Raw genomic sequence first — 113306 nt, forward strand, 5'->3', positions numbered from 1 at the left:
CGACCGGCTGTTCAGTACCCTGGATGAACCACTCGCGGCGGGGCGGTTCGAGCGCCGGTTCGAAGCGGATGGTCAGCCCGACGACGCCGGCGGGGGCTGTCGGCGGCGGGGTATGCGCAGCGCGCTGCAGGCGGTCCATGACCTCGCGCCACACCGGGGCCGCGCCGGAAATACCGGAGACGTCGTGCATCGGGCTGCCAGAGGCGTTGCCGACCCAGACGCCGACGGTGTAACGGGGTGAGAAGCCGACACACCAGTTGTCGCGCATGTCCTTGCTGGTGCCGGTCTTGACCGCCGACCAGTAGGGCGTCGTCAGCCAGGATTCTAGGCCGAAGGTGCCGGCGCGGGCGGCGCGGTCGGCGAGGATGTCGGCAACGAGAAAGGCTGCGGCCGGGGTGTCGACGGTATGCGGCTTGCCGTCGAAAACGCCCTCGCAGCCGCCCTGGCGGCAGGGCGCCGGTGCCGGCTGGCGGGCCGGGACGGCACGCAGCGGCGTCCATTTGCCGGCGTTGGCCAGGGTCCGGTAGGCGTTGGCCAGCATCAGCAGCGAGATGTCGGCCGAGCCGAGGGCCAGGCTGTAGCCGTACCAGTCGCCGTCTTCCTTGAGGCTGGCGAAGCCGTGCGTCTTCAGGCGCTGGTGAAAGCTGTCGGCGCCGACGCGGACCAGCGTCTGCACCGCCGGGATGTTCAGCGAACCGGCCAGCGCCGGCCGGGCCGACACCCAGCCACGGTAGCCGGGATCGTAGTTCTGCGGTGTGTACAGGCCGTTGCCGGTGTCCAGGCTCAGCGGTGCATCGTCGATCAGCGAAGCCGGCGTCAGCAGGCGGCGTTCGAAAGCCTGGGCGTAGAGAAAGGGCTTCAGCGTCGATCCGGCCTGACGCAGCGCTGTCGCGCCATCGACTTCGGCGGCGCCGGACAGGTCGCCACTGGAGCCGACCCAGGCGAGGATCTCGCCGCTGGCGTTGTCGATGACGATGACCGCGCCGTCCTCGGCGTTCTGGCGGCTGAGCGCCGACAGGTGGCGGCGCAGGCTGTCGACGGCAAAGGCCTGCAAATCGGCGTCGAGGCTGCTGCGCCGGTCGCGGCCGGGTTCGGCGAGTAGTTTGCGGGCGAGGTGCGGCGCCAGTTGCGGCGCTTCCGGGCGTAAATCGCGCAGGTTGTGGTTGAGCGCCTGGAAGGTGAAGGCTTCCAGGCCACGGCATTCGTCGGCGCGCTGCAGTTCGGTGAGCAGCGCGCAGGCGCGCCGGGCGACGGTATCCGGCGTGGCGTTGGGTGCGCGCAGCAGGACGGCGGCAATGGCCGATTCGCGGTCGTCGAGGCCGTGCGGCCATTTGCCGAACAAGGCCCGGCTCATCGCCGCGACGCCCTGTAGTTCGCCGCGAAAACTGACCAGGTTGAGGTAAGCCTCGACGATGCGGCCCTTACTCCAGCTCCGCTCCAGACGCAGGGCGGCGGCTGACTGGCCGATCTTGGCGAGAAAGCTGCGCTGGCCGCGTCTTTGCCCGTCTTCTTCGATCAGCCCGGCCAGCTGCATGGTCAATGTGCTGGCGCCACGGGTGCGGCTGCCGCGCAGGTTGCTCCAGGCGGCGCTGCCGGCGGCCAGCCAGTCGACGCCGCCGTGTTCCATGAAGCGCTTGTCTTCGGCGGCGATCACCGCGCGCAGCAGGGCCGGCGAGATGTCGGCGAGCGGCGTCCACGCCAGTCGGCGCACCTGCATGTCGACGCGCAGGCTGTGCAGCGGTCGGCCGTCGCGCGCGAGCAGCGTCGCTTCCGAGGGTCGGTAGGCGGCACGGACTTCGTCGAACGACGGTAGCGCGACTGCCGGCAGCGGCGCCAGCAGCGTGCAGATCAGCAGGAGGGTGCGGCGGATCAGCGGGTCCAGAGTTTTTTCCAGCCGTCGTGGCCGAGGCGCTGCATGGTCTCGATGTTGCGCTCGTAGATCGATTCGGCGTCGGGGAAAGCCGCCACCGCGCGGTCGATGCTGCTTTCACGGAGCAGGTGCAGTGTCGGATAGGGCGAGCGGTTGGTGAAATTGGCGATGTCGTCGGGGTCGCTGCCGGCGAATTCGTATTGCGGGTGCAGGCTGGCGATCTGGAACACGCCTTCGTAGTCGAGATTGCGCAGCAGCGCGTCGGCTTCGGCGAGGAAGAAGTGGTAGTCGAGAAAATCGGTCATCGCCAGCGGGTGGATCAGCAGCGTGGTGTCGAGCTCGGCTGCCGGCGTCGTCGCGAGCAGGGCGAATTCGTGTTCCAGTTCGGCGAGCAATTCGTCGGCATTACTGGCTGCACTCAGCGCGTAGCGCACCTGTTTCTTGACGACCACGCTTTTGGCGAACGGACAGAGGTTGAGGCCGATGACGGCACGTTCGAGCCAGGTGCGGGTGGCGTCGATGATCGCTTCGCCATCGCTGGTGGTATAGGGGTGCAGCAGGTCAGACATGCGGATTGGTTTCGTGAGGGTGTCGGACATTCTAGCGCCGGGGGCCAACAATGTCGCACATCCGACAGGTGCCAAGCCGGCCAATGCCCGCCAGCCGGCGTTTGCCAGCGCTCCTGGTGCTGGCATCGCTTTTGCGTCATCTGCTCATCTTCTGCCAGGCCATCGACCATGAACGCTATTGACCGCATCCCCTACCAGTGCATCTCCGCCACACAGGCGGCCGAACTGCTCCGCCAGGAAGCCAGTCTGGCCGTGTTCGACGTGCGCGATCTGGTCAGTTACCGTCAGGGCCATATCGAGGGCGCTGCCCAGCTTTCGGAAGAACGTGTGCTGGCCTGGGTCAAGCGCTTGCCGAAAGAGCAGCCGGTGCTGATCTACTGCTATCACGGCAACGCCAGCCAGACTTATGCGCAGATGTTCAGCGACTTCCGTTTTCAGCGCGTCTTCAGCGTCGACGGCGGTTATGAGAAGCTGGTGGCGGCGCTGGCATGAGCAAGAAGTTCTACATGACGCCCGGTTCATGTTCGACCGGCATCCACATCCTGCTTGAAGAATGCGGCCTGGTGTTCGAGGCCTGGATCATCAATCTGCTGGCCGGCGACCAGTACAAGAAGGATTACCAGGCGATCAATCCCAAGGGCACGATTCCGGCGCTGGTGCTCGACGATGGCACGGCGCTGACCGAGTTTTCTGCAATTGCCTGGTGGCTGGCGCGCAGCTATCCGAAGCGCAAGCTGTTGCCGACCGACATTGCTGGTGAGGTGCGCGTGCTCGGCTGGCTCAACTACATCGTGCATACGCTGCACACCCAGGGTTTTGCCCGCATCTTCACCACCGAGCGCTTCGCGCCGAGTACGAGCGATCACGAATCGGTAAAGGCGCAGGGCCGGCAGATCATCGACCAGGGCTTCGCCCTGATCAACGGCGAACTCGCCGGTCGCGACTGGTTCGCCGACAATTTCGGCATCGCCGACGCAGCGCTGTTCTACGTCGAGTTCTGGGCGGTGCGCAGCGATATCCCCTTGCCCGAACATTGCGCTGCCCATTACCAGCGCATGCTGACGCGGCCAGCGGTACGCCAGGTGCTGGCCGAGGAGGGTTACGCTTCGGCGCTGCGTTGAGTGTCTGGCCTGGGCGCCCGGATTCCGCTACATTGCGCAGCGATCCATCGTTCAGGAAAAACCGTGTTTCATCTCGCCGAAAGCAGCAAGTCCTTCCAGGAAGTCGTTTTCGAACTCGAACCCGCGCTGCAGCGCCTGGGTTTGAGCGTGCTTGCCCGCCACGATCTCGGCGAAGCGCTGGCGCGCCGGGCGCGCGGCGAGGCGCGGAGCTTCGACGAGGATTACCTGCTGCTCGACATCGTCGGCTGGCGCGCGGTCGAGGAACTGCTGGCTGCCGACCTGCGTGCCGGGCTGGCCTTGCCCTGGCGCTTTGCCGTATATACCGAGGACGGGGCCACCCGCCTCGGCTTCCAGCCGCTGTCGCCGCCGGGCGGCGATGCCCGGCTGGCGCGCTGGGTGGCCGAGGTCGAGGACAAGCTGACGCAGCTCATCGACGAGTTGCGCTGATCACTCGCCGACCTGCAGGCGGGCGTTCGGCAGCTCGCCGAAGACGTCCGGCGCATACATCGCCTCGACCCGCGTTGGCGGCAGCGCGAAGTCGCCGGCATTGTTCAGGCGCACGGTGTAGGCGATCTGCGTGCGGCCGCGCGGCAGCATTTCGTAATAGGTGCGCCAGGCGCCGAAGCTGCGTTCGATGAAGCTCGGCCAGCGGCCTTCGCGGGCGTCGCTTTCGCCGCGCGTGGCGATGGCCGAGTCGCGCCCGTCGCCGTCGCCGAGGATGCGCGCGCCGGCCGGTACAGGGTCGCTGATCACCACCCAGCTCATGTCGTGGTCGGCGTCGATGCTCAGCGTCACCCGCCACAGGTCACCACGGCTGAACTTGCCCGGCGTCTTCTGCTGCAGCGGCGTCAGTTGCCGCTGGATGCGGTAGCCGGCGTAACGCGGCGAGCCGTCGGGGATCGCTGCCAGCACCTGGATGTTGGCCCAGGGCTTGCCGCTGCCGGCGTGGCTGAGCGCCAGCGCGTCGTCCTTGCCGGGTTTGGCCGGCCAGGGCAGGGTGAGCGGCTTGCTGTCGGCACTCTTCCAGTCGAATTCGGCGCTGGCCGGGGCCAGCGTCGCCTTGGTGACGCCGGTCACCGCCTCGCGCTCGAACTTCTGCGCGAAGCGGTCGAGCGTCACCCGCGCCCAGGCGTTTGCCGTGGTCGTCAGCCAGCGGCCGCGCTGCTGGCGTTCGAGCGCGCCCTGCAGCAGGCGCGGCAGGTCGGTCTGCCACTCGGCGTCGTCGAGCATCGCCTCGATCAGGCGGAAGGCGTTGGCGTCGGCGCTGGCCATCATCCACCAGCCGTAGTCGGCGCGCTCGTTGGCGAAGACCAGCCGGCTGCCGGCGTAGCCGAGGCGGTTGCGCAGTTCCTGGCGGGCGGCGGCGTACTTTGCTTCGCGCTGCGGCAGGTCGGGTAGCGCCTTGAGCACCAGCGTCCAGTCGATCAGCGCCGCGGTCGGCAGCAGCAGCGGGTCGATGTCGAGCGCCGCTGCCGCGCGCTGCGGCTTCTCGCCCTGGCGGACCAGTGCCTGTAAAGCGTTGAGGCGGCGGTGCAGGCGCACATCGCCGGCAAAGCCGGGCGCCCATTCGTCGCGCTTGATACGACCATCGACGAAGGCATTCAGCCCCTGCAGCATGCGCCGGCGGCTGTCTTCCGGCAGCGTGAAGCCGGCCAGCGTGACCACGTCGAGCAGGTAGGCGGTCAGCGTCGGGCTACCAGCCAGGCCGGGGAAGTAGGCGGCCAGGCCGTGGTCGTCGAGGTAGCCGGGCAGGGTGTCGGCGATCTGCTGCCAGCGTGCCGGATCGTGCAGGCCGACGGCGACCGAGGTCTTCTGTTCCAGGCAGGCGTAGGGGTAATCGGCGAAGAAGCGCAGCAGACCGGGCGGCGGCGTCGCCAGCTTGGGCGACAGCGCGACCTCGACGCCGCCCTTGCCGGGCAGGGCGCCGGTCGGCAGGGTCACCGCCAAGCGGGTGTCGCCGTCGACGCGCAGGAAGCTGGCGTGCTGGACGGTGACCGGCACCGCCGGCGCCACCTGTTGGGTGATGCGCAGCGTGTCGGCCGCCTTGCCGCCGTCTTCGCGCGCGGTGAATTCCCAGGTTTCCGCCGTAATGCCTTCGCCGGCCTGCATCGGCCAGCGCAGTTCGCCGGCGCTTTCCGGTGCCAGCGTCAGTTTCTGCGCCGCCAGCGTTTTTGCCCCGTTTTTGCCGTCGACCGTGAGATTCATCGTCCGGGCGGTGCCGTTGCGCAGCGTCAGCATTGCCGTGTAACGGTCACCTTCGCGGACCAGCGGCGGCAGGCCGGAGATGATCTGGAGGTCCTGCCTGCTGCGGATGCTGGTGCTGCCGGTACCGAACAGTGCACTGCCGGCGCTGGCGACAGCGACCAGCTTGAACTTGCTGAGTGCATCGTTGAGCGGCACGCGCAGCGTCGCCCGGCCGTTGGCGTCGAGCGCCACTTTCGGCTGCCACAGCAGCAGCGTGTCGAACAGCTCGCGGGCCGGCGCTTTGCCGCCACCGCCGCCGGGCGGCAGCGCCTTCTTGCCGAAGTGGCGCTTGCCGATGACCATGCCTTGCGCGGTTGCCGTTTCGACCGCGTAGCCGCGCGTCGGCAGCATCGCTTCGAGCAGCTGCCAGCTGTCGTTCGGGCGCAGTTCGAGCAGTGCCTGGTCGACGGCAGCGAAAGCGACCTCGCTGCCGGTCGGCAGCGGCTTGCCGTCGGGCGTGCTGACGCGAATGTTCACGGTCGCCTGCTGACGCGGCTGGTAGTCGGTCTGGTCGCTGCTGATCTCGACCTTGAGCTGGAAGGCTTCGGTACCGACGGCGATTTCGGCGAGGCCGATGCGGTACGAAGGTTTGGCCAGATCGACCATGGCTGTCGGCTGCTCCGGGTTCCACCAGGCGCGGAACCAGGCCAGCGGCTCGCGCCAGCCCCACTGGAACAGGCTATACCACTTCACCGGTTCGACCCGTCCGCGCACGACCAGCACCGAAACGAAAGCGTTCGGCCCCCATTCGCCGCGCACCGGCACTTCCACCGTCGGTTTGAAGCGCGACAGCGGCTGGACGAAAGTTTCGAGGATGCCGCCGGCTTCGACCGAGATCAGCGCGGTGGCTTCGCGGAACGGCGTGCGCACCTGGAAGCGGGCGGTTTCGCCAGCCGCCCAGGCCTTCTTCTCGGGAATCACGTCGATGCGGTCCTGGTTGCCGGCAGAAAACCACAGGTCGCCACCACCGGAAACCCAGTAGCTGGTGCCGGCGCGGGCAACGTTGTTCTTGACGTCGCGGGTCTCGGCGAGCAGGTAGATGGCGCCCGGATCGGCCGTCGACAGCTCGCACAGCAGCAGGCCGCGACTGTCGGTCTGGCCGGCGCAGACTTCGCCGAGGTCGCGGTATTCCTGGGTGTTTTCGTAGGCGTAGAAGCCGCCGACGATGCGTCGCCGGTGGCTGCTGTCGATGCGGCGTTTGGCGGTGACCTTGACCGTCTGGCCGGCGACCGGCTTGCCGGCGGTGTCGAGAACCACGGCCTGGAGCCGGTTGCTGCTGCCGCCGCTGGCCCAGTCGGCGATCTTGACGCCGATTTCCAGCGCCGACGGGCGCAGGTCCACGACGCCGCGGATGGTCTGGATTTCGCCGTTCGGGTCGGCGAAACTCATTTCGGCGTAGAGTTCGGCCGGGCCGCCGGGCTTGGCCGGCAAAGGCACTTCGAGACGGCCGGCGCCGGCGGCGTCGAGTTTGAGCTGCTGCTTGTCGAGGACCAGGCTTTCTTCGTTGACGCCGGCATCGATGGCAAATGCGGCCAGCGCCTCGTCGTCAAAACCGACGTTGAAGCGGTAGTCGCCGTAGCGCGCGTGGTGCACCCAGCGCGGGCGCAGCGTCGCCGAGACCTCGACCTCGGCGTGCTTGGCGGCGCCGCCGTTGAGGAAGGACAGGCCGAGCGCCAGCGGCACCTTGCTGACCGCGATCTGGCGCGCCGGCACGCCCTGGACGCTGCCGGTGAACACCGGCAGGCGGAAGTCGGCGACGCGGAACTCGCTGCTGTAGATCTCGCCGTCGGCACCGCCCTGGAGGACAATCTGCCAGGTGCCGAGCTTGGCCGATTCCGGGACTTTCCAGGCGTTGACCGCGCTCGCCTGGGCGTCCCAGCTGAGCGGCTGGGTGAATTCGGTGCCGCTCTCGCTATGGCGCAGGACCAGCTTGTTCGGCAACTTGTCCGCGGCCGGCAGCGAGAAACCCCGGCTGTCGCGGCTGCGCGCCAGGTGTTTGACCGATAGCGTCTGGCCGGGACGGAACAGGCTGCGGTCGAGGATACCGTGGATGCGCAGCGGGCTGTTGTCACCCCAGCTGTAGACGCCGAAACGCCACGGCTCGATGCCTTCGTTCCAGTCCGAACGGACGAAGCTGAAATCGCCGCCGCTGCGGGCGCTGGCGAACAGGAAGCGGTCGCCGTCGCAGTACGGATTGTCGAGCGCCTGGTCGATCCTGGCCCGGCCGAGCGCGTCGGTTTTGCCCTGCCACAGCTGCTTGCCGGCGCAGGTCGACACGCGGACCTCGGCGTCGGCCACCGGCTTGCCGGTGTCGAGCGTGGTGACCCAGACCAGCGCGTTGTCCTGGCCGACCTTGAGATGCACGGCGAGGTTGGTGACCAGCACCGCGCTGCGCACGTACATCGGCTTGGGCGTCGACAGCAGGGCGTTGCCGAGCAAGCGGCTCTCGATTTCGACGATGTGGTAGCCGGGTTTGCCGAGCGGAATGCCGATCACCTCGAACTCGGCGCTGCCGCCGGGTTTGGGTAGCTCCTGCCGGGTGACGCCGGGGCGCTGGGCGAGGAAAGAGAGTTCGCGGGCGTAGTAGGGGTCGTAGCGCTCTTCGGTCTTGCCGTCGACCACCACCTTGTATTTGTTGCTCTGTTGTTCGAACTTTGCCAGCGCGCGCATGGCGGCGATCACGTCGGCGTCCTCGGTCAGCCGCTGGTCGCTGAAACGGTGGCTACCGGGCAGCGCCAGGCCGGCGGTCTTGAGGCTGGCTTCGACGTTGCGCAGCGTCACCGGCAACAATCCGCCTTCCTTGAGTTCGACGATGCCGAAATCGCCGGGGAACTTGGCCAGCGGCGGCAGCGCGCCGGTGCGCACGGTCAGCGGGAAACGCTCGGCGTTACTCAAGGCGCGGCCGGCTTCGTCCTTCACTGCAGCCGGCAATTCGAGTTTGAATTCCGTGTTTTGCGGCAAGGGGCCGGGGAAAGCAATGCTGTCGAATACCGCTTGCGGATTCTCGCGGTCCAGCGGCTGCGGCCGGCGTGGCCCCTCGGCGGAGGTCAGGCGGATCTTGTCGAAATACTTCACGTCGACCGGTGCGCTGAAGTTGAGCCGGATCGCCGACAGCGGCGAGCAGGGTGCCCCGGCCTTTTCGCGTTCGCACGACAGGCTGGCGGTGAATGGTTCGCGCACTGAGTAGACGAAACTCTGTTCCTTGTCGGCCGGGGTGCCGTTGGCCGCCCTGATGCCTTTGCCCCAGACCAGTTTCATCTTGCGCCCGGCCGGCAGGGTTTCGCTGCAGGTGACGACGATGGCGTGGTCCGGCATGTTGGCTTGTCCCAGTACCGCCTGGCGGATGGCGGGGGGCAGCGGCCGGGCCGGGATGCGCTGGCCGACGCCGTCAGCTTCGCACCACAGTCGGTCGTTGAACGAAGCCGGGTCAAGCGGGCCGCCACCGTCGATGACGAAGGCCTGGTCTTCCTCGATCAGCGCGCCGGCACTCGGCCGGATGCGCCAGGGGCGGGGTGCGGCACCGGTGAATTCGAAGCGGCGCTTGCCGCTCAGGGTTTCGCCCTGCAGGGTGCTCAAGCCGTCGCGCAGCGTGAACACACAACGCTCGCCGGCTTGCAGCGGGCGTTGCGGGCGCCAGGTCCAGGTCCGTTCGCTGCTCCAGCGGCCATCGCCGGAAATTCCGGCGCAATCGATGGCGAACGGCGCGGTGGCGGTGTCGTCACCCAGTTTGACCATGGGCTGGCTGAATTGCGCCGAGACCTGAGCGACATGGCCGACCTGGCCCTGCGGCTGGAATTGGCGAACATCGGCAGCGTGGCTGGCTGATATGAACAGGAGCAGGGCGAGTAGCGAAAGTGGGTGGCGCATGTCAGGAGAAGTGTGCGGGAATGCTCAGGGTGAATCGACTGCCCTGGCCGGGGGTGCTATCGACGGTCAGGCTGCCGCCCATGGCCTCGGCCAGGCGGCGGCTGATGCTCAGGCCGAGGCCGGTGCCGCCGTATTCGCGGGTGTGCGAGCCATCGGCCTGGGTAAAGGCTTCGAAGATTTGTTGCTGTTTGTCGGCGGCAATGCCGATGCCGGTATCGCTGACCCGGACGCGCAACTGGCCGTCGCTGACTGCCGCATCGACGGTGATTTCGCCGGCACGGGTGAATTTGACGGCGTTGCTCAGCAGGTTGGTGAGGATCTGGCGCAGGCGCAGCGGGTCGCCAAACAAGCCTTCCGGTAGCGGAGCATGCGGCAATACGTGCAGGTGCACACCCTTGGCTTCGGCAGCGGGGGCGAATAGTGCGCTCAAGTCGCGGATCAGGTTGTTCAGGTCAAGCGGCAGGTGTTCGAGTTGCAGGTTGTGCGCTTCGATTTTCGAGTAGTCGAGAATCTGGTTGAGGATGTCCAGTAGCGAAACTGCCGAATCCCGCACGATGCCCAGTTGGCGGCGTTGTCGTTCATCGAGCGGGGAGCGCAGCAGCACTTCGGTCATGCCGAGTACGCCGTTCATCGGGGTGCGCAGTTCGTGGCTGATCGTCGCCAGGAAGGTGGTTTTCGCCAGCGAGGCGGCTTCCGCGCGTTCCTTGGCGAGCAGTAGCTGGCTTTCGTATTCCTTGCGCTCGGTGATGTCTACGGTGACGCCGACGTAGTGCTTGAGCTGGCCATGGTCATCAAGGACGGCGTTGATATTGACGATGCCGTGGAAGAGCGTGCCATCCTTGCGCTTGTTGATGATTTCGCCATCCCAGTGACCCACGGACTGAATGCTTTCCCACATGCGCCGGTAGAACGCCTTATCGTGGCGGCCGGAAGCGAGCAGGCGCGGGTTGCGGCCCAGCACCTCGCTGGCGCGGTAACCGGTGATGCGCTCGAAAGCCGGGTTGACGGCGATGATGTCGCCCTGCGGCGTGGTCAGGAAAACGCCGTTGTTGGTCGCGGCAAAAACGCTGGCGGCCAGCTTGCGTTGGCTGGACAGTTCGCGTTCACGTTCTTCCAGGCGGCGCTGGCGCAGCCAGACCAGGAAGGCCGCACCACTCAATGCGAACAGGATGGGCAGAACCACCAGCGAGATACGCCGGGCCTCGCTGCGCCAGCGTTCGAGGATGGTGTTCTGCGACAGATGCACGGCGACCAGCGTCGGGAAGCGGCTGGAGGCCCGGTAAGCACTGAGTACCGGATTGCCGTCGGGCAAGGTTTGCCGGAGCGAACCGCTTTCCTGGCGAGCCAGCCATTCCGTCACCTGGCCGGCAGCGCCGGCATGGCCGGGCAGATCCTGCGGGTTTGATGAAAGCAGCAGCAGGCCGTCGTGTCGCAGGATCTGGGCATGGCCTTCTTCGCTGGGCAGTAACTGGCTGAAATACAGGGTGAAATACTCAGGGTTCAGTGCGGCGACGATCCAGTGGCGGTGCTTGCCGTTGTCGATCCGGCGCAGGACCGGCACGAAAGCCGGGCCATTGTTGCGGAGCTTGTCGGCCAGCGGCGTTTCCGCGATGCCATCGGCAAGGTCGCGTCCCTGCCACAGGCTGCCGATATGCATGATCAGCGAGTCGTCGCTGATCATCGGAAAGAAGCCGCGCAGGGCCACCTTGCCGCCGACATTACCGGGGCTGGTACTGGCCAGTATCTGACCTTGCTCGTTGATCAGTGACAAGGAGCGCAGATGGGGCGTCTTGCGCAGCGCATCGTTCATCTGTTCGCTGAAGCGCGTGCTGACGCTGTCGGTACTCTGCCCGGGCGCCAGACCGACAGCGGCCAGTTCGATCATCTCGAAGGTCTGGGTGAGGTGTTTCTCGAAATTCCGGGCATGGGTGACGGCAGCCTCGATGCCGTTGTCGAGCGCAGCCGTGCGCAGTCGCCACAGTGTGAAGGCGTAGGCGCCCAGCCAGCCGGCGATGAGCAGGCTGAGAACGACAAACAGTGCGCTGCGGCGATGAATCGACATGCTTGCGCTCCGGCGGGTCAGCGAACGACGATGGGCTCCAGTCGGTGGCGGACGGCGTTGGTCATCAAGCGGCCGTCCATTTTCATGGCCTGCAGTTCGCGTTCGACATGGCTATGGAATGCATCGTCGCCGGGGGCCATGGCCCAGGCGTACGGGGTGGTGTGATATTTGCCCGGCGGGGTGACCAGTCTGGCCCAGTCGCTGTTGTCGAGCATCCGGCGGCTGTAGGGGAAGTCGGTCATGAAGACGTCGGCGCGGCCGCTCTGAACTTCGTATTCGCGGGCATGCGGGGTTTCGAGGATACGCAGTTCGGCATGCTGGAGTTTTTCCTTCATCACGCTTTCATGCAGGGTGCCCCGGGCGACGGCGACGACAATGCCGGGGCGGTCAATGTCTTCCCAGTCCTTGATACGCGGATTGGTCCGGGTGGTGATCGCGTAGATGTCGCTGAGCAGGTAGGGCTGGGTGAAGCGCAGGCGTTCCTGGCGGGCCGGTGTGATGCCGATGGCGAACATGGCAATGTCGCAGCGGTCGTTTTCGATATCGTCGATCAGCGTGGCAAAGGAGCTGTTGACGAACTGCGTGCGCACGCCGAGCCGGCGGGCCAGGTCGTTGGCATTGTCGATGTCGATGCCGCTTGGGCGACCAGTCTTGGGATTGCGGAAGGAAATGCCGTAATAATCCGGCCAGATGCAGACCCGCAGGGTGCCTTGCTCGACGATGCGTTCCAGCCGTCCCTGCGCCATGGCCTGGAGCGGCAGCAGCAGACTGATGAGCAACAGGGCGGAAAAACATCTTCTGCGGGGCATGTGGCGAATCCGGAAAATCATGCGGTTCAGTTTAACCGCATATCGTCCTGCCGTCATGCTCCTGGCAACAAGGCCTAGCCGGTTTCAGCCAGGCGGGCGGCCTGGATCATTTCGTCCGGTGCGCCGACCCGTTCGAGCAAGTGGCTGTGGCCGATATGCAGCAGTTCCTCGATGGCCCGGAAATCGTCGGGCAGGGCGGCGTCGTTCCAGCCATTGGCCGTATGGCGCGCCAGGTCGACGGCGAGGTTCACGTTGCGCACGTTGAGGGTTTCGGCATCGGCCGGATCGAGCAGGGAGAGCAGCAGTTCGGGCAGGCCCCAGAGTTCGACCAGTTCGCGCATGATGTCGGCCAGCGGTGCGCCGAAAACCTCTTCCTGGACGGCGCGGGTGCGCAGGCTGGGGTTGGCGGTGAGGCGTTCTCGGGTGCGGATGGCCAGTGCCGGGGCGAAGCAGTGCATCAGGATTTCGACAAAGTCGTGCAGCAGCGCGGCCAGGGCGATTTCCTCGAAGCGGGTGTTCTGGCGCAGCAGCGCCCAGTCACGGGCCCACAGCGAGGCCTGGCGCGAGCGGGCGATGACCTTGAGCAGGCCGAGCATGGCCTTGGGGTGACCCTTGAGCTGGTGCTCGATGATCGGCAGTTCCTGGCAGCTGTCGAAGAATTTCATCGTGCCGATCATCACCAGCGAGCGCTCGATGGTGGTGATTTCGGCGTTCTGGCTCTTCGGCCGATTTTCCTTCATGTAGCGGAACACGCGCAGCGTCATCAGCGGATCGTGCATGACGATGTTGGCCAGCGTGCGCGTGTTGATGGTTTCCGCTGCATCGCGCAGTTCCGCCAGGCGGTTGGCCGTCAGCCGCAGGATCGGTAATTCAACTTCCTTGAAGTGTTCGACCCAGGCATTGGTGCCGGGAAAGGGGAAGTCGATCATCAGGGTCATGCTGGCGCTCCTTGGCGGTCCGGATCAGCGGTTGAGCAGCTTTTTCAGGAAGGCCTCGACATAAGCCGGTCGTACCGGCTTGACGATATAGCCGCGGGCGCCGAGACCGGCTGCCTGCTGAACGAGTTCGCGCGAGGTGTCGCCGGTGACCATGACGACCGCCGTGTTCGGGCTGATTTCGCGGATTTTCGGCAGTGCGTCCAGCCCGGACATCAACGGCATGTTGACGTCGAGGAACAAGACCTGCGGCTGGTGTGTCTGGGCGGCACGGACGGCTTCCTCGCCGTTGCCGGCCTGGGCGACGATGTTCATGCCGAGTTCGGTGAGCACGCCCTTGAGCAGCAGGCGGATCGAACTGTTGTCATCGACGATGACCGCCGTCGGCCGGCCGCCCGCCCGGCGGACACCGGGCGTTGCCGGTGCGGCGTTCGCTGCCGGCGGCGTATCGGCCCGTTCGGCCTGCTGACGCACTTCATAAACCTGGCGCAGCTCGTCGAGAATCTGTTTCTGGCCGAAAGGCTTGCGCAGAAAACCGGACGCCCCGTTGTCCGCCGCCCGTTTGTCGATGTCGGCATCTTCCGACCCGGTCATGAAAACGACGTCGATCTCGGGAAAGTTGCTGTTCACATCCTTGAGCAATTCCAGCCCGTCGCGTCCCGGTAACTGGTAATCCAGGCAGACGATGGTCGGCTCCAGGCGGCGGATGTCGTCCAGCAGCGTGTTGCCGTTTTCCAGTTGTCCGACGATGGTGTAACCCTGGCTCCCAAGCAAGGTGACGAGCAGGGTACGCATCGAGGCATTGTCTTCGACGATCAGGACTCTCATTTTTTCCGGTGCTGTTCTCGGTTGTCACAATGTCGCGGAAACGCCGCGCCCGCCTATGTTAACCGCGAAATCGACGGAATGGGCGTGCAGAATGCACAATGCCCCGGGGACGGGGCATTGTGCATGGGGCGGGAGCGGATCGGTCAGAGGATCATGCCTGCGCCGACCGTGTTGTTGTTGCTCTCATCGATGACGATGAACGCCCCGGTGCCGCGATTTTCAGCGTACGGATCGACGAACAGCGGTTGCGCCAGCTTGAAGGTGACTTCGGCGATGTCGTTCATCGCCAGTTTGTCGGCGGCGACCTTGTCCAGCGTGTTGACGTCAAGGCGGTGGTCGATCGCGGTCAGCTTGGCCTTGGAATCGCGCGTCGTGTGGCGGATCAGGTAAGTGCGAGCGCGGTCGAGCGGGGCTTCGGCCAGCCAGCAGACGGTGGCGCGGATTTCCTTGACGGCGGCCGGGGCTTCGGCGGTTTTCACGATCATGTCGCCGCGCGAGCAGTCGATTTCGTCGGCGAGCAGGATGGTCACTGATTGCTCGGTGAAAGCTTCGCCGATGTCGACGCCGCCGATCTGCACGGCCTTGACCGTCGATTCGAGGCCGTTGGGCAGCACGGTGACCGGGTCGCCGACCTTGATGCTGCCGGATTCGACGCGGCCCATGAAGCCGCGGTAGTCGTGCAGTTCGGGGTTGGTGGAATCCTGCGGGCGGCAGACGTACTGGACCGGGAAGCGGAACGGTTCGTCGTGTTCGGTATGTGCGGCCGGCACGGCTTCGAGGATTTCCATCAGCGTCGGGCCGTCGTACCAGTCGAGGCGCTCGCCGCGCTCGACGATCATGTCGCCGTTGAGCGCCGACAGCGGGATGAAGCGGATGTCTTCGATGCCGACCTTGGCGGCGAATTCGAGGTAATCGGCCTTGATCTTCTCGTAGGTTTCCTGAGAGTAGTCGACCAGATCCATCTTGTTGATGGCGACGACCAGGTGCGGGATGCCGACCAGCGAGGCCAGCTTGGAGTGGCGGCGGGTCTGCGTCAGCACGCCCTTGCGCGCATCGATCAGGATGATGGCCAGGTTGGCGGTGGACGCAGCGGTGACCATGTTGCGGGTGTACTGCTCGTGGCCCGGCGCATCGGCGATGATGTATTTGCGCGTGCCGGTGGAGAAGTAGCGGTAGGCGACGTCGATGGTGATGCCTTGCTCGCGCTCGGCTTGCAGGCCGTCAGTCAGCAGCGACAGGTCGACTGCGCCGAGGCCGCGCTTCTGCGAGGTCTTCTCGATGGCGTTCAGCGTGTCGGCGAGGATGGTCTTGGTGTCGAACAAGAGGCGCCCGATCAGGGTGCTCTTGCCGTCGTCGACGCTGCCGCAGGTGAGGAAGCGGAGGAGGCCGTGGTCTTCGATTTGAGTAGTCATATTCGGTGATTCCTGGTTGGGTGCGCGTCAGCGGACGGGATATTCACTCTGCTGGCTGCGGAACTCGCTCCCGATGGTCGCTCAGACAGTCTTCGCCAGCGCCGCGAACATCCCGTCCGCTGCCGGTGACCGCCGAAGCGGCATCAGAAGTAGCCTTCCTTCTTGCGTTGTTCCATGGAGGCTTCGCTGGTCTGGTCGTCCAGACGCGTGGCGCCGCGCTCGGTGATGGTGGTGGTGGCGGTTTCGACGACGATCTTCTCGACCGTGTCGGCGTCCGACTCGACCGGTGCCGTGCACGAGATATCGCCGACGGTGCGGAAGCGCACCAGCTTCTCAATGATTTCCTCACCGGCCTTCGGCAGGTTGGTCAGTTCGCCGGACACCAGCGGTACATTGACCGGCACGATGGCGCCCTGACGCAGTACCACCGGGCGGGTGTGGGCGAAGTAGATCGACGGCAGTTCGAGCTTTTCGCGCTCGATGTATTGCCAGACGTCCATTTCCGTCCAGTTCGAGATCGGGAAGGCGCGGATGTTCTCGCCTTTATGGCTGCGGGCGTTGTACAGGCTCCACAGTTCCGGGCGCTGGTTCTTCGGGTCCCACTGGCCGAATTCGTCGCGGAAGGAAAAGATGCGTTCCTTGGCGCGGGCCTTTTCTTCATCGCGGCGGGCGCCGCCGATGCAAGCGTCGAAACCGAATTCCTCGATGGCTTCGAGCAGCGTCACCGACTGGTGCTTGTTGCGCGATTCGCCTTCGTGCTTGAGGACGACCGTGCCGCGCTTCATCGAGTCTTCAACCGAGCGGACAATCAGGCGCTCGCCCAGTTCGGCGGCGCGCTTGTCGCGGAAGGCAACGACTTCCTGATAGTTGTGGCCGGTGTCGATGTGCATCAGCGGGAAGGGGAACTTGCCGGGGCGGAAGGCCTTTTCGGCGATGCGCAGCATGCAGATCGAGTCCTTGCCGCCGGAGAACAGCAGCACCGGGTTGGCGCACTGGCCGGCCACTTCGCGCATGATGTGGATGGCTTCGGCTTCGAGCCAGTCGAGATGGGAGAGTGTGTTGCGTTGGGTCATTGCTGGGTAATCCGCAGGGATTGTTGAATGGAGCGGATTGTAGCAAGCGCTTAATATTCAATTAAGAACATGAGTGCATCTTGTTATGCGATTTTTGAATAAAACGTCAGTCAACAAATCGCGACGAAATCGGTCATTTCCTTGTGATAGATTCGGGCTATGACAACGATCAGTACCCTGTTCCTGCTGGCCGGCCTGTTGCTGTTCATCAGCGTGCTGGCCAGCACCATCTCCGCACGTCTCGGCCTGCCGTTGCTGCTGCTTTTTCTCGGTGTCGGCATGTTGGCCGGGGAGGATGGCATTGGTGGCATCGTCTTCGACGATTTCAAGACGGCCAACCTGATTGCCCAGTTGGCGCTGGCGGTGATCCTGCTCGATGGCGGCCTGCGTACCGATTCCGGCAGCTTCCGTGTGGCGCTGAAGCCGGCAGCGGTGCTGGCTACCTGGGGTGTGGTCGGGACCGTCGGGCTGCTCGGCCTTTTTGCCACCTGGCTGCTCGACGTCGATTGGCGGCTGGGGCTGCTGCTCGCGGCCATCGTCGGTTCGACCGATGCGGCGGCGGTGTTCGCGCTGTTGCGCAACAGCGGTGTGCGCCTCAACGAGCGGGTCAAGAGCACGCTGGAAATCGAATCGGGCTCGAACGACCCGATGGCCATCCTGCTGGTCGTGGTGATGATCGAGGTGCTGCTGCATCCGGAGCGTTCCGGGGTGTCCAGTTTTGCCTGGATGCTGCTCAAGCAGGCCGGGATCGGCCTGTTGTTCGGCATTGTCGGTGGCAAGGTGCTGGCCTGGTTGCTGCGCCGACTGAATCTGGCCGAGGGCTTGTACGCGTTGCTGATCCTGTCGGGTGGTCTGCTGATTGTCGGCGCCGCCAACCTGCTCGACGGCAGCGGCCTGCTGGCGGTGTATGTGGCCGGGGTTATCGTCGGCAACCGGAAAAGCCATGCCACCGAGCACGTACTGCGGGTCATGGACGGCTTGGCCTGGCTGGCCCAGGCCGGCATGTTCGTGGTTCTGGGGCTGCTGGTGACGCCAACTCACCTCACCGAGTACACTTGGCATGCGCTGTTGCTGGCGCTGTTCCTGATGTTCGTCGCCCGTCCGCTGGCGGTGGCCATCGGCCTCTATCCCTTCCGCTATACACGCAACGAAATTGCCTTTGTCAGCTGGGTCGGCCTGCGCGGCGCGGTGCCGGTCGTGCTGGCGATCATGCCGGTGGTGATGGGCGTGCCGGATTCGCAATTGCTGTTCGACGTGGCGTTCTCGGTTGTCCTGTTGTCCCTGCTGGTTCAGGGGGCAACCATTCCGGCGGCGGCGCGGCTGCTCAAGGTCGAACTGCCGCCGGCCGACGAACCGCGTGATCGGGTCGAGGTCTGGCTGGGCGAGGAAGCGGCCCTGCCGATGTTCGAATTCCGCGCCAGCATCGGCTCGGCGGCCGAGGGGCGGCACCCGGATGAGCTGGCGGCCGAATTCATTCACGATGAGGTTCGCTGCATCGCCGTGGTGCGCAAGGGGCGGCTGCTCGACATCAAGGGCGATTTCCGGTTGCGGCCGGGTGATTCCGCCTGGTTCATCGCGCCGGAAGCGCTGGCCGAGCGGCTGGCGCGCATCTTCGGCGTGGCGATGCAGGACATCGGGCGCAATACCCGTTACTTCGGCGAATTTGCCGTGGCGCCCGATTGCACGGCCGGCGACCTGGCGCTGGCCTACGGCTTCGCGTTCGAGGAGGCAGAGAACCCGCGCCGTCTCGACGAGGTGTTCATTGCCCGCCTGGGGCACCCGGCAGTCGTCGGTGACCGCGTCCAGGTCGGCAATTTCGTTCTCATCGTGCGCGAGATGGGGGCCGCCGGCAAGATCGCCAGCATCGGCCTGAAGTGCCCGCTGCTAACCGGTGATACCGCCTGAGTCAGGACTGAGGCGGTTCGTTCCTGGCCATCCAGGCGAACAGCGATGAACGCATCACTTCCTCGACGCTCATGTCGATGGGCGTGACCCAGGTACGTGGCACGAACACCGTATAGCCGCCGATCATGTAGCCCATCGGCAGATAGACGGCGACGCGATCGCCCGGCATGAATCCCTGAGGCAGGCTAGCCAGGTTCTGGCGCGTGATCAGGCCGACGATTTCCAACTCCTGTCCAGGCATGCGCAGGATGACGACCTGTTGCGCGACCTGGGTGCTGTTGGGGGTGAAGTAGTCGGCGAAATTTTTCAGCGACGAGTAGATGCTCTTGACCACCGGCAGGTTGGTGAACGGCAGTTCGATGAAGGACAGCAGGCGGCGCACGCGCGGTTGCGAAATCAGGAAGCCGAGCAGGACGATGATGCCGATGCCGATCGCCAGGCCCAGGCCGGGCAGGTAGAAATCGCCGAGCAGCGGGCGTAGCCACCACATGGCGAACTCCTCGGTGCCGGTCAGGAACAGGTAGAGCAGGTAGATGGTGACGCCCAGCGGCAGGGCTGCGAGCAGGCCGCGGATGAAATACTGGGAGAGTAGCTTCATTGTTGTGGTTTAGAGGCTGACCAGCACGTCGCGGTTCGACTCGCGCAGTACGTTGAGGGTGGTGCTGCCGAGCAGGAAGTCCTCGATCGGGCCGAGGCCGTGCTTGCCGACGACGATCAGGTCGCAGTCCTGGGCTTCGGCTTCATCGATGATCAGGCGGGCGATGTCGCCGTGCCGCGTGAGTTGCGCGGTGTCGGCGGGCAGGCTTTCACTGGCGACCAGTTCGCGTAGCTTGGTCAAGCCTTCGCGTTCGGCGTCCTGGCGGTAGCGGTCGATCAGTTCGCCGGCAATGCTGGCGTGCTGCATCTTGCCTTCAAAGGGCGTTTCAACAGCGTGCAGCAGCACGATTTCGGCATCGGGCAACAGCTCGCGGGTCAGGCGCAGCGCGGCCAGCGCGGGCGGGAAAAAGTCGGTGGCGACCAGGGCGCGGCGGTAATTGCCGGCGGCCGCCTGCTTGACCACCAGAACCGGGCAGGGGCTGCGGCGGATCAGGCGGGCGGCGGTGCTGCCCAGGCGCAGCGCATTGAAGAACCCCTGGCCATGGGCGCCGACCACCAGCAGTCTGGCTGCCAGTTCGCGTGCCTGGTGGGCCAGCATGTCGGCCGGCTTGCCGTGCAGGACGGCGCAGTGGCTGGCAGTATCGGCGTGCGGGCTGATGCTGGCCAGCAGTTCCGCCAACTGCTGACGTATGGTGGCTTCGTGTTGCTCGCCCAGTTCCTGCGGCGCCAGGCCGAGCAAGGCCTGCAGGCTTTCCAGCAGGCCGGGATGGATGACGTGGCTCAGGTGCAGCGGCCAGCCATGCGCGGCGGCCAGGGTGCCGGCGCGGGCGATGGCAGCGCCGGCGTGCTCGGAAAGGTCGGTGGCGGTAAGGATGCTCGGATTCATCAGCGATTTTCTCCTGGGCGGATCAGCGCGGCGAAGTGTTCGACGGTGTAATCGACCGCGTCGCGCATCGGGTAGAGCACGGTCGGCGCGCCGGCCTGCTTCATGCGCATGCCGTGTTCGTCGTCGCGGGCGACGAAGGCGACTTCGCCGCGGAAACGACGTTCCTTCAGTGCATTCAGGAAGGCGACGTTGGAATCGACATCAGGTAGCGTGCTGACGATCCACTTGGCGCTTTCCAGTGGCAATTCCTCAAGGAAACCCGATTCCTGGCCGTCGCCGTAATGCACCGGGATGCCGCTGGCCCGCATTTCGGCGACGCGTTCCGGGTCGAAGTCGATGCCCAGCACCCGGATTTCTTCCTCGTGCAGCAGGCGCGCCAGACGTCCGCCGTAGCGACCGAGGCCGAAAACGATGATCTCCGGCTTGTCATCAGTGTGGGCGTCGGTTTCCACTGCCTGCTCGCGGAAGGGGTTCCGGCGTTCGAACCAGCCTAGGAAGGGCGCCAGTTTCTGATAGAGCTGGTGCGAGTACAGGATCATGTAGGTGGACATGGCGATGGTCACCAGGCCGACCAGGGTGGTCAGGCCGAGCGCATCGACGCCGACGTGGCCGAGCGAGATGCCCATGGCGACGAAGACGATGGAGAATTCGCTGATCTGGGCGACGGTCAGGCCGGCGAGGAAGCCGGTGCGCTTGCGGTAGCCCATGAAGCCCATGATCGCCATGACGATCAGCGGGTTGCCGATGAGCACGAACAGCGAGAGCACGACCGCCGGCATCAGTTCGCCACCGAGCGTGGAAAAGTCGAGTTTCGAGCCGAGGTCGATGAAGAAGAACAGCAGCAGGAAATCGCGGATGCCCGACAGGCGGGCGTTGATGGCGTCGCGGTAGGCGGTCGAGGCAAGCGAGAAACCGGCCAGGAAGGCGCCGGCCTCCTTGGAAAAGCCGGCCCATTCGCCGAGCGCGGCCAGGCCGGTGCCCCAGGCGATGGCGAAGATCAGCAGCAGTTCCTGCGAATGCGCCATGGCCTTGACCACGCCGGGCAGGATCCAGCGCATCAGCACATACAGTGCAGCGCCGGCGAGCAGGATGCGCCAGGACAGCGAGACGATGACCTCGACCAGACCGGCTTCGTCGCTGCCGCGCAGGGCGCTCATCGCCATCATCGCCAGGACCACGGCCAGATCCTGGACGATCAGGAAACCGACGGCGATGCGGCCGTGCAGCGAATCGAGTTCGCGCTTGTCCGAGAGCAGCTTGACGATGATGATGGTGCTGGAAAAAGTCAGCGCGATGGCGACGTAGAGCGCCTCCATCGGGCTCTTGCCGAGCACCAGGATGAGCGCGAAACCGCCGACGATGGTAAACGCCAGCTGGCCGAGACCGGTGGCCAGCGCCACCGGGCCGATGTGGCGGACGTGGTGCAGGTCGAGCTTGAGACCGACCAGGAAAAGCAGCACGGTGATGCCGACGTGGGCGAGCAGGTCGATCTGCTCATGCGCGGCGACCAGGCCGAAGACCGCCGGGCTGGCGATGATGCCGACAACGATGTAGGCGATGATCACCGGCTGGCGCAGGCGCACCGAGATAGCCCCGGCAATCGCCGAGATGATCAGAAGCAGTGAAAATTCGCTGAAGGCACTCATGTCGTTTTCCTGGAAGGCGCCGGAACCAAGCTGGCACAAGGCAGAAGCGTGCAGGGCATGGGTGCGAGCTTACCAGAGAAAGCTTGCCGGCGATTTTTTACGACATTTTTACGCGCAACTTGCCAGAATGCGCGCACCGTCTTCCCCATGCTGCATGCCGAGGTATCCGGATGCCCCGTGTCAAATCGCCTGTCGAGCGCCTGTCCCCCGGCCAGAAAATGGTCCTGAGCGCGCTCGCCTGCGTGCTGGTGGCCATCGTCGCTGCGCCCCTGCGCGAGGTGCTCGACCTGGCCAACATGGTCATGCTGTTCCTGCTCACGGTGCTGGTCGTCGCCGTCAGCCTGGGCCGCAATCCGGCCATCCTGGCGTCGGTGCTCGGTGTGCTGCTGTTCGATGTCTTTTTCGTGCCGCCGCATTTCTCGCTGGCGGTCAGCAACCTGCAGTACCTGATCACCTTCGCCGTCATGCTGGCGACTGCGCTGATCACCGGGCACCTGACGGCCACGCTGAAGGAGCAGGCGGCGGAAGCCGAGCGGCGGGAGCGGCGGACGCATGCCCTGTACGAAATCGCCAGCAAGCTGGCCGGGGCGCTCAACGAAGCGCAGGTCAGGGAGATTGTCGCACCCTTCGTGACGGCTGAACTCTCGGGCCGGTGCGCCTTGTGGCTGGCCGAGCGCGATTTTTCCGGCGATGCTGCGGTCGAAGGGTTTTCGCCGGCCATTGCCGATCTGGTCATGGCCTCGGGCCTGCGCCGCGTTGACCACGATGCCGGGCATGCCCTCTATCTGCCGTTGAAGGCGCCGATGCGGGTGCGCGGGGTCTTGCTCGTGCAGACGCCCGACCGTCTGCCGGAAGCCGATCTGGCCTTTGTCGAAGCCCTGGCGTCGCTGGTGGCGATTGCCGTCGAACGCCTGCATTACGTCGAGGTGGCGCAGCGTAGCGAGGTCGATATGGCGACCGAACGTTTGCGTAGTTCCATCCTGTCGGCCCTGTCGCACGACCTGCGCACGCCACTGACGGTTCTGATCGGGCTGGCCGATTCGATTTCCCTGGCCGTCCCGGAACTCCCCAGTGTCGCCCAGGACAAGCTCGACGAGTTGCGCGAGCAGACCCGGCGGTTAGCCGGCCTGGTCGGCAACCTGCTGGAAATGGCCCGCCTGAATGCCGGTTCGGTGACCCTGCGCCAGGAGTGGCAGTCACTGGAAGAAGTCGTCGGCAGCAGTCTCAAGCTGGTCGGCGATGCCCTTGGGCGGCATCGCCTGCGCGTCGAACTGCCGCGCGATCTGCCCTTGCTGCGTTTCGACGCGGTGCTGATCGAGCGGGTGCTGTGCAATCTGCTGGAAAATGCCGCCAAATACTCGCCGGCCGACGGCGAAATCCGCGTTTCGGCGCAGGTCGCCGGCGATTTCGTCGAACTTACAGTCAGCGACCAGGGGCCAGGTTTTCCCGAACCCCTGAGTGGCGACCTGTTCGACATGTTCGTGCGCGGCAACGGTGAATCGACGACGCCGGGCGCCGGGCTGGGCCTGGCCATCTGCCGGGCGATTGTCGATGCCCACGGTGGTCGCCTGCGGGTCGCCAATCATCCTGACGGCGGCGCCCGCGTCCTTGTCAGCCTGCCGCGCGGCGAACCGCCGCTGATCGAGCCGGAGGTCGCATGAGCGACGAAAGACCGCAGGTCCTGGTGGTCGAGGACGAAGTGAATATCCGTCAGTTCGTGCGTCTGGCACTGGAAGCCGAGGGCTGTGCGGTGATCGAGGCAGGGCGCCTGGCCGATGGCCTGCGCCGCGCCGGCGAAGGCCATGTCGATCTGGTCGTGCTCGATCTGGGCTTGCCCGACGGCGACGGGATCGAGTTCATCCGCAGTTATCGCGGCTGGTCCGAGGGCGCTGTCCTGATCCTCTCGGCCCGCGTCGAGGAAAGGCAGAAGATCGACGCCCTCGATGCCGGCGCCGACGATTACCTGACCAAGCCCTTTGGCGTCGGTGAATTGCGCGCCCGGGTCCGGGCCCTGTTGCGCCGTCGTCAGCGCAACGCCGGCGAGGCTTCGCCGGTGTTCTGCTTTGGCGAGATCAGGGTCGATCTGGCCCGGCGCCTGGTGACTCGCGGGGGGGAGGAAGTTCATCTGACGCCGATCGAATTCCGCCTGCTGACGATGATGATCGCCCATCCCGGGCAGGTGCTGACGCAGCGCAAGCTGCTGGCCGAGATCTGGGGGCCGTCCTACGTCGAGAGCAGCCACTACCTGCGCGTCTATGTCGGTCATCTGCGCCAGAAGCTCGAGGACGACCCGGCGCAGCCGCGACATTTCCTGACCGAAACCGGCATCGGCTACCGTTTCCAGCCCGGGCCATGAACCGTTACGCTCCCGTTCTGCGGGCGCTGGGCATGATCATCATGCTCTTCGCGCTGACCCTGCTGGCGCCGCTGATCCTCTCGTATGTGGTTGATGACGGGGCGCAGGCGGTCTACGACGAAGTGTTCGCGCTGACGCTGCTGTGCGGCTGCTTCCTGTGGTATCGCTACCGCAACGTGCAGCGTGAGCTGAACGTGCGCGACGGCTTCCTGATGGTCGTCCTGGTGTGGACCGTGTTGCCGGCTTTCGCTGCCTTGCCGTTCATGCTGCAACTCGGGGTCAGCCATACCGATGCCTATTTCGAGGCCATGTCCGGCCTGACCACGACCGGGGCGACGGTGCTTGCCGGTCTCGACGACCTGCCGATGTCGATCAACCTGTGGCGTCACCTGCTGGTCTGGATCGGGGCCATGGGCCTGATCGTGCTGGCGATCGCCATCCTGCCGCTGCTCGGCATCGGCGGCCGGCAGATGTTCAAGGCCGAGACGCCGGGGCCGATGAAGGATGCCAAGCTGACGCCGCGCATCGCCAGTACGGCCAAGGGGCTGTGGATCGTCTATGTCGGCGTGACGCTGTTGTGCATCGCGGGCTACCGCTGGGCTGGCATGAGCTGGTTCGATGCGGTCTGCCATGCCTTCTCGACCATGGGGCTGGGCGGTTTCTCGACTCACGATGCCAGCTACGGCTATTTCGATTCGTCGGCTATCGAAGCAGTTGCCATCGTCTTCATGCTGATCGCCGGGATGAATTTCGGCACCCTGTTCCTGGCGGTCAGCCGGGGCTCGCTACGTCCTTACCTGCACGATCCGGAGGCGCGCTGGTTCCTCGTCGTCTGCGTCGTTTCAGTGATCGGCATCGCCGTCTTCCTGCGCGTCAACGACATCTACCCGGGGATGGGCGAGGCCTTGCGCCATGCGGCCTTCAACGTGGTTTCGATTGCCACCACCACCGGCTACGCCAGCGTCGATTATGCGCAATGGCCGTTGTTTGCCCCGCTGTGGATGTTGTTCCTGTGCAGTTTCGCCACCAGCGCCGGGTCGACCGGCGGCGGCATCAAGATGGCGCGGGCCCTGCTGCTCTACAAGCAGGTTTACCGGGAAATCCTGCGCGCCATGCACCCGCGGGCGATACACAGCGTACGTATCGGCGGGCAGGTGGCGCCGTCGGGCATCCTGTTCGCGGTCCTGGCCTTCGGCTTCATGTACATGGTCAGTCTGGTATCGCTGACCTTGTTGCTGCTGTTTACTGGACTGGACGTGATGACGGCGTTCACCGCCATCGTCGCCTCGGTCAACAACACCGGCCCGGGACTGGGCGAAGTTGGACCATCGACGACCTTTGCCGTGCTCAATGATTTCCAGACCTGGGTCTGCATTTTCGCGATGCTGCTCGGGCGGCTCGAAATATTTACGCTGCTGGTGGTGCTGACGCCGGCCTTCTGGCGGCGCTGACGGAGAATCAACGATGAACATCCTGATCCTGGGTGCCGGGCAGGTCGGCGCCAGTCTGGCCGAAGCCCTGGTTTCGGAAGCCAACGACATCACGCTGGTCGATCTCGACGCGGTTCCGCTGGCGCAACTGGCCGACCGTCTCGACGTACGTACGGTGACCGGCAATGCCGCCTTCCCCTCGGTATTGCGTGAAGCCGGCATCGAATCGGCCGATCTGCTGGTGGCGGTGACCCAGTCGGACCAGTCGAACCTGGTCGCCTGCAAGCTGGCGCATAGCCGTTTTGCCGTGCCGACGCGGATTGCCCGGCTGCGCTCGGCCGATTTTCTCGATCCGGCCCTGTTGTCGACAGAGAATTTCGCCGTCGATTTCGCGCTCTGTCCCGAGCAGGAAATCAGCGATTACATCGCCAAGCTGGTCGAGTATCCAGAAGCGCTGCAGGTGGTCGAGTTTGCCGAGGGGCGGGTGGTCATGGTCGGCGTGCGGGCTTACGAGGGCGGTCTGCTCGTCGGCAAACCGATCCGGGCCATGCGCGATCACCTGCCGGCCGGCGTCGATGCCCGTATTGCCGCCATCTTCCGCGATACCCGGGCCATCGATGCCAATGGCGATACGCTGGTCCAGGCCGGCGACGAGGTCTTCCTGCTCGCCGCCAGCGAGCACATCCGTACCGTCCTCAAGGAACTGCGCCGGATGCAGAAGCCGGCGCGCAAGCTGATGATTGCCGGTGCCGGCAATGTCGGCGCCCGCGTTGCCCGCCGCCTCGAGGGGCAGTGTGAGGTCACGGTGATCGAAAACCGGGCAGCGCGCGCCTCGCTGGTCGCCGGCTGGCTTGATCGCGCGCGGGTGATCACCGGCGAGGCGACCGACGAGAACTTGCTGATCGGCGAAGACATCGCCGAGACGGACATGTTCCTGGCGCTGACCAACGACGACGAGAACAACATCATGGCGGCCTCGCTGGCCAAGCGGCTGGGGTGTCGCCGGGTGCTCGCGCTGATCAACCGCGAGGCTTATGCCGACATGGTCCAGGGCGGGCCGATCGACATCGGCCTGTCACCGGCCCAGGTTTCGATCGGCAGCCTGCTGACGCATGTCCGCCAGGCCGACGTGGCGCGGGTGCACAGCTTGCGCCGGGGCGCGGCCGAGGCGCTGGAGCTGGTGGTCCGCGGCGACCGTCGCAGCTCACAGGTGGTCGGCCGGCGGATCGAGGAACTGCCGCCCCTGCGCGGTGCCAGCATTGCCGCCGTGGTGCGCTCGGGGCAGGTGATCATTCCGCATCACGACACGCTGATCGAATCGGGCGACCACGTCATCGTCTTCTGCACGCGCAAGCGGCACATCGCCGCCGTCGAGAAGCTGTTCCAGCCGGTGCGTTCGCTGTTCTCGCTGCGTTAGCGGCGCTGCAGCAGCACCCCGCACTCGAGGTGGTGGGTGTAGGGAAACTGGTCGAACACCGCCGATGCGGCGATGCGGTGGGTCGTCTGCAGCGCGGCGACGTTGTCGCGCAGCGTCTGCGGATTGCACGAGATGTAGAGGATGTTGGCGAAGCCGGCAGCAAGTTCCAGCGTTGCCGGATCGAGCCCGCTGCGCGGCGGGTCGAGGAAAATGGTCGAGAACTCGTAACTGGCGAGGTCGATGTCCTGCATGCGCTGGAAGGTTTCGCGCCCGCTCAGCGCGGCGCTGATTTCCTCGCTGGCCATGCGCACGATGGCGGTATTGCCGACGGCGTTGACCTCGAGGTTGTGCAGCGCGGCCTTGACCGAGGTCTTGCTGACCTCGGTGGCCAGCACCTTGCCGAACAGCGGGGCCAGCGCGATGGTGAAATTGCCGTTGCCGCAATAGAGTTCGAGCAGGTCGCCGCCTAGGGGCGCCGCCTGGCTGCGCGCCCAGCTCAGCATCTTCTGGTTGACGCTGCCGTTGGGCTGGCTGAAGCTGCCCTCGAATTGCCGCATGTGCAGTTGCCGGCCGTCGACGGTCAGGCATTCGTCGACCCAGTCGCGTTCCAGCACCAGCTTCTGCCCCTTGCTGCGACCGATGATGGCGATCTTCAGGGCGCCGGCCAGTTCCCGGGCGGCGCTTTCCCAGTCGGCGTCGAGCGGCCGGTGGTAAATCAGCGTGACCAGCATGTCGCCGCTCAGCGTGGCGAGAAATTCGATGCTGTACAACCGGCGACGCAGCGTTTCCTGTTCCAGGATCGCGCTGCGCAAGCGCGGCATGAGCGAGCAGATGGCGTTGTCGGTGGCCGGGAAATCCTGCATCAGCACCGGCTGGCGCGGGTTCTCCGGATCGAACATGGCGTAATCCCAGGCCTCGCCGTGTTGCCAGACGCGAAATTCGGCGCGCAGCCGGTAGTGCAGCGGCGCCGACTCGAACACCGCCGGCTCGGGCAGGTCGAAGGCGGCGAAATCGTCCTTGAAGCGGGCAGTCTTGGCCGCGAGCTGCGCGGCGTAAAGGGCGGGGTCGAGGACGGGCAGGGGCATGGTGCGGGCAGGGGTGCTGGCAGAATCGGGAAGGGGCGGACTATACCGCGTGCCGGCACAATGCAGAAGCGCTGGCCGCCGTGGCCCGGTTGCCGGCGGCTTCCGCTATACTTGTGCAAAAAAACGCCCGGTCTGCCATGAATCCTGTCTTCGTCATCGTTCTCGCCCAGCTGTTCGGCACTTCGCTGTGGTTCTCCGCCAACAGTGCGGCCGATGCGCTGGTGCTTGCCTGGGGTATCGGTGCCGCCGACATCGGTACGCTGACCAATGCCGTGCAGCTGGGCTTCATCGTCGGCACCCTGGCGTTCGCGCTGAGCGGTCTCGCCGACCGTTTCCCCGCCAGCCGGATCTTCGGCATTTGCGCGCTGCTCGGTGCCGCGGCCAATGCGGCGTTCGCGCTGGGGGCGAGCGACCTGCAGACGGCCGTACCGCTGCGTTTCCTGGTCGGGCTCTGTCTGGCCGGGGTCTATCCGCTGGGCATGAAGCTGGTCGTGACCTGGGTGCCGGAACGCGCCGGGGCGGCGCTGGCCTGGCTGGTCGGCATGCTGACGCTGGGTACGGCACTGCCGCACGGCATCCGCTTTCTCGGCGGCGGCCTGTCCTGGCAGCTGACGATGCTGTGTTCGTCGCTGCTGGCGGTGATCGCCGCCGCGATGATCCTGCGCCTGGGCGACGGGCCGCACCTGCAGCGCCGGCATGGCGCGCCGCCGCTACGCCTGGGGCGGGTGCTGCATGCCTTTTCGATCCCGGCGTTCCGGGCCTCGGCGCTCGGTTATTTCGGCCATCAGTGGGAGTTGTACGCGTTCTGGACGCTGGTGCCGGTATTGCTCGCCGGCAGCGGCCTGGCGCCGGCGGGGAGCGCGGCACTGGCCGGCTGGTCGTTCGTCGTCGTCGGCATCGGCTCGCTCGGTTGCGTGCTCGGCGGTTACTGGAGCCGGCGCATCGGCAGCGCGCGGGTCGCGGCCTGGGCGCTGGCCGGGTCGGCCCTGTGCTGCCTGCTGTTTCCGTTGAGCGCCGGCTGGCCGGCCTGGCTGACGCTGGCGCTGCTGCTGGTCTGGGGGTTCAGCGTGGTTGCCGACTCGCCGCATTTCTCGGCGCTGTCGGCGCGCGCCTGTCCGCCCGAGATCGTCGGCAGCGCGCTGGCTTTCCAGAATGCGGTCGGCTTTGCCGTGACCATGGTGTCGATCCAGATCGGTACCCGCTGGGTCGGCGACTGGGGCGGCCTGGTTGCCTGGATGCTGCTGCCGGGGCCGCTGCTTGGCCTGCTCGGCCTGTGGCCGCTGTGGCGGCGTCCTGCCGCCTAGTCGCCGCGACGACGCAGCATGTAAACGTACAGCGATTCGACGCGCTCGCGCGCCCACGGCGTGCGGCGCAGGAATTTCAGGCTGGAGGCGATGCTCGGATCGACGTTGAAGCAGCGGATGTCGATCTGCCGACCGAGTTCTTCCCAGCCGTAATGCTCGACCAGCTGCTCGACGATGGTCGCCAGCGTGACGCCGTGCAGCGGATTGTTCGGCTGCGCTTGCGTCATGGTCAGTGCTTGCGGGCTTTCGGCAGCGGCTTGCGCTGGCGCTGGCCGGGGCGGCCCTGCGGCGCTTCCGGTTTCGGCTTGGGCATCAGCAGGTTCTTGCCGGCGCCGGCGGCCGAGCCGCGGTGGGCCTGAATGGCGGCGCGCAGTGTTGCCGCTTCGATGACGATGGCCGGGCTGGCTTCTTTGGGCTGGTGGGCGCCGAGCAGGCCGCGCAGTTCGAACAGGCGTTGGTCGTATTCGCCCTTGCGCGGCAGGATGCGGATCAGGCCTTCGGCGACCGGCGTCAGGCCGACGCGCTCGCCGTCGGCGACCAGCAGGCCGGCCTCGCCAAGACGGACGAAGGCGTCGCCGAGTTTTTCTTCCGACGGGATGTTGCGCTGGATCAGGTCGATGGCGGCCATGATTTCCTGCATTTCTGCGGGGCGTCGCTTGGCGGCCATGGCGGTGGCGAGGAGGAGGAGGACGTCGACGTCGTGGATCGGCTGCATGGGTGACCTGAGTGTTGCGCCATTCTGGCGGGTCGGGCAGTGTAAGCCCTGCGCGATATCCGCGCTAGAATCATTGCTGTTCAACGGATCGGCGGGAGGGGCTGGGCCATGGTGGCAAATCATTCATTGCAATCCGGCGGGATCGCCGGCCTCGTCCGCGTGCACGGCGCTGCGCGATGATGGAAGCCAGGCGCAGTTCTCTGGCCGGACAGATCGACCTGGTGCTCGAGGCGACCGGCGTTGGCCTGTGGGAATTCGATCACCGGCAGGGCGTGGTGATTCGCAGCCCAGGTCTGATCAGTGTTCTTCACTATGGTCAGGCGCAGGCTTCCGAAGCCTTGGAGACCTTGCTGCTGCGTCTCCATGAAGCTGACCGGCACATCCTGCGCGACGCGCTGCTGGTCCAATTGAACAATCCTGCAGGACAGTTCGAGGTCGAGTTCCGGATTCTCGATGGCCGTGGGGAAATGCGCTGGTTCAGTTCGCGCGGCAAGGTGATCGAACGCGATGACAACGGTGCGCCCCTGATCTCGGCCGGGATCGCGATCGACATCAATACCCAGAAGCGCCACGAAGTCGAATTGCAGCACAGCGAAGCGCGCTTCCGCCGTCTGCTTGAAAACGTTCCCCTGCCGATGGCGCACATCAATGCCGCGCGCGAGGTCCGTTTCATCAATCGCCAGTTTACCGAGTGCTTCGGCTATACCCTGGCCGATGTGCCCAACGTCTGGGCCTGGGCGGAACTGGCGTTTCCCGATCCGGTTTACCGCGAATCGACCGGTACCCGTTGGGAACTCAGCGTGACGGAAGCGATGAGCACGCAGTCGGCCATTCCGCCGATGACCTGTCGGGTCAATTGCCGCAACGGCCAGGTCCGCATCGTCGAGGTCTCCGGCATGCCGCTGGGCGAGGACTATCTGGTCAATTTCATCGACGTCACCGAGCAGCGCGAGCAGCGGCAATTGCTCGAGTTCGGCAATGACATCCTGCACCGCATTTCCATCGGCGAGCCCCAGAACGAGGTGCTGACGCAGATCTGCCTGGCGGTGGAAGCGCTCGATCCGCAGATACGCTGTTCGGTCATGCTGCTCAACGATGACGGCAAGCGACTGCGCAGCGGCGCCGGTCCCAGCCTGCCCGAGGCTTACCTGAAGGCCATCGACGGCGCGCGGGTCGGGCCGGCGGTCGGCTCCTGCGGGACGGCCGCGTATCGCGGCGAAGAGGTGTTCGTCGCCGACATCGCTAGCGATCCCTTGTGGGCGAATTACAAATCCACTGCCCTGGTGCATGGGCTGGTGGCCTGCTGGTCGTCGCCGATCATTTCGCCGGAGGGGGCGGTCCTCGGGACCTTTGCCATCTACTGGCCGACCGCCAACCCGGTCGTGCCGAGGCTGGTACGCGCCTATCTCGATGTGGCCAAGCGGCTGGCGGCGATTGCCATCGAGAGTGCCCGGCGCGAAGCGGCGATGCTGGCCATGCTGGAGGAACAACACCGGGCCCAGGCCCAGTTGCGCAAGCTGTCGCAGGCTGTCGAGCAGAGTCCGGTGGCGGTGCTGATCACCGATCTCGAGGCGCGCATCGAATACGTCAACCAGGCGTTCATCGAGGTCAGCGGTTATTCCGCCGAGGAACTGCTGGGCAGCAACCCGCGCCTGCTGAAAAGCGGCCTGACGCCGCCCAGCCACTACGAGTCGATGTGGCAGACCCTGCTGCGCGGCGAAAGCTGGCAGGGGCAACTGACCAATCGCAACCGCCAGGGCGAGATTTTCTACGAATTTGCGGTGATTTCGCCGATCCGCGAGCCGGACGGTCGGGTGACCAATTATCTGGCGGTCAAGCAGGACATCACCGAGCGCAAGCGCATCGGCGAGGAACTCGACCGGCACCGGCATCACCTGGAAGAACTGGTCAGCCAGCGGACCGCCGAACTCGAATGCGCGATGGCTGCCGCCGAAGTCGCCAACCGGGCGAAATCGGCCTTCCTGGCCAACATGAGTCACGAAATCCGGACCCCGATGAATGCCATCGTCGGCCTCACCCATCGCCTGCTCAAGCAGGCCGGCGATGCCGAGCAGAAGGGGTATCTGGAAACCATCAAGGCTTCGGCCGATCACCTGCTGGCCGTGCTCAACGACATTCTTGATTTGTCGCGCATCGAAGCCGGCAAGCTCGAACTGGCGCAGACCGACTTCAACCTGCCCGAACTGCTGGAGCGGACCCTGGGCCTGGTGCGCGAACGCGCCATGGAGAAGGGGCTGGCCCTGCATCTGGACGCGGCGCAGATGCCGGAATGGGTGCATGGCGATCCGACCCGGCTGGCGCAGGCGCTGCTCAACTACTTGAGCAATGCCATCAAATTCACCGAGCAGGGTGGGGTGACCCTGCGCGGGCGCGTGCTCGAAACGCTGGACGGACAATTGAAGCTGCACTTCGAGGTATGCGACTCGGGGATCGGCATTTCCGCAGAAGTGCTGGAGCGCCTGTTCAACCCCTTCGAGCAGGCCGACAATTCGATGACCCGCTTGCACGGTGGCAGCGGGCTGGGGCTGGTGATCACCCGCGAGCTGGCGGAGTTGATGGGCGGCACCGCCGGTTGCGAGAGCACGCCGGGCGTCGGCAGCCGTTTCTGGTTCTCGGCGCTGCTTGGCCAAGCCAGCCAGGGGGCGGCGGTCCATCTGCCGGCCCTGCCCGGCGAATCGATCGAGGCCGTGCTGGCACGCGACTGCGGCGGCGCGCGCATCCTGCTGTGTGAGGACAACCCGGTCAATCAGGAAGTGGCGCGGACCCTGCTGTGCGATCTCGGCCTGGTCGTGCGCCTGGCGGAAAACGGTGCCCAGGGGGTCGATCTGGTGATGAAGGAAGCGGTCGACCTGGTGCTGATGGACGTGCAGATGCCGGTCATGGACGGGCTGCAGGCGACGCGTCGCATCCGCGCGCTGCCCGGCAAGGCGTCGCTGCCCATCCTGGCGATGACGGCCAACGTCTTTGCCGAGGACCGCGCTGCCTGTCTGGCCGCCGGAATGAACGATTTCGTTGCCAAACCGGTCGATCCGGATTCGCTCTACGCCGCCCTGCTGCGCTGGTTGCCGGCCACGGCCGCGTTATCCGTGGCGAACCCGGTGCCGGCACTGGCGCCGGTGGCCGACGCGGAGGGCAGCCTGCGGGCCCTGTCCGGTGTGGACGCCGAGGCGCTGCTGCAGATGATGCGCGGCAAGGCCGGCAAGGCCATCCAGTTGTTGCGGCTGTTCGCCGAAAGTCACCGGCAGGATGTCGAGCAATTGCGTTCGGCGCTGGCGGCAGGCGATCCCGGCGCAGCCGAACACGTCGTCCACGCGCTCAAGGGGGCGGCGGGCACGCTGAGCCTGACCGAAACGCATCAACTCGCGGCACGGGTCAATGACAGGCTGCGCCAGGGCGAGACGGCGGCCGCCATGGCCGACGACATCGATCGCCTGGATCAGGCGCTGCTCCGGATCTGCGCCGGGATTGCCGGACTGCCTTCAGACTGAGCGGGCGCAGAGCCGTTCGATCTCCGCCTGCAAGGCACGGATGTCGATCGGCTTCGAGACGTAGCCGTTCATGCCCGCGTTCAGGCAGGCATCGCGGTCGCCGGCCATGGCATTGGCCGTCATCGCGATGATCGGTAGCGGCGTGCGGCCGTCGGCCGCTTCCCGGGCGCGCCATTGGCGGGTGGCTTCGAGTCCGTCCATGACCGGCATCTGCACGTCCATCAGCACCAGGTCGACGGTGTGCGCAGCCAGCATGTCGAGGGCTTCCTGGCCGTGGTTGGCGACACGGACCCGATGCCCCAGCTTGCCGAGCAGGGCGCAGGCCAGCCGCTGGTTGATCGGATTGTCCTCGACCAGCAGGATGTGCAGCGGGGCAGGCGCCGTGGCTTCGGCCGCTTCGGGCGGGTTGTCGGCGGCGCGCCGCCGGTCCGGCCGGCGGGCGATTTCGCGGACCTCCAGTTCGGCGGCGAGCAGCTCTTCCGGCAACAGGGGTTTGGGCAACTCGCGCGAGGCGAAACTGCGGGCGCCGGCCTGCGACACCACATTCATCGGCGTCAGCGCGATGACTACCGCGCCGGGGCGCAAACCGCCGCGATAGAGCGGCATTTCGGCAAAACTGGCGGGCAGCCACTCCTGCTCGGCAACGAGGACGTCGAAGCGTTTCTCTTCCGGCTGTTCGTGCAGTTGCAGCAGTTGCTGACGCAGTTCGCTGCTGCTGGCGCAGAGTTGCACCTGGCGTCCGAGGCGGCGCAGGCCGGCGGCCAGCAATTTGCGCAACCGGGCGTTACGGATCGCCAGCAGCCACAGGCCGTCGGCGGCCGACGGGGCGCCGGCGGGCAGGTTGATTGCCTCCGGGGAAACCGGCAATTGCAGTTCGAAATGGAAGTTGCTGCCCTTGCCCGGTTCGCTGTCGACCGCGAGTTCGCCGCCCATCAGGTGCACGATCTCGCGGCTGATCGTCAGCCCCAGGCCGGTGCCGCCGAAGCGGCGGGTGACCGTGGCGTCGGCCTGGCCGAAGGCTTCGAAGATCTCGGCCTGCTTGTCGAGGGGGATGCCGATGCCGGTATCGATGACGGCCAGGCGCAGGTGACAGCTGTCGTCGCTGCCGCCGGCCGCCCGGCAGATGCGCAGCGAGACTTCGCCGGCTTCGGTGAACTTGATGGCGTTGCCGATCAGGTTGAGCAGCACCTGGCGCAGGCGCCCGGGGTCGCCGATCAGCAGGTCGGGAATTTCCGGTTCGATCTCGATCAGGATTTCCAGCCCCTTTTCGGCGGCGCGTGCGGCCAGCACGCGGGCCGTGCCCAGCGACAGTTCGCGCAGGCTGAACGGCGTCGATTCGAGGGTCATGCGCCCGGCTTCCATCTTGGAAAAGTCGAGTACGTCGTTGAGGATCAGCATCAGCGACTCGGCCGATTGCCGTACCAGTTCGAGGTACTGGCGTTGGGTGGCGTCGAGTTCGGTATCCAGGGTCAGGGCGGTGAGACCGAGGATGCCGTTCATCGGCGTGCGGATTTCGTGGCTCATGTTGGCCACGAACAGGCTCTTCGCCTCGTTGGCGGCTTCGGCGCTGCGCATGGCCTGGCGCAGGCGCTGCTCGTCTTCCTTGCGCTGGGTGATGTCGCGGAAGGCGGTGACCGAACCGACGATCCGCGGGCCGTCGTAAAGCGGCGTGCTGCTGACCTCGACCAGGACGCTGCTGCCGTCGGCCCGGGAGAATCGCTCTTCGCCGAAGAAATGCTTGCCGCCGCGGACGGTCTGGTAGATCGGGCAGGTCGACAAGGGCCCGCAGCCGTCGATGCCGTGGCGATGGAACAGGTAGTGCCCGATCTTGCCGACCAGGGCTTCGCGGGTGAAGCCGAGCAGTTCCAGTGCCGCGGCATTGACCAGGACCACCCTGCCGTTTTCGTCGAGCACGTAGAGTCCGTCGCCCATGGTCTCGGTGATGGCGACCAGGTTGCGTTGTTCCCGAAGCAGGCGCTCGCGGGATTTGAGCAGGCGGATCAGCAAGAGCAGGAGGGCGCCCAGGGTCAGCATCATCAGGCCGAACTGGGTCCAGAATTCGGTGCGCAGCACCTGGATGAACGTTGCCGGCGTGTAGGAGAGGATGTAGGCGCTGGTCACGTCGGAAACGTTGCGGATCGGCAGCAGGCTGACGATCCAGGGCTTGCCGTCGAGTGCGACGGTCAACGAGAAGGCCCGGAATTCGCTCATGCCCTGGCGTACCTTGTCGCTGGCAGCCAGCAACTGGTTGATTGCCGCTACTTCGGCCGAGGGCGGCGGTGGGCTGTCGGGCAGCGTGACCTGCGGATCCTCGATCAGGAAATCCGGGTGAATGAGCGATTCCCCGTAGAGCCAGCGTTCCGATTCGAACAGGATGGGCAGGGTCTGTGACTTGGCCAACACGAAATGGAACTCGTGGGTCGGCTGGAGCTGGCGCATGGCGTCGCGGATGGCCAGGAAACTGATGCTGGTTTCGACGCTGCCGAGCAGACGGTCGCCGTCTAGCAGCGGATGGACGAAGCGGAAGCCGGATTTGACCCGCCCGGCTTCGAAACCCTGGACGGGCTTTCCGGTTTCCAGCACCTGCCGGATCGACGGTCGGATGTTGAGCAGGTTGTCGCCGTATTTGTGCGGCTCATGGAAGCGCAGGAAGCTGGTGCCGTCGGTGGTCTGGAAATGCAGCTGACGGATGCCGAGCTGGGTGAGATTGCGGTAGGTCGGCGAGAGCAGGCGGAAAAGCTGGGCGCGGTAGGGAATCTGGGCGTCGCCGCTGGTGCCCGAGGCGGCATCCATGAGCCTGAGGATTTCCGGCTGCTTGATGCGCTCGGAGAAGAGGATGCTGGTGGCCTTGTCGTAGGTCTGCAGGCTGGCGCGGTAGGTCGTCGCCAGCGCTTCGGTGTGCTGTTCCTCGTGCAGTGCCTGCTTCTGCTGCTGGCCGCTGTGGAGCAGCCAGGTGCCGATGACCGGCAGCACCAGGAAGGCCGCCAGTGCCCAGCGGCGATGGAGACGGGATGCGGTGCCGAGCGCGGATTCGGCCATGCTCAGAAATTGCCTTTTTCCGGGATGCTGGTCTGCCGGCGCCAGCGGCGCAGGACGTCGTAATCGCCGTCGGCTGCGTTGACCGCGCCATTGCGCAATTGTCCGCCCCATTCGCTCATCAGGGTCCGGTCGCGCTCCTTCGGGTCCAGTTCGGCCAGGGTCTGGCGCAACTGCGTCATGCGCGCGGCAGACAGGCGCCGGCTGTTGGCGACCAGGGCGAACGACGGCAGCGGCGGGGTTTCGCCGAATATGACGATGCCCAGGTGCGTGTATTTCCTGGCGATGCTGGTCTTGGCACCGCCGAAATCGTAGTCGCCGCGGGCCACGGCGAGGACCGCCTCGTCGTGTTTGTCGAGATAACGGTAGCGTTGCTGGGCAAGGGACTCGCCGCGTTGACGCAGGAGCGCGTCGACGGCCAGGTAGCCGCAGGTCGACAGCGGCTGGGTCAGCGCGAAGGTCTTGTCGCGCATGGGTTTCGGCAGCGGCTGGTCGCTACCGAAGAGGGCGCAGGAATAGGTGGCCTGGCCGTCCCTTTCCAGGAAGTGGACCAGCGGTTCGGCCTGTGGGTAGCTGTCGCGCAGGGTGATGTAGGGCAGCGGGCCGAGGTAGGCCAGGTCGATCTGGCCGGTGCGGAAACGTTCGAGGATTTCCGCGTAGGAGGTCGAATAGCGGATTTCAATGCGCACGCCCAGCCGCTTTTCCAGGAAATTGAGCATGGGCTTGAACTGCTTGACCACCTCTTCCGGCTGCTCCATCGGCAACGGCGCGAAATACAGGGTCTCCGGTTGCGCCGTCGCCAGCGCCGGCCACAGGCAGAACACTGCGGCGATGCGCAGCATCTGGCGTCGGAGGCGGGCCTGCAGTCGGTCTGGCATTCGAGTTAGGCAAAATCCCAAAACGAATATTCTAGACCCAAACCGGCAGCGTGCCTTGACTTAAGGCAAGCGCCGGTGATTCTGCCGGGATTTCAGGCGCGGCTCTGGATTTCCTCGATGTAGCCGAGCATGCCGGTGCGGATGTTGCCGGCGTTGCCTTCGTCGGTGTCGATGTGCATGGCCAGGCGGAAAGCCGGGTTCACGCGGACGACGACGTCGCCGAAGATCAATTCGCGCTCACCCTCGACGCGGACGCGGACGACGTAGTTGTCGCGCACGCGGAAACGCAGGGCATCTTCCGGCGACATGTGGATGTGACGCTGGGCGCAGACCACGCCGCGTTCGATCTGGGTGCTGCCGTACGGGCCTTCGAGCGTCAGGCCGGGCGTGCCGGCGAGGTCGCCGGACTGGCGGATCGGCGGCTGCACGCCGAGCTTGAACTGCTCGGTCATGGCGATTTCGACCTGGGTTTCCTTGCGCGTCGGACCGAGCACGCGGACGTTGGCGATGCGGCCCTTGGGACCAACCAGGTGCACTTTTTCCTCGCAGGCGTACTGGCCGGGTTGCGACAGTTCGTGCATCGGCGTCAGTTGATGGCCGGGGCCGAACAAGGCTTCGACGTCGGCCTGGGCGAGGTGTACGTGGTGGGCCGAGATTTCCACCGGGATGGCCGGGGTCTCTTCCGCCTTGGCTTCCAGCAGCAACTGGTTGCGCTCGATGGCGCGCAGCGCTTCCCAGGCGACCAGGCGTTCGTCGTCGTTGGCGACGACGAGGATCTGCACTGGCGAATCGTCGGCCGAGATGACGGCATACGCGTCGAATTTACCGAGATTGCGGTTCTTTTCCTCGTCGAGCTTGATGCCCATGTAGCCCAGGCCCTGGCAGGCCAGGCTGCGCACCGTGGCGCTGGTTTCGCCGATATCGCCGGTGAAGGCCAGGACGTCGATGCCGCCCATGGCTGCGGCGTAGGCGCCGATGTTCTTCCTGACCTGGTAGCAGAAGGCCTTGTGCGCGAGCAGCGCGCGGTGGTGACCTTCGGCGGCGGCGGCCTCGATTTCGTGGATGTCGTTGGAAATGCCGGAAATCCCCTTGAGGCCGCTCTCGCTGTTGATCAGCGTGGACAGTTGTTCGGGCGACATCTGGTGCTGTTCCATCAGGTGGATCATCACCGCCGGGTCGATGCTGCCGGAGCGGCTGGGCATGATCAGGCCGTCGGACGGCGTCATGCCCATGGTCGTGTCGACCGAGCGGCCGTGGTCGATGGCACACAGCGAGGCACCGATGCCGAGGTGGCAGGAAACGATTTCCAGCTCGCCGAGCGGACGCTTGAGCACTTCCGCCGACTTCAGCGAAACGTAGCGGTGCGAGGTGCCGTGGAAGCCGTAGCGGCGGATGCCGTGCTGCTTGTACAGGTCGTAGGGCAGGCCGTAGAGGTAGGCGTAGGGCGCCAGCGTCTGGTGGAAGGCGGTGTCGAACACGGCGACCTGCGGTACGTTCGGGAAATGCTTGAGCGCGACGCGGATGCCAGCGACGTTGACCGGGTTGTGCAGCGGCGCGAAGACAGCCAATTCCTCGATGTCGGCGATTACCGCCGGGGTGATGACGACCGAGCTGGAGAACTTGTTACCGCCATGGACGACGCGATGGCCGATGGCAGTAACGTCTTCCGGATGGAAGGTGAAGGCCGGGCCGAGCAGGGCGGTGGCCTCGGTCATCACCTTGAACAGGTCGGACAGCTTGAACGGTGCATGCTCCATGGTCTGGCGCTGCGGCCCGACCATCACGGTGATGCGGGCGAACTGCTTGTCGGCGTTGTCGATGATGCCGTGGATGTCGGCGCCGCTTTCGCGGGTGTCGTAAATGCCGAAATGGATCTGGCTGATGCCGACATTGAGCGCGACGACCTTGCCCGGCTGGCTGGTGGTCAGCGACAGCGCGTAGGGGTCATCGGATTTGGCCGTGCCATTGGTGCCTGCCGCATGGGTGTCGCTGGTCATGGCGCGGGTGCGTTCGGCAAGCAGGCGCGACAGATAGACGATGGCCTTGGGGTTGCTGAGCACGCGGCTGGTGAATACTTCCTGCGGGATCATCAGCACGAAACAGCGGTTGCCGGCAATGACGTCGGCGCTGATCCGGTCGCCGGTCAGCACCGCCATGATGCCGAACACATCGCCGGGGGCGAGCTGGGCAATGACGGTGCGGGTGCCGGTGTTGTCCGAGGTCGAGATTTCGGCGTGGCCGCTGATCATGACGCCGATGGCCTGGCCTTCGTCGCCGGTTTCGAGCATGGCCTCGTTGCCCTCGAAGGTGGCGAGCCGGGATTTGATGACGATTTCCTCGACCTGGTCGGCCGGGAAGCTGGCGAACAGGGGAACCTGTTCGAGGAAGAAACGTTTGAGATCGATTTCGCTCATGCTGTGCTCCGCGTTGTGACGCTGATTTTATGGTGCTTAGACTACCATTTTGTTGCGGCGCAGCAAAGGTGCCCGCGAATTCTTCCGGGCTTCATGGCATGCTATCTCCTGACGATTTGCAAAATATTCGGCATGCATACCCTGTATTCGCGTATTTCCAAGCTTTCCTGGCTGCTGGTGCTCGGCTTTCTGGCCGCTTGCGATAACCCGGGCGACAAGGCCCTCGAGGCGCCGCGTAGCAGTGTTTCCTTCCTGCACTATTTCACCGACTCGTTGAGTGGTGGGGTCGATGAAATGGCCAGGACTTTCGACAGCCTGAGCCATTTGTACGCCTTGAAAGCGGTCTCGCTCGATCATGAAGCATTCAAGAGCAGCATCCAGGACACGCTGAAAGCCGGCAATCCCCCCGATCTCTACTCCTATTGGGCAGGCGCACGGACCGCGTCGCTGGTCGAACATCTGGCGCCGATCGACGACGTCTGGCAGCAGGCGCAACTCGATGAGCGCTTCTCGCCGGCGCTGATCGATGCTGCGGTTGAGTATCAGGGGCACAAGTATTTTCTGCCGCTGACCCAGCATTTCATCGGTTTTTTCTACAACAAGCGCCTGTTTGCAGCGCATGGCCTGCAAGCGCCGGCCACCTGGGGTGAGTTCCTGGCCGTGTGCGAAACCCTGAAGGCCGCCGGGGTGACGCCGATTGCGCTGGGGGCGCGGGATAAATGGCCGGCCCAGTTCTGGTTCGACTACCTGCTGCTGCGCACCGCACCCCACGAATTCCGCCAGGCCTTGATGGCTGGCCAGGCCAGTTTCGACGACCCGCGGGTCAGCGCGGTTTTTGTGCGCTGGAAAAACCTGATCGACAAGGGTTATTTCAACCGCGAACCGCACCCCAACAACCTGGCCTGGGACAGTGGGGCCAACGAGATGCTGTTCCGGGGCGAAGCCGCGATGACCCTGATGGGCACCTGGAGCATCGGCTACTTCACCAATCCGGCGCATGGCTGGGTGGCCGGCAAGGATTTCGATTTCTTCCCCTTCCCGGTCATCGACCCGACATTGCCGAAGGTGGCGATGGGGCCGATTGACGGCCTGATTCTGCCCAAGCGGGCGGCCAATCCTGCCGGGGCGCGCCAGGTGATGATCTATCTAGCTGGTGTCGAAGCGCAGCGGGCCTTCAGTCAGGGCTCGGGGGCGCTGGCGCCCAACCGGCTGGTGCCGGAAGCCGCCTACAGCGACATCCAGCGCCGGGTCCGCAATGAAATTCAGGATAGCCCGATCTTCACCTTCGCTTTCGATCTGGCGGCACCGCCGGCGGTGGCAGAAGCGGGACTGAACGCCTTCGCCGATTTTCTGGCCTTTCCCGATGAGTATCCGCAGATCGTCCGGGAACTGAGCAACGAGACCCGGCAGCGATTCGCCGGACGAGGGAAAGATCTCCCGTGAAACTCACCCGTACACCCGGCTTCCGGCAAAAGATCAATCTCAGCTTTGCCGTCCTCATCCTGCTGGTGGCGATCAATGCCATGGTCGGGGTATATACCGCGTATTTCATCGCCGGCCAGGTCAGGTTGCAGGAGGGGGTGGCCAGCCTGATGGACGACATGCTGCGCATTCGCGATGCCACCGATCAGTTTGTCCGCCAGCATTCCCGTCATGCCGAGAATGAAACCTTTGCCGCACTCGACAGCGTCCGCCAGCGGGTGGCGACGATGCCGGACAGCAGCGAGCGTTTCGCAGCCATCCTGCCGCAGATCGACGATTACCGTCTGCAGTTCCAGAAATACGTGGTCGAGCGCGATCGCCGGGCAGCGCTGGAGAGCCGGGTGCGCGAGCTGGGGCGACGGATGCAGGCGGCCCTTGCCGATTCCCGTATCCGTCAGGATGTCGCCTTCGATCGACAGGGCTTTGACGATGTTCTCCGGTTGGTGCTCAGCCTGCAGTGGTACGGGCAGCAACCCGAGCTGGCCGCGCCGACGGTCGCGGGCGGAACGCTGGCGGACATCCACCAGGCGCTGGAGCGATTGCGCTCTTCGGCCCCCGGGCGGCAAGCCGACCGTGAAGCACAGCGCCAGCTTTACCGCATGCTGCAGGACGCCAGCGACTACGTGAACAGTTTTGAAAGTTACCTCGGCTACCGCAGCCTGACGGCAGAAAGCGAACATCGCCTGGCCGAAACGGCCTCCCGGCTGCACGCCATTGCGCTGCAGGTCAGCGAGGATACGCGGGTCGAGATCCAGCGGCTGATTCCGACCTCGATCGGGCTGATGGTGCTGGTTTTCCTGGTCATGCTGGTGGCGGCGGGCGTACTGGCCACCAGTCTGCGCCGTTCCATCCTGCAGCCGATTCTCAGCCTGATCGGGACGGCGCGCTCGATCACCCACGGCAACCTGCATGAACGGGCCGCGCTGACGGTCAAGGATGAAATCGGCGAACTGGCGGCATCGTTCAACCAGATGACTGACAGCCTGCGCAGTGCGCGTGAGGAACTCGAGCAGCGGGTGGACGAGCGGACCCGGCAGCTGGCCGACACCAATGCCCGCCTGCAGGACGAAATTGCCGTACGGACCGCCTCGCAGGCGGCGCTTGGCGAGTATCAGGTGCATCTGGAACAGATGGTTGCCGAACGCACCCGCGAACTGCAGACCGCCAAGGACATGGCCGAGTCGGCCAATCGCGCCAAGAGCATCTTCCTGGCCAACATGAGCCACGAATTGCGCACGCCGATGAACGGCATCATGGGCATGATCGCGCTGGCGCAAAAACACCTGGTCGATGCCAAGCCCCTGGATCTTCTGGACAAGGCGCAACGCTCGGCACAACGGCTGCTCGGTGTGCTCAACGACATTCTCGACCTGTCCAAGATCGAGGCCGAACGTTTGTCGCTGGAATGCGCGCCGTTCCGGCTCGACGTGGTGCTCGACAACCTGTCGGCCTTGTTTGCCCACAAGGCCGAGGAAAAGGGCTTGCTGCTCCGTTTCGATGTTGCCCCGGCACTGGCCGGCCAGCGCTTCATGGGTGATCCGCTGCGTCTGGAGCAGATCCTGATCAACCTGCTCGGCAATGCCATCAAATTCACCGAACGCGGCGAGGTTACGCTGCGCATCACCGCCGGCGCGCAAACCGGCGTCGGCCGCTCACTGCGCTTTGCTGTCAGCGATACGGGAATCGGTATTTCCGCCGAAGAACGCGCCCGCATCTTCTCCGCCTTCGAACAGGCCGATGGCTCGATGACCCGCCGCTACGGCGGCACCGGTCTGGGCCTGGCGATCTGCCGCCGACTGGTCAGCCTGATGCACGGCGAGATCGGTGTCGACAGCGAACCCGGTCAGGGCAGCGTTTTCTGGTTCACCGTCTGCCTGCCCGAAGCCGCCGCGAGCGCCGACGAGGCAACGGCGGTGGAGCTTGCCGACGAGTTTTCCGAGATGGCCTTGCGCCAGCGCTTCACCGGCAGCGACATCCTGGTGGTCGAGGACGAGCCGATCAATCAGGAGGTGATCCGCGAACTGCTTGCCGGTGCCGGGCTGAACGTCGACCTGGCGACGGACGGTCTGCAGGCAGTGACGATGGCGGCGGAAAAGTCTTACGCCCTGATCCTGATGGACATGCAGATGCCCAATCTCGACGGTCCCGGGGCAACCCGGGCGATCCGCGCCGGCCAGGGGGCGAGCCGGCAGGCGCCGATCGTCGCCATGACCGCCAATGTTTTCGAGGAAGATCGCCGTCTGTGCCGTGAAGCCGGCATGGACGACCATCTTGGCAAGCCCGTCGTGCCACGGCTGCTGTTCGACAAGGTGCTGCACTGGTTGTCCGCCGGCAGCGCATAGCCGCACCCTATGAATGCAATCGGTCAATACAATTGGCCGGGGGCGACCATCTCTCCTAGTATGACTTCGTTGCTTCAACGAACCCGCGACTACACAAGGAGAGAGAGCCATGGAAAACCAACACCCGAAATCCACCGGTCAATGCCCGGTCATGCACGGCGCCGCCAGTTCGGTGTCCACCAACAACATGGCCTGGTGGCCCAAGGCGCTGAGCCTGGACATCCTGCACCAGCACGACAGCAAGACCAACCCGCTGGGTGCCGACTTCAACTATCGCGAAGAAGTGAAGAAGCTCGACGTCGAGGCGCTGAAGGCCGACCTCAAGGCCCTGATGACCGACAGCCAGCCTTGGTGGCCGGCCGACTGGGGCCACTACGGCGGCCTGATGATCCGCATGGCCTGGCACTCGGCCGGTACCTACCGCATCGCCGACGGCCGTGGCGGTGGCGGCACGGGCAACCAGCGCTTCGCGCCGCTCAACTCCTGGCCCGACAACGCCAACCTCGACAAGGCCCGCCGCCTGCTGTGGCCGATCAAGAAGAAGTACGGCAACAAGCTCAGCTGGGCCGACCTGATGATTCTTGCCGGCAACATGGCCTACGAGTCGATGGGCCTGAAGACCTTCGGCTTCGCCTTCGGTCGCGAGGACATCTGGCACCCGGAAAAGGACATCTACTGGGGTTCGGAAAAGCAGTGGCTGGCACCGACCGGCAGTGAAGGTAGTCGCTACTCCGGCGAACGCGACCTGGAAAACCCGCTCGCCGCCGTGATGATGGGCCTGATCTACGTCAACCCGGAAGGTGTGGACGGCAAGCCCGACCCGTTGAAGACGGCGCAGGACATGCGCGTCACCTTCGCCCGCATGGCGATGAACGACGAGGAAACCGTGGCCCTGACCGCCGGCGGCCATACCGTCGGCAAGGCGCACGGTAACGGTAGCGCCGCCAATCTCGGCCCGGCGCCGGAAGCGGCCGACCTCGAAGAGCAGGGCATGGGCTGGAATAACCACAGCAGCCGCGGCATCGGCCGCGACACCGTGACCAGCGGCATCGAAGGCGCGTGGACCACGCACCCGACGCAATGGGACAACGGCTACTTCGAACTGCTGTTCAAGTACGACTGGTGGCTGCAGAAGTCGCCGGCCGGCGCCCACCAGTGGGAACCGATCAACATCGCCGAGGAAGACATGCCGGTCGATGTCGAAGACCCGACGATCCGCCGCAAGCCGATCATGACCGACGCCGACATGGCGCTCAAGTTCGATCCCGAGTACCGCAAGATCGCCGAGCGCTTCCGTGCCGACCCCGCTTACTTCTCGGAAACCTTTGCCCGCGCCTGGTTCAAGCTGACCCACCGCGACATGGGGCCGAAGTCGCGCTACATCGGCCCGGACGTGCCGGCCGAAGACCTGATCTGGCAAGACCCGGTGCCGGCCGGCAATAGTGACTACGACGTCGCAGCAGTCAAGGCGAAGATCGCCGCCAGCGGCCTGTCGGTCGGCGACCTGGTGGCGACCGCCTGGGACAGCGCCCGCACCTTCCGTGGTTCGGACAAGCGTGGCGGCGCCAACGGTGCCCGCATCCGCCTGGCCCCGCAGAAGGACTGGGAAGGCAACGAGCCGGCCCGCCTGGCCAAGGTTCTGGCCGTGCTCGAAGGCATCGCCGCCCAGACCGGCGCCAGCGTCGCCGACGTGATCGTGCTCGCCGGCAATGTCGGGGTCGAGCAGGCAGCGAAAGCCGCCGGGGTCGACGTGATCGTGCCCTTCGCCCCGGGGCGTGGCGACGCGACGCCGGAAATGACCGACGTCGAGTCCTTCGCCGTGCTCGAACCGCTGGCCGACGGCTTCCGTAACTGGCTGAAGAAGGATTACGCGGTCAGCGCCGAGGAAATGCTGCTCGACCGTGCCCAGTTGCTCGGCCTGACCGCCAACGAAATGACGGTCCTGGTCGGCGGCATGCGCATGCTCGGCACCAACCACGGCGGCAGCCGCCACGGTGTCTTCACCGACCGCGTCGGCGTGCTCAGCAACGACTTCTTCGTCAATCTGACCGACATGGCCTACACCTGGAAGCCGACCGGCCGCAACAGCTACGCCATCGTCGACCGCCAGAGCGGCGCGACCAAATGGACGGCCACCCGCGTCGATCTGGTGTTCGGCTCCAACTCGATCCTGCGTGCCTACGCCGAGGTGTACGCCCAGGACGACAACAAGGAAAAGTTCGTCCGTGACTTCGTCGCCGCCTGGACCAAGGTCATGAACGCCGACCGCTTCGATCTGGCCTGATCCGCCACATCCGCCCGACCAGCCACGCCGGAGACAGTTCCGGCGTGGCTTTTCCATCTCTTGCTTATCTGCCCGGCTGGGTCAGGAACTGATCGATCTTTTTGCGCAGGCTGCTGCTGTCGGGCGAGGTCAGGCTGGTGTAGGCGACGATCTGGCTGCCATCGCGGTTGATCAGGTACTTGTGGAAGTTCCATTTCGGGGTGCTGCCGGTGCGTTCGGCCAGTTGGCGGTAGAAGCCGTTGGCCTGCGGTCCCTTGACCACGGTCTTGGCGACCATCGGGAACTCGACGCCGTAGGTCATCCGGCAGAAGTCGGCGATCTGCTGGTTACTGCCCGGCTCCTGTTCGCCGAAGTCGTTGGACGGAAAACCGAGCACGACCAGGCCGCGATCCTTCAGTTCGGCGTAGAGTTTCTCCAGGCCTTCGTACTGCGAGGTGAAGGCGCACTTGCTGGCCGTGTTGACGACTAGGATGACCTTGCCGGCGTACTGGCAGAGCGGCATCGGCGAGCCATCCTGAAGATTGGCGAACTGGTGGTTGAGCAAGCCCGGACAGGCCGGTTGTGCCTGCGCCAGCGGCAGGCCGAGGAGGGCCAGGAGGCTCGATAAACCCAGTCGGCGTAACCACTTCGTTTTCATTGCAGCGTCCTTTCTCGTTGAGGTTCAGCCGCTTTGACAGCGATTACGCCTTTACGTGCAGTCCACACTCCTTGGATTCCGGTGCTTCCCACCACCATCTGCCGGCGCGGATGTCTTCGCCGAGGGAGACGGCGCGAGTGCAGGGGGCGCAGCCGATGCTGGGGTAGAACTTGTCGTGCAGGGCGTTGTAGGGCACGGCGTTCTGCTTGATGTAGGTCCAGACTTCCTTCTCGCTCCAAGCGGCGAGCGGGTTGAATTTTTCCAGGCCGTTGCCTTCGTCGTATTCCTGCGTCGCCAGCTGGCCGCGGGTGGCCGCCTGTTCGGCGCGCATGCCGGTGATCCAGGCGCGCTTGCCGGCCAGGGCGCGGCGCAGCGGTTCGACCTTGCGTGCGTAGCAGCAGGCCTTCCTGAGCGTGACCGAGTCGTAGAAGGCGTTGATGCCGTGCTGCCTGACATAGCTTTCGACTTCCTCGGCCTGCGGGAAGTAGAGCTTCAATTTCAGCCCGTAGTGCCGGTCGACCGCCGCCATCAGGTCGTAGGTTTCGGCCGGCAGACGACCGGTGTCGAGGCTGAAGATCTCGATCGGCAGCTTGGCCTTGACGATCAGGTCGGTGAGGACCATGTCTTCGGCGCCGAGGCTGTTGGCGAAGGCGGCCGGCGACCACGCGCCGGCGATGTCGGCGAGCAGCGCGCGCGCGGCGTCGGCCTTGGCGGCGGTGCTGGCAGCGAGTTCGGGGGTGATGTTGAGCAGGGCTGGCGTCATGGCTGGCTGGGCTTTCAGGCGGTGCGGCGGCGGAAGTGCGGTTCGGGTTGGTCGGTTGACGCCTGATAGGTCTCGGAGAACGGGGCAAAGCCCTTGCCGATGGCGTAGATGGCGTCCTTGCCGTCCTTCAGCGCGTAGCTGTCGAAGCCGACGCGCTTCATGAAAAAGAGCTGGTCGTGCAGCACGTCGCCGACGGCGCGCAGCTCACCTTGGTAATGATAGCGCTGGCGCAACAGGGCGGCGGTTGAGTAGCCGCGACCGTCGACGAACTTCGGGAAATGTACGGCGACGACGACGAAGTATTCGAGGTCGGCGGCAACGTCCTCGACCTTGTCGTCGGGCAGCAGCAGGAGGCCGATGCGCTTGTGGCAGGAGACGATCTCGTTCCTGCGCGCGCGCCACACGGCGAGCGGGAAGATGACATCGCCGGTCGGCAGGGCGACGGTTTCCGGGGTTTCGCCTTCGGCCAGCGTCAGTGTCGTCCAAGTGTCGGCCGTGACATTGCCTTGTTTGATCAGTTGTGCCATTTATGCGGCCTCCTTCTGCTTGGCCTTGCCGTGGGCGCGGCCTTCGTAAACGCGGTTCTTGAACGGGTCGATGCCGATCCGGTCGAAGGTGTCGATGAAATGCTCGTCGGGGTGCCGGTTTTCCAGATACACCTTGATGATCTTCTCGACCACGTCGGGCATCTCGTCGGCTGAGAACGACGGGCCGATGACCTTGCCGAGCTTGGCGTCGTTGCCCTGGCGACCGCCGAGCGTGACCTGATAGAACTCGGCGTCGTTCTTGTCCACGCCAAGCACGCCGATGTGGCCGACGTGGTGGTGGCCGCAGGCGTTCATGCAGCCGGAGATGTTGAGGTCGATGTCGCCGATCTCGAACAGGTAGTCGAGGTCGTCGAAGCGCTGCTGGATGGCGGTGGCGATGGGGATCGACTTGGCGTTGGCGAGGTCGCAGAAATCGCCGCCGGGGCAGCAGATCATGCTGGTCAACAGGCCGATGTTCGGCGTCGCCAGGCCGGCCGCCTTGGCCACGCGCCAGACGTCAGCGAGGTCGGCGAGGCGGACGTCGGCGAGGATGATGTTCTGTTCGTGGCTGATGCGCAGTTCGCCGAAGCTGTAGCGGTCGGCGAGGTCGGCGACGACTTCCATCTGGTCGGACGTGATGTCGCCCGGCGCGACGCCGTGCGGCTTGAGCGACAGCGTCACTGCCGCGTAGCCGGGCACCTTGTGCGGTTGCGTGTTGCGCTCGACCCAGCGGGCGAAGGCTTTCTCCTCAGCGATTTTTGCCTGGTAGGCGGCATCGACGGCGGTGATCGTCTCGTAGGCCGGCGCACCGAAATGCGCGGCGACACGGTCGTATTCGGCCTGGGTGATGGTCGCCGGGCCGTCCTTGGCGTGCGCCCATTCGGCTTCGACCAGCTTGCCGAATTCCTCGACGCCGAGCGCCTGCACCAGGATCTTGATGCGCGCCTTGTAGGCGTTGTCGCGGCGGCCGAAGCGGTTATAGACGCGGAGGATGGCCTCGCAGTAGCTGAGGATGTGCTGCCAGGGCAGGAACTCGCGCACCACCTGGCCGCGGATCGGCGTGCGACCGAGGCCGCCGCCGACGATCACGGTGAAGCCGGTGACGCCGTCGACCACCTTGAGATGCAGGCCGATGTCGTGGAACCAGGTGACCGCGCGGTCTTCCTCGGTGCCGGAAATGGCGATCTTGAACTTGCGCGGCAGGAAGGCGAATTCCGGGTGGAAGGTGGTCCACTGGCGGAGGATTTCGGCCAGCGGGCGCGGGTCGATGATCTCGTCGGCGGCGACGCCGGCGAACTGGTCGGTGGTGATGTTGCGCAGGCAGTTGCCCGAGGTCTGGATGGCGTGCAGGTCGACCTCGGCCAGCTCGGCCAGGATGTCGGGCACGTCGGTCAGCTTCGGCCAGTTCAGTTGCAGGTTGTGGCGGGTGGTGAAGTGGCCGTAGCCGCGGTCGTACTTGCGGGCGACGTGGGCGAGTTTGCGCAGTTGCGCCGAATTGAGCATGCCGTAAGGCACGGCGATGCGGAACATCGGTGCGTGGCGCTGGATGTAGAGGCCGTTCTGCAGGCGCAACGGGCGGAATTCGTCGTCGGTCAGCTCGCCGGCCTGCCAGCGGCGGACCTGGTCACGGAACTGCTCGACCCGGTCAAGGATCAGCTGGCGGTCGATGGCGTCGTATTGGTACATGCGTTTCCTCTGCGGGCCGCGCGCAAGTGCGGCAATGATTCGAGGAGCGCATCGTAACCGGCGAGCATTGAATCAAAAAGAATATTGCGTTAGATTGTTATCGTATTTTGTTATTAAGCCATTCATGAAACTTCAGCAACTGCGCTACATCGTCGAGATTGAACGCCAGGGACTCAACGTCTCCGAGGCGGCCGAAGTGCTATTCACCTCGCAGCCGGGCGTGTCCAAGCAGATCAAGCTGCTTGAGGACGAGCTCGGCATCGCCATCTTCGAGCGCAGCGGCAAGCGCTTCACCGGCGTCACCGAACCGGGCAGGGTGGTCATCGACATCGCCCGCCGCATCCTGCGCGAGGCGGAAAACCTCAAGCGCGCCAGCGCCGAATTTTCCAGCGGCGATTCCGGCAAGCTGGTGCTGGCGGCAACGCACACGCAGGCGCGCTACGCGCTGCCGACCGTGGTCCGAGATTTCGTGGCCCGTCACCCCAATGTGAAGCTGGAGATGCACCAGGGCAATCCGCTACAGATCGCCGACTGGGTAGCCTCCGGCGAGGCCGACATCGGCATCGCCACCGAATCGCTTGACCAGCACCCGCAGCTCGTTTCTTTTCCGGTCCAGCAATGGACGCATTGCGTGATCGCACCGGCGGGACATCCGATCCTGAGCAGCCAGCCGCTGGCCCTGCAGGAACTGGCACGCTGGCCGCTGATCACCTATGACGCGGCCTTTACCGGCCGCTCGCGGATCAATCGCGCCTTCGAGCGCCTGGAAATCGAACCGAACATCGCTCTGACCGCACTCGATGCCGATGTGATCAAGACCTATGTCAGCCTGGGGCTGGGTTTGGGAATCATCGCCAAACTGGCTTTCGATCCTCAGCGTGATGTCGGATTGGTGGCGATCGATGCCGGCCACCTGTTCGAGTCCAATACGACGCGGCTGGCGGTGCGCCGAGGTAGTTATTTACGCCGTTTCGACTACGACTTCATCGAGCTGTTTGCGCCGCATCTCAACAAGCGTGTCATCGAGATGACCCTGCAGGGGGGCGGCGAGGCTTGGCAGCTATAAGGCTGCGGGCTGAAGGACGAATCAGGACTTCGGGTCGGGTAACTGGACTGCCTTGCGCTTGATTCGCAGGAAGGCGGTATTGTTGATCTTGTCAGTCTCGTAGGCGGCAAGGCGTTCGCCCATGGCCTTGCCGAGTTGTTGCAGACGGTCCTGCGGCGATGGGTGGGTTGAGAACAACAAATCGAAGCCGTTGCTGTTGGCGTTCTGAGCATAAAGGTTGAGTACGCGGGGCAGGCCGTAGGGGTCGTAACCGGCGCGAGTGGCGTATACGACACCGAGACGATCGGCTTCGTATTCGTCACCTTTGTCGAGACCGGAGGCGTAGAGGTTCTGGACAATGTTGGCGAGCGGTCCGGCCAGGATGTCGGCGTTCTTGACCCCGCCCTTCTGTGCTGTCGTGACGGCCACATTGGCCAGGGCGTTGGTTGTGTCCTTCTTGCGGACAGCGACGAGATAATGGCGTTTGATGACGTGGGCAATTTCATGTGCAACGACGCCGGCCAGTTCGGACTCGTCATTCAGCGTACGCAGCAGGCCCTTGGTGACGAAGACATAACCGTCCGGGGCGGCGAAGGCATTGACGTTGCTGCTGTTGATCACGCCAAACCGCCAGTTGATGTCGTTGCGTCCGGTTTGACGCGCGATCCAGCCGCCGAGCTGGTTGATGTACTGCATGGTCTCGCGGTCGGCAATCAAAGGTGCCGCACCAAGCAGGGTGGCAGCAGAGAGCTGGCCGATCTGGGCCTCTTCGGCCGGGGTGTAGTCCGGGCGGCTTAGTGTGGTGGCAACGTTGCTGATCGCCTGCACCTGGTTCTCATCGATGCCGGCACGGCGCAACTGTTCGGTACAGCCGCTGGCAAGCAGCAAGCCGGAAAGAGCAATGATCAGGGTTTTCAAGGTCTTTGCCTCCGGATGTCAGGGGTTCAGTTCCGCGATTTCGCGGGCAGTCAGTTTGCGGCTGGTGGCGAAACGGTTGATGTCGGCCGGGCGTGCCCGGAAGCCATCCAGCTTGGCGACCTCTCTCAGATTTGGTTGGGCTTTGGCCAGATCTTCCTTGGACAGTCCCTTGACGCCGGTTGTGGCAGCCCCTTGGGTCGTGCCAGTGCGAACTACGTTGCCGAGCGTGGCGAGGGCATTGCCATCGCCGCTGGCTGCAGCAATGCGAACATTCAGCAGGCGGACCCAGCCGGTCTTGCCGTCAGCGGTCCTGATCTTGGACCAGCCGCCCTTTCCTTCGAGCACGGTCAGCGGGGTGTCGGCAGTCAGATTGCCCAGATTGGCAGCATCGACGAAGGCGTCCGCCTTCAGTTCGGCCGCACGAATCAAGGTGCCGGGGGTGGCCAGGGCACTGCCCGCCAGCAGCATGCTGCCGAGGGCCAGGATCAGTTGACGGAAGGCGGGTCGAATCATGGGTGCTCCCGGGGTTCGAACAGACGGACGGGTTGGTGACGGCCTTTGACGATGTACTCGCCATGGTCGACGAAGGCAAATACATTATCACAGGCATCACGGGTTGCTTGTGAAACAAGAATGCGGGCGACACCCTTGGTCTGTCCTTCGATACGGCTGGCGAGATTGACTGTGTCGCCGATGGCTGTGTAATCGAGACGTTGTCTGGCACCGAGAAAGCCGACTACCGCAGGGCCGGTGTGCACGCCGATGCCGATGTCGAAATCCTTGCCTGCATCGCCGAGTTCCTGGCGGAACCGCTCAAGTCCTCGGGCCATGGCCAGCGCAGCACGAACCGCTTTGACCGCATGCTCTGGGTCTTCCAGTGGCGCGTTCCAGAAGGCCATGATCGCATCGCCAATGAATTTGTCGAGGGTGCCGTCGTGTTCGAAAATTGCGGCTACCTGAAGGTCGAAATACTGGTTGAGCAGACGGACGATTTCTTCCGGCGGTCGGTTTTCCGAAATTGTGGTGAAACCGCGGATATCCGAGAAAAGAACGCTGATTTCCCGGCTGGTACTGGCTTCGGCCTCGGCCAGGCGGCCTTCGTCGGTGAGCGAACGGACGATATTGGGGTCAAGGAAGCGGGAGAACATCTGAACCGCGAGGTCGCGTTGATGGCGTTCCCGAAGGTAGGATGCCGTGGCGGCCAGGGCAAAGGTGAGCCAGATGGCCAGCAGTGCCGAGAATGGCGTCCATTGGATGTTCAGGGGAAGCAGCAGCCAGGCCGTGGTAACGATGATCGCTGTGGTAAGTGTGAGGGTGCCGGCTATGGCCAGCGGGTTGGGTCGTCGCGTGAAAGCCAGGCCGACACCGATCATGCCGGTCAGGCCGAAGATCAGGTTCCAGGGATGGTTGGCCGGACGCAGCCAGTCATCGTTGCGCAGGTTGGCGACGGCGGTGGCGAGGATTTCCGGGCCAGGGGTGGTGGCGCCCAGAGGGGTCGGACGAAGGTCGTGCAGGCCGGGAGCGGCTGCACCGATGATGACGATCTTGTCGGTGAGGTCGGGCGGCTTGCCATCACTGCGCTGCGCGGCGAGGAAAATTTCCCGGTACGAATAATGGGTGAATGGACGTCCATACCAGTGCAGCGTGATGGCATCGCGGGTCGGGATCGCCCAACCGGCCTGTTCGCCGATTCGGCGCGGCAATGAGGGCAGTGTCCAGCCGCGGTGGGGGTAGTCGATCCAGTAGCGCCGTCCAATCTGATCATCGTCGGCGAGGAAGTTGATCAGACCAGTGTTCCAGGCAGCCGGGTCGATCGCTTTCGGCGCGATCAACGGAAGTGCTGCATCCGGTTCGGCATGATTGCCGGGCCTTGCCCCCAGTCCTGGCGGCAGATTGGCCAAAGGGGTTGCCAGGCCGTCGGCGGCGACAACCAAGGGCAACAGGACTCGGTGCTTGGCGATCGCCTGGGCAAGTACCGCGTCGCTACCCGGTCGAAAGAGGTCGGGTTCACTGAAAATCAGGTCGAAAGCAATGACCGCTGGCTTGCCGCCGGCGATGAAATCGACCAATTCGCCGTGGGTTGCCCGGGGCCACGGCCAGTTACCTGCCAGTTCGAGCATTTCCGGATCGTCGAGGCTGGCCTGGTCAATGTCGATGAGGACAATGTCAGGAGGCGGGGGGCGCTGGCGGGCATGTTGGCGCAAAAGGACGTCGCCCAGGCGGGCGTCGAGGTCGGCAAAAAGGGCAAAGTGGTCGCCCAGTGCGAAGACCAGCAATAGCAGGACAAACAGTGCGTGGGCCAGCCAATGCCGAGGCTTTCCCGCGACATGCGCGGCGGTACCCGAAGGCGCCCGAGTAGGACGGGTAGGCAAAGCGGAGGCTCCGTATGACAAAGGCCCGCCGGGGGGCGGGCCTTTCCTGTGCGGGGCTTAGTTGACCTTGGCCTTGCTGCGCAGGTCGTTGATCAGCTTGTCCACCTGCATCTGGCCAGCACGCTGCTGCAGCTGCGGCTTGACCTGTTCGAACGGCGGCGGGGTCAGGGCGCGGCTGTCGTCGAGCTGGATGACGTGGAAACCGAAGTCGGTGCGCACCGGGGTCTTGGTGTACTCACCCTTCTTCAGCTTGGGCAGGGCCTCGGCGAACGGCGGCACGTAGGCGTTCGGGGCGCTCCAGTCGAGCTCGCCACCCTTGTCCTTGGAACCGGGATCAAGCGACTGCTTGGCCAGGGCGGCAAACTTCTCGCCCTTGTCGAGCTTGGCGATGATGGCCTTGGCGTCGTCTTCCTTTTCGACCAGGATATGGCGGGCCTTGTATTCGGTATTGCCGAGTGAGGTCTTGATCAGGTCGTATTCGGCCTTCAACTGGGCGTCGCTGATCGGGTTGCTGCGCACGTAGTCGGCGAGGAAGGCGCGGATCAGCACGGCCTGGCGTGCCAGTTCGATCTGGCCCTGGATCTCGGGTTTCTTGTCGAGGCCCTTCTTCTTGGCTTCCTGGGAGAGCAGTTCGCGGCGAACCAGTTCTTCCTTGACGGCGTTCTTCAGTTCTTCGGAGTCGGGCGCGCCCTGGGCCTTCTGTTCGGCCATGAAGGCATTGAATACCGATTGCGGGATGGCCTGGCCGTTAACCGTGGCGAAAGGCTTGCCCTGGGCCAGGACCGGGGCGGAAATGAGGCTGCCGGCCAGCATCAGTGCGGCCAGGGAGGTCAGTTTGAACATGTTGGAATTCCGTGGGGTTGAACGAAAATCATGGGGTTTCCGGCGTCCTGGCATTGATCGCCAGGGCATGGATGCGACCTTGCATCAGGTCGCCTGCGGCATCGTACACCAGGCGATGACGGGCGAGTGTATTTTTACCGGAAAAAACACTGGCCACGATCTCGACCCGGAAATGACCGCCGTCGCGGGCGCCGGCGTGGCCGGCATGGCGATGCGATTCATCTTCGATGTTCAGGGTCTCGGGCTTGAGTGCGGCCAGGCGCTCGCGCAGCAGGGCCAGGGTGTCGGCGTGCATCAGGCGGGCAGGACTTTCTTGAACGGTTTGACGGTGACTTTTTCGTACACGCCGGCGGCGATGTAGGGGTCGGCGTCGGCCCAGTCTTTGGCGGCAGCCAGCGAGGCGAATTCGGCAACGATCAGGCTGCCGGTAAAGCCGGCGCTGCCCGGGTCGGGCGAATCGATTGCCGGGCAGGGGCCGGCCAGCAGCAGGCGGCCTTCCTGCTGCAGGGCGAGCAGGCGTTCGACGTGGGCAGGGCGGGCGGCCATGCGCTGTTCGAGGGTGCCGGGGCGATCCTCGCCGATGATTGCGTAGAACATTATTTTTCTTCTTCCATGTATTTCGACAGCATCGCGCCTTGCGCCAGCACGAAGGCAAACATCAGGCCCATGCCGCCGAATAGTTTGAAATTGACCCAGGTATCGGTCGAGAAATTGAAGGCGACGACCAGGTTGAGCACGCCCATGACGAGGAAGAAGCCAATCCACGCGAGATTGAGGCGCTCCCAGACCGCGTCCGGCAACTTCATCTGCTCGCCGAGCATGGCCTTGATCGCATTCTTCTTCATGAACCAGGCGGCAATCAGCATGCTGCCGGCGAAGGCCCAGTAGAGCAGGGTCGGTTTCCACATGATGAAGGCTTCGTTCTGGAAAGCCAGGGTCATGCCGCCGAAAACGACGACCAGGCCCAGGCTGATCCACAGCATCTTGTCGACCTTGCCGTGACGGAAATGGACCCAGGCGATCTGGGCGGCGGTGGCCACGATGACAACGATGGTCGCCAGCAGGATGGGCGCTTGCGCCGGGTTGACCGCGGCACCGCCAAGCAGGCTGGCGACCCAGCCGGCAGCAGCCTCCGGGTGCGCGCCCGCATACTTGAAGCTGGCGAAAAAGAGGATGACCGGGAAGAGATCGAAGAGTAGTTTCATGGCGCCGCATTATATACTTCATGCGGTTTTGACAAGCGCGGATGGCGAATGCACAAGGTTTTGATCATTGACGACAGCGAAATCAACCTGACCTTGATCAGGGCGCTGGTACTCAAGCTTGGCGAGTGCGAACCGGTGATGTTCGATCATCCGCTGAAGGCGCTGGAATGGTGCCGGGGCAATGTGCCGGATCTGGTCATTGTCGATTACATGATGCCGGAGATGGACGGGTTGCGTTTCATCGCCGCCTTCCGCGCCTTGCACGGCCGGACCGAAATCCCGGTGCTGATGATCACCGCCAACGATCAGAAGGATGTCCGCTACGAAGCACTGCTCGGTGGCGCCAATGATTTCCTGACCAAGCCGATCGACCGCATCGAGTTCTCGGCGCGCGTGCGCAACATGCTCGCGCTGCGTACCGGCCAGAAATTCCTGGCCGACCGTGCCGCCCATCTGGCCGGCGAAGTTGCCGAACGAACCCGCGACATCCGCGAACGGGAGCGCGAACTGATTTTCCGCATTTCGCGCGCCGCCGAATTCCGCGATCCGGAAACCGGCGCGCACATCCAGCGCATGGCGCATTACTCGGAAATCATTGCCCGTGGACTCGATCTTGACGCCGCAACCTGCAACCTGATCCTGCAGGCGGCACCCCTGCACGATGTCGGCAAGATCGGCATCCGCGATCACATCCTGCTCAAGCCGGGCAAACTGACGCCGCAGGAATTCGACATCATGAAACAGCACGCGATGCTGGGCTACGACCTGCTCAAGGACAGCGGTTCGGAAATCCTTCAGGCCGGTGCCGAAATCGCCCGCTCGCATCACGAGAAATACGATGGCAGCGGTTATCCCCGCGGGCTCAAGGGCAATGCGATCCCGCTGTTCGGGCGCATCGTTGCCGTGGCCGACGTGTTCGATGCCCTGACCTCGGAGCGCCCGTACAAGAAGGCCTGGCCGCTCGACGACGCCATGCGTTTTCTGGAAGAGGGCCGCAGCACGCACTTCGACCCGCTCTGTGTCGAATCCTTCATCGCCGGCTGGGAGGAAGTGCTCGAAGTCCGGCAACGCTTCCGCGATGAGGAAGCCCCGAAAATCTGAGTCATGGCAGACGGAGACCGCGCATGAATCCCTATGTACTCGACAAGCCGGCCATCCTCGAACGACTGGGTGGCGACGAGGACATCTTCGCGATGATGGTGGACATGTTTCTCAACGAACAGGACAACAACCGCCAGGCGCTGCTGGCGGCGCTTGCCGCCGACAGCGCCGCCCTGCAGCGCGAAGCCCATACGATCAAGGGCTTGCTGGCGACTTTTTCCGACGGACTCGGCGCAGAACTGGCGCAGGCCCTGGAATATCAGGCAAAAAGCGGCCTGGTTGACGATGCGCAAGCTCGGGTTACCGAGTTACTGGCTCGCGTCGACGAGGTTGCCGGTGTGCTGCGCGGCCTGTCAGCCGGGTAGGTTCAGGTAGCCTGCCGCTGCGGCCGGCGAGCCCGCCGGGTCGTAGGGAACGACGCCGAGCAGCGGAGCATCGAGCAATTCTTTCAGCGTGGCGAGATTTTCCTCGAATCGGCTCATTGCCGGGTCGACCCGGTTGGCCACCCAGCCGGCGATGAACAATCCGCGATTGGCGATGGCTTCGGCCGTCAGTAACGCGTGATTGAGGCAGCCCAGGCGCATGCCGACCACCAGGATCACCGGCAAGCCCAGGACCATGGCCAGATCGGCACCGTTGCGGTCGATCCCGAAGGGCACGCAGAAACCGCCGGCGCCTTCGACGATGACCAGGTCGGCCTGGCGTCTGGCCGTGCTAACGGTATCGGCGATACGCGAGAAATCGATATCGACGCCGACTTCGGCCGCGGCGATGTGCGGTGCGATGGCCGGTGCGAAACAGTAGGGATTGACGATGTCGGCCGGTAGTTCGACGCTGCTGGCGGCCAGGATGCGGCGGACGTCATCGTTCTCGCCCAGCACGTCGGTGCCGGCGGCAACCGGTTTCAGCCCGGCCGCCGACAGTCCCGCCTGGCGGGCGCGGTGGAGCAGGGCGCAGGTGATATGGGTCTTGCCGACTTCGGTGTCGGTGCCGGTCAGGAAATAAGCGGAACTCATGATCTGGCGTGGATGAAAACGATATCGTAGGTCAATGGTATACCATCGTCTTGTCGTTGGCATTCATAGGCGGCTTCGAGTCGGCGCAGGGTGCCGGGACTCATCAGGCCGGTCCGGCGACCGGGGCCGACCTGGTTGGCGCCAACTGCCTTGACGGCGCGCAGCAGGCTGCGCAGGTCGGGGTAGCACAGGGTTTCCTGCCGGGTTTCCAGGCTGACGTCGGCAAAGCCGGCGAGTTCGACTTGCCGGCGAAGGTCGTCGGCACATTGGAAGCTCAGTGTGTGCTGATGGCTGTCGATGCCGCCAAAGGCCGTGCGCAATTCGTGAAAGGTCGCCGGCCCCAGCGTGCTGACTGCCAGCCGACCGCCGGGGCGCAGCACCCGCCGGGCTTCGCTGAAAACCTGCTGCGCATCGCACCATTGCATGGCCAGGCTGGACCAGTAGAGGTCGAGGCTGGCATCGGCCAGCGGCAGTCGTTCGAGGTCGCCGGCCAGGCGCCGGCAGTCGCCGGCAATGCGTCCGAGCATGGCCGTCGACAGGTCGAGGGCGAACAGCTCGGCGGCCGGGAAACTGCGCTGCAGCATGGCATGCGCGTAGCCGGTGCCGCAGCCGGCATCGAGGATGCGCTGCGCATCGATGGCCGCCGGCAGGGTGGCGGCCAGATGGTCGCAGATGCGGCGCTGGACGATGGCAGCCTGGTCGTAGGTGGCGGCGGCGCGTTCGAAGGACTGGCGGACGCGGGCCCGGGAGGGTCTAGTCATTCAGGAAGCGGCGGGCGGCGGCGAGGAAATCGTCGGGGCGCGAGAGGAAAGGGGCATGCGCGCAGGCCAGCAGCAGTTCGAGTTGGGCGCCTGGAATCAGCGTGGCCAGCATCTGTGCGGCGGCGGCGGGCATCAGCGGATCGGCGTCGCCGTGCAGCAACAGGGTCGGTGCGCGTACCTGCGTGGCGTCGGGGCGCAGGTCGACGTCGCGCAGCCAGTTCAGGCCGGCGTCGAGAACGTCGGCGGCGGGCAGCGGGTCGGCCAGGTCGAGGATCTGGCGCGTCACTTCCTTGGCCAGCGCGTCGCCCCGGTTGAAGCCGCCGACGAAGCGCGGCAGCATGCCGGCCGCGTCGGCGCGGATGGCGGCGGCAAATTCGGCCAGCGTCGCCGGCGCCATGGCATGCGGCCAGCCGTCGCGCTGGACGAAGGAGGTGGTGCCGGCGACCAGCAGCAGCTTGCCGACCTTGTCCGGATGGCGGGCGGCGACGGCCAGCGCCAGTTGTGCGCCGATCGACCAGCCGGCCAGCGTTGCACCTGCCGGCAGTCGGCTGGCGATGTCGGCAACGGCTGCGTCGAAATCGGCGATCAGCGGTGTATCGCGGTAGCCGGGCAGGTCGATGAATTGTCCGGCCAGTGCCTCGACGGCGGCATTCAGCGGGCCACGCCCGAGCGCCCAGCCGGGCAGGAAGAAGAGGGGAGCGTTCATGCAAGTTCCTTGAGGGCGGCGAGTAGTCGGTCGATGTCGTCTGCCGTGTGGGCTGCTGATAGCGAAATGCGCAGGCGGGCTGTACCACGCGGTACGGTGGGTGGGCGGATGGCCGGCACCCACAGGCCGCGCGCCCACAGGGCCTGGGCCAGGTCGAGGGCAGCCTGGTTGTCGCCGACGATCAGCGGCTGGATGGCGGTCATCGAGGCCGGCAGGGTCCAGGGTAGATCGCGCGCGCCGTCGCGCAGGCGGGCGATGTTGGCGTTCAATTGCTGGCGCAGGGCGTTGCCGTTTTCGATCCGCTGCAGGCTGGCGAGCAGTGCACAGGCGATGGCCGGCGGGGTGGCGGTGGTGAAGATGTAGCTGCGCCCCTTGTTCAGCAGGTAGTCGATGGCGCGCGTCGAACCGGCGACGAAAGCGCCGCCGACGCCGGCGGCCTTGCCCAGTGTACCCATCAGCAGGATGCGCGGGGTGGCGGGCAGGTTGAAATGCGCCAGGCTGCCGCGGCCCTTGGCGCCGAGCACGCCGAAACCGTGCGCGTCGTCGATCACCAGCCAGGCGTCGAAGCGCTCGGCCAGCGCGAACAGGCCGGGCAGCGGCGCCAGGTCGCCGTCCATGCTGAACACGGCGTCGGTGACGATGACTTTGCGCCGCGCGTTGCTGGCCGCCAGCAGGCGTTCGAGCGCCGGCAGGTCGTTGTGCGGGTAACGGTGGACGTCGGCGCCGTTGGCCTTGGCCAGTTGCATGGCGTCGATCAGCGAGGCGTGGTTGAGCTTGTCGGCGAAGACCGCATCGCCGCGACCGGCCAGGGTCGGCGTGACCGCCAGGTTGGCCAGGTAGCCGGTGGAAAAGGTCAGTGCGGCCGGAAAACCGGTGAATTCTGCAAGCGCGGCTTCGAGGTCGGCATGCGGCTGCAGATGCCCGGCGACCAGGTGCGAGGCGCCGCTGCCGGCGCCCCAGGTCACTGCGCCGTCGGCGAGGGCGCGGGCCAGTCCGGCGTCACCGGCCAAGCCGAGATAGTCGTTGCTGGCGAAGTTCAGCAGTTCACGCCCGTCGACCGTGGCGATGCGTCCGCAAGGCGAATCCAGGATCCGCCGCTGCCGGCGTAGACCGGCCGCAGCGAGTTCCTGCAATTCTGCGTCTAGGCTGCCCTCGAGCAGGGAGGATGAGGTTTCAGGCATGTGGCCGACCAGGAAAATCCGTCAGGATGTCAGGCCCGACTTGCAACCGGGCAAAGGAGACGGATTTTAACGGAAGCCGGCCCGGCCGGTGTGATCTAGGCTGGCTGCAAAGGCAGCAGGTTGCGCTGGGAAACGATGAAGCGCTTGCGGATGCCGCCGGCGATTTCGCCTTCGACTTCCCACATCGCCAGACCCTTGACGATGGCCACCTGTTCGATGGCGATGACGACTGCACCAATCTTGGTGCACAGATAACGGGTACCACGTTGAATCGTTGCCTTGACTTTCATGGGCGTCTCCTCTTGTCACGTAGTGGAGTGCCTATCCTAACCAAGCATCGCTTCGATTGCACCCTGAAAACCGGACATAACGTTTCGGTTTTTCCGAAGGCGCTGTTGCCGTGGCGGTCTCAGGGGGTCGGCTGGAAATGCGTCCAGGCGAACAGCAAAATGCCGGCCGCGATCAGCCAGCCGAGGGTGGCCAGGAGCAGCGTCGGCCACAGCGTCAGCCGGGTGCTCAGCCAGAACACCGCGAGCAGGTAGATGGCGTAGGGAATCAGCGACCACAGGCCGAACAGCGCCGTCGTGCGCAGGTCGGCCATGCCGCGTTCCTGGGCGACGATGGCGTGGGCGATCAGGGCGAAGGTCGGAAACAGCGGCACCAGGCCGGCGATGTAGAAACTCTTCGAGCGCGACAGCAGGGCGATGATCAACACCGCCAGCGCGCCGAGCAGGGATTTGAGGAATAGACCGATCATCGCAGTGCGCGCTCCAGTGCGCCGTCGATGGCGCGGCCAAGTAGGGCGATCTCGTCGTCGCCGACGATGTAGGGCGGCATCAGGTAAACCGTATTGCCGATCGGTCGCAGCAGCGCGCCATGGTCGAGCGCGGCGCGGTAGAAGCGGCGCGAGAAACTGGGGTCGTCGCTGACGACGTCGAAGGCGGCGATCATGCCGCGCTGACGCAGGTGCTTGACTTGTGCATGGCCGGCCAGCGGCGCCAGCATGGCGCCGATTTTCCGCGATCGGTCGCGATTGGCGGCGAGCACGTCGTCCTCGGCGAAGATGTCGAGCGTCGCCAGTGCCGCCCGGCAGGCGAGCGGGTTGCCGGTGTAGGAGTGCGAGTGCAGGAAGGCGCGGGCGACCGAGTCGTCGAGGAAGGCGGCGTAGAGGGTGTCGCTGCTGAGGACCACCGAGAGCGGCAGGTAGCCGCCGGAAATACCCTTGGACAGGCACATCAGGTCGGGGCGGATGTCCGCTTGCTCGTGGGCGAAGAAAGTACCGGTGCGGCCACAGCCGACGGCAATCTCGTCGCAGATCAGATGGACTTCGTACTGGTCGCACAGTTGGCGGGCCAGGCGCAGGTATTCCGGGTCGTACATCGCCATGCCGGCGGCGCCCTGGACCAGCGGTTCGACGATCAGCGCGGCGGTGCGCTCGCCGTTCTTTTCCAGCCAGTCGGCCAGGCCAGCAGCAGCGCGGCGGGCGACGTCGGCCGGCGTTTCGCCGGCTTCGGCCAGACGGAAATCGGGCGTGGGCAGCACATGCGCGGCGTGGCGCACCAGCGGCGCGTAGGCGTCCTTGAAAATGGCGACGTCGGTGACCGCCAGCGCGCCGACCGTCTCGCCGTGGTAGCTGCCGGTCAAACAGAGGAATTCCGCCTTCTCCGGACGGCCGACGTTGCGCCAGTAATGGAAGCTCATCTTCAGCGCGATTTCGGTCGCCGAAGCGCCATCGGAGGCGTAGAAGGCGTGGCCGAGCGCGCCGCCGGTCAGCGCCGACAGGCGCTCGGACAACTCGACCACGGGCTGATGCGTGAAGCCAGCCAGCATCACGTGCTCAAGGGATTCCAGTTGCTCGCGCAGTGCCGCGTTGATGCGCGGCTCGGCGTGGCCGAACAGGTTGGTCCACCACGAACTGATGCCGTCGAGGTAACGCCGGCCGTCGAAGTCGATCAGCCAGGCGCCTTCGCCACGGGCGATCGGCAGCAGCGGCAGATGCGCCGGCGACGCCGTGTCGGCATGGTGGCGCATCTGCGTGCACGGATGCCAGACGGCAGCCTGACTGCGCGCCAGCCAGTCGGCGTTACGGCTCATCAGTGCAGATGCTGCGAGGTGGCGGCCGGTTGTTCCGGCATTTCGGCGTGGACCAATTCGCCGTCGATGTTGGGGAACATCGGCGCGCCGCAGTCGTCGCAGAACTCCATCGGGAAGTGGTGATCGAGGAAGCGGACTTCCTTGACCCCGGTTTCGCGCAGCGCAGCCTCGATTTCGCCGGCGATGTCGGCGTTCTCGTCGTCTCCGCCGAGCAGCGGCCAGACGATGCCGTGATACACCGCCTCGCCGTCCTTGGGGCCGAGGCCGACGCGGTATTCCTCGAGCCGGCGGTCGTAGCAAGGGCCGATGACGGCGCGGATGGCATCGGGCATCAGGCCGAGCGTGGTCTGCAGGAAGGCGATCGAGGCCTTGGCCGAGTATGGGCGCGAGGCGCGGTCGGCGTTGCGGCAGGCGGCGTGATAGGCGTCCGGCAGCAGCGGCTGCCAGGCGCAGCCGGTGAGCAGCGGTTCCAGGCTGGGGCTGCCCTGCTTGATCCATTCCTTGAGCGAATCTTCCTTGCCGCCGTCCTTCTCGTTCCAGCGGAACAGGGCGTTGCCGCGTGGCACGGCAATGGCGCCGATCAGGTAGCGGACATCCGACAGGAAGCGGTTGGTTTCCGGCAGCTGGCTGCCGTCGACGGCAAGATGCTTGCCGGCCAGCGCGGCTTCGCCGAGTTCGCGGGTCAGCTGCCAGGTGTCGCAGAAGCTGCGCGGCAACTGGTCCGGGCTGAACAGGAAGTCGGCCAGCGCCACCTTGGCCTGGCCGCCGAAGACGTGTGCGCCGAGTTGCACGGCGAGCGCCTGCAGCGAGCTCTTCGGCAACTGGCAGGCGGCGATCGAGAAGCGCGACCAGGCCAGCACCGGCGCGGCGAACAGCATGACTTCCCAGTGCTGGCCGTCAACGTCCAGGCGATGGGTTTCGGCGCGCGATTCGACCATGTCGGCGAGTTCGTCGTGGGCGCGCGGGTTGGCCTCGAACAGCCGGTCGAGCGCGATGTTGATGTCGTCTTCGCCGCCGTTCTTGAGCAGGCTGTCCACGGCTTCGGCGAGTTGCGCTTCCCAGTAGGCATCTTCCAGCTTGCCGCCGGACTCGGAAAGGCCGTTGGCCAGGCGTTGCAGTTCTGCCGCGTCGCGCGAAAGGCGGTCGCGCGAACCGAAGCGGGTACGTTTCATCGGTGTTCCAAAAAAAGCAAAAGAGGAATTTTAACAGCCGGTAAAATCGGGCGTCGTGTTAAACCGCAAAACTGCCGACAGGTTCCCGTCATGCTGATCTTCCTTTCCCCCGCCAAATCGCTCGATTACAAGACCCCGCCGCATGTTTCGAGCTTTTCGCAGCCGGCTTTCCTGGATCGCTCGCAGACGCTGATCGACCAGTTGCGCGCGCTGTCGCCGGCCGACATCGCCAACTTGATGGACCTCTCCGATCCACTGGCGCTGCTCAATTTCAACCGCTACGCCGAGTGGTCGCAACCGTTTACGCCGGACAACGCCAAGCAGGCCGTGCTCGCCTTCGACGGCGACGTCTACGATGGCCTGTCGGCGAAGACCCTGTCCGCCGCCGACCTCGACTTCGCCCAGCAGCAGGTGCGCATCCTTTCCGGGCTTTACGGCATCCTCAAGCCGCTCGACCTGATGCAGCCCTACCGCCTGGAAATGGGCACGAAATTCGCTAACCGCGGCGGCAAGGATCTCTACGCCTTCTGGGGCGAAACCCTGCTCGACGCGATCAACGCCGAACTCGATGCAATGCCGCGACCGGTGGTGGTCAATCTCGCGTCCGAGGAATATTTCAAGGCGGCGGTCGGGCGCAAGCTCAAGGGAACGCTGATCCAGCCGGTGTTCGAGGACTGGAAGAACGGCAAGTACAAGATCATCAGCTTCTTCGCCAAGAAGGCGCGCGGTCTGATGACGCGCTACGCCGTGGTCAACCGGCTGACCGCGCCGGAAGGCCTGAAGGATTTCGACAGCGAAGGTTACGCCTTCGCGCCGGAAGCCTCCGACGACAAGACCTGGGTGTTCCGCCGCCGGCAGGAGTGAGGCGGCGCGAAGTTTTCCCTTTGCCCGGGCCGCCGAAGCAGTGACTTACAGCTTGCTGCGGACCCAGCGCACGATGTCGGCCGCGCCCATGGCGCCGGCTTGGCGGGCGATTTCGCGGCCGTCTTTGAATAGCGCCAGCGTCGGGATGCTGCGGATGCCGTGACGGCTGGCGAGCATCTGTTCGGCTTCGGTATCCACCTTGGCCAGACGGAGCAACGGCTCCAGGTCGGCGGCTGCCTGCTCGAATTGCGGCGCCATCATGCGGCAGGGCGCACACCAGGGCGCCCAGAAATCGACCAGGACCGGGATGTCGTTGCGGGCGATCATTTTCTCGAAGCTGGCATCGGTCAAGGTCACCGGGTGCCCGGTGAACAAGGCTTGTCCGCATTTGCCGCACACCGGGTGTTCCCGTAGTCGCGCCTGCGGCACGCGATTCACGGCGGTGCAATGTGGACAGACGATGTGCAGGTTTTCTTCCATGACCGTTTTCTCTTGATCGACTCGATACCGGCTAGATGGCGACGTTCGGGGAAAAATCAATGGGCCGTCTTCAGGCTGCCTTGGGCGTCAGCGCCTGCATTCGTCCTTCGAATTCCTTGCGCAGTTCGCGGCGCACCTGGGCTGCCTGGTAGCGGCGGACTTCTTCGGGGGTGCTTGGTGTCAGCGGCGGGATCGGGGTCGGCTTGCCGTCGGCGTCGACGGCGACCATGGTGAAGAAGCAGGAATTGGCGTGGCGGATGACCTTGGCTCGGATGTCTTCGGTCAGTACCTTGATGCCGATTTCCATCGAGGTGTTGCCGGTGTAATTGACCGAGGCCAGGAAGGTCACCAGTTCACCGACGTGGATGGCCTGGCGGAACATGACCTGGTCGACCGACAGGGTCACCACGTATTCGCTGGCGTAGCGGGCGGCGCAGGCGTAGGCAACCTGGTCGAGCAGCTTGAGGATGGTGCCGCCGTGGACGTTGCCGGAGAAGTTGGCCATGTCCGGCGTCATCAGGACGGTCATCGCGAGTTGGTGCTGGGGAAGGTGCATGGCAGGGTATCGAGATCAGAAAAAAAAGGGCAGGATCGCAATCCTGCCCCGTGTGCGTTGCCAGGCTGAGCCTCAGTCTTCGAGCAGGCTGCGCAGCATCCAGGCGGTCTTTTCATGGACTTCCAGGCGCTGGGTGAGCAGGTCGGCGGTCGGCTGGTCGTCCGCTGCGGCGACCACCGGGAACAGCTTGCGCGCGGTGCGGGCGGTGGCTTCCTGAGCAGCAACCAGGTGGCGGATCATGTCGTCGGCGCTCGGTACGCCCTCGACTTCCTTGATCGAGGCGAGCTTGACGAATTCCTTGTAGGTGCCCGGAGCCGGGAAGCCCAGCGCACGGATGCGCTCGGCGATCATGTCGAGGGCGTTCCACTGCTCGGTATATTGACCCATGAACATGTTGTGCAGGCTGTTGAACTGCGGGCCTTTGACGTTCCAGTGGAAGTTGTGGGTCATCAGGTACAGCGTGTAGCTGTCGGCCAGCAGGGCGGACAGGCCGGCGACGGTCTTCTTGCGGTCGGCTTCGGCAATGCCGATATCGATGTTCGGGGTCTTGGTTTTCTTGGCGCTCATGACGGTTCTCCTGAAATAAGTCAGCGGGTTGACTATGGCCGGCGGCGGCACTGGCAAAACTCGGCGGGCCGTTTCCGGATGAATCCTGCGGTGGCAAGGGTTTTACGTCTTTGCCTAATATAGCGCATATCCCGCCGGCCTAGCCAATGGAAGCGCGCTATTGGGGAGATTGTCCCTGCGTATCGATCAACAACGACGCCTCTTTCGGCTTGACAATACGAAACGCCAGCTTGGTACGCCCGCGCAATTTGAGCAGCGCCTTGTCCTTGCTGACCAGCAGGTCGGCGCCGCTGCGTTCGGCCAGTTCGAGGAACTTCTGGTCGTCGCGGTCCTTGCACCGGGGCAGGGGGGCGGCTTCGCCGGCGGGAACGACGGTGATCAGGGCGCTGTAGCGGGCGTAGCGCTCGGCGATCATGTCCGGCGTCAGCTTCAGTTGCGGGTAGGTCAGGACGCGCTGCAGTTCGTCGAGCGTGCGCTCGTCGACCAGGCATTCGATGCGCCCGGCTTCCAGCGCGGCCATGATCGGGACGGCATCCACGTTGGCCCAGTGGAAGAGGTCGAGGACGACGTTGGTGTCGAGGACGATGCGTAACATGGGGCGGGATTATAATGCGCGCCTTTTCAAGCATTTGCCGAAAGTTTCCCGATGTCCCGAATTCTCCTCGCCCCGCTGGAGGGCCTCGCCGATCCGCTGTTGCGGAACGTGCTGACGGCGGTCGGCGGTTACGACTGGGGGATTTGCGAATTCGTCCGGGTGTCGAACAACGTGCTGCCGGCGAAGACTTTCCTGCGCACCTGTCCGGAATTGCTCAATGGCAGCCGAACCGAGTCGGGGACGCCGATGCGCGTACAGTTGCTCGGTTCCGATCCGGAGTTGATGGCGGCCAATGCGCGTCGCCTGGTAACGCTGGACCCGGCCGGCGTCGATATCAACTTCGGCTGTCCGGCGCCGACCGTGTTCCGTCATCGCGGCGGTTCGGCGTTGCTCGGCGAGCCGGAATTGCTGCAGCGCATCGTCGCCGCAGTGCGCGCCGAGGTGCCGGCGCACATTCCATTCACCGCCAAGATGCGTTTGGGCATCGACGATACGAATCTGGCCGTGGCTTGCGCACAGGCGCTGCAGGCCGGCGGCATCGACGAACTGATCGTGCATGCGCGGACCCGGGTCGATGGTTACCGGCCGCCGGCGCGCTGGGAATGGATCGCGCGTATCCGTGAAGCCATCGCCATTCCGATCATCGCCAACGGCGAGGTGTGGACGGTCGACGACTACCATGCCTGCCGGGCGGCAACGGCCTGTGCCGACATCATGCTCGGCCGCGGTGCGGTGGCCGACCCGCTGCTGGCGCAACGCATCCGCGGCCACGAGCTGGGTGGCTGGCCGGCGGTGGTGCCGTGCATCGCTGCCTACTGGCAGGGCGTGCGCCGCAAGGTCCTGCCCGAACATGCGGGCGGCCGGCTCAAGCAATGGCTGGCGCTGGTCCGCCGCAACTACCCGGAAGCCGGCCTGTTGCACGACCGGTTGCGGCCGGTCAAGGCAGCCGAGGAAATCGATGCGCTGCTGCTCGCCGAAGGCATCCTGTGCGAAAGGCCGCTGATCGCATGAGCGGGAACTCGCGCTTCATCAGCAGCGCCCAGGACGGGCCGCACCCGGATCTGCCCGATCTGCTGCGCCGGCACCTGGCGCACCCTTTCCGCAAGCCGCTGGCCGATTACAACCGCGAAGCCTTTGCCGCGGCGCTGGCGGCGCGCGATGCCTGGAATCCGCAGGCGCCGCTGATCGTCGATGCCGGTTGCGGCGTCGGCTGGAGCACGCTGCGCATCGCTGCCGAGTTTCCCGACCATTTCGTTTTCGGCGTCGATCAATCGATCGACCGCATCAATCGTGGCAAGCCTTTGCCGTTGCCGGCCAATGCGGTGCTGGTGCGAGCCGATCTGGTCGATTTCTGGCGTCTGCTGGCGGCCGAAGGCATCCGGCTGGCGCGGCACTACAACCTCTATCCCAACCCATGGCCGAAGATCGGCCATCTGGCGCGGCGCTGGCACGGGCACGCGGTTTTTCCGGTGTGGCGCGAACTGGGCGGCACGGTCGAATGTCGCAGCAACTGGGCCATCTACATCGAGGAAATGGCCCAGGCGCTGAGTCTGTTGAGCGGCCAGACGGTCGTTGCCGAGCCTTATGCGACCGACGACCCGATGACGCCGTTCGAAAAGAAGTATCTCGCTTCCGGGCATGGTCTGTGGCGTTGCCGGGTGGATCTGGGATGAGCAGCATCTGCCAGTCCTGCGGTGCCTGCTGCGCCAGTTTTCGCGTCGATTTCCACCCGGCCGAGCTGGCCGGCGGCGCCTTCGCCTGGGGGCAGGGCGTGCCGGCGGCGATGACGGTGCCGGTGACGCCGGCCATCGTGCGCATGTGCGGCACCGATGACGCCGCGCCGCGCTGCGTGGCGCTGGCCGGGGAAATCGGAGGGCAGGTCAGGTGTACGATCTACGACGAAAGACCGTCGCCGTGTCGTGAATTCGACGTCGAGCACGATGCTTGTCTACAGGCTCGCAGACGGCATGGATTGGTACTTTGATACCGCTCTATTACTTTCGTTATATTTATCGAAACGCAACAAGCAGCTAATCTCCACGGCAATCCCCGGAGATGCGCTAAATGAAATCCGTCCCAGAAGAACAACAACTGCAGTCCATGCTCAGCGGCGTGGACATTCCGCCTTGCCCGTCGATCCTGGTCGAACTTGACCGGGAACTGAAGAAGGATGAGCCGGATCATCGCGAACTGGTGCGCCTGATGTCCAGCGACGTCGCCCTCTCGGGGCACGTCATGCAGATTGCCAATTCACCGGCATTCTCGACTGGCCACAAGTTGTCGTCGATCAACCAGGCGATCAACGTTCTGGGAACGCGGCAGGTATTCAACCTGGTGGTCTCGCAACTGCTCAAGGTCGCCTTGGCGGGCAAGGATTCGGCCAGTCTCGAACGTTTCTGGGAAAGTTCGGCGCTGACCGCGCGTCTGTCCGGCGAGATTGCCCGCCGCCTGCGCTGCATTCGGCCGGATGTGGCCTACACCTTCGGCTTGTTCCACGATTGCGGCATTCCGCTGCTGATGCGGCGTTTCCCCGAGACGCGCTCGGTACTCGGCGAGGCCAACGACGCCGAGGACATGATGTTTACCGAGGTCGAGGACAAGTACCTGGGGACGAACCATGCGGTGGTCGGCTACTTCCTGGCGCGCCGCTGGCGACTGCCCGACGAGGTGGCCGAAGCCATCCTGCGCCACCACGACTACAGCGTCCTGCAGCGGCGCAGCGAATTTTCATCCGTTGTCCTGGCGCAGATCGCCATCAATGTGCTCGCCGAACACATCATCCGCCTGCATGCCGGTGGCGTCGATCACGAGTGGGCCAAGGCCGCGCCGCTGGTCTGCGATTTCTTCGGCCTGTCGCTCGGCGGTGTCGACGACCTGATCGAGGATTTGCGCGACTGGCTCGGTTGAGCCAGCCGCACTGACGATCAGCGGACCAGGTCGAGCAGTTTGGCGAAGGCTTCGTCGAACTGCTTGAGGCCGGCCGTCTGCAGTTCTTCCCCGATCACGTCGAGATCGTGACCCAGCGCGGCGATTGCCGCCAGTTGATGGGCCGTGCCCTCGCTGTCGTCAGCCAGCGTGGCGAGCGCTTCGCCATGGTCGCGGAAGGCCGCCAGCGTGGCATCGGGAACGGTATTCACGGTGCCGGCGCCGATTAGTTGCTCCACGTAAAGCACGTCGCGGTAATTGGGGTTCTTGCTCGAGGTTGAGGCCCACAGCAGCATCTGCTGGCGGGCCTGGCCGGGCAGGGCCGGCAGGTCCTGCCAGTCGGCGTAAGCCTGGCGGGCCATGGCAATCGCTGTCCGGCCTTGCAGTTCGGCCGGCAGTTTCGGATCGATCAGGCTGTCCAGTCGGCTGATGAAAACGCTGGCGACCGAGGCGATGCGGTCCACCGGCAGACCGGCGGCGAAACGCTGCTCGATGCCGGCGCGATAGGCCTGCTGCACGTCGGCGAGTTGCCCCGGCGAAAAGATCAGCGTGACATTGACGTTGATGCCGTCGGCGATGGCGGCGGTGATCGCGCCCAGGCCGGCCGGCGTTGCCGGGATCTTGATCATCGCGTTCGGGCGGCCGATCTCCGCCCACAGGCGCCGGGCGGCAGCCAGGGTGCCGGCGGTGTCGGCGGCCAGGGTCGGCGACACCTCGAAGCTGACGAAACCGGCGTTGCCGCCGCTTTGCTCGTAGAGGGGCAGGAACAGGTCGCAGGCACCCTGGACGTCGGGGAGTGCCAGGGCTTCGAAGCGCAGTTCAGCCTCCAGCGGGCTGCTTTTCAGCTTGCCCAGGGCTTCGGCGTAAGCCGCATCGGTACGGATCGCTTTGTAGAAGATGGCCGGGTTCGAGGTAACGCCGGCAATCGCATCGTCGGCGATCCAGCGGGCGAGTTCGCCGGATTCGAGCAGTTGGCGGGACAGGTTGTCGAGCCAGACTTGCTGGCCGAGGCGGGAGATGGCGGCAATGCGGGACATGTCGTTGGGTCGCTGGGCAAAAGGGGCAAGTCTATCAGCCTGTGTGCATAAAGGACATTTATCCCCGTTTGGGTCGGACAAGCCTGTGGATAAGCTCTGGATGCCTGCTGCAATCCATTGAGCGACAAGGGCTTTGTGGTCGCTGCCTGAAAAATGGGCAATCGCCATCCGGTTCAAGCGTCGAAGATATGGCGCACAGGTGAACTAACATATAAAATATATAAGACCTGCGGGTGCCGGCCAGGGGCATTGCCATGCGAACCATCCAGCCGCCGCCGTTGTCGTAAAATATTCGTTTCCCCTAGAGCAACCCTTTACGAAAGGAAGTCGCCGTGCTTGAAGCCTATCGCGCCCACGTAGCAGAGCGTGCAGCCCTCGGTATCCCGCCGCTGCCCCTGTCCAAGCAACAGACCACCGAACTGGTGGCCCTGCTGAAGAACCCGCCGGCCGGCGAAGAAGCCGCCCTGGTCGAACTGATCACCTACCGCGTGCCGGCTGGCGTCGATGATGCCGCCAAGGTCAAGGCTGAGTTCCTGGCCAAGGTGGCCAAGGGCGAAGAAGCCTGTGCGCTGATTTCCCGCGAGAAGGCTGCCGAACTGCTCGGCACGATGCTCGGCGGCTACAACGTCAAGCCGCTGATCGACCTGCTCGCCTGCCCGACCTGCGGCGCCGTCGCCGCCGAAGGCCTGAAGAAGACCCTGCTGGTGTTCGACTTCTTCCACGATGTCGCCGAACTGGCCAAGGCCGGCAACGCCAACGCCAAGGCCGTCATGCAATCCTGGGCCGATGGCGAGTGGTTCACCTCGCGCCCGGCTGTGCCGGCTTCGCAGAAGCTGACCGTGTTCAAGGTCACCGGCGAAACCAATACCGACGACCTGTCGCCGGCGCCGGATGCCTGGTCGCGTCCTGACATCCCGCTGCATGCGCTGGCCATGCTGAAGAACCCGCGTCCGGGTATCGAAGCCGACGAGCCGGGCTCGCGCGGCCCGATCAAGCAACTCGAAGCTTTGGCCAAAAAGGGCAACCTGATCGCCTACGTTGGTGACGTGGTCGGTACCGGTTCTTCCCGCAAGTCCGCTACCAACTCCGTGCTGTGGTTTACCGGCGAAGACATCCCGTTCGTCCCGAACAAGCGTTTCGGCGGCGTCTGCCTGGGTTCCAAGATCGCCCCGATCTTCTTCAACACGATGGAAGATGCCGGCGCCCTGCCGATCGAAATCGACGCCGGCCAGATGGACATGGGCGACGAGATCGAACTGAAGGTCGACCAGGCCACCGGCAAGGTCACCGCCACCAAGAATGGTGCCGTGATTGCCGAATCCCAGCTCAAGACCCTCGTCATCCTCGACGAAGTCCGCGCTGGCGGCCGCATTCCGCTGATCATCGGTCGTGGCCTGACCACCAAGGCCCGTGAATTCCTCGGCCTGCCGCAATCGACGCTGTTCCGCCTGCCGCAGAACCCGGCCGACAACGGCAAGGGCTACTCGCTGGCCCAGAAGATGGTCGGCAAGGCTTGCGGCGTGACCGGTATCCTGCCGGGCACCTACTGCGAGCCGAAGATGACCACCGTCGGTTCGCAAGACACCACCGGCCCGATGACCCGTGACGAACTGAAGGACCTGGCCTGCCTCGGCTTCTCCGCCGACCTCGTCATGCAGTCCTTCTGCCACACCGCCGCCTATCCGAAGCTGGTCGACGTCAAGATGCACCGCGAACTGCCGTCCTTCATCAGCACCCGTGGCGGCGTCTCGTTGCGTCCGGGCGACGGCGTCATCCACTCCTGGCTGAACCGCCTGCTGCTGCCGGATACCGTCGGTACCGGCGGTGACTCGCACACCCGCTTCCCGATCGGCATTTCCTTCCCGGCCGGTTCCGGTCTGGTCGCCTTTGCCGCCGCCACCGGCGTCATGCCGCTGGACATGCCGGAATCGGTGCTGGTCCGCTTCAAGGGCAAGATGCAGGACGGCATCACCCTGCGCGACCTGGTCAATGCCATCCCGTACTACGCGATCAAGGCTGGCCTGCTGACCGTCGAGAAGAAAGGCAAGAAGAACGTCTTCTCCGGTCGCATCCTGGAAATTGAAGGACTGCCGGACCTCAAGGTCGAGCAAGCCTTCGAACTCTCCGACGCCGCCGCCGAGCGTTCCGCCGCTGCTTGCGCGATCGCCCTGAACAAGGAACCGATCGTCGAGTACATGCGTTCGAACATCACGCTGATGAAGTGGATGATCGCCGAAGGCTACCAGGACGCCCGCACCCTGAAGCGCCGCATCGCCGCGATGGAAGAGTGGATCGCCAACGGCACGCTGCTCCAGGCTGACGCCAACGCGCAGTACGCCGCAGTCATCGAAATCGACCTGGCCGAAGTCACCGAGCCGATCCTGGCCTGCCCGAACGACCCGGACGACGTCAAGCTGCTGTCCGAAGTCGCTGGCGACAAGATCGACGAAGTCTTCATCGGCTCGTGCATGACCAACATCGGTCACTTCCGCGCTGCCGGCAAGGTCCTCGAAGGCAAGGCCGACATCCCGACCCGCCTGTGGATCGCTCCGCCGACCAAGATGGACGCGCTGATCCTGACCGAAGAAGGCTACTATGGCGTCCTCGGCAAGTCCGGCGCCCGCATGGAAATGCCGGGCTGCTCTCTGTGCATGGGCAACCAGGCGCAGATCCGCAAGGGTTCGACGGCGATCTCCACCTCTACCCGCAACTTCCCGAACCGCCTGGGCATCGACACCCGCGTCTACCTCGGCTCCGCCGAACTGGCCGCGATGTGCGCCCTGGCCGGCCGGATCGTCACGGTGCCGGAGTACATGGAGCAGATCAAGCTGGTGAACGCCAAGGCCGCCGAAGTCTATCGCTACATGAACTTCGACCAGATTCCGGAGTTTGTGGAGCAGGCGGCTACGGTCGAGATGTAAGTTCGTGTGCCGGATTGGTTCCGGCATTCGGGCTGATTGAAATTCAGGCCCCGTCCAGCCGTATCAACGGTGAGGCGGGGTTTGTTTTTTAAAGGGAAACTTCTGTTCCGGCTGGAAGATTTTCCGAAATGGTGTAAAGTAAAGGTGCAATCCTCTATCAGGAGAAGATCATGGAAATCGCATCTGTAGGCGCATCCGGTGCGTATGCCAACAACAGCGTTCAGTCCGCACGTCCCCAGCCAGCCCAGGAGCAGCAACAGGTCGAGCGGCGCGAGCAGCAGGCGCGTCCGGAACAGCAGGTTCAGCAAACTGAAGAAACGGTTCGTCCGGTGATCAATGCCCAAGGGCAGGAGACGGGGCGTCTGGTCAATACGACCGCCTGAGCATTTCCCGCCTGGTGCGGGTGATTTGTTAGTGAGGTAATTGCGATGATTCCGGGTGCGCAAGGCGCAGGTTCGGCGGCGTGGGGGCAGTTGCAGACGCAGCAGGCCCAGCGTAATGCCGAGCAGGCCGAACAGCGTGCGCGGGCCTTGCAGTCACAGGCGAGAAGTGCGCAACAGGACGCCGACCGGGCGCAGGAGAATGCGCGCCAATTGCAGACCAGTTCGGTGCAGGCGCGTGGAGATGCAGACAGTGCGCGGCGCAATGTGTCCTCGCTGGAATCGCTGGGCCAGGTGAATAATCAGCTCGGTGACTTGCGCAAGCAGATTTCAGAGGTTCTTGCGCCGAGCGAGCCAGCCGTCGTTGCCCCTGCATATACCAATGCCGAAGGTCAGACGACCGGTACCTTGATCAATACGGTAGCCTGAGTTCGTTCACTCAGGGGCTGTCAGGGCGCTTCGGCGCTTTTTTTTCGGGTTTTTCAGGAGTTTCAGGTGCAGGAAAATCACTGGTGTGCCTCGGTCGATGCGACGATACAGTTGCGTACCGGCTGCAATCCGCTTGAAAAGCACGGCCCGCAGGCGGTTGTGGTTCATGCCGACGCCTGGGCGCCGATGGATGCCATCGCCGACCCGCATGACATCCGTCAGGTGGTCGATTACGAGGTGATCTTCCTGGCGATTCGCCGCCTGGAGCAGAATGCGCACTGCGAATGCCTGGAGTCGAGCATCCTTGAAGTGATGGACGCCATTTTCTCCATTCCGCCGGTCAGTTCGGCCTTTGTTTCCATGCACAAGCCGCATGTCTATAACGGGCAGGCGACGCCGGCCATTTCCCTGTCGATGACACGGATGCAATGGCAGAAGATGCGCAAGTGATCGCCGCCATCGGTGCGGTTGCCGCCAACGGCGTGCTCGGACTGGATAACTGGTTGCCCTGGGATATTCCCGAGGAACTGGCCTGGTTCGAGAAGCAGGTCGCCGGCGCGGCCCTGGTCATCGGCCGGCTGACTTACGAGTCGATGGATGCCGTGCCGCCGGATTCCTTCATCGTTTCGCGCCAGGCCGATCTTGCCTTGCGTCCGGGTTGTCATCGGGTGTCTTCGGTGGAGGAGGGCTTGCGGCGGGCACTGGCCACCGGCAAACCGGTCTTCGTGATCGGCGGCGCATCGATCTATGCGGCAGCCTGGCCCTATTGCCGCTATTTTTACCTGACCCGTATCGAGCGCGATTTCGCCGGCGATACGCGCTTTCCCGAAGAAATTCCCCTGGCCAGCTGGCAGTTGCGCAGCGAGCGTGTCGAACATTACCGGGAGCGGAAAACCGGAATCGTCGTGGCTTGCCGTTTTCTCCAGTACGAGCAGGCCAGTCCGCGCTTACCGAATGCAGGCTGATTGATGTTTGCGCATGGTCTGAGCACAATGGCGGCAAACACAAGAAAAGGATGATGCATTGATGATCTGGCGCTGGCTTGTCGATCGCCTCACGCTGCCGGCCAAGCTGGCGGGCGAGTTGCAGCGCAGTCGTCAACAACTGCAGGAAATCCAGCGCCTGGCCGGAATTGGCAGTTGGGAACTCGATCTGGAGAAGAACGAACTGTCCTGGTCGGACGAGCTTTACCGGATCTTCGAGATCGACCCGGCGCTGGGGCCGGCGGATTACGAACATTTCCTGCAAATGGTCCACGAGGAGGACCGGGAGCGCGTCGATCAAGCTTACCAGGCCGCGCTGGCCACCCGTCAGCCCTACGAGGTCGAGCACCGGATGGTGATGCCCGATGGCCGGATCAAGCAGATCAGGGAGCGCGGCGAAACTATCTACGACGAGGCCGGCAAGCCGTTGCGGTCCATCGGTACGGCACAGGACATCACCGACATCCGCTTGCTTGAGTCCCAGATGCAATTGCTGGGCAGCGCTTTTCACCACAGCGGTGAAGCGATCATGATCACCGACCACAACAACCGGATCCTGACGGTGAATGCCGCGTTCACCATGCTCACCGGTTATGCTCAGGACGAGGTTGTCGGGCAAGACCCGCGCATCCTGTCCGCCGGCCGGACCAGCCGGGAAGATTACAAGCGGATGTGGGCCGCGATCAAGGAAAAGAGCTTCTGGCAGGGTGAAATCTGGGATCGCCGCAAGGATGGCGGGGTGTATCCGAAATGGCTGTCGGTCTCGGTGATACGCGATGACCAGGGCGATATCCGCTACCACGTCGCGCATTTCACCGATGTGTCGACCGAGCGGGCGACCGAAGCCAAGATCCACTACATGGCGCATCACGACATGTTGACCGGGCTGAACAACCGTTTCAGCCTCAAGGACCGGCTGGAGCACGCGCTGGCCGTGGCGCGCCGGGAATCGGCGCGGGTGGCGCTGCTGTTCATCGATCTCGACCGCTTCAAGGTCATCAACGATACCTTGGGCCATCACGTCGGCGACGAGCTGCTCATCCATGTCAGCCGGCGCTTGCGTCAGTGCGTGCGCGAAAGCGATCTGGTGGCGCGCCTGGGTGGCGACGAGTTCGTCGTGATGCTGAGCGGCATCGAGCATTCCTCATCGGTGGCAATGGTCGCCGAGAAACTGGTGATGCGGGTTGCCGAGCCTTACCCGGTCGGCGCCCACACCTTGTACACCACGCCCAGCATCGGCATCGCTATCTACCCGATGGACGGCGAGGACGGCGAGACGCTGATGCGCAATGCCGACGCGGCGATGTACCACGCCAAATCGGCCGGGCGGAACAACTTCCAGTTCTTCGATGCCAAGATGAACGAGGCGGCGGTCGAGCGTCTGGGCATCGAGCATGCGCTACGTCTGGCCCTGGGCCGGGATGAGTTCCGGCTGCATTTCCAGCCGATCATCAACCTGCGTACCGGCAAGGTTTCGTGCGTCGAGGCGCTGATCCGCTGGCAGCATCCCGAGCGTGGTTTGCTGGCGCCGGGCATGTTCATCGGCGTTGCCGAGGAAACCGGCTTGATCCAGCCGATCGGTGACTGGGTCATCTGGGCGGCGTGTCGCCAGTTGGCAGCCTTCCGCGAAGCCGGCCTGACCGGAGTCAAGATGGCGATCAACATTTCGGCGATCCAGATGCGCAACAGCGACCTGTCGGTACTGGCGCGCGGGGTGATCGAGGCCTATTCGCTGCCGCCGGGCGATCTGGTTTTCGAGATCACCGAGTCGGTGGCGATGGAGCATCCCGACGAAACGGTGCGCGTCCTCGACCTGCTGCGCGACATGGGCGTCAGCCTGGCGCTGGACGACTTCGGTACGGGCTATTCGTCCTTGAGTTATCTGCGCATGTTCGCCCTCGACAAGCTCAAACTCGACCGTTCCTTCGTCGAGGAAATCGGCCAGGATGTCGATGGCCAGGTGATTTGCGACGCGACCATCGGCCTCGCGCACAATCTCGGCCTGACGCTGGTCGCCGAAGGCGTCGAGACCGAGGCGCAGCTCGACTACCTGCGCGCCCGCGGTTGCGATCTGGTCCAGGGCTATCTGTTCAGCAAGCCTTTGCCAGCCGAGCAGGTCATGGATTTCATCCGCCAGCGCAACGCCTGATTTTTTACCCGAGTTTTTCAGTCAACAAAGTGCTTGCCAATTGCCACGGCTTTTTTTATGATTCAAACGAACGTATGAATTGTGGAGTCCTAGATGGCAGAAGTGCGCAACACCGATACCCGCGAACGCATCCTTGATGTCGCCGAGCGCCTGTTCATGGCGCATGGCTACGACGGCACCTCGATGCGCCAGATTACCGGCGAGGCCGGCGTCAATCTGGCTGCGGTCAATTACCACTTCGGCTCCAAGGAATCGCTGATCCAGGAAGTCTTCCGCCGTCGTCTCGACTGGTTGAACGAAGAGCGCATGCGCGTCCTCGATCGCCTGGAAGCGGAAGCGGGTGGTCAGCCGGTCAAGCCGTCGTTGATCGTCGATGCCTTTTTCGGCACGCTGCTGCGTATGGCTGAGGACGATGCCCGTGGCGGCATGACCTTCCTGCGCCTGCTCGGGCGGACGCTGACCGAGCCATCGGAATTCATCCGTGCCTTCCTCGCCCACGAGTACAAGGTGGTCATGGACCGCTTCAAGGAAGCGCTGTTCCGGGCGCTACCCGATGTGCCCAAGGCCGAGATCGTCTGGCGCTTCCATTTCATGCTCGGCGCGACTTCCTACGCCATCGCCGGGACCGACGCGCTGCGCCTGGTCACCGACTGGCAGATCGAGGAAGAAGACTCGGTCGACCGTCTCGACCGCCTGGTGCCGCGCCTGATGTCCTTCCTCATCGGCGGCCTGCGTGCGCCGCTGCCGCAATTCGATCAATCCGGCCGCTAAGCCGGGATCCAAATAAAAAATACCAAGGAGACATGCATGTTCGACAACACCATCCCTCTGCTCGGGGTACTTGCCCTGGTGGCTTTGGCCGGGCTGGTCACGGTGCGGCCGCTGCGCCGCGCGCTGATCACCCGGTCCATTTTTTCCGCCTACCGCAAGGTTCTCCCGCAGATGTCCGACACCGAGCGCGACGCGCTCGAAGCCGGCACCGTCTGGTGGGAGGGCGAGCTGTTCCAGGGTAAGCCCGACTGGCAGAAGCTGCACGCCTACCCGGTACCCAAGCTGACCGCCGAGGAGCAATCCTTCCTCGACAAGGAATGCGAGGAAGCCTGCCGCCTGGTCGACGACTGGAAAGTCACCCACGAACTCTATGACCTGCCGAACGAAGCCTGGCGCTACATCAAGGATAAAGGCTTCCTCGGCATGATCATCCCGAAGAAGTACGGCGGCCTGGAGTTTTCCGCCTACGCCCATTCGCAGGTGGTGACCAAGCTGTCGACGCGCTCCTCAGCCTTGTCGGTGTCGGTCATGGTGCCGAACTCGCTCGGCCCGGCCGAACTGCTGTTGCATTACGGCACCGAGGAACAGAAGAACCACTACCTGCCGCGTCTGGCCAAGGGCATCGAAGTGCCGGCCTTCGCGCTGACCAGCCCGTGGGCAGGTTCCGATGCGGCATCGATCCCGGATTCCGGCGTCGTCTGCAAGGGCATGTATCAGGGCAAGGAAGTGCTCGGCATGCGCGTCTCCTGGGACAAGCGCTACATCACGCTGGCGCCGGTGTGCACGGTGTTCGGTCTGGCCTTCCACCTCTACGATCCGGACGGCCTGCTCGGCGACAAGACGCATATCGGCATCACCTGCGCGCTGGTCCCCTACGATCATCCGGGCGTCGATACCGGCCGCCGCCACTTCCCGCTCAACGCCATGTTCATGAACGGCCCGACGCGCGGCAAGGAAGTCTTCATGCCGCTCGACTTCATCATCGGCGGCCCAAAGATGGCCGGGCAGGGCTGGCGCATGCTGATGGAGTGCCTGGCGGCCGGGCGCTCGATCTCGCTGCCGTCGTCGAACACCGGCATGGCGCAGATGACGGCGCGTGCCGTCGGCGGTTACGCCCGTGTCCGCTCGCAGTTCAAGATGGCCGTTGGCAAGTTCGAAGGCGTCGAGGAAGCGCTGACCCGCATCGGCGCCTACACCTACATGATGGACGCGGTGCGCAAGATGACCGCCGGCGCCGTCGATCTCGGCGAGAAGCCGTCGGTGGTTTCGGCCATCGCCAAGTACCACGTCACCGAACGTGCCCGCGTCGTCGTAAACGACGGCATGGACGTGATCGGCGGCAAGGGCATCTGCCTTGGCCCGTCTAATTTCCTCGGTCGTGCCTACCAGCAGATTCCGGTGGCGATCACCGTCGAAGGCGCCAACATCCTGACCCGTTCGCTGATCATCTTCGGTCAGGGCGCGATCCGCTGCCATCCTTACCTGCTGCCGGAAATGCGCGCCGCGCAGAACCCGGACGTCCGCCAGGGGCTGGTCGATTTCGACCGGGCGTTGTTCGGCCACATCGGCTTCACCATGAAGAACGGCTGGCGTGCTTTCCGCCAGGGGCTGACCGGTTCGCACTTCGTCACGGTCAACACCGACGTGGCGCCGGAAATGAAGCGCTACTACCAGCAACTGACGCGCTTCTCGGCCGCCTTTGCCTTCCTTTCCGACGTCTCGCTGCTGGTCCTCGGCGGCAGCGTCAAGCGCCGCGAAAAGCTGTCGGCGCGCCTCGGCGACATCCTGGCGCAGATGTACCTGATTTCCTGCACGCTCAAGCGTTACGAGGCCGAAGGCCGCAGGAAGGAAGACGCCGCGCTCGCCCACTGGGCGATCTGGGACGCGATGTACAAGGCGCAGCAAGCCTTCGACGGCGTCATCGCCAACTTCCCGGTGCGCTTCATCGCCGCCGTAGTCAATCGCATCGTCTTCCCCTGGGGCCATCCCTATGTCGTGCCCTCGGACGAGGTCGGCCACCAGGTGGCGAAGGCGCTGATCGCGCCGTCGGCGACGCGCGACCGGCTGACCGCCGAATGCTACCTGCCGCTGGAGGAAAACGAACCGGTTGGCGCCATCGAACTGGCCCTCAAGGCAACGCTGGAAGCCGAGCAGATCGAGGCCAAGATCCGCGCCGCCGAGAAGGATGGGCGCTTCGAGGGCAATCCGCAGGCCAACGTCCGCGACATCGCCATCGTCGCCTTCGAAGCGGGCGTCATCAACGCCGCCGAATACGAAGTGATGAAGCGGCGCAACCACCTGCGCGACATCGTCGTTCGTGTCGATGACTTCCCCTTCGACTACGGCGTGGCCACGGCCAACAAGCCGGCCGACGACCGGATGGCGGCTTGAGCATGAACAAGACGATCTACGTGGTCGACGGCGCCCGCACGCCGTTCCTGAAAGCGCAGAAAGGGCCGGGGCCGTTCGCCGCCTCCGACCTGGCGACCCAGGCCGGTCGTGCGCTGCTGTTGCGCCAGCCTTTCCTGCCGTCCGATCTCGACGAGGTCATCCTCGGCTGCGCCGCACCGTCGCCGGACGAGACCAACATCGGCCGCATGGTCGCGCTGCGCCTCGGTTGCGGCAAGAAGGTGCCGGGCTGGACGGTGATGCGCAATTGCGCCAGCGGCATGCAGGCCATCGATTCGGCCATCGCCAACATCCAGTGCGGCCGTTCGCAGTTGGTGCTGGCCGGTGGCGTCGATGCGCTGTCGCGGGCGCCGCTGCTGTATTCGGACACGATGGTGCACTGGTTTGCCGGCATGATGGGTATGCGCACGATGGGGCAGAAACTCGGCCATTTCCTCAAACTGCGGCCGGCCGCCTTGCTGACGCCGGTGATCGGCCTGATGAAGGGCCTGACCGACCCGGTGGTCGGCCTGCTGATGGGGCAGACCGCAGAAAACCTGGCCTGGAAGTTCGGTATCAGCCGCCAGCAGATGGACGAATTCGCCGTGCGCAGCCATCAGCGCGCCATCGCCGCTCGCTCAGCCGGCCACCTCGGCGAGATCGTGCCGCTGGTCGATGGCAACGGCAAGGTTTACGCCGAGGACGACGGTGTGCGCGCCGATGCGACGCTGGCCGGGATGGCCAAGCCGAGCCCGTTCTTCGACAAGAAATACGGCAACATCACCGCCGCCAACAGCTCGCAGATCACCGACGGCGCCGCCTGGGTGCTGCTGGCCTCGGCAGAAGCGGTGGAAAAATGGGGGCTGCAGCCCATCGGCAAGATCGTGGACAGCCAGTGGTCCGGGCTGGAACCGGAACAGATGGGCCTCGGCCCGGTGCATGCGTCGACGCCGATCCTGCAGCGCCACGGCCTTCAGCTTTCCGACATCGATTACTGGGAGCTCAACGAAGCCTTCGCCGCGCAGGTGCTCGGCTGCCAGGCGGCCTGGAAGGACGACGCCTACTGCCGCGAGCAACTCGGTCTGGATGGTGCGCTCGGCGAGGTTCCCGAGGACAGGCTCAACGTTGACGGCGGGGCGGTGGCCATCGGCCACCCGGTCGGTGCTTCCGGCGCGCGCATTGTCCTGCACTTGCTACATGTGCTGCGGCGTAATCAGGCAAAACGCGGTGTCGCGACCATCTGCATCGGCGGTGGTCTCGGCGGTGCCATGCTGGTGGAGGCCTGCTGATCATGAAACATTGGCAACTCAACAAGGAAGAATCCGGCATCGCCGTCGCCGTGCTCGATCGCGCCGGAGAAAGCACCAACGCGCTGTCGGCCGAAGTGATGGCCGAATTCGCGCAGATCCTCGACCAGCTCGACCTCTATCCGCCCAAGGGGCTGATCGTCCGTTCGGGCAAGGCGGCCGGTTTCATCGCCGGCGCCGACATCGGCGAGTTCTCGCAATTGAACACGCCGGAAAAGGGCAGGGCGCTGGTCGCGCGCGGCTGGGAGCTGTTCAACCGGCTGGCGGCGGTGAAATATCCGACGCTGGCGCTGGTTCGCGGCCATTGCCTGGGCGGTGGTCTCGAACTGGCGCTGGCTTGCCGCTACATCCTGGCGGTCGACGAGCCGGGCACCAAGCTGGCGCTGCCGGAAGTCATGCTCGGCATCTTCCCCGGCTGGGGCGGCATGCTGCGTCTACCGCAGCGGGTCGGTCCGGCGGCGGCGCTCGACCTGATGCTCACCGGCAAGTCGCTCGACGCCAAGCGGGCACGCAACCTCGGGCTGGCCGACGAATGTGTGCCGCCGCGCGTGATGGAAATGGCCGCACACAAGCTGCTGTTGTCGAACCGTCCGCGCCGCCCGCTACCCTTCGTCCAGAAGCTGCTGGCCGGTCCGCTGAAAGCGGTGGTCGCCAACGGCGCGCGCAAGCAGGTAGCGAAGAAGGCGCGTCCGGAGCACTATCCGGCGCCCTACGCGATCATCGACCTGTGGCAGAAGCACGACGGCAACGCGCTGGCGGCGCCGGCCGTCGTCGACCGCATCATCCAGTCGCCGACGGCGAAGAACCTGCTGCGCGTCTTCCATTTGCAGGAGCGTCTGAAGGGCTTCGGCAAGGACGGCGATTTCGTGGCGAAACACGTGCATGTCGTCGGTGCCGGCGTCATGGGCGGCGACATCGCCGCCTGGTGCGCACTCCGCGGCCTGACGGTGACGCTGCAGGACCAGTCGGTCGAGCGCATTGCTCCGGCGATAAAGCGGGCGCACGCGCTGTTCAAGAAGAAGCTGCGCGATCCGCTACGCGCCCGCGCCGCCTTCGACCGCCTGATTCCCGATCCGGCCGGCGCCGGTGCCGCTCGCGCCGACGTCGTCATCGAAGCGATTTTCGAAAACGTCGAGGCCAAGCACGCGCTGTTCCGCAGCCTCGAGCCGCGGATGAAGCCGGACGCGGTGCTTGCCACCAACACCTCCAGCCTGCGCCTGGAAGACCTGCGCTCGGCGCTGGTCCGGCCGGAGCGCCTGGTCGGCATCCACTTCTTCAATCCGGTGGCGATGATGCCGCTGGTCGAGGTGGTCGAGGCCGACGGCGCCGATCCGGCGATGGTTCGCGCCGCCTGTGCCTTCGTCAAGCAGATCGATAAGCTGCCGCTGCCGGTGAAGAGCGCGCCCGGTTTCCTGGTCAATGCGGTGCTCGCGCCCTACATGCTGGCGGCGATGCGTGCGGTCGACGACGGTATTTCGCCGGAAACGGTCGATGCGGCGATGCTCGCCTTCGGCATGCCGATGGGACCGATCGAACTGATCGACACGGTCGGCCTCGATATCGCCATGGCGGCCGGCCAGCAGCTGGCGGGCGGCGCCGAGGCGCCACGCTGCCTGCTTGCTCGGGTCGAACGTCAGCAGCTGGGCAAGAAATCTGGTCAGGGTTTCTACGCGTGGAAGGATGGCAAGCCGGCCAAGGCCGTTGCCGCCACGGTGCCGCCGGGGCTGGCCGAGAAACTGGTCAAGCCTTTGGTTGAGCGCACGCAGGCACTGGTTCGCGACGGTGTCATCGTCGATGCCGATCTGGCGGATGCGGGCGTAATATTTGGAACCGGGTTTGCACCTTTTACCGGTGGGCCGATCAAATTTTTGCTGGATTCGGGCATCTCATCGCGAAAGGAGTCCGTGTAATCAGCAGTAGGTAGCAAGCAGGGTGGTTTTAGCAATGCGATACCGGCACAAGATCGGTACGCACGATTCCGGAAGTCTGGAAATAGGTAGTCAAAACTCGTAGTAGACGTGATCGGCCCCCCCGATCTGATAAACAGGAGGAGATTTGGATGAGACAAAAAACAGGCAATTCCCGCTATCCGGGGTTTCGTCGCAGCACCCTGGGTGCTGCGGTGGCGATCGCCCTGGCCGGCGGTTCAACGTCGGTCATGGCTTTCGAGTTCCAGCATGGCGAACTGAGCGGCAGCTTCGATACCACGGTTTCGCTGGGCGCCTTGTGGCGCATGGAGAAACCGGAAAGTTCGCTGATCAGCATCGCCAACGGCGGAACATCGCGCGATCCCAATTCCGACGACGGCAACCTGCGCTACAAGCGGGGCGAACTGGTGTCGACCGTGCTCAAGGCGACGCATGATCTTGAGCTGAAATACCATAACTTCGGCGCCTTCGTCCGTGGTTCGTATTTCTACGACCCAACGATTCGTGCCAAAGATAGTCTCACCCGCGATGCGCGGGACATTCTCGGCTCCGATGCAGAGATTCTCGATGCCTATGTGCGCGGAAATTTCAAGGTCGGCGATCGCAATCTCAATCTGCGCCTGGGCAAACAGGTGGTCAGCTGGGGGGAAAGCACCTTCATCCAGAACGGTATCAATGTCCTCAACCCGGTCAACGTCAGCCGCCTGCGTGCTCCCGGTTCGGAACTGAAGGAAGGCTTCATCCCCACGACGATGGCCTACGCCTCGCAGGAATTGACTGACAATCTTTCGGTCGAGGTGGCGCTACTGACCGAGTGGAAGAAAACCAAGATCGATCCGGCGGGTTCGTTCTTCAGCACGAATGATTTCGTTTCCGAAGGGGGTAATATCGCTTATACCGGGTTCGGTCGTCGCAACGATATAAATGGTAATGCTGGCGTTTTTCCGAGTAACGCAAATGCGGCACTGTGGGCGCCTCGTTCGAAAGATAGAGATGCTAGCAATGACGGTCAGTATGGGATTGCTTTTCGCTATTTCTCCCCTGAGTTGAATAATACCGAATTCGGTTTCTTTCATGCCAATTACCATAGTCGTACCCCGTTTGTGTCGGGATATCGGGGTGGCATAAGCGCAGCAGGAACAATTTCCAATAATATCGGAGCTTTTGAACAAGGGGTCCTTACGGCTGCGGGTGTTCCGCTAGCTGCCACCGGTAATCCAGCTTGTACGGCTCTGAATATTCCGACATTTGGCGCATTGCATACGGCGGGCAATATTGGCGCCTTGATGGGGCAAGGACTAACCCTTGACCAAGCCACCAACCTGTCGGCGCTGAATGCAACCAATGCTGCTTGTGCAGCAGCAGCTGGTCGGGCTGGAACCTATTTTGTTGAATACCCGGAAGATATCAAGCTGTTTGGCTTTAGTTTCAATACGGCTCTGCCAAACGGCATCGCTCTCCAGGGAGAGTATTCCTACCGCCCCAACCAGCCATTGCAACTTCCCTCGGCTGAGTTGCTGGGAGCAGCGCTGGGTATCGGCAATCAGCTAACCAGTACTGATCCAGTGCAAGCCGCAAGTGTTGCTTATGGTACGGAGATCAAGGGTTATCGTCGCGTCAGGATGCATCAGGTTCAAGTTACCGGTACCAAGGCCTTCGGTCCGACATTTGGTGCCGAACAATTGGTTGTCGTCGGTGAGGTTGGCTACACCCGCTTGGAATTGCCCTCCAACATCAAATTTGCCGCATCAGGATGCCATCTTCCGCAGGTCGGTTCGTCGGCGAGCAGCGCTTTTAATTCGACTTCCAGCGGTTGTTTTGCTACTGAGAATTCGTGGGGGTATCGCCTGGTTGGTCGTCTAGACTATCCGAACGCCATCGGCGCGGTCACGGTCTCCCCGCGGGTGGCTTTTTCGCATGATGTGGATGGTCGTAGCCCGACTTTCAACGAAGGTGCCAAGGCGCTGACGTTAGGTTTTGGCTTCAATTATCGCCAGAATTGGCAAGCGGATATTGCCTATACTGCGTTTTTTGGTGGCAAGAAAATTTCCGGGACCGATACACCAAATGCGGCATCCGGAGCCTTGCCGGCCGGCCAGTCCGCCAGCTACGCCAGCCACACCAACCCCATGGTTGACCGCGATTTCCTGTCGATCAGCCTGAGCTATTCGTTCTGATCTGCACCAACGACAAGACACCAGGAGACATAGAACATGAAAAGAACCCTATCCATGCTGAGCACTGCGGTTGTTCTGGCTTTTGCCGGGACGGCCGTGCACGCCCAGGTGTCGGCAGCCGATGCTGCCAAGCTGGGCAAGAGCCTGACGCCGATGGGCGCCGAGGCAGCGGCTAATGCGGCGGGCACGATCCCGGCCTGGACCGGCGGCCTGACCAAGCCGGTCGCCGGTCATGTGCCGGGCGGCCACTATCCCGATCCGTTCGCTGCCGACAAGCCCTTGTTCACCATCGATGCCAGCAACGCCGACAAGTACAAGGCACAGCTGACGCCGGGTCAGATCGCGATGCTCAAGAAATATCCGACCTGGAAGATGAACGTCTACCCGACGCAGCGCAGCGCGACCTTCCCGAAGGCCAATCTGGACGACACGATGGCCAACGCCACCCGCGCCAAACTGGTCAGCGGCGGTGCCGGCGTGACCGGGACCACCGGCGGTGTTCCCTTCCCGATTCCCAAGGATGGCCTGGAAGCGATCTGGAACACGGTCATGCGCTACAAGGGCGATACCTATGCGATGAACTGGAGCCAGGCGGCAGTGACGCGCGACGGCGCCTATACGCCGGTGCGCTTCGAGTACGAGTATGACTTTTCCTATGGCAACCTGACCAAGCCGGAGAAGGACCGCGAGCCGAACAAGCTGGTGAACTTCCTGCAGACGGTGACGGCACCGGCCCGCCTGGCCGGCCAGATCCTGCTGGTGCACGAAACGGTGGACCAGTTGAAGGAGCCGCGTACCGCGTGGACCTACAATCCGGGCCAGCGTCGTGTCCGTCTGGCGCCGAACGTCGCCTACGACAATCCGGGCACGGCCGCCGACGGTCTGCGCACCAACGACGATTTCGGCATGTTCAACGGCGCCACCGACCGCTACAACTGGAAGCTGGTCGGCAAGCAGGAGCTGTTCGTTCCGTACAACTCCTACAAGCTGTCCGGCAACCAGGTGAAGATGGCCGACGTCCTGCGTCCGGGCCACATCAACCCGGATCATGCACGTTATGAGCTGCACCGCGTCTGGGTGGTCGAGGCGACCTTGAAGGAAGGCACCAGCCACATCTACAAGAAGCGCACCTTCTATATCGATGAAGACAGCTGGATGATCATGGTCTCCGACAAGTACGACGCACGCGGCGAGTTGTGGCGTGTTTCGGAACAGCATGCGATCAACTTCTACGACGTGCCGATGTTCTACGGCACCATCGAAGTGCACCATGACCTGCAGTCCGGTCGTTACCTGGCGATGGGCTTGCGCAACGACGAACCCAAGGTCTGGGAAAAGACCAAGCGCAGCGCGGCGGACTTCACGCCGGCCGGCCTGCGTGGCATCGGAACGCGCTAAGCGCTGACCGGCCTGGGCTTCCTGCGGGGCGATAGCGGCCCCGCAGGACAGCCTGCATGCCAACTTCCGGGAATCTTCATGAACAAAAGCATAGGTTTGATCTTTGCCGTTTTCGTTGCGTTGTCCGTCAGCTATGCCTTCTCGGCACGCAAGGGGCCGCCGATGCCGGCCACCGAAATCACCCTGAACAACGCCTTGCTGCTTGATACGCAGCGCGCCGGCCAGCGCCTGGTTGCGGTCGGCGAGCGCGGTTACATCTTCATTTCCGACGACGAGGGCGGCGCCTGGCGCCGGGTGCCCAGCGGCGTCGAAACGACCCTGAATGCCGTCGCCTTTGCCGACCTGCTCGGCGTTGCCGTCGGTCACGATGCCGCGATCGTGCGCAGCGACGATGGCGGCCAGACCTGGAAAGCGGTTTTCAGTGCGCCGGAACAGCTGCGTCCCTTGCTCGACGTCGCTTTCGTCAGTCCGCAGCACGTGCTGGCCATCGGCGCCTACGGTGCCGTCTTCGAAAGCACCGACGGCGGTTTGAACTGGAACGAACGCCAGATCGTCGACGGCGACCGTCACTTCAACGCCCTGGCCCGTCTGGCCGACGGCACCCTGATGATCGCCGGCGAGGCCGGCACCTTGCTGCGCTCGAACGATGGCGGTGCCAACTGGGAAATTCTGCCGCCGGCCTACGCCGGCTCGTATTTCGGCATCCAGCCGCTGGCCCAGGGTGGCGTGCTGGTCTATGGCATGCGCGGCACGGTGCTGCGCAGCGACGACCGTGGCGACAGCTGGCAAACGCTGACCAGCGAGGGCGCCGGTTCGCTGTTCGGCAGCACCATGACGACCGACGGCAGCATCGTGCTGGTCGGCCAGAACGGCACCGTACTCGGCAGCCGTGACGGCGGTACGTCGTTCAAGCGGTTGCCGGTGCAGGGCAGCCGCCTGTGGACGGCGGCGGTACCGGCGCCGGTCGCCGGCGAGGCAATGATTTTCGGCGAAGGCGCTGTTGCCCGTGTCGATGCGGCAAGCGGAGAAAAACAATGAAAACGAATTCCGTCGTAACCGCCATCGGCCAGGTCCTGTTCGGCTGGCGACGCAGCTTCCTGGCGCTGTTCGTGCTGATCACCCTGGCGCTCAGCTGGTCGGCGACCCAGTTGCGGGTCGATGCGGGTTTCCAGAAGATGATCCCGCTCAAGCATGAATACATGCAGACCTTCACCGAGTACCAGAAGACCTTCGGCGGTGCCAACCGCGTGCTGCTGGCGCTGCGTATCGACGAAGGCGACATCTACACGCCCGAGTTCTTCGCCACGCTCAAGGCAGTCACCGACGAGGTCTTCTTCCTGCCCGGTGTCGAACGCGCTTCGGTGACGTCGCTGTTCACGCCCAACGTCCGCTTCATCGAAGTCGTCGAGGATGGCTTTGCCGGCGGCAACGTGATTCCCGCCGATTTCGCCGGCACCCCGGAAGACCTTGAAGAGGTTCGCGCCAACGTGCTCAAGTCGGGACGCGTCGGTCGCCTGGTGTCGAACGATTTCAAGGGCGCGCTGGTCAGCGCCGAACTGCTCGAAGTCGATCCGTCGACCGGTGCCCGCCTCGATTACGCGGCGGTCGCCGGCAAGCTCGAGGAAATCCGCAGCCGCCATCAGAAGGACGGCGTCACCGTGCACATCATCGGGTTCGCCAAGGCGGTCGGCGACATCACCGAGGGCGCGCGTGCGGTCCTGCTTTTCTTCCTGGTCGCCTTCGTGATCACGGCGGTGCTGCTCTATCTGTATTCCGGTTCGGCGAAGCTGACGGCGGTCGCGCTGATCTGCGCGATGATCCCGGTGATCTGGCTGCTCGGCCTGCTGCCGCTGCTCGGCTACGGCATCGACCCGATGTCGATCCTGGTGCCTTTCCTGATCTTCTCGATCGGCGTCAGCCACGCGGTGCAGATGACCAACGCCTGGCAGCTCGAAGTGATCGGCGGCGCCGACGGCCTGACCGCCGCGCACAAGTCCTTCCTCAAGCTGTTCATGCCCGGGGCGATGGCCCTGCTGGCCAATGCGCTCGGTTTCATGGTCATCCTCTACATCGAGATCGACATGGTCCGTGAACTGGCGATCACCGCCAGCCTGGGCGTCGCGCTGATGATCGTGACCAACAAGATGCTGCTGACCATCCTGCTGTCGTGGATGGACCTGTCGCCCAGCGAGCGGCAACGCTCGGCCGGCCGCAAGAACAGCGGTGACTGGTTGTGGGTGTGGTTGAAGCGTGCCGCCGCGCCGCGGCCGGCGCTGCTCATCCTGGTCGCCGCCGCCGTGCTGCTGGCCGTCGGCACCTGGCAATCGCGCGACCTGCGCACCGGCGACCTCGGCAAGGGCATACCCGAACTGCACGACGACTCGCGCTACAACCGCGATACGGCGGCCATCGTCGACAGCTTCTCGATTGGCGTCGATGTGCTGTCGGTGATCGCCCAGTCGCGCAATGTCGACGGCGCCTGCACCGATTTCACGATCATGGACACGCTCGACCGCTTCGAGTCGACGATGCGCAACGTTCATGGCGTGCAGGGCGTGCTCTCGCTGCCGGGCATGGCCAAGACCGTCAACGCCGGCTGGAACGAAGGCAATCCGCGCTGGCGCGTGCTGTCGCGCGATCCGAGCATCCTTGCCCAGTCGGTGACGCCGATCGACACCAGCACCGGTCTGCTCGATACCGACTGCAACGCCATGCAGATCATGATCTTCACCCGCGACCATGAAGGCAGCACGATTGCCCATGTGGTGAACGAAGTGAAGAAGTTCATCGCCGCCAATCCGTCCGAGAACCTCGAACTGAAGCTGGCTTCGGGCAATGTCGGCGTGATGGTGGCGACCAACGAAGCCGTCGATGCTGCCGAAGTGACCATGCTGCTGCTGCTGTTCGGGTCGATCAGCCTGCTGTGCCTGATCGAGTTCCGCTCGTGGCGGGCGACGCTGTGCATCATCCTGCCGCTGGCCATCGTTGCCGTGCTGTGCAACGCCTTGATGGCGCTGCTCGGCATCGGCCTCAAGGTGTCCACGCTGCCGGTGATCGCGCTTGGCGTCGGCGTCGGCGTCGATTACGGCATCTACCTCTACGAGCGCATGGAGCACGAGCTGCACAAGGGCGTCAGCCTGCCTGCCGCCTTCCTCGAGGCGCTGCGCCAGCGCGGCACGGCAATCGGCTTCACGGCCGCGACGATGTCCATCGGTGTCGGTACCTGGGCCTTCTCGGCGCTCAAGTTCCAGGCCGATATGGGCATCCTGCTGGCCTTCATGTTCATCGTGAACATGGCCGGTGCCATCCTGCTCCTGCCGGCATTGGCCGCCTTCCTGGTGAAACTTCCCGGCCAGGCGGGAGCAAAAACCGCCAGTCACTGAACGGGCAAGGAAAAATGCCTTGACCGGAAGTGCGCACTGTCTATAATTCAAACGTTCGTTTTATTTTTGACGAAACCAGACCAGACCAACAAAAGGAGACAAGCTTGAACAAGCTGATCGTTAAGAAAGCCGCGGTACTCGGTGCCGGCGTGATGGGCGCGCAGATTGCCGCCCACCTCGCCAATGCCAATGTGCCGGTGCTGCTGTTCGACCTGCCGGCCAAGGAAGGCGACAAGAACGGCATCGTCAACAAGGCCCTCGACGGCCTCAAGAAGCTCGACCCGGCACCGCTCGCCAGCAAGGGCAAGCTCAAGTTCATCGACGCCGCCAATTACGACGAGCACCTGCCGCTGCTCGCCGACTGCGACCTGATCATCGAGGCCATCGCCGAGCGCATGGACTGGAAGAACGACCTCTACGCAAAGATCGCGCCGCACATTGGCGCCAAGGCGATTGTCGCTTCCAATACCTCCGGCCTGTCGATGAACGCACTGGCCCAGGGCTTGCCGGAAAATATCCGGCCGCGCTTCTGCGGCATCCATTTCTTCAACCCGCCGCGTTACATGCACCTGGTTGAAATCATTGCCACGCAGAGCACCGACGCCGGTACGCTAGCTGCGCTGGAAACCTGGCTGACCTCGCGCCTCGGCAAGGGCGTGATCCGTGCGCTCGATACCCCGAATTTCGTCGCCAACCGCATCGGCGTCTTCTCCATCCTCGCCGTCATGCATCACACCCAGGCTTTCGGCCTTGGCTTTGACGAAGTCGATGCGCTGACCGGTCCCAAGATCGGCCGCCCGAAGAGTGCCACCTACCGCACCGCCGACGTCGTTGGCCTCGATACCCTGGCGCACGTCGTCAAGACCATGCAGGACACGCTGCCGAATGACCCGTGGCACAGCTACTTCACGACCCCGGCCTGGCTGCAGGCGCTGATCGGGCAGGGCGCGCTGGGCCAGAAGACCCGTTGCGGCATCTTCCGCAAGCAGGGCAAGGAAATCCAGGTGCTCGACCTGGCGGCACAGGATTACCGCAAGTCGGCCGGCGAAATCGCCGCCGACGTCGATGCCATCCTGAAAATGCGCAACCCGGCCGAGAAGTTCGCCGCCCTGCGCGCCGCGACGCATCCGCAGGCGCAGTTCCTGTGGGCCATCTTCCGTGACATCTTTCACTACGCCGCCGTGCAGCTGGAGCACGTCGCCGACAACGCCCGCGACCTGGATCTGGCGATGCGCTGGGGCTTCGGCTGGGCGCAGGGGCCGTTCGAAACCTGGCAGGCCGCCGGCTGGCGCGACATCGCCCAGGCCGTCGCCGCCGACATCGCAGCCGGCCGCAGCATGAGCCAGGTTGCCTTGCCGGCGTGGGCGCTGGAAGCCCAGCGCACGGGTGTGCATACCGCCGAAGGCTCGTATTCCGCCAGCAAGAACACCTATGTGCCGCGTTCGACGCTGCCGGTTTACCAGCGCCAGCTCTTCCCCGAGCGCGTGCTGGGTGAAACCGCACTGGCGCCGGAAAAGTCCGGCGAGACCTTGTTCGAGAACGACGGCGTTCGCCTGTGGCGTCTGCCGGCGATCGATGGCGGGATCGGCATCCTTTCCTTCAAGTCCAAGATGCACACCATCGGCGACGAAGTGCTCGACGGCCTGATCGCCGCCGTGCGCCACGCCGAAACGACGCTCGACGGCGTGGTGGTCTGGCACGAAGCGCCGTTCGCCGTTGGCGCCAACCTGCAGCAGGTCGGCGAAGCCTGTGCCGCCGGTCAATTCGAGATGCTGGAAAAGACCGTCGAGAAATTCCAGCGCGCTTCGCAGACGCTGAAATACGCGCAGGTGCCGACCGTCGCTGCGGTGCAGGGCATGGCGCTGGGCGGTGGTTGCGAATTCGTCATGCACGCCGGCAAGCGCGTCATGGCGCTGGAAAGCTACGTCGGCCTGGTCGAGGCCGGGGTCGGCCTGATTCCGGCCGGTGGCGGCTGCAAGGAGTTTGCCGTACGCGCTGCCGAGTGGGCCGCGCAATCGGCAACGCCGGGCGAGGTTTTCAACTTCCTGCAACCGGTGTTCCAGACCATCGCCATGGCCAAAGTTGCCAAGAGCGCGGTCGAAGTCATCGACATGGGCTTTGCCAAGCCATCCGACACCATCCTGTTCAACGCCCACGAGCTGCTCTTCGTCGCCATCAAGGAAGCGCGCGCCATGGCCGATGCCGGTTACGCGCCGCCGCCGATGGCCCGCGCCATCCCGGTCGCCGGCAAGAACGGCATCGCGACGCTGGAGATGATGCTGGTGAACATGAAGGAGGGCGGCATGATTTCCGCCCACGACTACAAGGTCGCCAAGTCGGCCGCCATCGCGCTGTGCGGCGGCGAAGTCGAAACCGGCAGCCTGGTCGATGAAGAATGGTTGATCACCGTCGAGCGCCGCCTCTTCGTCGAATTGCTGAAAACCCCCGAAACCCAGGCCCGGATCAAGCACATGCTCGAAACCGGAAAACCTTTGCGTAATTAATCGGGTCAGGAGACAAATAAAAATGAGCAAACAGATTCAAGACGCCTACATCGTCGCCGCAACCCGCCTGCCGGTGGCCAAGCGTAACGGCATGTTCAAAAACGTGCGGCCGGACGACATGCTGGCCGCCGTCATCAAGGCCGTGGTTGCCCAGGTGCCGGGCATCGACCCGGCGCGCATCGGCGACGTCATCGTCGGCTGCGCCATGCCGGAAGCCGAGCAGGGTATGAACGTCGCCCGCATCGGCGCACTGCTGGCCGGTCTACCGATCACCGTGCCGGGCATCACCATCAACCGCTTCTGCTCGTCAGGCGTGCAGGCGGTTAGTGACGCCGCCAACCAGATCCGCCTCGGCCTGGCCGACGTGATGATCGCCGCCGGTACCGAGTCGATGTCGGTGATGCCGCAGATCATGGGCAACAAGATGTCGATGAACCCGGCGATTTTTGCGAAAGAGGAAAACCTCGGCATCGCTTTCGGCATGGGCCTGACCGCCGAGAAGGTCGCCAACCAGTGGAAGATTTCCCGCGACGCCCAGGACGCCTTCGCCCTGGCCTCGAACCAGAAGGCCTGCGCGGCAATTGCCGCCGGCCACTTCAAGGCCGAGACGACGCCGTACGCGATCAGCGAAAGCCTGCCTGACCTGGCGTCCGGCAACATCAAGTTGCGCGAGCGTGTCGTCGATACCGACGAAGGCCCGCGTGCCGATGCCTCGCTGGAACGCCTCGGCAAGCTGAAGCCGGTCTTCCATGCCCGCGGTTCGGTCACTGCCGGCAACTCCTCGCAGATGTCGGACGGTGCCGGCGCGGTCATGCTGGTGTCGGAGAAGGTCCTCAAGGAACACAACCTGACCCCGCTCGCCCGTTTTGCCGGTTATGCCGTCGGCGGCGTGGCGCCCGAGATCATGGGCATCGGCCCGATTGCCGCCATCCCCAAGGTGCTGGCCCAGGTCGGTATTCATCAGGACGACCTCGACTGGATCGAACTCAACGAAGCCTTCGCCGCGCAGTCGCTGGCGGTGATGCAGGAACTGGGGATCAATCCGGACAAGGTCAATCCGCTTGGCGGCGCCATCGCGCTTGGCCATCCGCTCGGCGCTACTGGTGCCATCCGTATTGCCACGCTGGTGCACGGTTTGCAGCGCACCGGCGGTCGTTACGGCATGGTCAGCATGTGTATCGGCACCGGCATGGGTGCGGCCGGCATCATCGAACGGATCTGATGAAACCCGCCTGGCTCGCCAAACTCTCGCCGGCCTGGCGCGCCCGCATGGTGCGCCTGGGCTTCAACCTGCATCCGGCGTTTCGCGGGACAGGCGGGCGGGTCGTGCATGTGGCGCGCGATCTGCGCCACATCCGCATCTGCCTGCCGCTGAACTGGAAGACCAAGAACATCGTCGGCTCGATCTACGGCGGTTCGCTGTTCGCAATCACCGACGGCGCGCATCCGATGATGCTGATGGCGGCGCTGGGCGATGCCTACATCGTCTGGGACAAGGCGGCCAGCATCCGTTACCGCAAGCCGGGTTACACCACGCTGTACGCCGATTTCCTGTTGCCGGAGGAAGAAATTTCAGCAATTCGCGGCGCCCTGGTGGAATATCCGGAGCTTGAGCGGACTTATACGGTCGAATTGAAGGACAGGCACGGCACGGTACATACCGTGGTCGAACGCACGGTCTACATTGCCGAGAAAAATCACTACCGGCGCAAAGGCGGAGGAGACAAAAATGGAAAAAATCTGGCGCAATAGTTACCCCGCAGGGGTACCGCACGAAATCGACATCGACCACATTCCGTCACTGGTGGTCCTGTTCGAGGATGCTTGTGCGAAGTTCGGCGATCAGGTCGCCTACATCAGCATGGGCAAGGAAATGACCTACCGGCAGCTCGATGAGGAATCGAAGCACTTTGCCGGCTGGCTGCAATCGCTGGGCCTGAAGAAGGGCGAGCGGGTGGCGTTGATGATGCCCAACCTGCTGCAGTACCCGGTGGCCTTGTTCGGCACGCTGCGTGCCGGTTGCGTGGTGGTCAATTGCAATCCCCTGTACACCCCGCGCGAACTCGAACACCAGTTGAAGGATTCCGGGGCGACGGCCATCGTCATCGTCGAGAACTTCGCCCATACCCTGGAGCAGGTGATCGCCCGCACGCCGATCCGCCATGTCGTGGTCACGCCGATGGGCGAACTGCTCGGACTCAAGGGCCACCTCGTCAATTTCGTCGTGCGCCATGTCAAGAAGCTGGTGCCGGCCTGGAAGCTGCCCGGGGCCATCAGCTTCAACAGCGCGCTGGCAAGCGGTCGCCGGCATGGCTGGCAGCCGGTGGCGCTGGACCACGACGACATCGCCTTCCTGCAATACACCGGCGGTACCACTGGCGTTTCAAAGGGGGCGATGCTGACCCACGCGAACATCGCGTCCAACGTCACTCAGGCTTACAACTGGATCATGCCGGCGGTGCGCGAAGGCCAGGAATTCATCATCACTGCCTTGCCGCTGTATCACATCTTCGCGCTGACGGCGAACTGCCTGACCTTCCTGATGATCGGCGCGAAGAACCTGCTGATCGCCAATCCGCGCGACATTCCGGGCTTCGTCAAGGAATGGTCGAAGTATCCGGTGACCGTGGTGACCGGCGTGAACACCTTGTTCAATGCGCTGCTCAACAATCCGGAGTTCGCCAAGCTCGACTTCTCGACGATGAACGTCACGCTGGGTGGCGGCATGGCGGTGCAGGCGCCGGTGGCCGAGCGCTGGCTGAAGACGGTCGGGGTGCCGCTAATGCAGGCCTACGGCCTGACCGAAACCAGCCCGGCGGCGACGATCAACCCGCTCGACCTGCACGATTTCAACGGTTCCATCGGCCTGCCGATTTCGTCGACGGAAGTTTCGGTGCGCGACGACAGCGGCGCCGAAGTGCCGGTCAACCAGGTCGGCGAAATCTGCATTCGCGGGCCGCAGGTGATGAAGGGCTACTGGAACCGCCCGGACGAGACCGCCAATGTCTTCTACCCGGACGGCTACCTGCGTACCGGCGACGTCGGCTACGTCGATCAGAAAGGTTTCGTCTACCTGGTCGACCGCAAGAAGGACATGATCCTGGTGTCTGGCTTCAACGTCTATCCCAATGAAGTCGAGGAAGCCGTCGCCATGCTGCCGGGGATCATCGACGTCGCCGCCATCGGCGTGGCCGACGAGCACTCCGGCGAAGCGGTGAAGATTTTCGTGGTGCGCAAGGATCCGCGCATCACCGAAAAGGACGTGATCGAGCACTGCCGCACCGTGCTCACCGGTTACAAGATTCCCAAACACATCGAATTCCGCGACGACCTGCCGCGGACCAACGTCGGCAAGATCCTGCGCCGCGCCCTCAAGGAAGGAGCCTGAGTTGTCCATTCCCGTTTCACTCAACCGTAACCTGACGCTGCCGGTCATCTGCGCGCCGATGTTCATCATCTCCAACCCGGACCTGGTCATCGCCCAGTGCAAGAGCGGCGTCATCGGCTCGTTCCCGGCGCTCAACGCTCGCCCCAAGGAAATGCTCGACGACTGGCTGTTGCGCATCAAGCGCGAACTGGCCGCCGATCCGCAGGCGGCGCCGTTCGCGGTCAACCAGATCATCCATCCGTCGAACGATCGCCTGGAGCACGACATGGCGCTGTGCGTGAAGCACGAGGTGCCGCTGATCATCACCAGCCTGTCGGCGCCGACGCAGATCGTGCCGCACGTACATGCCTACGGCGGCAAGGTCTTCCACGACGTGATCAGCGTGCGCCACGCCGAGAAGGCGCTGGAAGCCGGTGTCGACGGCCTGATTCTGGTCTGCGCCGGCGCCGGCGGCCATGCCGGCACGCTCAGCCCGTTCGCGCTGGTCGGCGAGATCCGCAAGTTCTACGACGGCCCGATTGCCTTGTCGGGAGCGATCACCAACGGCAGCGCCATCCTCTCCGCGCAGGCCATGGGCGCCGATTTCGCCTACATCGGCACGCGCTTCATCGCCACGCCGGAAGCCAATGCGGTCGAGGGCTACAAGCAGGCGATCCTCGATTCCGCCGCCAAGGATGTCGTCTATACGCCGTATTTTACCGGCGTCCATGGCAACTACCTGAAGAAGAGCATCGTCGCCGCTGGCCTCGATCCGGACGACCTGCCGGTCAAGGACAAAAGCGCCATGAGCTTCGGCGGCGCCCGCGACGCCAAGGCCTGGAAGGACATCTGGGGTGCCGGGCAGGGTGTCGGCACCATCGACGAGGTCATGCCGACGGCCGAACTGGTCGCCCGCCTGCGCCAGGAATACCGCAGCGCCAAGGCGGCGCTGTGCAGCAATCCCTTCTGAAAACAACAATCGGAGACAAGCAATGAGTGAATACCGCGCCCCCATCAAGGACATGCGCTTCGTCATGGACGAACTGGCCGGCTTCAAGGAATTGAGTAGCCTGCCCGGTTTCGAGGAAGCCACGGCCGACATGGCCGACGCCATCCTGGAAGAATCCGCCCGCTTTGCCGGCGAAGTCCTGGCCCCGCTCAACCGTACCGGCGACAAGGAAGGCTGCAAGCTGACCGCCAGCGGCGTGACCACGCCGAGCGGCTGGAAGGAAGCCTACGCCCAGTACCGCGACGCCGGCTGGAACGGCATGACCTCGCCGGCCGAATTCGGCGGCCAGGGCCTGCCCGACACGCTCGGCATCGCGGTCAAGGAAATGCTCTGTTCGGCCAACATGGCGTTCAGCCTCGGCCCCTTGCTCACCACCGGCGCTGTCGAGGCACTGCTGACCTGCGCCAGCGACGAACTCAAGGCCATCTACCTGGAAAAGATGATTTCCGGCGAGTGGACCGGCACCATGAACCTGACCGAGCCGCAGGCCGGTTCCGATCTGGCGCTGATCCGCTCGCGCGCCGAGCCGCAGGCAGACGGCAGCTACAAGGTGTTCGGCCAGAAGATCTTCATCACCTACGGCGACCACGACATGACCGAGAACATCGTCCATCTCGTGCTTGCCCGCCTGCCGGCCGCGCCGGCCGGGGTGAAGGGCATATCGATGTTCCTGGTGCCCAAGTTCATGGTCAATGGCGACGGTTCGCTTGGCGCACGTAACGACGCCTACTGCGTTTCCATCGAACACAAGCTCGGCATCCACGCCAGCCCGACCTGCGTCATGGCCTACGGCGACAACGGCGGCGCCATCGGCTACCTGCTCGGCGAGCCGAACCGCGGCCTCGAATACATGTTCATCATGATGAACGAAGCCCGCCTCGGCGTCGGCCTGCAGGGCATCGCGCTCGGCGAGCGTGCCTACCAGCAGGCGCTCGGCTATGCCCGCGAACGCAAGCAGGGCCGCGATGCGCTGACCGGCGAAGCGCTGGTTACCATCGACCGTCATCCGGACATCCGGCGCATGCTGATGTTGATGAAGTCGCGCGTCGAAGCCTGCCGCGCCATGGCTTATTACACCTCCGGCCTGCTAGACCGCGCGCATGCGCTGAGCGATGCCGAAGAACGCAAGAAAGCGCTGTACCTGGCCGAATTCATGATTCCCATCGTCAAGGGCGGCGGCACCGAAATGGGCATCGAAGTGACCTCGCTCGGCGTCCAGATCTACGGCGGCATGGGCTTCATCGAGGAAACCGGCGCCGCCCAGCACTGGCGCGATTCGCGCATCACCACCATCTACGAAGGCACCACCGGCATCCAGGCCAACGACCTGCTGTTCCGCAAGCTGATGCGCGATCAGGGCGCCACCGCCCGGATCGTCTTCGGCGAGGTCTACGCCACCGCCAAGGCGCTCGGCGCCTCCGGCAAGCCCGAACTGCAGACGATCGGCCAGCGCCTGGGCGTTGCCCTGAAGGCCTGGACCGAAGCCACCGAATGGCTGGCGGCCAACGCCAAAACCGGCCTCGGCGGCGTGCTGACCGCCGCCGTGCCGTATCTGCACCTGGCCGTCACCGTTTGCGGCGGCTGGTTCATGGGCAAGGCCGCGCTGGCCGCGGCCGGCTACCTCGATCAGGGCGAGGGCGACCCGGTGTTCTACCGCAACAAACTCGCCAGCGCGCGTTTCTACGCCGACCAGATGCTGCCCCAGGCCAACGCCTACGCTGCCACCGTGATGGCCGGCGACGCGGCGATTGCCGGGCTCGGTAGCGAACTGTTCGACGCCTGATTTTTTCGGCTGTACTTTCTCCATCCCTGCGTTTCACCCCCGCCCGTCGGGGGTGTTTTTTTGGAGTCCGCCATGCAATTTCCCGAACTGACGGTGATCGAGCCGACGCTGGCCGATGGCGTCCTTGAACTGCGCCTGAACCGCCCCGACAAATCCAACGCCCTCGACGACGCGCTGTGGCAGGAACTGCGCACCGCCTTCGACTGGGCCGACGCCACGCCGGCCGTGCGCGTCGTCGTGCTGTCCGGTGCCGGCCGGCATTTTTGCGCCGGCATCGACCTCGCCATGCTCGGCGGCATCATGGCGCGCATCGCCAATCCCGACCAGGCGCGCAGCCGCGAAGCTTTACGCCGGCTGATCCTCGACCTGCAGGACTGCCTTGGCGCCGTCGAACGCTGCCGTAAGCCGGTAATCGCCGCTATTCATGGCGCCTGCTTGGGCGGAGGGCTCGATCTCGCCTGCTGTTGCGACATGCGTTACGCCAGCAGCGACGCACAGTTTTCGGTGCGCGAAATCGACATCGGCATGGTCGCCGACGTCGGCTCGCTGCAACGCTTGCCCGGCCTGATCGCGCCGGGGCTGGCGCGCGAACTGGCCTACACCGGCCGCGACCTCGGCGCCGACGAAGCCTTGCGTAGCGGCCTGGTCAATCAGGTCTGGGCCGATGCCGAAGCGCTGCACGCCGGCGTACTCGCCATCGCCCGCCGCATCGCCGGCAAGTCGCCGCTGGCCGTGCGCGGCAGCAAGGAAATCCTCAACTACAGCCGCGACCACTGCGTTGCAGACGGTCTTTCCTACGTTGCCACCTGGAACGCCGCCATGCTGCTGTCGGCCGACCTGAACGAAGCGATGCAGGCCGCCCGCGAGCGCCGTCCGCCGCAGTTTGCCGACTGAACCGGGGCGCGTTCAGGAAAATCCGGGCCCGGGCTTCCGGAAAATGGCAGTCAAATCCGGACCGGGCTTGCTATGCTTGGTCAGGACGAAACACGCAAAGGAGTTGCCCGATGGCCATCGGATGGATGACGATACTCTCCAATGTTCCCTGGAGCGAAGTGATCAAGAACGCGCCGGTGGTCGCCGACGGCGCCCGCAAACTGTGGAACAAGGTCGGTGGCAAGGGCGCGGCCAGCGAGCCCGCTGCCCCGGTGCCGGCGGCTTCGCCGGAAGACCGGCTGGCCGAGCTGCAGGCGCGCGTCGACGCCCTGCATGCCCAGATGCTGACGGCCAGCGAAGTGATCGCCTCGCTGGCTGAACAGAACGCCCAACTGGTCGCGCGCATCGAAAGCAATCGCCGGCGTACGCTGGCGCTGCTGATCATCAATATCGGCGTGGCCGGTCTGGCGCTGACCGCCTGGCTGAACTGAGCGGCGGCCGATCAGCCGCCGAGCAGGACCATCAATTCGCCCTGGGCGTTGTGCGGCTTGCTGCGGCTGGAGCGTCGACGCTGGTAGGCACCATGGCTGTTCATGTCCCAACCCTGCTGGTTGTCGGCCAGGTAGAACTTCAGGCCTTCGGTGATGACGCGGCGTTTCAGTTTCGGGTCGAGAATGGGGAAGCCCAGTTCGATGCGCTTGAAGAAGTTGCGGTCCATCCAGTCGGCTGACGAGAGATAGATGTTTTCCTTGCCGCCGGCGTGGAAATACATGATCCGGTGGTGTTCGAGGAAGCGGCCGATGATCGAGCGCACGCGGATGTTCTCCGACAAGCCCGGAACGCCGGGGCGCAACATGCAGATGCCGCGCACGATCAGGTTGATCTCGACGCCGGCTTTAGACGCTTCGTAAAGCGCGTTGATGACTTCCGGCTCGACCAGCGAGTTCATCTTGGCGACGATGCGCGCCTTCTGGCCGGCACGAGCGGCTTCCGCCTCGGCCTCGATGGCGGCGACGACGTTCTGCTGCAGCGTGAACGGCGCCTGCCACAGGTGCTTCAGCGTCCGTGCCTTGCCCAGGCCGGTCAGTTGCTTGAAGACCTCGGAAACGTCGTGGGTGATTTCCTCGTTGGCGGTGAGCAGACCAAAGTCGGAGTAGAGACGGGCAGTACGCGGGTGATAGTTGCCGGTGCCGAGGTGAGCGTAGCGCTTGAGGCCGCCTTCTTCGCGGCGGACGATGAGCAGCGCCTTGGCGTGAACCTTGTAGCCGACCACGCCATAGACCACGTGGGCGCCAACTTCCTCAAGCTTGGTCGCCCAGCCGATGTTGGCTTCCTCGTCGAAACGGGCCATCAGTTCGACGACCACGGTGACTTCCTTGCCACTCTGCGCGGCGCGCAGCAGCGACTGCATCAGTACCGAATCGGTGCCGGTGCGATAGACCGTCATCTTGATCGCGACCACGCTCGGGTCCTTGGCCGCCTGGTTGAGCAGTTCGATGACCGGGGCGAAGGACTGGTAGGGGTGGTGCAGCAGGATGTCGTTGCGGCGGATGGCGTCGAAGATGCTGCCGCCCTTGGGCAGGCCCTTGGGGGTGCCGGGAACGAAGGGGCGGAATTTCATGTCCGGGCGGTCGACCCAGTCGGGCACCTGCATCAGTCGCACCAGGTTGACCGGGCCATGCACGCGGTAGAGATCGACCTGCTGCAGGCCGAATTGCGAGAGCAGGAATTCGGTGATCGCCGGCGAACAGTTGTCTGCCACTTCCAGGCGCACCGCGTTGCCGAAATGGCGTTGCGGCAATTCACCCTGCAGCTTGGTGCGCAGGTTGGTGACTTCTTCCTCGTCGACGAACAGGTCGGAATTGCGCGTGGCGCGGAACTGGTAGCAGCCGAGCACGGTCATGCCGGTGAACAGCTCACTGACGAACTCGTGCAGGATCGACGACAGGAAGACGAAACCATAGGCACAGCCGGCCAGTTCCTCGGGAACCTGGATGACGCGGGGCAGGACGCGCGGCGCCTGGACGATGGCGATGTTCGAGCTGCGACCGAAGGCGTCCTTGCCTTCGAGTTCGACGGCGAAATTCAGGCTCTTGTTGAGGACGCGCGGGAAGGGGTGCGACGGGTCGAGCCCGATCGGCGTCAGCACCGGCACCATCTCACGCTGGAAATAATCGCGGATCCATTCGCGTTGCGCTTCGTTCCAGGTCGAGCGCCGCAGGAAGCGGATGCCTTCGGCGGCCAGCGCCGGCAGGATGACGTCGTTCAGGTGCTGGTACTGCTCGGTGACGATGGCGTGCGCTTCGGCCGACACCAGGCGGAAGGTTTCCTGCGCCGTCTTGCCGTCGATGGTGACCACCGGCGTATGCGCCCGGATCTGTTCCTTGAGGCCGGAGACGCGGATTTCGAAGAACTCGTCCATGTTGCTCGAGACGATGCACAGGAAGCGCAGGCGCTCGAGCAGGGGCATCCGTTCATCCTGCGCCTGGGCCAGTACCCGGCGGTTGAAGGCGAGCAGGCCGAGTTCACGGTTCAGGTAGTTTTCTGCCGGAAATCTGGGGGTAAGCGGAGTATTGATCATGGCGCGCAATCCAAAAGCAGTTTCTCAAGTATAGGCCTCAAGCTGCTCATTTTGTTGCGTTTGTGTTACGGCAAGATGACGCGCCCGGAGATTGTTCGATTCAGCGCATGTCCTTGGCCATGCGCAGTGCGTCGGCTTCCAGCACCAGGGTGTCGGTGCCGGCGCAACCGGTCATGTCGATTTCCTCGATATCGGGCAGGGCCACCGGTTCCAGTTCCTCTTGTACGGTCAGGCCGGCACGCTGGGCTTTCCAGCAGGCAATCATGACTTCGTTCTCGGTCAGGCCGCATTCCATGCCCTCGGGCAGGGTGGCGCCGAGTTCGAGCAGGGTGCGCACGACCTCGGTCCGCTTGCCGCGGATGGCCATGCTCAGCGGCGAGGTTGGCAGGCGGTTGTCCGCTAGATTCACGTGGGCGCCGCGTTGCGCCAGTTCGCGGACGATCTCGGCGTGACCCATGAAGCAGGCAATGCCCATGGCTAGGCCGGGTTCGCCGTTGCCGTCGTCGAGTTCGACCGGTTCGCCAGCATCCAGCGCCGCCTTGACGTCGGTCAGCTTGCCGGCACGGATGGCTTTGATCAGCATGATTTGTGAGGACATTTTTATCTTTCAGTAAGTTTTGCTGAATCTTACTGTTAGATATGGAGGCTGATTGCTAAGGAGTGTAATTTTTCGGGAAGCATGGCAAGTCAGAAGGTATTTCTGAATGCCAGTCGAGATTGTAATGCCCATAAGCAAATAGGCCCCGATACGATCGGGGCCTATTGTGATGTCCTGGCGGAGAGGGAGGGATTCGAACCCTCGGTAGGGGATTACCCTACACACGCTTTCCAGGCGAGTTATTGAAATCCTTGAGACGTAATATTGACAACGGTTTCAGCGGTATTGATTGAGCAAAAAAATAATTTCGGGCACAATTTGGGCACACCTCATTATTGAAAGCTCGAAATGGCAACGTTCCGACAGCGCGACTCAGGCTACTACCAGGCGATAGTGCGGCGGAAAGGTCGGCCGGTTGAATCAAAGACTTTTCGGACGAAAACGGAAGCCCAGGAGTGGGCGAGGGCAGTTGAGTCGGAGATGGATCGCGGCTTGTATCAGTCGGCGTCGGATGCTGAGCGAACCACATTCGCAGACTTGCTCAAGCGGTTCCGCGAAGAGTATGCGCCCCACCACTACCGCAAGCGCGACGACGGGAAAGAAGCCTGGCGGTTTCAGTGCGACAGGCTCGAAGAGTTTTTCGGCGAATACGCGCTTGTCGCGATTGATGCAAAGTTGATTGCGAAGTACCGCGACGGTCGCATGCGGCCGGCGCCGGGATCTGAGCGCAAGGCCATCAGCGAAAGTACGGTGCGCAAAGAGATTTTCATGCTCTCGAAGATCCTGGGCTTTGCGCAGACGGAATGCGGGATCTTGCTGCCGCGTGGCAATCCAGTCGAGAAAGTACGCGTGCCGTCCGACGGCAAAGCGCGAGACCGACGGCTTACTGCAGACGAATGGGCGGCGCTTGAGCGCGAGATTGGCAAAAGCCGTAGTCCGTATCTAAAACCCGCGTTTGAGCTGGCCGTCGAGACGGCGATGCGACAGGCGGAGCTGCTGTCGCTGGCGCCTGGGATGATCGACAAGAACCGTCGGCTGGCGCTGCTGCTTGACCCGGATAAGATCAAAACAGAAGAGCCGCGAGCGGTGCCGTTATCGAGCCGGGCGCTTGCTGTTATAGAGTCGTTGCCTCGGCCGATCAAGGGTGGCCGGCTGCTGCCAGTTGATCGGATGACGCTGTATCACGCATTTGCGGCCGCTTGTAAGCGGGCAGGGGTGGCTAACTTTACGTGGCACGATCTGCGGCACGAGGCGCTGTCGCGGCTGGCCGAGAGAGGGGATTTCTCTGTGCTTGAGCTAGCGGCGATCAGTGGGCACAAAACGTTGCAGATGTTAAAGCGCTACACGCATCTGCAGGCCGAGTCGCTGGCGAGGAAGTTGGGGTGATGGTGCGGCGCAGTGCTACCATTGCCGTAACAAGAAGCGGCAAATGCACCGGCGGCAACCGGGGCATTTGCCTAACCATAACTGGCCTGATAGGAGGCGTAGAAATGGCTACCAATACTTTACATGTCAATTGCACAAGATCCAGATTTAAACAGCCACGACGAAGGGTCGGATGTCGGTGATGCTGACGATATTGCGCTGCGCCCCGGTCCTAATGCTGATGCGCCGGCAGATGTTGAGCGGTACATCAGCGCTGAGGTGCGGGCGCTTTACGATGTGTACAGCTACCGACATGCGGCTGCGATCCTGGCCAACTCTTTCCCGGATGAACTGGCCGAGATCGAGGCGGCTTTGCTCGCCTTCCGTATCACCAAGCGAGACATTGGAATGCCGGGCGGTAACGAATCCGACATGCCGAAGAAGTTTTCCCGCACTTTGCGGCCTGTTGGCTGGGTTGAGTCTCGGATTCAAGGCGATTTACTGGTGAGGATGCAGGAGTATGACGAAGAGTTTCTGCCCAGCGGGAAAGTTAAGAAAGTGAAGCGGTCGGAGAGCACTCCGCGAATGATCGAGAACTTTATCGATGGTCACAAGATCGACTATGTAAAAGGCCGGGTGGCCTTCGACTTGGAATGGAACTCGAAAGATCAAACCTTCGACCGGGATCTGTACGCCCTACGTGCCTTCCATGAATGCGGCCTGATTAGCGCCGGCGTCATGGTTACGCGCAGCGAGAAGCTGAACCCGGTCTTTGACGTGGTGCCGCAACTGAACAAGGCGGGCGAGGAAGTCGGCAAGACCGTAAGAGCAAAATACGGTGCCAGCACGACATGGATGGGCAAGCTCCTGTACCGGCTCAACGCCGGCCGACACGGCGGCTGCCCTGTCCTGGTGTTCGGCATCACACCAAAACTTATTGAGGACTGGAACCCATGACCAAGAACAAGGCCGACACGGCATTAGACGCAGGGCGGGATTTGTTGGCCCGGCATGGTGGCCGGCGCTTTCATACGATCTTGGCTGATCCGCCTTGGCAGTTCCAGAACCGAACTGGGAAGATGGCCCCTGAACACAAACGGCTGTCTCGCTACGGCACGATGACGCTGGACGACATCATGGCGCTGCCGGTCGAGCAACTAACGGCCGATACCGCTCACCTGTATTTGTGGGTGCCCAATGCCCTGTTGCCAGAAGGTATCAAAGTGCTGGAAGCCTGGGGCTTCTCGTACAAGAGCAATATCGTTTGGCACAAAATCCGAAAGGACGGCGGGCCGGACGGGCGCGGCGTTGGTTTTTACTTCCGCAACGTTACCGAGCTGGTGCTATTCGGTGTCCGTGGCAAGAATGCCCGGACGCTCGCGCCAGGTCGGCGGCAAGTGAATTTTCTGGCAACACAGAAGCGCGAACACTCACGCAAGCCGGACGAGTTTTACGACATTGTGGAATCGTGTAGCCCAGGCCCATTCCTTGAGCTGTTTGCACGCGGACCGCGAGAAGGTTGGGACGTGTGGGGCAACCAGGCTGACGAGTATTACCCGACGTGGCCGACTTATTCCAATCATTCGCAAGCGGAGCGTGAGACCGGAATAACTGAAATGGTTGCTGAATAACCGCAGAACGCTCAGGGCGACAGATGTCGCCCTGATTGGCTATTTTGTCGAGAGCACTTCCCAGCCCTTGCCCTTGTCTTCAAGGGTAATTAACTGTTTCCAGGGCTTATCAATCTGGGTGCCCAGTCCGCTGAATACAGCCCTGGCGAGCGCGGTATCTTCGACCGTCCACGTGAGTTGCATGTAAGTCACGCGTGAATTTTTAGCGCTGGCGATGGGGACGATTGCAGCTTCTAAAACCTTGGGCTTGCCGTACCGAATGCCGCATGATGCATCAAGCGTGGCCGCGCCTTTTGGCGTGATTTTCCATACTTGAACAGTGCCTTTTTTGGCTCTTTTTCCGAATTCCTGCTCATCGACCGTTTTGGAGTTGACGAGGTAGCTGATTTTTTTGCTTCCGACAGCGCTCATGTCGATCTTCTCGAAAAGAGCAACATCGGGCTTCGCCAGCGTTTCCATTAGCTTGTGCGGATGGCTGGATGCTTCTGTGGCAATGGCTTCCCAGTCCAAAATTCCGTCAGCAATACGGGCGCAACCGACCGGGGCTAACTTTTTGTTTATCGCCTGGGCAATGTCGCGCTTGTCAGAGGAAGAGACCGCTTGAGCTGCCGGAATGATGGCAAGCGATACTAAAGCGGCGGTTGCTAGTCGGGTTGTCTTGATCATTGCGCTCACCATTTCGTCGTAAATGATCGACGGATGCTTTCTTTCCGTGCTTCGTTCGCAATCGATGAGTATGCGTACATCGCCTGTTCGCATCGGGCCATGTTAGATTCAACTCCGCTTTCGCAAAGATATTTGATTCGTTCGAGCACGTGGCGGTTTGCAACCAGATAGCTGGCGTGGAAAACACGTCCATCGTCCTCGGCCACGGTGAGATTGTTTGCGCTGAGATACTGCGGTTGATTCAACGCTTGTGCGGACGCCCGTTCGATTAGCGTTGGCGCAGCAAAAGGGGCGGCGATTACTGCGGCGCCGATGGTTGCTGCTACCGCTTTTTTGACTGGGCCAGCCTCCGAAATCCAGTCTCGAACGGTCGTGAATAGATCAACGCCATCTTTAACATTGTTGGCGCCACGCCATGCCCTAGGCAAAACTTTTCTTAGCGTTGCTCGTAAGATCAAAGGAACCACGTGCCTACCTCCCTGATGTTATAGATACATAATTGTCATTCATGGTACTAAAATAATATCTATAACAGCAACACAAAAAACAGGGGCAGTAGCTCAAATACGTAATCAAGCCGACGCCGATTTATTGAGCTAGCTTGTAGTCGTGCAGCTCAACCGCTCCGCTCCCAAGCGCCTGCCGGGCGATGGTTTCAACGTCTCCGGCGTGCGCTTGTAACAGCGCCCGCACTTCCGCCAGGGCGCGCAGCATCAAGCGTTGCTGCGCCGGCCGTGTTTTCCGTAGCGCCTCAGCAGCAGCGAAAAACCGCACGCCGTCGCTGCCGGCGAGCGATGGCATGGCATAAGCATTGCCCGCCTCGAACTCAAGTTCGTACATCGCATCCGCGCCGCAAAAAAGCTCTTCGGCCACGTAGCCGGCGGCGGAAAACAGCATGTCTTGATAGCTGCCAGGCGCCGCGTCGCATTCGAACGGCATGCAGATGCGCTCTGATGTGCAGATATACATAATGCGCATGCCGAGCGCCATGCCGGCAACGGCGTGGCCGGCTTCGTGGATCGCGATCGAGCGCATCAGTAGCTCAAATGCGCCGTCACGCCGAGGCCGATGAGCGCGACAATCCAAAAAAACAGCTTCACGAGCAGGGTCGCGAGCCAGTTGCCGAGGCGCCAGCCGATGGCGCCGCCGACGCCGTAGGCAAAGCCGGATTTGATTTTTTGCCACATGTTCACGTCCCTTTTTAGAGTGATTCGAGTGCTGCACGCGCGGCAGCGAGGCCGGCTGCGTAGCCGCGGTGGTAGTCTGTGTCGACGTCCTCGTCGCTGTATTCGCGGAGATTTTCGCGCAGTTCGTTGATTTCGGCTTGATACCGCGAGAGTCGTTCGATGATTTCGCTCGCGCAGTGCGCACGGATCGCTTCAACCCCGCCCGCCGCGATCTTTTCAGCGATCTCGACGGCTTGATCGCGTGTGTCAACGACGCCGGCCGCGCGAAAATCGTCGTTATAGACTTGCCAGTTCCATTTGCCGGCGATGGCGCCGTCGGCGTAACAAGAGATGTAGAGTCCGATTTCTCCGCATTGCGCGGCCTCGGTTGGTTTTACCGCGCTCGCGGTCGGCGTCCAGAGAATTGCTGCGTTTTCCATTTCAAATCTCCCAGATTTCTTTACGAGCTACCGGAGGTTCCGGCGGGGGTTGGATGTCGCCGCCCCACATTTCGACCGACAAAACGGCGGTGTAGACGAGGACGGCGAGGTATTTCATGGCGCTCTATTACTCGTCTTCGTTGGCGATAAATGCGTCGAGCTGCACATCAATGTTTGCGAGCTCGGCGGCGTCAGGCAGGTGCTCAGTGCCCCGGCTGCGCATCGCTTGCGCTAGCGTGCCATGCTCGCGCAGTGCGAGGTAGCTCACGCTGCCACGCTTGATGATCGCTGCGACGCTGTAGTAGCGTCGGTCGTGGTCGTTGCGGCCGCCGCTGGTTGTGTACTCTGCACCGCACTCCAGGGCGTCGCCTGGGGAAACATTGCTGACGTCGTATTCGCGCGACGCTTTATCGATCGTGCAGCGTACGCGCTGGACGTTTGCTGCGTTTTTTCCCGTTGCGATGCACAGCCAGTTGCTACCGCGCTTGTGTGCGCAGTAGGGCCAGCCGCCCGACATGCCGTCAGATTCCACGCGCTTGAATGTGTATTCTTGAGTCATTTTCAAATCTCCTGAGTTGCCGGCGGGGTTAACCGAAAAATTCCGGGTAGCTGTACTTTGCTGGGTAAAAACGGGCGGTCGGCGTCTCGTATTGGTTGATCTGATTGAGATAACGCTTACTAGAAGAGACTTTCAGCCATTCGCGACTTGCCGGTTCGTGCGCGTCAAGCGTGTCGTTAAAAAGCACATTGTGAGAAAAAAGGATCTCGCGGACGGCCGGCTCAACACGGACTTGAGCGATTACTTTGCCGTTGCTGCCGATGACTGCTTTGAGTGTCTTCATTTCAAATCTCCTGTTGTTTGAAAAAATCGGGACTTATTAGTTATGCCGCCGGCTGGTCTTCGCTGTTACAAGTGATCTGGATTGCTGCATCCCGGCCCTGGCTTTTGCTGGTGGTTTGCGATTGATTGTTTGCGAGCATGGTATTTCCTCCTGTTTGTCGATCCGTCTTGCTTGCAGTACCCGTGCCGTCGCGGAACACCGGGCCGTTTTTGCTCAAAACAAGGGGCGCCAGTTGAAGACGCAACGGATTTTTTGCGGTGCTTTTCCGCAAAAAAACGTCCGTCTGAGATCGGCGGAGGTTTATCCCCTTGTTTTGAGCTGGCCCGGTGTTACACGTCGGCGTCTTCGGGTGCTGCATGCGTTTAAGACGGATTGACGGACAGGAGGCGCGCGCAACGATCGGCCTTCGCAAACCACAAGGCCAGCTTGCTGGCCGACTGATTGACCGGCCGCAGGCCGGGAAGGGGCTTGCCCCTACGAGCGGCAGGATGCCGCAAGGGGCAGGAGAGACGCTTTCGCGTCTCTCGAACGGGCAGAGGGGCTTGTCCCGCAGGGATAGCCCGGAGGGCTACCCCGGCAGCACGCGGTGCCGGCTTGCCGGCAGCCCCCGGGGTTACTTGCCGGGAATGACTTTTTTGGCAGCAGCAGCGGCACGACCAAGGTCGACGGAAGGTGAAAACCCGCCAAAAATCCCTCGAACGATGCCCGGTAGCTGCATGATCACAAGCAGCATGACGGTCATTACAACAGTAATCCCGAGCATCGCGCCGAGAACAAGAGTAAATTCCGGCTCGCGATCTGCTGCCCAAGCGGCCAGCATTTTTGTCTGCGTCGCGCTAACTGCGCCGGCCAGCGCCCCGCCTGAGCCCAGCACGATTTCGAGGAAAAATCCGACAACAGCTTTGATGAGGACGGCGCTAAGCCCGGTGCCGATTGCATTCATCGTCCACGATTTATTGATCGGCCAAAAAGCCAGGCAGATTGGCATCAGGAGCGCGCACACGACGAGCGTCACGTCAGCGAGGATCGGCACGACTGTGACAGCGACAGTCATCAGCGCGCCGACGGTTAGCACGAGGCCGACGCCCATGTAAATGACTAGCCAGTTCCCCAGCGCGGTCAACGCATCAACGATCGGCTGCACAAATGCATGGGCGTTTGCACTGGCGGGCAAGAGCAGCAGCGGGAAAATGTATTTTGCATTTTTCTTGATCACGATTACCCCTTTCATGGCGCCGGCGAGGCGGCGGTAGATGATTGAACGGCGCGGCGGGCTGCGGTGCTGTCCTTGCGCTCAGAAGCCGCAGCGGTTCTGTCGAGAAACTCGCCTAATATTTGCTGAGTGCGCGCGGTGGCTGTGCGAGTGAGTGCGCCGGCATCCCCGGCAAAAGTGGGCGCGACGATGCTAGTTACAGCTGCGCCGAGCGCCAGGGCGTCGTTTTTGACTGCGACGACGCGGCAGCCGCCGGCGACGGGCTGGATGAAATAAGCGAGCACGACAAGTTGCAAGATGATGCCGGCCAGGCGCGTAATCGACTGATAAAGATCTTCGTCGAACAGGCTTTTGATGAGTGCGAAACCGATTACCAGGCCGGCGATATAGCCAAAAATCTGGCCCCAAGCGAGCATGCAGACATTTTGAATCGCCTGGTCAGACTGCGTGTAAATCGCAGCGCTCATCACGGCGATTGTTTCGATGATTACGTCCCACATGTCAGCCCCTCGTTGCGTAAATAGCCATCACCGCGGCGATGGTGATCAGATAAGCCCCTCGCTCGCGAAGCAACGAAAACACGGCCAGGCGGGCGGCGCGGGCGAAGCGGACGCGAAGCGGCAGCGAGCGCGGGCCGATGTAGCGGCGCCCAGGGCCGCCGGCGACAGTGCCGGCAGCGAGGTATTCGCGGATTGCGCGAGCAAGCCGGCGGCGCTCGGGGTATGTCCGCGCGGTGGTGGCGATGTAGATCTTTGTCGCTCGGTTCACGGGGTGCTCCTGTTTGTTGATGTAGGGGTTATCAGCGGCGCTGGTCGCCATGAAAAAGCCCGGCGGACCGGGCTGGGAGTTACTTGATCGTGAACGCGCGCTCGATGCGCCGCCGGTCAAGTTCCTGCTGGCGCTTGACTGCGGCGGTGTCATCCTCAGCGCGCACCGCCTGATGCGCCTGCATCGCGAGCATTTGCGCGAGCGTGGCCTTGGTTTCGGCGGCAACCTTGCCGGCCAGGATCGAGGACTGCGTTAGCTGTCCGAGTGCCTGGAGATTGCCGCGGGCGTTCGGAATCTGCGCGGCGATCGCTTGAAATGCCTGCGCGTCGTGCTGCAGCTGGTCCGCGACGCGATTCGCTTCATCCGCCTGAGCTTGAAAATATTCCCTGTTGTCGTGCGCGCCTTTCAATGCGGCGGTGATGAATTCATCCGGCGTCATCTGCATGCGGGTGCTCGCGCCGTCGAGCTGCTGATAAACGTCGGTCATGCGCTCGGTCGAGCGCTTGAGTGCTTTCGCGGCATCAACGAGGCGTCGGACCTTGGCGATTGTCTCGCCCACAGAGCCGGCGCCCTCGATGCCGGCGGTGTCGATTGCAATGCCGATCGTGCTGGCGATCGTGCCGGCGTCCATGTTTTCGAGGTTTTGGCGCATCGTGTCGTATTGCTGGAGCAGGGTCACGTAGTGGTCGGCCTGGATGATGAGGTCTTCGGCGAGCGTGAGGTTTGCGAAGAGCAGTTCGAGGTTGTTCAGGATCTGCGTGACTTCGGTCGCGCCGCCAGTAGCGCCGCCAGCGTGAGCGGGCGAGGTGGCGATGCCGGCGGCGAGCGCCAGGGCGGCGATGGATTTTTTGAGCATTTGAGCCTCCTTTACTTGCGCGTCACGCGATGCGTGCCGCCGTGGGTGATGACGTAAGCCGTTTCGCCAGCGCGGACCTCGGTACCGGCCTGCACGACAACGAGCAGCGAATTGCTGCGCGGGTCGCGCAGCACGATTTCTTGGCCAGGCACTGCGCCGCGCTCGCTGAGAAGCGCGCCGCCGGCGGCGCCGAGCAGGCCCCCGATGGCCGTGCCCGCGTGCTTGCCGCGGGCGACTTGGTTGCCTACGAGCCCGCCCAGGGCGCCGCCGACGGCTGCGCCGGTGGCTTGGCGGGTGTTCGTG

At 63.9% G+C, this 113306-nt stretch carries 103 protein-coding genes (2 of these 103 running past the window's edge); 46 read left to right on the top strand and 57 right to left on the bottom strand.

Going from position 1 to position 113306, the window contains the following annotated elements:
- Positions 1–1945: the 5' portion of a penicillin-binding protein 1C gene (gene pbpC, locus AADV58_RS07825; protein WP_341744539.1), read on the bottom strand. 293 nt of this gene lie to the left of the window's left edge; only the first 1945 of its 2238 coding nucleotides appear in the window; its start codon is at positions 1943–1945; its stop codon lies off the left edge, out of view.
- Positions 1870–2439, bottom strand: a complete 570-nt coding sequence (locus AADV58_RS07830) for a DUF1415 domain-containing protein (RefSeq protein ID WP_341744483.1) — start codon at positions 2437–2439, stop codon at positions 1870–1872. Before AADV58_RS07830 ends, pbpC begins: the two co-directional genes overlap by 76 nt.
- Before the next feature lie 168 nt (positions 2440–2607).
- Between AADV58_RS07830 and AADV58_RS07835 the strand changes: the two genes are divergently transcribed.
- The 3 genes from AADV58_RS07835 to AADV58_RS07845 all read left to right on the top strand — a co-directional run bounded on the left by AADV58_RS07835 (position 2608) and on the right by AADV58_RS07845 (position 4007).
- Positions 2608–2931: a thiosulfate sulfurtransferase GlpE gene (locus AADV58_RS07835; protein WP_341744484.1), complete on the top strand. Its 324-nt coding sequence runs from the start codon at positions 2608–2610 to the stop codon at positions 2929–2931.
- Entirely contained in the window at positions 2928–3560 is a 633-nt protein-coding gene (locus AADV58_RS07840) for a glutathione S-transferase family protein (RefSeq protein WP_341744485.1), read from the top strand. Before AADV58_RS07835 ends, AADV58_RS07840 begins: the two co-directional genes overlap by 4 nt.
- A gap of 63 nt (positions 3561–3623) precedes the next feature.
- Entirely contained in the window at positions 3624–4007 is a 384-nt protein-coding gene (locus tag AADV58_RS07845; protein ID WP_341744486.1) for a DUF302 domain-containing protein, read from the top strand.
- On the opposite strand, the gene AADV58_RS07850 is transcribed toward AADV58_RS07845, so the two are convergent.
- The 7 genes from AADV58_RS07850 to cysD form a co-directional block, all read right to left on the bottom strand.
- Positions 4008–9671 (bottom strand): alpha-2-macroglobulin family protein, encoded by a 5664-nt coding sequence (locus tag AADV58_RS07850; protein ID WP_341744487.1) that lies wholly within the window; start codon positions 9669–9671, stop codon positions 4008–4010. It abuts the gene before it with no gap.
- A 1-nt stretch (position 9672) separates the two neighbouring features.
- Positions 9673–11733 carry an ATP-binding protein gene (locus AADV58_RS07855; protein WP_341744488.1) on the bottom strand — a complete coding sequence of 687 codons (2061 nt, stop codon included), beginning with the start codon at positions 11731–11733 and terminating at the stop codon, positions 9673–9675.
- 17 nt (positions 11734–11750) lie between these two features.
- Positions 11751–12542: an ABC transporter substrate-binding protein gene (locus tag AADV58_RS07860; RefSeq protein ID WP_341744489.1), complete on the bottom strand. Its 792-nt coding sequence runs from the start codon at positions 12540–12542 to the stop codon at positions 11751–11753.
- 74 nt (positions 12543–12616) lie between these two features.
- Positions 12617–13480, bottom strand: coding sequence for an HDOD domain-containing protein (locus tag AADV58_RS07865; protein ID WP_028995908.1), 864 nt, complete (start codon positions 13478–13480; stop codon positions 12617–12619).
- Between the two features lie 24 nt (positions 13481–13504).
- A complete protein-coding gene (locus tag AADV58_RS07870) occupies positions 13505–14305 on the bottom strand; it encodes a response regulator (RefSeq protein WP_028995907.1) in 801 nt (266 codons plus the stop codon).
- A gap of 143 nt (positions 14306–14448) precedes the next feature.
- Positions 14449–15717: a sulfate adenylyltransferase subunit CysN gene (gene cysN, locus AADV58_RS07875; protein ID WP_341744490.1), complete on the bottom strand. Its 1269-nt coding sequence runs from the start codon at positions 15715–15717 to the stop codon at positions 14449–14451.
- A 143-nt stretch (positions 15718–15860) separates the two neighbouring features.
- A complete protein-coding gene (gene cysD / locus AADV58_RS07880; protein ID WP_028995905.1) occupies positions 15861–16790 on the bottom strand; it encodes a sulfate adenylyltransferase subunit CysD in 930 nt (309 codons plus the stop codon).
- Between the two features lie 159 nt (positions 16791–16949).
- Here cysD and AADV58_RS07885 point away from each other — a divergent pair, with 159 nt between their 5' ends.
- Complete coding sequence (locus AADV58_RS07885; RefSeq protein WP_341744491.1) at positions 16950–18695, top strand: potassium/proton antiporter; 1746 nt, start codon at positions 16950–16952, stop codon at positions 18693–18695.
- 1 nt (position 18696) lies between these two features.
- Here the strand turns inward: AADV58_RS07885 and AADV58_RS07890 are convergent, their stop codons facing one another.
- From AADV58_RS07890 to AADV58_RS07900, 3 genes are read right to left on the bottom strand one after another with little or no spacing between them, the layout of a single operon-like run.
- Positions 18697–19293, bottom strand: coding sequence for a DUF502 domain-containing protein (locus AADV58_RS07890; protein WP_341744492.1), 597 nt, complete (start codon positions 19291–19293; stop codon positions 18697–18699).
- A gap of 9 nt (positions 19294–19302) precedes the next feature.
- A complete protein-coding gene (locus tag AADV58_RS07895) occupies positions 19303–20178 on the bottom strand; it encodes a universal stress protein (protein ID WP_341744493.1) in 876 nt (291 codons plus the stop codon).
- Positions 20178–21824: a cation:proton antiporter gene (locus tag AADV58_RS07900; RefSeq protein ID WP_281985666.1), complete on the bottom strand. Its 1647-nt coding sequence runs from the start codon at positions 21822–21824 to the stop codon at positions 20178–20180. The genes AADV58_RS07895 and AADV58_RS07900 overlap by 1 nt, the downstream gene beginning before the upstream one ends.
- Before the next feature lie 170 nt (positions 21825–21994).
- Here AADV58_RS07900 and AADV58_RS07905 point away from each other — a divergent pair, with 170 nt between their 5' ends.
- Genes AADV58_RS07905 through trkA form a run of 4 tightly spaced genes read left to right on the top strand, consistent with a single transcriptional unit; the run spans position 21995 to position 27027 of the window.
- Positions 21995–23485, top strand: a complete 1491-nt coding sequence (locus tag AADV58_RS07905) for a DUF4118 domain-containing protein (RefSeq protein ID WP_341744494.1) — start codon at positions 21995–21997, stop codon at positions 23483–23485.
- Positions 23482–24180, top strand: coding sequence for a two-component system response regulator KdpE (gene kdpE / locus AADV58_RS07910; protein ID WP_341744495.1), 699 nt, complete (start codon positions 23482–23484; stop codon positions 24178–24180). The genes AADV58_RS07905 and kdpE overlap by 4 nt, the downstream gene beginning before the upstream one ends.
- Positions 24177–25631 (top strand): TrkH family potassium uptake protein, encoded by a 1455-nt coding sequence (locus AADV58_RS07915; RefSeq protein ID WP_281985664.1) that lies wholly within the window; start codon positions 24177–24179, stop codon positions 25629–25631. Before kdpE ends, AADV58_RS07915 begins: the two co-directional genes overlap by 4 nt.
- 13 nt (positions 25632–25644) lie before the next feature.
- On the top strand, positions 25645–27027 hold the full coding sequence (gene trkA, locus AADV58_RS07920) for a Trk system potassium transporter TrkA (RefSeq protein ID WP_341744496.1): 1383 nt from the start codon (positions 25645–25647) through the stop codon (positions 27025–27027).
- Here the strand turns inward: trkA and trmA are convergent.
- The gene (gene trmA, locus AADV58_RS07925; RefSeq protein ID WP_341744497.1) at positions 27024–28112 is read right to left on the bottom strand and encodes a tRNA (uridine(54)-C5)-methyltransferase TrmA; all 1089 of its coding nucleotides are present in this window, start codon (positions 28110–28112) and stop codon (positions 27024–27026) included. The genes trkA and trmA overlap by 4 nt on opposite strands.
- Positions 28113–28249: 137 nt before the next feature.
- Here trmA and AADV58_RS07930 point away from each other — a divergent pair, with 137 nt between their 5' ends.
- A complete protein-coding gene (locus AADV58_RS07930; protein WP_341744498.1) occupies positions 28250–29416 on the top strand; it encodes an MFS transporter in 1167 nt (388 codons plus the stop codon).
- On the opposite strand, the gene AADV58_RS07935 is transcribed toward AADV58_RS07930, so the two are convergent.
- Both AADV58_RS07935 and AADV58_RS07940 read right to left on the bottom strand, forming a co-directional pair.
- The gene (locus AADV58_RS07935) at positions 29413–29643 is read right to left on the bottom strand and encodes a VF530 family protein (RefSeq protein WP_298395599.1); all 231 of its coding nucleotides are present in this window, start codon (positions 29641–29643) and stop codon (positions 29413–29415) included. The two genes, AADV58_RS07930 and AADV58_RS07935, sit on opposite strands and share 4 nt — an antisense overlap.
- Before the next feature lie 2 nt (positions 29644–29645).
- Positions 29646–30131 carry a hypothetical protein gene (locus AADV58_RS07940; RefSeq protein WP_341744499.1) on the bottom strand — a complete coding sequence of 162 codons (486 nt, stop codon included), beginning with the start codon at positions 30129–30131 and terminating at the stop codon, positions 29646–29648.
- Between the two features lie 176 nt (positions 30132–30307).
- Here AADV58_RS07940 and AADV58_RS07945 point away from each other — a divergent pair, with 176 nt between their 5' ends.
- The gene (locus AADV58_RS07945; protein ID WP_341744500.1) at positions 30308–33640 is read left to right on the top strand and encodes a PAS domain S-box protein; all 3333 of its coding nucleotides are present in this window, start codon (positions 30308–30310) and stop codon (positions 33638–33640) included.
- Here the strand turns inward: AADV58_RS07945 and AADV58_RS07950 are convergent.
- From AADV58_RS07950 to AADV58_RS07960, 3 genes are all read right to left on the bottom strand, one after another.
- A complete protein-coding gene (locus AADV58_RS07950) occupies positions 33632–36679 on the bottom strand; it encodes an ATP-binding protein (protein WP_341744501.1) in 3048 nt (1015 codons plus the stop codon). The genes AADV58_RS07945 and AADV58_RS07950 overlap by 9 nt on opposite strands.
- A 2-nt stretch (positions 36680–36681) precedes the next feature.
- A complete protein-coding gene (locus AADV58_RS07955) occupies positions 36682–37554 on the bottom strand; it encodes a PhnD/SsuA/transferrin family substrate-binding protein (protein ID WP_298395585.1) in 873 nt (290 codons plus the stop codon).
- Between the two features lie 92 nt (positions 37555–37646).
- A complete protein-coding gene (locus tag AADV58_RS07960) occupies positions 37647–39968 on the bottom strand; it encodes an acetate/propionate family kinase (protein WP_341744502.1) in 2322 nt (773 codons plus the stop codon).
- Positions 39969–40100: 132 nt separating this feature from the next.
- Between AADV58_RS07960 and AADV58_RS07965 the strand changes: the two genes are divergently transcribed.
- The 3 genes from AADV58_RS07965 (at position 40101) to katG (ending at position 46076) form a co-directional block, all read left to right on the top strand.
- Positions 40101–41411, top strand: coding sequence for an ABC transporter substrate-binding protein (locus tag AADV58_RS07965; RefSeq protein WP_341744503.1), 1311 nt, complete (start codon positions 40101–40103; stop codon positions 41409–41411).
- Entirely contained in the window at positions 41408–43792 is a 2385-nt protein-coding gene (locus AADV58_RS07970; RefSeq protein ID WP_281982692.1) for an ATP-binding protein, read from the top strand. The genes AADV58_RS07965 and AADV58_RS07970 overlap by 4 nt, the downstream gene beginning before the upstream one ends.
- Positions 43793–43901: 109 nt before the next feature.
- A complete protein-coding gene (gene katG / locus AADV58_RS07975) occupies positions 43902–46076 on the top strand; it encodes a catalase/peroxidase HPI (RefSeq protein ID WP_341744504.1) in 2175 nt (724 codons plus the stop codon).
- Between the two features lie 64 nt (positions 46077–46140).
- Here katG and AADV58_RS07980 read toward each other — a convergent pair whose 3' ends face one another.
- From AADV58_RS07980 to AADV58_RS07995, 4 genes are read right to left on the bottom strand one after another with little or no spacing between them, the layout of a single operon-like run.
- Positions 46141–46713, bottom strand: coding sequence for a glutathione peroxidase (locus AADV58_RS07980; protein ID WP_028995891.1), 573 nt, complete (start codon positions 46711–46713; stop codon positions 46141–46143).
- 43 nt (positions 46714–46756) lie between these two features.
- Positions 46757–47476 carry a phosphoadenylyl-sulfate reductase gene (locus tag AADV58_RS07985; protein WP_028995890.1) on the bottom strand — a complete coding sequence of 240 codons (720 nt, stop codon included), beginning with the start codon at positions 47474–47476 and terminating at the stop codon, positions 46757–46759.
- 14 nt (positions 47477–47490) lie between these two features.
- Positions 47491–48003, bottom strand: coding sequence for a DUF934 domain-containing protein (locus AADV58_RS07990; RefSeq protein WP_341744505.1), 513 nt, complete (start codon positions 48001–48003; stop codon positions 47491–47493).
- Entirely contained in the window at positions 48004–49689 is a 1686-nt protein-coding gene (locus AADV58_RS07995; RefSeq protein WP_341744506.1) for a nitrite/sulfite reductase, read from the bottom strand.
- A gap of 124 nt (positions 49690–49813) precedes the next feature.
- Between AADV58_RS07995 and AADV58_RS08000 the strand changes: the two genes are divergently transcribed.
- Positions 49814–50755, top strand: a complete 942-nt coding sequence (locus tag AADV58_RS08000) for a CysB family HTH-type transcriptional regulator (RefSeq protein ID WP_028995887.1) — start codon at positions 49814–49816, stop codon at positions 50753–50755.
- Positions 50756–50776: 21 nt separating this feature from the next.
- Here AADV58_RS08000 and AADV58_RS08005 read toward each other — a convergent pair whose 3' ends face one another.
- From AADV58_RS08005 to AADV58_RS08035, 7 genes are read right to left on the bottom strand one after another with little or no spacing between them, the layout of a single operon-like run.
- Positions 50777–51652, bottom strand: a complete 876-nt coding sequence (locus tag AADV58_RS08005) for a M48 family metalloprotease (RefSeq protein WP_051295499.1) — start codon at positions 51650–51652, stop codon at positions 50777–50779.
- An 18-nt stretch (positions 51653–51670) separates the two neighbouring features.
- Positions 51671–52165, bottom strand: coding sequence for an SH3 domain-containing protein (locus AADV58_RS08010; protein WP_028995886.1), 495 nt, complete (start codon positions 52163–52165; stop codon positions 51671–51673).
- A complete protein-coding gene (locus AADV58_RS08015) occupies positions 52162–54024 on the bottom strand; it encodes an adenylate/guanylate cyclase domain-containing protein (protein WP_281985262.1) in 1863 nt (620 codons plus the stop codon). The genes AADV58_RS08010 and AADV58_RS08015 overlap by 4 nt, the downstream gene beginning before the upstream one ends.
- A 57-nt stretch (positions 54025–54081) precedes the next feature.
- Positions 54082–54867, bottom strand: a complete 786-nt coding sequence (locus AADV58_RS08020) for a peptidylprolyl isomerase (RefSeq protein WP_281985264.1) — start codon at positions 54865–54867, stop codon at positions 54082–54084.
- 28 nt (positions 54868–54895) lie between these two features.
- Positions 54896–55162, bottom strand: coding sequence for a BolA family protein (locus tag AADV58_RS08025; protein ID WP_028995883.1), 267 nt, complete (start codon positions 55160–55162; stop codon positions 54896–54898).
- On the bottom strand, positions 55162–55464 hold the full coding sequence (locus AADV58_RS08030) for a YciI family protein (protein WP_028995882.1): 303 nt from the start codon (positions 55462–55464) through the stop codon (positions 55162–55164). The genes AADV58_RS08025 and AADV58_RS08030 overlap by 1 nt, the downstream gene beginning before the upstream one ends.
- Complete coding sequence (locus tag AADV58_RS08035; protein WP_028995881.1) at positions 55464–56072, bottom strand: septation protein A; 609 nt, start codon at positions 56070–56072, stop codon at positions 55464–55466. The genes AADV58_RS08030 and AADV58_RS08035 overlap by 1 nt, the downstream gene beginning before the upstream one ends.
- Before the next feature lie 48 nt (positions 56073–56120).
- On the opposite strand from AADV58_RS08035, the gene AADV58_RS08040 reads away from it, so the two are divergent.
- Complete coding sequence (locus AADV58_RS08040; RefSeq protein WP_028995880.1) at positions 56121–57173, top strand: HD domain-containing phosphohydrolase; 1053 nt, start codon at positions 56121–56123, stop codon at positions 57171–57173.
- Positions 57174–57196: 23 nt separating this feature from the next.
- Positions 57197–57538 (top strand): Hpt domain-containing protein, encoded by a 342-nt coding sequence (locus tag AADV58_RS08045; protein ID WP_028995879.1) that lies wholly within the window; start codon positions 57197–57199, stop codon positions 57536–57538.
- Here the strand turns inward: AADV58_RS08045 and bioD are convergent.
- The 8 genes from bioD to AADV58_RS08085 all read right to left on the bottom strand — a co-directional run bounded on the left by bioD (position 57527) and on the right by AADV58_RS08085 (position 64103).
- On the bottom strand, positions 57527–58189 hold the full coding sequence (gene bioD, locus AADV58_RS08050; RefSeq protein WP_028995878.1) for a dethiobiotin synthase: 663 nt from the start codon (positions 58187–58189) through the stop codon (positions 57527–57529). The two genes, AADV58_RS08045 and bioD, sit on opposite strands and share 12 nt — an antisense overlap.
- Entirely contained in the window at positions 58186–58950 is a 765-nt protein-coding gene (gene bioC / locus AADV58_RS08055) for a malonyl-ACP O-methyltransferase BioC (RefSeq protein ID WP_341744507.1), read from the bottom strand. Before bioC ends, bioD begins: the two co-directional genes overlap by 4 nt.
- Positions 58943–59656, bottom strand: coding sequence for an alpha/beta fold hydrolase (locus AADV58_RS08060; protein WP_341744508.1), 714 nt, complete (start codon positions 59654–59656; stop codon positions 58943–58945). The genes bioC and AADV58_RS08060 overlap by 8 nt, the downstream gene beginning before the upstream one ends.
- Positions 59653–60837, bottom strand: coding sequence for an 8-amino-7-oxononanoate synthase (gene bioF, locus AADV58_RS08065; protein WP_043421646.1), 1185 nt, complete (start codon positions 60835–60837; stop codon positions 59653–59655). Before bioF ends, AADV58_RS08060 begins: the two co-directional genes overlap by 4 nt.
- A gap of 95 nt (positions 60838–60932) precedes the next feature.
- The gene (locus AADV58_RS08070) at positions 60933–61127 is read right to left on the bottom strand and encodes a hypothetical protein (protein WP_028995875.1); all 195 of its coding nucleotides are present in this window, start codon (positions 61125–61127) and stop codon (positions 60933–60935) included.
- A 119-nt stretch (positions 61128–61246) separates the two neighbouring features.
- Positions 61247–61594 (bottom strand): GlpM family protein, encoded by a 348-nt coding sequence (locus tag AADV58_RS08075; protein WP_028995874.1) that lies wholly within the window; start codon positions 61592–61594, stop codon positions 61247–61249.
- Positions 61591–62931, bottom strand: coding sequence for an adenosylmethionine--8-amino-7-oxononanoate transaminase (bioA, locus tag AADV58_RS08080; protein WP_028995873.1), 1341 nt, complete (start codon positions 62929–62931; stop codon positions 61591–61593). The genes AADV58_RS08075 and bioA overlap by 4 nt, the downstream gene beginning before the upstream one ends.
- The gene (locus AADV58_RS08085) at positions 62931–64103 is read right to left on the bottom strand and encodes a DUF2863 family protein (protein ID WP_341744509.1); all 1173 of its coding nucleotides are present in this window, start codon (positions 64101–64103) and stop codon (positions 62931–62933) included. The genes bioA and AADV58_RS08085 overlap by 1 nt, the downstream gene beginning before the upstream one ends.
- A 90-nt stretch (positions 64104–64193) precedes the next feature.
- Between AADV58_RS08085 and yaaA the strand changes: the two genes are divergently transcribed.
- Positions 64194–64967, top strand: a complete 774-nt coding sequence (gene yaaA / locus AADV58_RS08090; protein ID WP_028995871.1) for a peroxide stress protein YaaA — start codon at positions 64194–64196, stop codon at positions 64965–64967.
- A 45-nt stretch (positions 64968–65012) separates the two neighbouring features.
- Here yaaA and trxC read toward each other — a convergent pair whose 3' ends face one another.
- The 4 genes from trxC to AADV58_RS08110 all read right to left on the bottom strand — a co-directional run bounded on the left by trxC (position 65013) and on the right by AADV58_RS08110 (position 67165).
- Positions 65013–65447: a thioredoxin TrxC gene (gene trxC / locus AADV58_RS08095; RefSeq protein WP_341744510.1), complete on the bottom strand. Its 435-nt coding sequence runs from the start codon at positions 65445–65447 to the stop codon at positions 65013–65015.
- 70 nt (positions 65448–65517) lie between these two features.
- On the bottom strand, positions 65518–66003 hold the full coding sequence (locus tag AADV58_RS08100; protein ID WP_341744511.1) for an acyl-CoA thioesterase: 486 nt from the start codon (positions 66001–66003) through the stop codon (positions 65518–65520).
- Positions 66004–66075: 72 nt separating this feature from the next.
- The gene (locus tag AADV58_RS08105) at positions 66076–66570 is read right to left on the bottom strand and encodes a Dps family protein (protein WP_341744512.1); all 495 of its coding nucleotides are present in this window, start codon (positions 66568–66570) and stop codon (positions 66076–66078) included.
- 157 nt (positions 66571–66727) lie between these two features.
- Entirely contained in the window at positions 66728–67165 is a 438-nt protein-coding gene (locus AADV58_RS08110; RefSeq protein WP_298397516.1) for a putative toxin-antitoxin system toxin component, PIN family, read from the bottom strand.
- 51 nt (positions 67166–67216) lie between these two features.
- Between AADV58_RS08110 and AADV58_RS08115 the strand changes: the two genes are divergently transcribed.
- From AADV58_RS08115 to AADV58_RS08130, 4 genes are all read left to right on the top strand, one after another.
- Entirely contained in the window at positions 67217–68176 is a 960-nt protein-coding gene (locus tag AADV58_RS08115; RefSeq protein ID WP_298397519.1) for a tRNA dihydrouridine synthase, read from the top strand.
- On the top strand, positions 68173–68838 hold the full coding sequence (gene trmB / locus AADV58_RS08120; protein WP_341744513.1) for an SAM-dependent methyltransferase: 666 nt from the start codon (positions 68173–68175) through the stop codon (positions 68836–68838). Before AADV58_RS08115 ends, trmB begins: the two co-directional genes overlap by 4 nt.
- The gene (locus tag AADV58_RS08125; RefSeq protein WP_298397525.1) at positions 68835–69149 is read left to right on the top strand and encodes a YkgJ family cysteine cluster protein; all 315 of its coding nucleotides are present in this window, start codon (positions 68835–68837) and stop codon (positions 69147–69149) included. Before trmB ends, AADV58_RS08125 begins: the two co-directional genes overlap by 4 nt.
- Before the next feature lie 80 nt (positions 69150–69229).
- Entirely contained in the window at positions 69230–70072 is an 843-nt protein-coding gene (locus AADV58_RS08130; RefSeq protein ID WP_341744514.1) for an HDOD domain-containing protein, read from the top strand.
- A 17-nt stretch (positions 70073–70089) separates the two neighbouring features.
- On the opposite strand, the gene tal is transcribed toward AADV58_RS08130, so the two are convergent.
- Positions 70090–71127, bottom strand: coding sequence for a transaldolase (tal, locus tag AADV58_RS08135; protein ID WP_341744515.1), 1038 nt, complete (start codon positions 71125–71127; stop codon positions 70090–70092).
- Between the two features lie 332 nt (positions 71128–71459).
- Between tal and acnB the strand changes: the two genes are divergently transcribed.
- From acnB to AADV58_RS08245, 22 genes are all read left to right on the top strand, one after another.
- Positions 71460–74048, top strand: a complete 2589-nt coding sequence (gene acnB, locus AADV58_RS08140) for a bifunctional aconitate hydratase 2/2-methylisocitrate dehydratase (protein WP_341744516.1) — start codon at positions 71460–71462, stop codon at positions 74046–74048.
- Positions 74049–74218: 170 nt separating this feature from the next.
- The gene (locus AADV58_RS08145; RefSeq protein WP_028995835.1) at positions 74219–74431 is read left to right on the top strand and encodes a hypothetical protein; all 213 of its coding nucleotides are present in this window, start codon (positions 74219–74221) and stop codon (positions 74429–74431) included.
- 45 nt (positions 74432–74476) lie between these two features.
- Positions 74477–74857 carry a hypothetical protein gene (locus tag AADV58_RS08150; RefSeq protein WP_028995834.1) on the top strand — a complete coding sequence of 127 codons (381 nt, stop codon included), beginning with the start codon at positions 74477–74479 and terminating at the stop codon, positions 74855–74857.
- A 66-nt stretch (positions 74858–74923) separates the two neighbouring features.
- Positions 74924–75307 carry a dihydroneopterin aldolase gene (locus AADV58_RS08155; protein WP_028995833.1) on the top strand — a complete coding sequence of 128 codons (384 nt, stop codon included), beginning with the start codon at positions 74924–74926 and terminating at the stop codon, positions 75305–75307.
- Positions 75304–75822: a dihydrofolate reductase gene (locus AADV58_RS08160; RefSeq protein WP_341744517.1), complete on the top strand. Its 519-nt coding sequence runs from the start codon at positions 75304–75306 to the stop codon at positions 75820–75822. The genes AADV58_RS08155 and AADV58_RS08160 overlap by 4 nt, the downstream gene beginning before the upstream one ends.
- Positions 75823–75883: 61 nt before the next feature.
- Positions 75884–77989, top strand: coding sequence for a putative bifunctional diguanylate cyclase/phosphodiesterase (locus AADV58_RS08165; RefSeq protein ID WP_341744518.1), 2106 nt, complete (start codon positions 75884–75886; stop codon positions 77987–77989).
- A gap of 93 nt (positions 77990–78082) precedes the next feature.
- Positions 78083–78760: a TetR/AcrR family transcriptional regulator gene (locus AADV58_RS08170; protein WP_028995831.1), complete on the top strand. Its 678-nt coding sequence runs from the start codon at positions 78083–78085 to the stop codon at positions 78758–78760.
- Positions 78761–78796: 36 nt separating this feature from the next.
- Positions 78797–81151 carry an acyl-CoA dehydrogenase gene (locus AADV58_RS08175; protein WP_341744519.1) on the top strand — a complete coding sequence of 785 codons (2355 nt, stop codon included), beginning with the start codon at positions 78797–78799 and terminating at the stop codon, positions 81149–81151.
- Between the two features lie 2 nt (positions 81152–81153).
- Entirely contained in the window at positions 81154–82437 is a 1284-nt protein-coding gene (locus AADV58_RS08180) for an acetyl-CoA C-acetyltransferase (RefSeq protein WP_341742856.1), read from the top strand.
- Between the two features lie 2 nt (positions 82438–82439).
- Entirely contained in the window at positions 82440–84365 is a 1926-nt protein-coding gene (locus AADV58_RS08185; RefSeq protein ID WP_341742857.1) for a 3-hydroxyacyl-CoA dehydrogenase NAD-binding domain-containing protein, read from the top strand.
- A 149-nt stretch (positions 84366–84514) separates the two neighbouring features.
- Positions 84515–86560, top strand: coding sequence for a DUF1302 domain-containing protein (locus AADV58_RS08190; protein ID WP_051295495.1), 2046 nt, complete (start codon positions 84515–84517; stop codon positions 86558–86560).
- A gap of 36 nt (positions 86561–86596) precedes the next feature.
- On the top strand, positions 86597–87958 hold the full coding sequence (locus AADV58_RS08195; RefSeq protein ID WP_028995828.1) for a DUF1329 domain-containing protein: 1362 nt from the start codon (positions 86597–86599) through the stop codon (positions 87956–87958).
- Between the two features lie 78 nt (positions 87959–88036).
- Positions 88037–88996, top strand: a complete 960-nt coding sequence (locus AADV58_RS08200) for a WD40/YVTN/BNR-like repeat-containing protein (RefSeq protein WP_028995827.1) — start codon at positions 88037–88039, stop codon at positions 88994–88996.
- Entirely contained in the window at positions 88993–91341 is a 2349-nt protein-coding gene (locus AADV58_RS08205; protein ID WP_028995826.1) for an efflux RND transporter permease subunit, read from the top strand. The genes AADV58_RS08200 and AADV58_RS08205 overlap by 4 nt, the downstream gene beginning before the upstream one ends.
- Before the next feature lie 104 nt (positions 91342–91445).
- Entirely contained in the window at positions 91446–93845 is a 2400-nt protein-coding gene (locus tag AADV58_RS08210) for a 3-hydroxyacyl-CoA dehydrogenase/enoyl-CoA hydratase family protein (protein ID WP_341742858.1), read from the top strand.
- Positions 93846–93867: 22 nt separating this feature from the next.
- Positions 93868–95067 carry an acetyl-CoA C-acyltransferase gene (locus tag AADV58_RS08215; protein ID WP_341742859.1) on the top strand — a complete coding sequence of 400 codons (1200 nt, stop codon included), beginning with the start codon at positions 93868–93870 and terminating at the stop codon, positions 95065–95067.
- Positions 95067–95597, top strand: coding sequence for a DUF4442 domain-containing protein (locus tag AADV58_RS08220; protein WP_028995823.1), 531 nt, complete (start codon positions 95067–95069; stop codon positions 95595–95597). Before AADV58_RS08215 ends, AADV58_RS08220 begins: the two co-directional genes overlap by 1 nt.
- Positions 95575–97233 (top strand): long-chain-fatty-acid--CoA ligase, encoded by a 1659-nt coding sequence (locus tag AADV58_RS08225; RefSeq protein ID WP_281983686.1) that lies wholly within the window; start codon positions 95575–95577, stop codon positions 97231–97233. The genes AADV58_RS08220 and AADV58_RS08225 overlap by 23 nt, the downstream gene beginning before the upstream one ends.
- A 1-nt stretch (position 97234) precedes the next feature.
- Complete coding sequence (locus AADV58_RS08230) at positions 97235–98182, top strand: NAD(P)H-dependent flavin oxidoreductase (protein WP_028995821.1); 948 nt, start codon at positions 97235–97237, stop codon at positions 98180–98182.
- 22 nt (positions 98183–98204) lie between these two features.
- Entirely contained in the window at positions 98205–100004 is a 1800-nt protein-coding gene (locus AADV58_RS08235) for an acyl-CoA dehydrogenase C-terminal domain-containing protein (protein ID WP_341742860.1), read from the top strand.
- A gap of 72 nt (positions 100005–100076) precedes the next feature.
- Complete coding sequence (locus AADV58_RS08240; protein ID WP_341742861.1) at positions 100077–100898, top strand: crotonase/enoyl-CoA hydratase family protein; 822 nt, start codon at positions 100077–100079, stop codon at positions 100896–100898.
- 110 nt (positions 100899–101008) lie between these two features.
- On the top strand, positions 101009–101368 hold the full coding sequence (locus tag AADV58_RS08245; protein WP_028995818.1) for a hypothetical protein: 360 nt from the start codon (positions 101009–101011) through the stop codon (positions 101366–101368).
- Positions 101369–101379: 11 nt separating this feature from the next.
- Here AADV58_RS08245 and ppk1 read toward each other — a convergent pair whose 3' ends face one another.
- A complete protein-coding gene (gene ppk1 / locus AADV58_RS08250; RefSeq protein WP_028995817.1) occupies positions 101380–103458 on the bottom strand; it encodes a polyphosphate kinase 1 in 2079 nt (692 codons plus the stop codon).
- A 100-nt stretch (positions 103459–103558) separates the two neighbouring features.
- On the bottom strand, positions 103559–104056 hold the full coding sequence (locus AADV58_RS08255; RefSeq protein WP_051295494.1) for an ankyrin repeat domain-containing protein: 498 nt from the start codon (positions 104054–104056) through the stop codon (positions 103559–103561).
- Positions 104057–104536: 480 nt separating this feature from the next.
- Between AADV58_RS08255 and AADV58_RS08260 the strand changes: the two genes are divergently transcribed.
- The 3 genes from AADV58_RS08260 (at position 104537) to AADV58_RS08270 (ending at position 107052) form a co-directional block, all read left to right on the top strand.
- Positions 104537–105442 (top strand): site-specific integrase, encoded by a 906-nt coding sequence (locus AADV58_RS08260; protein ID WP_341742862.1) that lies wholly within the window; start codon positions 104537–104539, stop codon positions 105440–105442.
- Between the two features lie 123 nt (positions 105443–105565).
- Complete coding sequence (locus AADV58_RS08265; protein ID WP_341742863.1) at positions 105566–106378, top strand: BglII/BstYI family type II restriction endonuclease; 813 nt, start codon at positions 105566–105568, stop codon at positions 106376–106378.
- On the top strand, positions 106375–107052 hold the full coding sequence (locus AADV58_RS08270) for an MT-A70 family methyltransferase (RefSeq protein ID WP_341742864.1): 678 nt from the start codon (positions 106375–106377) through the stop codon (positions 107050–107052). Before AADV58_RS08265 ends, AADV58_RS08270 begins: the two co-directional genes overlap by 4 nt.
- A gap of 39 nt (positions 107053–107091) precedes the next feature.
- Here AADV58_RS08270 and AADV58_RS08275 read toward each other — a convergent pair whose 3' ends face one another.
- From AADV58_RS08275 to AADV58_RS08335, 13 genes are all read right to left on the bottom strand, one after another.
- A complete protein-coding gene (locus tag AADV58_RS08275; RefSeq protein WP_341742865.1) occupies positions 107092–107718 on the bottom strand; it encodes a hypothetical protein in 627 nt (208 codons plus the stop codon).
- 5 nt (positions 107719–107723) lie between these two features.
- Positions 107724–108185 (bottom strand): hypothetical protein, encoded by a 462-nt coding sequence (locus AADV58_RS08280; protein ID WP_341742866.1) that lies wholly within the window; start codon positions 108183–108185, stop codon positions 107724–107726.
- Between the two features lie 121 nt (positions 108186–108306).
- Positions 108307–108753 carry a hypothetical protein gene (locus AADV58_RS08285; protein ID WP_341742867.1) on the bottom strand — a complete coding sequence of 149 codons (447 nt, stop codon included), beginning with the start codon at positions 108751–108753 and terminating at the stop codon, positions 108307–108309.
- Positions 108753–108905, bottom strand: a complete 153-nt coding sequence (locus AADV58_RS08290) for a hypothetical protein (protein ID WP_341742868.1) — start codon at positions 108903–108905, stop codon at positions 108753–108755. The genes AADV58_RS08285 and AADV58_RS08290 overlap by 1 nt, the downstream gene beginning before the upstream one ends.
- Positions 108906–108919: 14 nt before the next feature.
- Positions 108920–109324 (bottom strand): hypothetical protein, encoded by a 405-nt coding sequence (locus tag AADV58_RS08295; protein WP_341742869.1) that lies wholly within the window; start codon positions 109322–109324, stop codon positions 108920–108922.
- Positions 109325–109451: 127 nt separating this feature from the next.
- Positions 109452–109883 (bottom strand): hypothetical protein, encoded by a 432-nt coding sequence (locus AADV58_RS08300; RefSeq protein ID WP_341742870.1) that lies wholly within the window; start codon positions 109881–109883, stop codon positions 109452–109454.
- Between the two features lie 28 nt (positions 109884–109911).
- Complete coding sequence (locus tag AADV58_RS08305) at positions 109912–110166, bottom strand: hypothetical protein (protein ID WP_341742871.1); 255 nt, start codon at positions 110164–110166, stop codon at positions 109912–109914.
- Positions 110167–110206: 40 nt separating this feature from the next.
- Positions 110207–110410 (bottom strand): hypothetical protein, encoded by a 204-nt coding sequence (locus AADV58_RS08310; protein WP_341742872.1) that lies wholly within the window; start codon positions 110408–110410, stop codon positions 110207–110209.
- Between the two features lie 369 nt (positions 110411–110779).
- Entirely contained in the window at positions 110780–111382 is a 603-nt protein-coding gene (locus AADV58_RS08315) for a hypothetical protein (RefSeq protein WP_341742873.1), read from the bottom strand.
- A gap of 11 nt (positions 111383–111393) precedes the next feature.
- Positions 111394–111879, bottom strand: a complete 486-nt coding sequence (locus tag AADV58_RS08320; RefSeq protein WP_341742874.1) for a hypothetical protein — start codon at positions 111877–111879, stop codon at positions 111394–111396.
- A gap of 1 nt (position 111880) precedes the next feature.
- Entirely contained in the window at positions 111881–112147 is a 267-nt protein-coding gene (locus AADV58_RS08325) for a hypothetical protein (protein WP_341742875.1), read from the bottom strand.
- 79 nt (positions 112148–112226) lie between these two features.
- The gene (locus tag AADV58_RS08330; protein ID WP_341742876.1) at positions 112227–113003 is read right to left on the bottom strand and encodes a hypothetical protein; all 777 of its coding nucleotides are present in this window, start codon (positions 113001–113003) and stop codon (positions 112227–112229) included.
- A gap of 11 nt (positions 113004–113014) precedes the next feature.
- A protein-coding gene (locus AADV58_RS08335; RefSeq protein WP_341742877.1) for a hypothetical protein crosses the window boundary here: on the bottom strand, positions 113015–113306 show its 3' portion. 173 nt of this gene lie beyond the right edge of the window; the window shows 292 of its 465 coding nt (coding positions 174–465); its start codon lies beyond the right edge, outside the window; it ends in the stop codon at positions 113015–113017.

The sequence above is a fragment of the Azonexus hydrophilus genome, assembly GCF_038368255.1.
Taxonomy (GTDB): domain Bacteria; phylum Pseudomonadota; class Gammaproteobacteria; order Burkholderiales; family Rhodocyclaceae; genus Azonexus; species Azonexus hydrophilus.

Excerpts from the sequence above, each read along its gene's own strand:
- AADV58_RS07830 (WP_341744483.1), bottom strand. The coding sequence starts at position 2,439 with ATGTCTGACCTGCTGCACCCCTATACCACCAGCGATGGCGAAGCGATC.
- AADV58_RS07835 (WP_341744484.1), top strand. The coding sequence starts at position 2,608 with ATGAACGCTATTGACCGCATCCCCTACCAGTGCATCTCCGCCACACAG.
- AADV58_RS07840 (WP_341744485.1), top strand. The coding sequence starts at position 2,928 with ATGAGCAAGAAGTTCTACATGACGCCCGGTTCATGTTCGACCGGCATC.
- AADV58_RS07850 (WP_341744487.1), bottom strand. The coding sequence starts at position 9,671 with ATGCGCCACCCACTTTCGCTACTCGCCCTGCTCCTGTTCATATCAGCC.
- AADV58_RS07855 (WP_341744488.1), bottom strand. The coding sequence starts at position 11,733 with ATGTCGATTCATCGCCGCAGCGCACTGTTTGTCGTTCTCAGCCTGCTC.
- AADV58_RS07860 (WP_341744489.1), bottom strand. The coding sequence starts at position 12,542 with ATGCCCCGCAGAAGATGTTTTTCCGCCCTGTTGCTCATCAGTCTGCTG.
- AADV58_RS07865 (WP_028995908.1), bottom strand. The coding sequence starts at position 13,480 with ATGACCCTGATGATCGACTTCCCCTTTCCCGGCACCAATGCCTGGGTC.
- AADV58_RS07870 (WP_028995907.1), bottom strand. The coding sequence starts at position 14,305 with ATGAGAGTCCTGATCGTCGAAGACAATGCCTCGATGCGTACCCTGCTC.
- cysN (WP_341744490.1), bottom strand. The coding sequence starts at position 15,717 with ATGACTACTCAAATCGAAGACCACGGCCTCCTCCGCTTCCTCACCTGC.
- cysD (WP_028995905.1), bottom strand. The coding sequence starts at position 16,790 with ATGACCCAACGCAACACACTCTCCCATCTCGACTGGCTCGAAGCCGAA.
- AADV58_RS07885 (WP_341744491.1), top strand. The coding sequence starts at position 16,950 with ATGACAACGATCAGTACCCTGTTCCTGCTGGCCGGCCTGTTGCTGTTC.
- AADV58_RS07890 (WP_341744492.1), bottom strand. The coding sequence starts at position 19,293 with ATGAAGCTACTCTCCCAGTATTTCATCCGCGGCCTGCTCGCAGCCCTG.
- AADV58_RS07895 (WP_341744493.1), bottom strand. The coding sequence starts at position 20,178 with ATGAATCCGAGCATCCTTACCGCCACCGACCTTTCCGAGCACGCCGGC.
- AADV58_RS07900 (WP_281985666.1), bottom strand. The coding sequence starts at position 21,824 with ATGAGTGCCTTCAGCGAATTTTCACTGCTTCTGATCATCTCGGCGATT.
- AADV58_RS07905 (WP_341744494.1), top strand. The coding sequence starts at position 21,995 with ATGCCCCGTGTCAAATCGCCTGTCGAGCGCCTGTCCCCCGGCCAGAAA.
- kdpE (WP_341744495.1), top strand. The coding sequence starts at position 23,482 with ATGAGCGACGAAAGACCGCAGGTCCTGGTGGTCGAGGACGAAGTGAAT.
- AADV58_RS07915 (WP_281985664.1), top strand. The coding sequence starts at position 24,177 with ATGAACCGTTACGCTCCCGTTCTGCGGGCGCTGGGCATGATCATCATG.
- trkA (WP_341744496.1), top strand. The coding sequence starts at position 25,645 with ATGAACATCCTGATCCTGGGTGCCGGGCAGGTCGGCGCCAGTCTGGCC.
- trmA (WP_341744497.1), bottom strand. The coding sequence starts at position 28,112 with ATGCCCCTGCCCGTCCTCGACCCCGCCCTTTACGCCGCGCAGCTCGCG.
- AADV58_RS07930 (WP_341744498.1), top strand. The coding sequence starts at position 28,250 with ATGAATCCTGTCTTCGTCATCGTTCTCGCCCAGCTGTTCGGCACTTCG.
- AADV58_RS07935 (WP_298395599.1), bottom strand. The coding sequence starts at position 29,643 with ATGACGCAAGCGCAGCCGAACAATCCGCTGCACGGCGTCACGCTGGCG.
- AADV58_RS07940 (WP_341744499.1), bottom strand. The coding sequence starts at position 30,131 with ATGCAGCCGATCCACGACGTCGACGTCCTCCTCCTCCTCGCCACCGCC.
- AADV58_RS07945 (WP_341744500.1), top strand. The coding sequence starts at position 30,308 with ATGATGGAAGCCAGGCGCAGTTCTCTGGCCGGACAGATCGACCTGGTG.
- AADV58_RS07950 (WP_341744501.1), bottom strand. The coding sequence starts at position 36,679 with ATGGCCGAATCCGCGCTCGGCACCGCATCCCGTCTCCATCGCCGCTGG.
- AADV58_RS07955 (WP_298395585.1), bottom strand. The coding sequence starts at position 37,554 with ATGCCAGACCGACTGCAGGCCCGCCTCCGACGCCAGATGCTGCGCATC.
- AADV58_RS07960 (WP_341744502.1), bottom strand. The coding sequence starts at position 39,968 with ATGAGCGAAATCGATCTCAAACGTTTCTTCCTCGAACAGGTTCCCCTG.
- AADV58_RS07965 (WP_341744503.1), top strand. The coding sequence starts at position 40,101 with ATGCATACCCTGTATTCGCGTATTTCCAAGCTTTCCTGGCTGCTGGTG.
- katG (WP_341744504.1), top strand. The coding sequence starts at position 43,902 with ATGGAAAACCAACACCCGAAATCCACCGGTCAATGCCCGGTCATGCAC.
- AADV58_RS07980 (WP_028995891.1), bottom strand. The coding sequence starts at position 46,713 with ATGAAAACGAAGTGGTTACGCCGACTGGGTTTATCGAGCCTCCTGGCC.
- AADV58_RS07985 (WP_028995890.1), bottom strand. The coding sequence starts at position 47,476 with ATGACGCCAGCCCTGCTCAACATCACCCCCGAACTCGCTGCCAGCACC.
- AADV58_RS07990 (WP_341744505.1), bottom strand. The coding sequence starts at position 48,003 with ATGGCACAACTGATCAAACAAGGCAATGTCACGGCCGACACTTGGACG.
- AADV58_RS07995 (WP_341744506.1), bottom strand. The coding sequence starts at position 49,689 with ATGTACCAATACGACGCCATCGACCGCCAGCTGATCCTTGACCGGGTC.
- AADV58_RS08000 (WP_028995887.1), top strand. The coding sequence starts at position 49,814 with ATGAAACTTCAGCAACTGCGCTACATCGTCGAGATTGAACGCCAGGGA.
- AADV58_RS08010 (WP_028995886.1), bottom strand. The coding sequence starts at position 52,165 with ATGATTCGACCCGCCTTCCGTCAACTGATCCTGGCCCTCGGCAGCATG.
- AADV58_RS08020 (WP_281985264.1), bottom strand. The coding sequence starts at position 54,867 with ATGTTCAAACTGACCTCCCTGGCCGCACTGATGCTGGCCGGCAGCCTC.
- AADV58_RS08025 (WP_028995883.1), bottom strand. The coding sequence starts at position 55,162 with ATGCACGCCGACACCCTGGCCCTGCTGCGCGAGCGCCTGGCCGCACTC.
- AADV58_RS08030 (WP_028995882.1), bottom strand. The coding sequence starts at position 55,464 with ATGTTCTACGCAATCATCGGCGAGGATCGCCCCGGCACCCTCGAACAG.
- AADV58_RS08035 (WP_028995881.1), bottom strand. The coding sequence starts at position 56,072 with ATGAAACTACTCTTCGATCTCTTCCCGGTCATCCTCTTTTTCGCCAGC.
- AADV58_RS08040 (WP_028995880.1), top strand. The coding sequence starts at position 56,121 with ATGCACAAGGTTTTGATCATTGACGACAGCGAAATCAACCTGACCTTG.
- AADV58_RS08045 (WP_028995879.1), top strand. The coding sequence starts at position 57,197 with ATGAATCCCTATGTACTCGACAAGCCGGCCATCCTCGAACGACTGGGT.
- bioD (WP_028995878.1), bottom strand. The coding sequence starts at position 58,189 with ATGAGTTCCGCTTATTTCCTGACCGGCACCGACACCGAAGTCGGCAAG.
- bioC (WP_341744507.1), bottom strand. The coding sequence starts at position 58,950 with ATGACTAGACCCTCCCGGGCCCGCGTCCGCCAGTCCTTCGAACGCGCC.
- AADV58_RS08060 (WP_341744508.1), bottom strand. The coding sequence starts at position 59,656 with ATGAACGCTCCCCTCTTCTTCCTGCCCGGCTGGGCGCTCGGGCGTGGC.
- bioF (WP_043421646.1), bottom strand. The coding sequence starts at position 60,837 with ATGCCTGAAACCTCATCCTCCCTGCTCGAGGGCAGCCTAGACGCAGAA.
- AADV58_RS08070 (WP_028995875.1), bottom strand. The coding sequence starts at position 61,127 with ATGAAAGTCAAGGCAACGATTCAACGTGGTACCCGTTATCTGTGCACC.
- AADV58_RS08075 (WP_028995874.1), bottom strand. The coding sequence starts at position 61,594 with ATGATCGGTCTATTCCTCAAATCCCTGCTCGGCGCGCTGGCGGTGTTG.
- bioA (WP_028995873.1), bottom strand. The coding sequence starts at position 62,931 with ATGAGCCGTAACGCCGACTGGCTGGCGCGCAGTCAGGCTGCCGTCTGG.
- AADV58_RS08085 (WP_341744509.1), bottom strand. The coding sequence starts at position 64,103 with ATGAAACGTACCCGCTTCGGTTCGCGCGACCGCCTTTCGCGCGACGCG.
- yaaA (WP_028995871.1), top strand. The coding sequence starts at position 64,194 with ATGCTGATCTTCCTTTCCCCCGCCAAATCGCTCGATTACAAGACCCCG.
- trxC (WP_341744510.1), bottom strand. The coding sequence starts at position 65,447 with ATGGAAGAAAACCTGCACATCGTCTGTCCACATTGCACCGCCGTGAAT.
- AADV58_RS08100 (WP_341744511.1), bottom strand. The coding sequence starts at position 66,003 with ATGCACCTTCCCCAGCACCAACTCGCGATGACCGTCCTGATGACGCCG.
- AADV58_RS08105 (WP_341744512.1), bottom strand. The coding sequence starts at position 66,570 with ATGAGCGCCAAGAAAACCAAGACCCCGAACATCGATATCGGCATTGCC.
- AADV58_RS08110 (WP_298397516.1), bottom strand. The coding sequence starts at position 67,165 with ATGTTACGCATCGTCCTCGACACCAACGTCGTCCTCGACCTCTTCCAC.
- AADV58_RS08115 (WP_298397519.1), top strand. The coding sequence starts at position 67,217 with ATGTCCCGAATTCTCCTCGCCCCGCTGGAGGGCCTCGCCGATCCGCTG.
- trmB (WP_341744513.1), top strand. The coding sequence starts at position 68,173 with ATGAGCGGGAACTCGCGCTTCATCAGCAGCGCCCAGGACGGGCCGCAC.
- AADV58_RS08125 (WP_298397525.1), top strand. The coding sequence starts at position 68,835 with ATGAGCAGCATCTGCCAGTCCTGCGGTGCCTGCTGCGCCAGTTTTCGC.
- AADV58_RS08130 (WP_341744514.1), top strand. The coding sequence starts at position 69,230 with ATGAAATCCGTCCCAGAAGAACAACAACTGCAGTCCATGCTCAGCGGC.
- tal (WP_341744515.1), bottom strand. The coding sequence starts at position 71,127 with ATGTCCCGCATTGCCGCCATCTCCCGCCTCGGCCAGCAAGTCTGGCTC.
- AADV58_RS08145 (WP_028995835.1), top strand. The coding sequence starts at position 74,219 with ATGGAAATCGCATCTGTAGGCGCATCCGGTGCGTATGCCAACAACAGC.
- AADV58_RS08150 (WP_028995834.1), top strand. The coding sequence starts at position 74,477 with ATGATTCCGGGTGCGCAAGGCGCAGGTTCGGCGGCGTGGGGGCAGTTG.
- AADV58_RS08165 (WP_341744518.1), top strand. The coding sequence starts at position 75,884 with ATGATCTGGCGCTGGCTTGTCGATCGCCTCACGCTGCCGGCCAAGCTG.
- AADV58_RS08170 (WP_028995831.1), top strand. The coding sequence starts at position 78,083 with ATGGCAGAAGTGCGCAACACCGATACCCGCGAACGCATCCTTGATGTC.
- AADV58_RS08175 (WP_341744519.1), top strand. The coding sequence starts at position 78,797 with ATGTTCGACAACACCATCCCTCTGCTCGGGGTACTTGCCCTGGTGGCT.
- AADV58_RS08180 (WP_341742856.1), top strand. The coding sequence starts at position 81,154 with ATGAACAAGACGATCTACGTGGTCGACGGCGCCCGCACGCCGTTCCTG.
- AADV58_RS08185 (WP_341742857.1), top strand. The coding sequence starts at position 82,440 with ATGAAACATTGGCAACTCAACAAGGAAGAATCCGGCATCGCCGTCGCC.
- AADV58_RS08190 (WP_051295495.1), top strand. The coding sequence starts at position 84,515 with ATGAGACAAAAAACAGGCAATTCCCGCTATCCGGGGTTTCGTCGCAGC.
- AADV58_RS08195 (WP_028995828.1), top strand. The coding sequence starts at position 86,597 with ATGAAAAGAACCCTATCCATGCTGAGCACTGCGGTTGTTCTGGCTTTT.
- AADV58_RS08200 (WP_028995827.1), top strand. The coding sequence starts at position 88,037 with ATGAACAAAAGCATAGGTTTGATCTTTGCCGTTTTCGTTGCGTTGTCC.
- AADV58_RS08205 (WP_028995826.1), top strand. The coding sequence starts at position 88,993 with ATGAAAACGAATTCCGTCGTAACCGCCATCGGCCAGGTCCTGTTCGGC.
- AADV58_RS08215 (WP_341742859.1), top strand. The coding sequence starts at position 93,868 with ATGAGCAAACAGATTCAAGACGCCTACATCGTCGCCGCAACCCGCCTG.
- AADV58_RS08220 (WP_028995823.1), top strand. The coding sequence starts at position 95,067 with ATGAAACCCGCCTGGCTCGCCAAACTCTCGCCGGCCTGGCGCGCCCGC.
- AADV58_RS08225 (WP_281983686.1), top strand. The coding sequence starts at position 95,575 with ATGGAAAAAATCTGGCGCAATAGTTACCCCGCAGGGGTACCGCACGAA.
- AADV58_RS08235 (WP_341742860.1), top strand. The coding sequence starts at position 98,205 with ATGAGTGAATACCGCGCCCCCATCAAGGACATGCGCTTCGTCATGGAC.
- AADV58_RS08240 (WP_341742861.1), top strand. The coding sequence starts at position 100,077 with ATGCAATTTCCCGAACTGACGGTGATCGAGCCGACGCTGGCCGATGGC.
- AADV58_RS08245 (WP_028995818.1), top strand. The coding sequence starts at position 101,009 with ATGGCCATCGGATGGATGACGATACTCTCCAATGTTCCCTGGAGCGAA.
- ppk1 (WP_028995817.1), bottom strand. The coding sequence starts at position 103,458 with ATGATCAATACTCCGCTTACCCCCAGATTTCCGGCAGAAAACTACCTG.
- AADV58_RS08255 (WP_051295494.1), bottom strand. The coding sequence starts at position 104,056 with ATGTCCTCACAAATCATGCTGATCAAAGCCATCCGTGCCGGCAAGCTG.
- AADV58_RS08260 (WP_341742862.1), top strand. The coding sequence starts at position 104,537 with ATGGATCGCGGCTTGTATCAGTCGGCGTCGGATGCTGAGCGAACCACA.
- AADV58_RS08265 (WP_341742863.1), top strand. The coding sequence starts at position 105,566 with ATGTCAATTGCACAAGATCCAGATTTAAACAGCCACGACGAAGGGTCG.
- AADV58_RS08270 (WP_341742864.1), top strand. The coding sequence starts at position 106,375 with ATGACCAAGAACAAGGCCGACACGGCATTAGACGCAGGGCGGGATTTG.
- AADV58_RS08275 (WP_341742865.1), bottom strand. The coding sequence starts at position 107,718 with ATGATCAAGACAACCCGACTAGCAACCGCCGCTTTAGTATCGCTTGCC.
- AADV58_RS08285 (WP_341742867.1), bottom strand. The coding sequence starts at position 108,753 with ATGCGCTCGATCGCGATCCACGAAGCCGGCCACGCCGTTGCCGGCATG.
- AADV58_RS08290 (WP_341742868.1), bottom strand. The coding sequence starts at position 108,905 with ATGTGGCAAAAAATCAAATCCGGCTTTGCCTACGGCGTCGGCGGCGCC.
- AADV58_RS08295 (WP_341742869.1), bottom strand. The coding sequence starts at position 109,324 with ATGGAAAACGCAGCAATTCTCTGGACGCCGACCGCGAGCGCGGTAAAA.
- AADV58_RS08300 (WP_341742870.1), bottom strand. The coding sequence starts at position 109,883 with ATGACTCAAGAATACACATTCAAGCGCGTGGAATCTGACGGCATGTCG.
- AADV58_RS08305 (WP_341742871.1), bottom strand. The coding sequence starts at position 110,166 with ATGAAGACACTCAAAGCAGTCATCGGCAGCAACGGCAAAGTAATCGCT.
- AADV58_RS08320 (WP_341742874.1), bottom strand. The coding sequence starts at position 111,879 with ATGTGGGACGTAATCATCGAAACAATCGCCGTGATGAGCGCTGCGATT.
- AADV58_RS08330 (WP_341742876.1), bottom strand. The coding sequence starts at position 113,003 with ATGCTCAAAAAATCCATCGCCGCCCTGGCGCTCGCCGCCGGCATCGCC.